Below are 110846 nucleotides of genomic sequence, written 5' to 3'. Positions count from 1 at the left end.
AACCCGGTCAGCGCGTTCTTGAAGCATTGTTCGAAGGCCAGGAATTTCAGCGTGTCGACAGTGACATCCGGGTGAAAGCGCAGCCCGCCCTTGTAAGGCCCTATCGCATTCGATGCCTGCACGCGCCATGCGCGGTTGATCTGAACGTCGCCCGCGTCATCTTCCCACACGACGCGGAAGGACAGGATGCGGTCCGGTTCGGCCAATCGGTGCAAAACGCGTGCTTTGGCGAACTCGGAATGTGCCTTTTCGATTGGCAGGACGTCCCGCGCCACTTCTTCCAGCGCCTGCCAGAAATTCGGTTGGGCGGCGGCGTCACCGTCAATCTTGCTGAGGAATGTGTCGGTCAATGCCGTAGCTCTGTCCATTTCATCTTCCTTTCAAAAAACAAGGGCCCGTAGGCCCCTTAGTTTGTGGAAACCTGGAAGTGCTTCAGCGGCTGGCGCCACGCAGAAGTCGGGCAATGATCGCAAAGGCCAGCAGGACGAGGAAAACGAAGAACAGAATCTGAGCGATCCCGGCTGAGGCGGATGCAATACCGCCGAACCCGAAGACGCCGGCAATGATGGCAAGAACAAAGAAAACAACGGCCCAATACAACATGTCAAAACCCTTTCACTGTTTGTGGATGCATCATGAACGTTTAACCGCGTTGATTGTTCCGAACGTCCGGTGGAACTTAAGGAATTCTTTTGCGTTCACTCTACGGAAGGAACGTGGAAATGCCAAAAACGCATGCGGCGATAATCTTTTCCTGGTGCACGGACGCACATCTGCGTTCGGTTTTCGCGGGGTCAGCCGAACAAGCGCGGAACATGACCCTGGAAGACCGGTATCTCACCGCGCCTTCCCAACGAAATTCAGGTCCTGCGGCCAATTCGTCAGCCGGTTCCGCGCGTTTCAGCCAAAGGAGGTCAACATGTCGGCAGAGGTTCTAATTCCTGTATTTGCCGGCCTGACATTTGCCGCCGTCCTGTTGTGGGCGTTTGTCGGGAAGCAGAATACGGAAGACATCAAGAAGGATCTTTTCCCTTCCGAAAGAAAATCGGAAAAAGAAGAGAGATAAAGAGAAAGGGCACTCTGAAGAAGTGCCCTTTCTGTTATTCTATTTCCGGTTTGATCTGCGCATAGGTCAGCATCGTGAAAACGGCGGTTCCACCAAGGACATTGCCGATCAGAACGGGCAGAAAAAATCCGAATACAGCCTGCCCCGCGGGTAGCAATCCTTGCACCATCAGGATGGCCATTTCGACCGAGCCGGCGATGATGTGAGTGAAATCGCCAAGCGCGATCAGCCATGTGAAAATCACGATCAACAAGACCTCGTTGTTGAGCGCAGACGGCAGCATCCACACAATCGCCGCGATCAGGATGCCTGCCGGAATGCCACGCATTAGACCCTCTGCTGGGGGCATGCCGGTTGCGTGGCGGCTGAGGTCATTGACGACCGACAGCAGTTCATCTGTGAGCACGGGCGTGTGCACAAGGAAAGACGCGATGATGAAGGCGCCGACGATGTTTGCGGCCAGTACAATTCCCCACAATCGGGCCGTGCGCCAGATGCAGGTGCTGGTTGGGTGTATCATAACGGGCACAACGGTCGTAATCGTGTTTTCCGTGAACAGCTGCATCCGCCCCAGAATGACCAGCAGAAACCCGAGTGAATAGCCGAGATTTTCGACGATATAGCGCCATTCAGCATCAGGCAGATGCGCGCGCAGATACGCTTCGCCCAGTACCGAGAAGCTGATCAGCACACCGGCGGCAACACCCGACCAGAAAAGGGCACGGACCGGCCTTTCCAACTCTTCTTCGCCATTGCGGCGGATCGTTTCGAATATCAGACGGGGAGAAAGTCCGGATGCCTCTTCAACGGCTTCTTTTTCGCGCTCCTCGCGCACCAGTTCTGCATTCTTGTCAGACGATGTGTCAGTCACTCAATGTCTCCTGATAATTGTCTTGTGACAAACGCAGACATGGCGAAAAAGTTCCGGGACTTGTATAAGTCATTGAAAATAAACCAAATCCATAGCTTCTTCTGACGGGTTGATTGCATTTCGATGTATGTCACCGAACTAATATTGGAACTTTGCGGGGCGTGACGCGTTGATTGATAACAGATAACGAACGAAGGAGTTTTCCATGTCAGCACCTGACACAAATGTCGAAACGCAAACGAAACGTCATAAGGGACCACTTGTTGGCATCGCCATTGCCGTCGCATTTGGCGTTGTCATGTTCCTGACGATTTTCTTCAGCGCAGCGGATGACGATGATGCTGCAACTACAGCAGGGCCGCAGATGATCGAGTCTGGGTCCGGCAGTTAATGGCGCTTTATCGGATTTACTTGCAGACACAGATGAGGAGGAAAACTCATGGTTGAGATTTATGGTATTGGCGGGCTTATCGTCCTGGTTCTATCCATCTGGGCTATCGTTTCGATTGTCGGCTCCGCTGCCGGCACAGGAACAAAAATCTTGTGGATCCTCTTCGTGCTTATTCTGCCTGTCCTGGGCTTTATCTTCTGGCTAATCTTCGGGCCGAAAGCAGCCCCGCGCCACGGCTAACGGTTATGAAGCTAAGGCGGCCACAGACGGCAGTCTTTTGCGTTCAGGCAGCAACCCAGCGCACCGCAAAGGGCCGCTTTAGCAAACATGGTCAGGACATTTCTTCCGTCAGGGCTGGCGGTTCTTCACGTGTGACGGCTTCGACCCTGAAAACAACTTCCAGTGTGTAGTCGCTTTCCGTCTCATGGACCTGCTGAGTGCCGTCCAGCTGGCTCACAAACGCTTTCATCAGGCGTTGACCGATCCCCCCGCTGGCAGACAGTTCGGAGTCGTCGTCGGTATCATCTGTGGTGCCGCGCGTATTGAATACGACGAGGCGCAGCCGGTCTTCCGGCAACTCTTCCAGCGTGACCGCCACTTCGGGTTTGCCGCCCGGCGGCACACCAACATACTTGACTGCGTTCGTTAGCGCTTCGGCCAACAGCATGGAAAGCGTGACGGATTGATCCTGGTTCAGCCTGACCGAGACGGCGTCGATTTGTGTCCCAACTGGATTTCCGTTGATCGGTGGGCGTTGTCCCAGCTCGTTCACAAGGCGTTCGACCAGGATCTGTGTATCGACGGTGACCATTTCGGATGTGTTGTTCATCGTGTGGTGAACCATCGCCAAACCGCGCACCCGGCGCTGCAACTGCGTGAGCATGCGCCGCGTCTCGGATGTGTTGGCGTTGCGCAAATGCATATTCATGATGGAAGCAATCAGTTGGAGGTTGTTCTTCACCCTGTGGTGAACCTCCCGCAGTAACAGGGTTTTTTCTTTCAAATCCTGCTCTTTCTGGCGTTCGCCTTCTTCGATCAGGATCACCATCCGGTTGAAAGATTTTTGTATGAATTCGAATTCCTGTGTACTGCTGTCCAGATTGAGGACCTGGCCGCGCTCGCCCAGGGCGAAACGGCGCAAGGCCGAACGCAATTCGTTCAGGTGCCGGATCACCAGCCGGTGCAAACCCCACAGGGCAATGGCCAAGCCCGCCAACCAGATCAGGATCGGGAACATAAGTGTCAGACCTGCATTGATGGGTGTCACTGATGACGGCACTGCATCCATTGGCCAGCTGCCGATGACCGCTACCTCGTCGTGCAAAAGTTCCGAAAAGGCAAAGAGCCGACGTTCGCCGCGAAAGCTCGTTCCAAAGAAGGTGTGCTCACCCGTTTGCTCAAGAGCGGTCTTGATCCCCGTGGACGGCAGCAGGGACCCCAGCGTTTCCATCGCAACATTCGAGGCAAGCACCTCTCCGCTCTTGTTGACCAACGCGATTGCGATACCGCTATCTGCATAATCCTGATCGGCTTCATCCACAGACAGCCGCAGAGGGATGGACAGGGAAACAAAGCCCGCCAGATTGCCCCCGTCGAAAGCCGGTTGGGTTACGATAATCACGGATTGCCCGGTCACCGCCCCGGAAAGCGTCAGCTCGAAGGTCAGTTCCGGGTTTTCCATCATCGTTTGGAAGCGGTCAGATGATGAGAAGTCGAAAGATCCTCCGCTGGATGAGCACGTCATCCGCCCCGAGGTGTCGATCCACGCGGCCAGAACGAATGTCTCCTGAGCATTCAGATAGGATCGCATGAGGTTGTTGCACGCCGCATCGTCCAGATCATCGTTGACGATGGAAACGCCCAGCGCTTTGGCCGCCCCGCGCGCGCGTTGCAGCAACTCCCGGTCCAGTCCGGCCGCTGCAACGGTGCGCGCCAGGACCAGGTTCCGCGACAGCTGGTCAGCATCCAGAATCACGGCCCGCGTCTGAAGAAGTGAGATGACACCCAATGGCAAAAGGGCCACCGTCATTAATGCGGCCAGATATACCGTCAGGCGTTGAGGGCGCTGCATGCGGCCTCTCTCATGCCGCGGGTCGGGATTGAACCACGCCGGTGGTCACGGCGTCCGTGATGTCGATCGATTCGGTTTCGTCCATATCCATCAGCTCGATCAGGCGGGCGCGGGCGCGATTCACCCGGCTTTTGATAGTGCCCAGAGCGACGCCACAGGTCTCGGCCGCTTCCTCATAGGAGAAGCCTTGTGCCCCAACCAGAACCAGCGCCTCGCGCTGATCATCGGTCAGCTGATCGAAAGCCTGTGAAAAGTCGCGCAAGACCAGTTTGCCGTCATGTTCAGGCTTTTGGGACAGTTTTTCAGCCATTACGCCGTCAACGTCTTCGACTTCGCGCTTCCGTTTCCGGTGAAGAGAGAAATATGTGTTGCGGACGATCGTGAACAGCCACGCTCGCATGTTGGTGCCTTGCTGGAACTTGTCCAGATTGCTCCAGGCTTTGACCAAGGCATCCTGCACAACATCGTCTGCGGTCGCGGAGTTGCGGCACAGGCTGATGGCGAAGGCGCGCATCGCACCGATGTGTTCAACAATTTCTTCCTTGGGATCGCTCATGACTTACCTCCGGCTTCTGTATTGCGAAGCTGCTCCAGCAAGTCCGTGAAGCGGGAGGGAAGCGGCTCTTCCGCGACCTTGTCAAAGGCCCGTTTCAGGTTCTGATCGATCTCATCGTCGAGATCTCTCCGGTTGCGCCGCGGATGCTCCGGTTTAGCCATTTTCTGTGCCATCACTTTTTTTGCCCTACTTTGGAACAAAACGCATCACGGGGCGTTTGGTTCCATGAAATAGCAAATTTTCTGAGGAAGACAAAAAATGACGGGACTGACTGGTGATGAGCTTGCCAATGAAATCGGCGACCTTCTGCCATATTTGCGGCGCTATGCACGTGCCCTGACCGGTCGGCAGCAGAGCGGAGACAGCTTCGCTGTGGCAACGTTGGAAGCAATTCTGTCAGATCCGGCACCTATCAGCCAAGAGACCGATTTGCGTGTTGCCCTTTTCCGTGCGTTCCACAACATCTGGGCATCGACGGGGGCAACGGTCGATCCATCATCGGCCGATACGGGATTGGAAAAGCAGGCGCAGAAAAGGCTGGCCCAGCTTACGCCGAACACGCGTGAAGCACTGTTGCTGCGGACAATCGAAGAGTTCCGGGTCGAACAAATTGCGCGCATTCTTGGCGTCGAAGAAGAAGAGGCGGCCGAGCTTGTGGACATCGCTTATGCAGAAATGGCGCGCAGTGTATCGGGGCGTATTCTGATCATCGAAGACGAGGCAATCATCGCCATGGATCTTGAATCCATGGTGTCGGATCTGGGTCACGATGTTGTTGGCATTGCACGCACGGAAAAAGGTGCGATTGATCTGGCCGCCTCGCAGGATTTCGACATGATCCTGTCTGACATCCAGCTTGCAGATAACTCCAGCGGAATTGATGCGGTAAACAGGATCCTTGATACACACGGGGACTGCCCGGTGATCTTTATCACGGCGTTCCCGGAACGTCTGCTTACGGGCAAAGGGCCCGAGCCCGCATTTCTGATCACCAAGCCCTATACCGAAGAACAGGTGAAATCGGCCGTGAGCCAAGCCATGTTCTTTGCCAGCAGCGAAGCGATCAAAGTCTAATCCCCGAACACCCAGGAAAGAAAATACCCGTGGGGTTGCCCCCACGGGACGGAGAGATTGCATGGAAAACGAAATCGTCGAGACGAGCAGCGAGATTGCACAAGGCCTTTGGGAAAGGCTGACGGGCCTGCTGGATGCGGAGATCTACAACGGGACGTCGATAAGCGATCTGCTGACCCTTGAGGCCATTCTTGGGATCTTGGGAAACACCGTCGCGGCTGTCTTTATCCTGTGTGTCGGTCTGCTTTTGTCGCGTATCGTGCGCCGTCGGATCAGGGCCATTGGGGAAAGCCACTCGCGGCTGGACAGTACGCTCTTTAATTTCCTCAGCAATCTGGCCGGCTATACCATACTTGGCTTTACGTTCCTGTTCATCCTGAACACCTTCGGCATTCAGACGACGTCAATCATCGCGGTGATCGGTGCAGCCGGTCTGGCGGTAGGTCTGGCCTTGCAGGGCACTCTGTCGAACGTCGCTGCGGGGGTCATGATCATCCTGTTCCGCCCTCTGAAAATCGGCGATTTCGTTCAGATCAATGATGTTATGGGAACGGTCAAAGACATCACGTTGAACTATACCGAACTGGCCGATATGGGGAACGTGAAGGTGATCGTCCCAAACTCCGAAGTTTGGGGGAACACGATCAAGAACTACTCTGGTTACAACCAGCGGCGTGCCGAATGGGTTTTTGGCGTTGGCTATGGTGCTGATCTGGCTCTCGCCGAAAAAGTCATTCGTGACACGATCATGGCCGATCCGCGGTCGCTGGAAACGCCCGAGCCCTTCTTTCAGGTCAATAATCTTGGAAGCAGCAGTGTCGATTTCCTTGCGCGCGTGTGGTGTAGCAGCGGTGATTACTTCGCCTATCAGGCGGACATGAAGCGCAAGGTGAAAGAAGCATTGGATGAAGCCGGCATCAATATTCCGTTTCCGACGCGCACGGTGGTTATGGAACAGGTGAAGGCGGATGCGCAGGAGGCATGAGCGCGATCAAGGCCCTGGGTCAAATCAGCCCTTTTGACATTGCCAGCAAGGCAGCGTGGTGCCGGTTCCGGGCCGTCAGCTTCCGGGTTGCGTTGCCCAAATGGTAGTTAACCGCCGAAACTGACAGCAACATGCGTTCGGCGATTTCTTCGCTGGTCATGCCCTGAACGACCCAGATCAGGCTTTCACGCTCGCGCGGGCTGAGCGGGCTGTGCGCGGGCGCGTCTTCGTCACTTCGCTCAATCAGGCGATCGGTGATCTGATGGGCGGCCACGTGCAGCTCGGGCCCGGCTTCCCTCAAGATGTCGCGAATGTCGCTGGCGCTTCCGGCTGTGAAGGACACCAGCCCCATTGATCCATCCATCGACCGTACCGGGATGGATACGCCGTAAACGATACCGAAGTCCTCAGCCTCCCAGAAAACGCGTCTTTGGCGCTTTTCGAAATCGGACAGAAATTTCGCCCCACCCCACCAGAAAGGAGCCTTCGCTTTCCGTCCCAAATCGCAGACCGGGTCCAGTTGGTCATAGCGGCGGCTGGTGTACCGTTCGATCCAGGCCCCGTCGTAGTTGGTATGCAGGTTCAGATCCTGCGCCTTCTGCTGGTTGGCCCCGCGTATGAGCTGAACAAAGCTGTAATGGTGCAGATCATGCCGGGCAAGAAAGCCGTCGATCTCGCCCTGGAACGCGGCCAGCGGGATGTCGGTGGCCCTGTCGAAAAAACTGATCTGTCCCAGTTGTGCGGTCATGTGATCTCCGATGCCACCCAGTGTTGGGTCCATCTTTGGACGTGATTGTTGGCCAAGGGCGTTCTTTTTGCAAGATTTGCCAGTTGTGCCGAATTCAGGTGCCGCGCGATCCTTTCCCCACAACAGGGAGATTTTCGCAATGAAAACACTGAACTCAAAATCACTGGCGCTGGCGACGGTCAGCCTGCTTGCGCTGGGTGCAGGGGCGGCATCGGCCGAGGTCATGAAGATCGGCGTCCTTGCCCCTCTGACCGGACCGACCGCGTCAGATGGGGAAGAATTCCTGCGCGGCGTGCAATGGGCCGTAGAGGAAGCCAACGCCAAGGGGGGCGTGGCCGGATACACGTTCGAAATCGAAGTGGCCGATGTCAAAGACCACTCGGCCGCAAATGTCTCAAGCGCGGTTGAACGCCTTCTGGGCACGGACGGGGTCGAGGTGATCCTGACCGGATATGCCAGCCTGTCGATGTTCGAAGTCGACTTGATGGCCGAAGAAAACATGCCCTATATCGCGGCTGGGCCCAGTCCGGGCTTTGCGGCTATCGTCAGCCAGGATCCCGATTACTATACCTGCTGCTGGTCCTACACCGCGTCTTTCAAAGGTTATGAAACCGATGTTCTGCCCATGGTGGAAAGCCTTGCAGAAGCGGGCAAAGTCACGCTGGACAGCAAGACGGTTGCGATCATTTCGTCGGACAACCCCTATTCCAAGACCATCTCGGAGGGGGTGAAACTGTCCTTCACCGAAGGCGGATGGGACGTTGTCGTCGATGAACTGGTCCCTTTTGGAGAAGTCAGTGACTGGAAGGTCATCCTTGCCAAGGTGAACGAAACCAATCCCGACCTGGTGATCAATACCGATTACATCCCCGGAAACTCGGCCCTGTTCCATAGGCAATTCCTTGAGAACCCGACCGACAGCCTTGTCTTCCTGCAATATGCGCCCTCGGTCCCGGAATTCGTCGAGCTGACAGGCGATCAGTCCACAGGTGTTCTGTACAACCTGATCGGCGGCCCGCTCGATTCACCGAAATGGCCGCGCGGTCAGCAGCTGATGCAGGAATATCGCGACAAGTTCGGTATTGAATCCGGGGCCTATGGTGTGGGCCTTTATGAGATGACCAACATGTACTTCATGGCGCTGGAACAAGTCGGCGATCCGACAGACCGCACCGCGATCGGCAAGGCCATCGGTAGCATCAAGCAAGAGACTGTCGCCGGGAATATCGAGTTCGACCCCGAAACCCATGTTGCCCTGCAAAGCAATGACCACATCCCGGTGTCCTTCTGGCAGCTGTGGGACGGTGAACGCGTTCTGGTCGGCCCGGAGAAATTCGCCAATGGCGAATTCCGCCTGCCGCCCTGGGTGAGCGGCAACTGAACTCAATGAAGGTGTCCCCGCTGCGCCCAAGCGCGGCGGGGGCTTTTGCACCCATGTCCGAACCGCTTCTCTCAGCCCGTGGCTTGACCAAGCATTTTGGCGGCCTAAAGGCCGTCGATGATGTCAGCTTTGACGTGCATCCCGGGGAAATCCTGGGCATCGCCGGCCCGAATGGCAGCGGCAAGAGCACGCTGTTCAACATCATCACCAAAGTCCCCTTCGGCCCTACCGCCGGAGAGGTTGCGTTGGACGGGCGCAGCCTTGGCGGGCTGGGCGCACATGCTATCGCGCTTTCTGGCGTTGCACGCACCTTCCAGCGGGAAAACGTGTTTGCGTCCCTCAGCGCGGTCGACAATGTGCTTGTCGCCGTGGAGGCACATGCGCCCAAGCTGCAGTTCGATCAGCAGGTCGCGCGGGCGGGCCAGATCCTTGATCTGGTCGGGTACCCACCGACCATGCACAATATGCTCGCTGGTGGGGTGCCGATTTTCTATCGCAAGCAGTTGATGATCGCCTCGGCCCTGGCGCTGAAGCCGCGGGTGATCTTGATGGATGAACCCGCCTCCAGCCTGACCGGACCTGAGATTGACCGGATGCGCGATATTGTCCTGGCGATCCGCGCCTCGGGTGTGACGGTCGTTCTGATCGAACATGTCCTGTCCCTTCTGATGGAGGTGTCCGATCGCTTGATCGTTCTGGATCAGGGGCGTGTCATTGCATCGGGCGCTCCACGGGTGGTGATTGCCGATGCCAAGGTGGTTGAAGCCTATCTGGGGGTCGCGCATGGCTGATCCGATCCTGCAAGTGACAGACCTTTCTGGCGGGTATGACCCGGTCCAGATCTTCCGCGATATCAACCTGTCGGTCGGTGCGGGCGAAAGCATTGGCATTTTCGGGCCCAATGGCCACGGCAAGACAACGCTTCTGAAAACGCTCAGCGGCCTGATTGATCCGTGGAGCGGCGATATCCGCTTTGACGGCCAGCAGATGAACCGCTCCGGCGCGCGTGGCAGCCGCCGCTGGCAGAACTTCAACTATGATGCGATCACGCGCCGCCGGATGGATCCCAAGACTGTCGCGCGGGCGGGGCTGATTCATGTGCAGCAAGGCAATCTGCTGTTTCCGGAGCTGACTGTGGACGAGACCCTGTCGATCTCGACCCGTGCCGCATCCGGCAGGCAGGGGTGGAGCCGTGCGGACGTTCTGGGCCTTTTCCCCCGTCTGTCCGAGCGGTTGGTCCACAAGATCCGGTTTCTGTCGGGTGGGGAGCGGCAGATGGTGTCTGTCGCGGCCGGTCTGCTGTCGGCCCCGCGCATGCTGATCCTGGATGAACCGACCCTGGGCCTGTCACCCAAGGTTCGGTCCGAGCTGTGTGACGCCATTGTCACTGTGCGCGAAACCGGCCTGCCGATCATCCTGATTGACCAGGATGTGGCGTTCCTCGAACGGATTATCGACCGGCTTTACCTGTTCGACCACGGACGCATTTCCCGCGTGATGGAGCGGGATGAGATACCCGGCCACGAGGGCCTGATGGCCATGCTTTTCGGAGAGGTGACCTGATGGATCCGATCACCCTTTTCTCGATCATCAAGGGCGGGCTGGTGCTGGGCGCGCTCTATGCGCTTATGGCCACGGGTTTGTCGCTGGTCTGGACGACGCTGGGCATTTTCAACTTTGCACATGGCGCATTCATCGCGTTGGGAGCCTATGTCGCCTGGCAATTCGCCAGTGCGGATGCATACGGCCTGCCGCTGGGTCTGGCGCTGGCGGTGACGACGGGGGTGATGTTTGCCATCGGGGCCGTCATCCATTTTCTGCTGGTCAAACCGTTCGAGCGGCGCGCCGATGTCGTCCTGATCACGGTGATTACCACGCTGGCCGGTTCCGCCATTCTGGAAAACGCCTTGCTGCTGATCTGGGGGCCGAGATCGAAGCAGATCCCGGAATTGGTCGAAGGCACCGTCGCAGTGGCCGAGTTTCAGCTTGCCTGGTCCGAGGTTCTTTTGCTGGTCGTCGTGCTGGCGATCCTGATTGGTCTGGGCCTGTTCCTCAGATACACACGCCCGGGCCGGTCGATGCGGGCGGTGTCGCAGAACAGGGAAGCGGCGCAGCTTCTGGGGCTGGATGTCCCGATCTATTTCGCATTGGCCTTCGGACTGTCTGCTGTCACTGCAGGACTTGCCGGTGTCTTTGTCGGCACGATCCGCTTCATGAACCCCGCCATGGGGGCAGAACCGCTGATGAAAGCGCTGATCGTCGTGATCTTTGGCGGGATCGCCCGGTTTTCCAGCCCGATCTATGCGGCCTTCATCATCGGCTTGCTTGAAGCCTTCTCGATCTATGTCTTTGGCCTCTATTGGGCGCCTGCGGTCCTTTTCCTGACCATGATTGTCGTCTTGCTGATCAAGCCCGAGGGGCTGTTCGGCAAATATCAAAGAACGCTCTGACATGCGCTATGATCCGTCCCTCCACCGAACCCAGGGCTTGCTGCCGCTGCTGATCGCGCTGGCTGCGCTGATCGTGTATCCGTTTGTTTTCGATGCCACCTATTTCCGCCACGTGGTCATCCTGGCCTTTGTCTTTGCCATCGTTGCCACCAGCTGGGATCTGAGCCTGGGATTTGGCGGGCTGTTCAACTTTGCCCATGTGGCGTTGTTTGCGGTCGGCATCTACACTTACGCAATCCTGGCCAAGACACTGGGCTTTTCGCCATGGCTGTCGATCCTGGCGGGTGGGGGCACGGCCGCATTCGTTGCGCTGCTGATCGCTTTGCCGGTTCTCAGGCTGGACGGGATTTATGTGATCCTGGTCACCATCGCGCTGAGCCAATTGATTTATCTGGTCGTCATCTCTTCGTCGGATGTGACCGGTGGCACTTCAGGCATGGTCACCCTGCCGACGCTGACCATCGGGGATTATCGCCTCTCCCGCGACGGGCGGATCGGGTATTACTTTGTCGGGCTGGCGCTGCTGGTGGCCAATCTTGGCTTTCTGTACTGGGTGACCCGATCGCGCCTGGGCCGCTCTATCGTCGCGCTGCGTGACAACAAATACTATGCCATTGCCCGCGGAATATCCGAGGCCCGGACCCGTGCCCTGACCCTGATGGCCAGTGCGGTGTTCACCGGTATGGCGGGTGCGTTTTACGCGGCCTATCTGCGCGTGGCCTCACCCGATGCGTTCGGGATCGGGTTTCTGACCCTGCTTCTGTCGATCCTGCTGGTGGGCGGCGCGGGTACGATCTGGGGCCCGGTTCTGGCGGCGTTTGCCATTTCGGTCGCCAGTGAATGGCTCAGCGGTTTTGGCGCCTGGCAAAACATCATCATCGCGCTGGCGATCATTCTGATCGTCGTGTTCTATCCCGGCGGTCTCTGGGCTGCGTTGCAGGAACTGCGGCAGGCCGCTGATGGAGCGCGCACCAGCCTGATGGCCCGTTGGCGGCGGCGCGAACGCCCCGCCCGGGAGGCGCTGACCGGTGCCCCGGAACGCATGTTGGAAACGCCTCATGGCAGCATCGCGATTGCAGATACAGGTGGCGACAAACCGGCGCTTTTGTTCCTGCACGGCAATTCCGCCTGCAAAGAGGCGTTCTGCAAACAATTCCGCGCGTTTTCAGACGCCTATCGCGTGATCTCGTTCGATTATCCGGGCCACGGGGTGTCGTCCAACGCCGATCCCGAAACCAGCTACAACATCCCCGCCTATGCCGAGATTGCCGAGACTGTTCTGGCCGATTGCGGCATCTCCGAAGTCTATGTCTTTGGCTGGTCTCTGGGTGGCTATGTCGCGCTGGAGCTTGCGGCGCGCGGGAATATCACGGTCAAGGCGCTGGGCATCACCGGGACCTCTCCGCTGAATATGGTGCCGGATGATTTCGGGCGTGGTTATAATCCGGATTCCCATCTGGTGCTGGCAAGCAAGCAGTATTTCTCGCGCACGGAGTCAGACAATTATGCCAACAGTGCGACCGCCCCGATTTCCGAAGAATCAGCTTTCCTCCACCGGAACTTGCGCCGCACCGACGGGCGCGCGCGGTTCTACATGCTGGGCCGGTTGGGCGTGGTGGACTGGCCGCGCCAGATGCGGATGCTGCGCGAGGGGCGCATTCCCTTCGCCATTCTGAATGGCAGCGACGATCCCTTCCTGAACCACGACTACATCGCGCGGCTGAAATACGGAAATCTTTGGAATGGCTCGCCCCAGGACATTCCCAACGGCCGTCATGCGCCGTTCTTCAACCAGCCGGATGCGTTCAATCTGGAACTGTTCCGCTTCCTGAAAAGCGCGGATCGCTAAACGCAGGCATTATTGGATTTGGTCGGAGTGAGAGGATTCGAACCTCCGGCCCCTGCCTCCCGAAGACAGTGCTCTACCAGGCTGAGCTACACTCCGACCGTGGCGCGGTGAGTAGCGCCGGTCATTTGAATTTGCAAGCGGTATAATGGCCGCGACGGGGTGCGGCCACAGGCTTAGAGGCTTGCGTCCAGCGCCGCGAGGATCGCGTCGCCCATTTCCGTGGTCGACACGGGTGCCACGCCTTCTTCGCCCAGAAGATCGGCTGTGCGTACGCCATCGGCCAGCACCTTCTCAACGGCCTGTTCCAGACGGTCCGCTTCGGCACCGGCATCAAAGGAATAGCGCAGCGCCATCGCAAAGCTCAGGATACAGGCGATGGGGTTGGCCTTGCCTTGCCCTGCAATGTCGGGGGCCGATCCGTGCACCGGCTCGTACAGCGCCTTGGGACGGCCATTGGCCATCGGCGCGCCCAGCGATGCCGAAGGCAGCATGCCCAGCGATCCGGTCAGCATCGCGGCCAGATCGGACAGGAGATCGCCAAAGAGGTTGTCGGTGACAATGACGTCGAACTGCTTGGGCCAGCGGGTCAGCTGCATTGCACCTGCGTCGGCATACATGTGGCTCAGCTCGACCTCCGGATAATCCGCGCCGACCCGTGTGACGACCTCACGCCACAGGATGCCGCTTTCCATCACGTTGGCCTTTTCCATCGAACACAGCTTCTTGCCCCGCCGCATCGCCAGTTCAAAGGCAGACCGTGCAACCCGGTCGATCTCGCTTTCCGTGTAACGCTGGGTGTTGATGCCCACGCGTTCGTTGCCTTCCTCGAAGATCCCGCGAGGTTCACCGAAATACACGCCAGAAGTCAGTTCGCGGACGATCATGATATCAAGGCCCGCGACCACGTCTTTCTTCAGCGATGAGAAATCCGCCAGCGCATCAAAGCACTGCGCGGGGCGCAGGTTTGCGAAAAGGTCCATCTCCCTGCGCAGGCGCAGCAGGCCGCGCTCGGGCTTCACGCTGAAATCCAGACTGTCGTATTTCGGACCGCCGACGGCACCCAGAAGCACCGCATCCACTTCCTGCGCCTTGGCCATGGTGTCGTCATGCAGCGGCGTGCCATGCGCGTCATAGGCCGCCCCACCCACCAGATCTTCGCTGACGTCGAACACCATGTCGCGCTTTGCGCCGTACCAGTCGATGATGCGTTTCACCTCGGCCATGACTTCGGGGCCGATCCCGTCACCGGGCAGGATAAGAAGGGAAGGGTTCGACATGAGGATCTCCTTGGCAAATCTCGCGAGGGCGGCGTACCCCGCAGGCGCAGCCGGGTCAATAAGCCCTGAAGAAAGAGCTGGAGAAAGGTGTCTCAGGCGAATTCTGCCGTCAGCCGTTTGTCCAGCGCCCGCCAGATCGCATCCACACGCGGCGCTTTGCGTACCGTCTGGTGCGCAGTCAGCCAGATCTCAAGGGGCGGTATTGGCAGGTCCAGATGCAGTTCCTCGACCAGAGGATCGGCACGCCCGACCCGGGCCTGGGTAAACCCGATGCCACAACCTGCGCGGACCATCTCCCAATAGGTCGGGTGATGATCGCAGCGCACCGCGAAACTTTCCGGCCCACCGGGCCAGCCCAGTTCATGCATCGTATCGACGATCAGGGTCGACCGGTCATAGCCAACAAGATCATGGTCAAGCAGGTCTTCAGCTGTCTCAGGCCTGCCGCGCCGTTCCAGATAACTGCGCGCGGCGAAGGTGCCCAGTTCGATATCCGCCACGTGGCGTGTTACCAGTTCCAGCTGGTCGGGCCGATACATGCGGATCGCAATATCGGCCTGTCGGAACAGCAGGTTTTCGCTGCTGTCACTGGGTACGACCACAAGCTGGATCATCGGATGTTCCCGCCGGATTTCGGCCAGCATGCGTGGCAGAACGTGATGGGCCATGAAATCGCTGCTGGCGATGCGCACGGTGCCGCTTGATGTGTCCGAATGCGCCTCGGCCTGCAGGGCGATGGTGGCCATGGCTGCGCGCATCGCTTCGGCGGCGGGGCGCATCTCGGCCCCTATATCGGTCAGGACCAGTCCGCGCGCATGGCGGTGAAACAGTTCGACCCCAAGGCCGTCTTCCAGCGCTTTGACATGGCGGCCAATCGTGGGCTGGCTTTGGCCAAGCCTTTGTGCGGCGGCCGAAAGAGAGCCGGTTTCAGCCACGGCAAGGAAGCTTTGCACATGGGACCAGTCGGTAAAGGGGGCCGAATTATCCATTCATAAATGAATACATAATGCAGAAATTCATACAATATATTTCGAGTTCTTGTTGGCGCATAGTGTTTGGGACATCAGCTTACAGGAGGTTCAGATGACCCAAACAGTTCTTATTCTTGGACAGTCCGGCCGTTTCGGCCACAACGCAGCCAAGGCGTTTCGTCAGGCGGGCTGGCAGGTGAAAGGGTTCGACCGTAAATCCGATACGCTGCACCAGTCGGCGCAGGGTGTCGATGTGATCGTGAACGCATGGAACCCGCTTTATACAGACTGGGCCGAACAGGTTCCCGAAATCCACGCCAAGGTGCGTGCGGCGGCCAAGTCGGTCGGGGCCACGGTTATCATCCCAGGCAACGTTTATGTCTTTGGCCCCGATGTCGCGCCGCCCTGGTCGGAAAGCAGTCCGCATCGCGCGACCAATCCGCTGGGTCAGATCCGCCGCAGGATGGAACGGGCCTATGCCGAAGAAGGTGTGAAAACCATCATCTTGCGCGCCGGTGATTTTCTGGACACGCGCGCTTCGGGCAACTGGTTTGATCAGGTGATGATCAAATCCTTGCGCAAAGGCAAATTCGTCTATCCGGGCAATCCCGATATTCCACATGCCTGGGCCTATCTGCCCGATCTCACCCGCGCTGCCGTAGCGCTGGCGGAAAAGCGCGACAGCCTGCCGGATTTCGTGGACCTGCCCTTTCCTGGGTACACCCTGACAGGGCACGAGATTGCCGCCCATCTGCAGGATCTGACCGGGCATCCGGTGCGCCTGAAACGGATGAACTGGCTTCTGCTTCATTTGGCGAAACCGGTCTGGCCCATGGCGCGCTGCCTGCTTGAGATGCGCTATCTCTGGAACACGCCGCACTGGCTGGACGGTCAGCGCTTTGACGATCTTCTGCCCGAGTTCCGCGCAACCCCTGTCCGTCTTGCTCTTGAGGCATCCATCGGGGTTCGGCCGGGATCACTCCAGCAGGATATCGACCCAAACCAACCGGTGACGGCTCGCGCGTAAGGCCGCCTCGTGGCCGGGGGTGCCCTCCTCCGGCCAAAAGACCCCGGCGTCTGTCACTTGCACAGTGGACGCAGGCAAAACGTAATCGACCCGCAAGCGGCCCACGCCATCCCAATCAACCGTGTCCTGCGCATTCGGTCCGACATGTCCCTGATCGGGCACTTGCGCTGCCCCGGTGCTGACCGGCGCCGGGTCTTGCAGGCGCGGATCCGCCAGAAGATCCCTGATTGACCGGTGACGCCCTTCGCTGTCGTAGGGATCCAACGTGGCCGATCCGGCGATGATGAATTCTCCCTCCGGCGGTGCGCCGACGGCGCCATCCAGATGGAGCATCCAGAATCCGATTTCGGCTGCGTTGCGCAGACCGTTGCGGTCTTCGGTGCCGTCGAAAACCGGCGGGCTGGCGTGGAAGGTCATCACCGACAAAAGCCCGCCATCCGGCAGCCGAACAGGAACAACCCAATGCCCGCTGGAGGACAGGCGCTGCAGGCGCGCCACGCGTTCGGATGGAAAAAGCGACCCATCTGCGTTCATCGGCATGGACGCCTGCGGAAGATCGGCCCACAGCAGATCGGTAAAATCCTGCACCGCCTCGCGTTCGATTGGCAACTGTGACAGGACGGCCATGGCGCCCTGTCCGTAAAAGCGGCCAAAGCCCTGAGCGTCTGCCGCATCTCCGGCGCGGCCATCGCCGTCCAAATCAAGCCCGGTCTGCAACCCGCGATTGGTGGGCAGGGCCAGGACATGTGGAAACGGGAGGGGCAGGGCTTGGTTGAAGGCCGTCAGCGTCTCAAGCCCGAAATCATAATCCAACCCCTGAACGGCCAGGATATCCGGTGCGGCGGTGTCGATCACTTCGGAAATCGCCTGCATCTGCGGGTCATTGCCGGAACGAATGTCGCGCAGCGCAAGGCCCGGGCCATCGCGTGTCAGTTCGACGTTATAGGTGGCGATGCGGATGGTTTCGGCCTGGGCCGGGCTGCATACCAGAATGCCCGCAAAGCTCAGACAAACGGCCCGCGCGGCGCGGATCATGCGGTTTGAACGCCCTCGGCTTCGGCCACGGCATAGGCGCGGCGGCGCTTGTCCTCGATCAGGGCGGCGATGCGCGCAAGTGCAATGCCGCGCATGATCATGCTGGCGGGCAGGAAGGCCCAGGCGCAGATCGTCCAGACCAGCATGTTCGGATCTTCAAGCGAGATCGGATCGATCATCTGCGAGGCCAGCTTGACCACGGCCGGAATGATGAACGGCAACAGCACGCCCAGAATGACGTTCGTTCGCGCATCGTTGTAAAGTCGGTCCACCACATCGCCGCCGGTCGTCGGGTCGAACAGCGGCAGGTTTGTCCAGACGTTGAACGCCCCTTTCCGGGTAGGCCAGCCTTTGACGCGGATGGACAGGATAAAAGCGATGATCGCGATCAGGCAAATGAGATAAGCCATACCAGCCGCCATGCGCACACTGTCGGTCAAAGACGCAGGTGCGTCCGCAGGCAGCATCAACACCAGAAGCCGCACGGGCGAATAGGGGAAATCCAGAGAATGACCGATAGACGCCCCGATCTGCGACATGATCAGCGTTATCTCGGTCGGACTCATCTCGTGTTTGGCGACCAGTGTCAGGCTGATGATGGTCAGCGAAAAGGCCAGAAACCGCAGGCGGTTCAACGGCGGCGCATCGCGGAACTCCAGGATTGACGGGAAGACGGAATAATATTCGGCAAAGATGAAGATCGCGGCGGCAAGAGCGATGAAAATGATGAATTCCGGTGCATTGACCCCGGCATGCGACAGCAGCAGCGACGGCGCGACCACAGTCGCTGCGATCAATAATGCACGGAAGATTGCCCCTGTGATTCTCAAAACCACGCTCCGCTCCTCTTCAAACTGGACTGGCTTGGTTCTCTGCCGCGCCTATTTCCATTTTGATCCCGCGTTTTACACGGGTTGCCTCAATTTAGACACATTTGTGCCTTGTTTCTGACAGCTGCTCAACTGCCCACCAACTTGGCCCCCGGATTAGGGCGAGTTTGTGGTGGAAGTGGTGCGTCTTTGCATCAAATTGGGGGGGGCTTGGTGCGGGGAAATCTTGGAAACACAATATGTTGTGGGTCAAAGATCATCCGCAATGCCCAAGTCTTCAACAACTGTTAAGACCTGAGGCGTCCACCCCCGCCCAAAGCGGGCGGAGGCGGTTTTCCAAAAGGAAGTGGTTCAGACCCAGGGGCGTGCCTGGGCGGCCTGGGCCTCGAATGTGTCGATGGAGGCAGCTTTTTCCATCGTCAGGCCGATATCATCGAGACCGTTCAGCAGACAGTGCTTCTTGAAGCTGTCGAGTTCGAAGGTGAACACTTCACCATCCGAGGTGGTCACGGTCTGCGCTTCCAGATCGACGGTCACGCGGGCATTCGCGCCTTTCTCGGCGTCCTTCATCAGAACGTCCACGGCCTCTTGCGGGAGGGCGATGGGCAGGATGCCGTTCTTGAAGCAGTTGTTATAGAAAATATCGGCAAAGCTGGGTGCAATGACGCAGCGGATGCCGAAATCCTTGATCGCCCAGGGCGCATGTTCGCGCGACGAACCGCAGCCGAAATTGTCGCCCGCGACAAGGATCTCGGCTTCGCGATACTGGGGCTGGTTCAGCACGAAATCGGGGATCTCGTTGCCGTCCTGATCATAGCGCATCTCGTCAAAGAGGTTCACGCCAAGTCCCGAGCGCTTGATCGTTTTCAGGAACTGCTTGGGAATGATCATGTCGGTGTCGACATTGACCAGAGGCATCGGGGCAGCGATGCCGGTGAGGGTGGTGAATTTATCCATTACATCAGCTCCCGAACATCGGTGAGTTTTCCGGTCACGGCGGCTGCCGCGGCCATCGCGGGGCTCATCAGGTGGGTGCGTCCGCCCCGGCCCTGACGGCCTTCGAAGTTGCGGTTCGACGTGGCCGCGCAACGTTCGCCTGGCTGCAACTGGTCGGGGTTCATCGCCAGACACATCGAACAGCCCGCAAGCCGCCATTCAAAGCCCGCGTCGCGGAAGATGTCGGCCAGACCTTCTTCTTCGGCCTGCGCGCGCACAAGGCCGGAACCGGGCACGACCATTGCCCGTTTCACGGCGATCTTCTTGCCCTTCAGGATCTCGGCGGCGGCGCGCAGATCCTCGATCCGGCCATTGGTGCAGGAGCCGATGAAGACGGTGTCAATTTCGATTTCCGACAGCGGTGTGCCGGGCTCGAGCCCCATGTAGTCAAGCGAACGTTTCGCAGCGCCCACCTTGCCGCCGGTGAAGCTGTCGGGCGAGGGGACGACATCGGTGATGGGCAGAACGTCTTCGGGCGAGGTGCCCCAGGTGACGACCGGCGCGATATCTTCGCCCTTGATGGTGATGACCTTGTCCCAATGGGCGTCGTCATCGGAATACAGCGTCTTCCACCACGCCAGTGCGGCTTCCCATTGTGCGCCCTTGGGGGCGTGCGGGCGGCCTTTGACGTATTCGAAGGTCTTCTCATCCGGCGCGATCAGGCCGGCGCGTGCGCCACCTTCGATGGCCATGTTGCAGACGGTCATGCGGCCTTCCATCGACAGATCGCGGATCGCTTCTCCGCAATATTCGATGACATAGCCGGTGCCGCCAGCGGTGCCGGTCTTGCCGATCACCGAAAGCGTGATGTCTTTCGCGGTCACACCGGGGCGCAGTTTGCCGGTGATTTCCACCTTCATGTTTTTCGATTTCTTCTGGATCAGTGTCTGGGTGGCCAGAACATGTTCCACCTCGGACGTGCCGATGCCGTGGGCCAGTGCGCCAAAGGCACCATGCGTCGCGGTGTGGCTGTCACCGCAAACAACGGTCATGCCGGGAAGCGTCCAGCCCTGTTCGGGGCCGACGATATGCACGATGCCCTGACGGATATCGGACACCGGATAATAGTGGATGCCGAAATCCTTTGCGTTCTTGTCGAGCGCGGCGACCTGGATCGCGCTGTCTTCGGTCATGTTCTTGGGATCTTCGCGGCCCGGTGTGGTGGGCACGTTGTGATCGGGCACCGCGATCGTCTTGTCGGGTGCGCGCACCGACCGGCCCGCCATGCGCAGACCTTCGAAGGCCTGAGGCGAGGTCACCTCGTGCACAAGGTGGCGGTCGATATAAAGAAGGCAGGTGCCGTCTTCGTCTTCATGGGCGACATGGGCATCCCAGATCTTGTCATAGAGTGTCTTGGGGGACATTGGTCCTCTCCCGTTTGTTTTTGACTGGCAGATGGTTTTGGGCGTGGGGCCGCCTTATAGGCGGGCCAATACCGTATGGATCGCGCCATAAAAGCGTTCGCGCAGGCGCGCGCGGTCATCCATATCGAAAAAACGTGTCATGGCGATGCGCATAAGGCTTTCGCCGAGTCGAGGCAAGAGGCGGGCTGTCGGACCGCTTTGACAGCGGGACCTGGCGCGTGCGTTTTCTTCGTTGCGGTGATCCAGGGGCGGATATCGTTCGTATTAGGGGCATGACCCAATCTGCTTCGCCTCTTATGCTGCTTTTGATCGCCTCGCTTGTCGTGCTGGCACTGAGTGTGCATGGCATTTCGGCAAGCGATCCCGCCTATGGGTCGCAGTTGGCCATCCTTCCCCCAACTCTGAGCGGCGCGGACATCTGATTGCTGCGCATCGGCATGTTGTTTGCCCAGGGATTTCCGGGCAGAGTGTAGATGAGGGGGCATAATGGAAGAGCAGGACCTGCCTGATACCGAAACGCTGGCCCAGATGGCGGTGGCTGTCTGGAACGACGCTCTGCTGTTGTTGCAAAGCGTCGTGACGCCCGGCTGGCGCCAAAACCAGGTGCTGATCATTCTTGCGCTGATTGGCATCGCCTGGCTGATGCGGTTTCTGACAGATGGCCGGATCGAGGCCTGGGCACGGACGCGGGAAGGCTGGGCCAAGTGGCGCTATCGCGTGCTGGTGCAGGTGCGGCGGCGGTTGATCCTGATCTATTTCGCGGTTTTTGCCTGGGTGACCTATCTTGTGATGCAGGAGGTCACCTGGCCTTCGCGCAGTTATCTGATCGGGCTGGCGGCGACGCTGGCCACGGCCTGGCTGTTCATTGCCTTTGCCGCGCGGCTGGTGCGCAATCCGTTCCTGCGGCGCGTGGTGAAATGGGCGGTGTGGATCTATGCGACGCTCTATTACCTGAACCTGATCGAGCCGGTTTCGGAGTTTCTGGACAGTCTGGCGCTGACCATCGGCGAGGTGCGGATTTCGGTGCTGACGGTGATCATCGGGCTGGCGGTGATCGGTGTGGTGGTGACCGCGGCGCGGCTGATTTCGCAGACCACGGCGGCTAATATCCGGCGAAACGAAGACCTGTCGCCGTCGATGCAGGTGCTGGCGGTGAAGGCCGTGCAGGTGATCGTCTATGGGCTGGCGATTGTGGTCGGGGTGCAGACGCTGGGCTTCGATCTGACGGGGCTTGCGGTTCTGTCGGGGGCCATCGGTGTGGGCCTTGGTTTCGGCTTGCAGAAGGTGGTGTCGAACCTTGTGTCGGGGGTGATCATCCTTCTGGACAAGTCGATCAAGCCCGGGGATGTAATTTCTCTGGGCGACACGTTCGGGTGGATCCAGACGCTGGGTGCGCGCTATGCCAGCGTGGTGACGCGGGACGGGAAGGAGTACCTGATCCCGAATGAAGACCTGATCACCGGTCAGGTGGTGAACTGGTCGCATTCGAACGAGTTCGTGCGTCTCGATATCTATTTCGGGACGGCCTATGGCGATGACCCGCATGCGGTGCGGCGCATTGCGATTGAGGCGGCGCAGGGCGTGGACCGGGTGCTGACCCAGCCAAAGGCGCCGGTGTGCCATATCGTGGGTTTTGGCGACAGCAGCGTGGATTACATCCTGCGGTTCTGGATCCGGGATCCAACGCAGGGGCTGACGAATATCCGGGGCAATGTGTATCTGGCGCTATGGGATGCGTTCAAGGAGAACGGCATTTCGATCCCGTTCCCGCAGCGCGAGGTGCGGATGCTGGGCGAACCTGCAACGGCGCTGGATTAATCCGAAACGGCGAGTTTGCCGGCCGGGGCGGTCGCGAGGCTTTTGAAAAGGGACATATGCCGGCGTTCGGCCTCTTCGATGGCCTTGCGGCTGCCGCGCAGGGTCACGGGCCATGTGGTGTCGCCAATGGTCAGCATCCAGGTCTGCGCACGTTTGAACAGGTCGATGTCGATGGCCGAGATCGGGAAGGAATAGGCGTGCGAGCTGTCGCTGGTGCGGACGATGTCCAGATCTTCGGCGCGCAGCACGCGTTCGAAACGCTGGCCGCGGGTGGAGACCAGGGTCGACTTGAGCTCTGCCGCGGGCTCGGGTGTGGGCAGCACGATTGAAATCACGCCGTTTTCCTCGGGCAGGCCCAGGTAAAGCATGGCGAAGATCGCGTCGTTCTGGATGATGCCCGCGCCCTGCAGCCCGTCCACGCGCGGGGCGTGAAGCACGCTTTCGGCGTCGATGTAATGCCAGCGGTCGATCGGCTGGGCCGCCGCATCCCTGGACGCGCCGAACAGCGCGGCGATGATCGCCAGACAGCCAAGCACCGGAAAATGCCGCACGTTTCCCCCGATAATCGTTACACAGACCGGGAAGGTTAGGGCGCAGCACGCCTTGGGGCAACAATTCGCTGCTATTGGCGCGGTGTTGGAAACAGTGCGTGCAGTTTCATTGAAATGTCATGCGTGTCTTGCTAGATTTGTCTTATGGACAGCGCGGGATCATCCCGACGCGCAGCAAAGGAGGACATTGTTCTGTCAATCCATGCAGAGGCGGCACAGGCTGCTGATGATCGGGCCTCTCATAGCGGTGCAGGCCCAGCCCAACCCACCAGCGAGACGCTGCTGGCGACAATCCTTTCGCAACTTTCTGACGACAAAGCCGAAGAGATCGTTGAGATCGATCTGCGCGGCAAATCCGCCATTGGCGATTACATGGTGATCTGTTCCGGGCGGTCGACCCGGCAGGTTTCGGCCATCGCCGAAAAGCTGGTGGATCGTCTGAAAACCGAGTTCGGCCGGCTGTCGCGGGTCGAAGGCAAGGATGCCGGCGACTGGGTGCTGATCGATACGGGCGATGTGATCGTTCATATCTTCCGCCCGGAAGTGCGCGAATTCTATCAGCTGGAAAAGATGTGGGTGCCAGCAACCGCTCAGGCGAACTGAGCGGAGTACCCCGCGCGCTGCGCGGGAACAAGGACGCGATATGCGCATCCATCTTTGCGCGGTCGGACGTTTGCGCGCCGGCCCGGAAAAATCCCTGATTGACGATTATGTGACCCGCTTTGACCGGACGGGCCGGGCCTTGGGCCTTGGCCCGCTGCGCGTGGTCGAGGTGGAAGACCGTAAAGGTGGCGGCAAGCAGGCGGAGGCCGATCTGCTGCGCGCAGCCGTGCCGCGCGGTGCGGTGATCTGCGCGCTGGACGAACGCGGCAAGGCGATGTCCTCGCCCGACTTCGCGGATCTGCTGGCGCGGTGGCGCGATGACGGCCGCGGCGACGTGGCCTTCGTGATTGGCGGCGCAGACGGCCTTGCGCCTGAATTCCGCGCAGAAGCCGACCAGCTTCTGAGTTTCGGAAAGATGGTCTGGCCCCACATGCTGGCACGGGTAATGCTGAGCGAGCAGCTTTATCGCGCGGCGTCCATTCTGGCGGGGAGCCCTTACCACCGGGTGTAAAGGCGGTCGCGATCCGGACGGGGGACGCAGGGCGGGGCGGGGTTAAGCCCTAAGCGGAAACCACGAGATCAGAGACGCAACTTTCGTTCGCTAGAACAGGACGGGAGCAAGAAACGCGCTTGCGCCGACAGCTATCAGTAACGCGATCACGTCCAATGGTGCGCCAGCACGCAGCATATCCAGTCGGGTTACCGACGGGTCGGCAAAAACGATCGCGTTCGGCGGAGTGGCCACGGGAAGCATGAATCCGATTGATGCCGCCAAAGCTATCGGAACAAGAAAGGCGACCGGGTCAACTCCAAGGTTCATCGCCACGGCCCCTGCAATCGGCAGAAAGATTGCGGCCATCGCGGTATTGCTTGCAACCTCTCCGATGTAGACAATGAGCGCCGCGATTATGAAAAGAAGAGCAAGCTCGGAAACGTACGTTGTCGCGCGAAGGTTTTCAGCCACCAAACTTGCCAGACCATTTCCTTCGATAATGCTGGCCAGCGCCAGGCCACCGCCAAAGAGGATCAGAACATCCCAACGCAATGACGCTGCAGTATTCCAATCAAGCAGTCTGCCGTCGTTTCCGTCAGGCAAGATGAACAGGGCCAGTGCCGCCATCATTGCGATACCTGCGTCGGAGATTGGAACCGAGGGCAACAGCCATTCGATCAACGGTCGGGAAAGCCACGCAAGTGCTGTGAGCCCGGCCACGAACGCGACGCGACGCTCTGATGGTTGCATTGGCGATCCTTGCGTCCCGAAGGATGTTGAAAGCGCTTCTGTCGGTACTCCGGGTGTGATCCATGTGAGGATGATCCAGGCTGCAATCAGAAGTACCAGTGCGACCGGAATACCAAGCGCCGCCCATTGCGCAAAGCCTACGTTCACCCCGTATTCATCGCTGACAAAAGCGGCGAATATCGCATTTGGCGGCGTGCCGATCAGCGATCCCATCCCTCCGATGGTTGCCGAAAATGCCACGCCAAGCATGAGGGCAGTGCCGAAGCCCAATCGATCGCTCTGGGAGCTTGAGATCGCGGCGGCGATCGGCGCGACGACCATTGCCGAGGCTGTGTTGCTGATCCAAAGGCTCAGGAAAGCCGTGCACAGCATAATGGCACCGAGAACTCTGCGCGGGCTCGTTCCGGCCAGACCAAGCAATGTCCCTGCCAGTCTCTTGTGCAGACCTGATTTCTCGATCGATTTCGCGATAAGAAATCCCCCGAGGAAAAGAATGATAAGCGGATGGCTGTAGGAGGTTGCTACGTCTTCGAGCGAGGCAATACCGGTAAGCGGCGCGACTGCCAGAGGAAGAAGTGCTGTTGCCGGAAGTGGAATCGCTTCGGTCAGCCACCAAAGCGCCATCACCAGAGCCAGCCCCAATGCACGCCACTCAAGCTCGGTCATTCGACCGGGGGCTGGCAGAACCAAAGGAGCAAGCAAGAGCGCCAATCCCATCACAATTATGAGTGATCTGCTTCTCATTGGAAAAGCGTAGCAGTTGCTGCGTCAGTGACAACGGAAGAAGCGGTTGTCAGTTACGTGCCTGCACCGTGCTGGGGCGAAGCTGGATCGCCGTTCTGCGGTCTGGCGCAGCGCGGTTTGCGCAGATGCCAGAAATCAGCGCCCTGGCAAATCCACCACCTTCCGGGTTGTCCAGCCGTCCACGGAGCAGCGCGCCTCGATCTGAACCTCGGTCAGGCCTGATGGAATGGTCACGCCTGACAGCGACCGGGTGAAGGGCTGTTCGTCCACATGCGGGTGATAGAGGACGCGCAAGCCCAGTTCGTTGCCCTCCATATCCAGCACGCGCCACCCATCGGCATAGTGGTCCCAGCCCGTATCAGGGTGGGTTACGGTCACGTCAAAGCGCCAGGTGGTGCCGGTGGGGGTCGCCTCCACCCGGTTTATGGTGACGGGATCGGCAAGCGCCGGGCTGGCCAGCAGGAGGAGAGGGAGGAGATATTTCATCGTCTCAGCCTATCTCATAGCTGAGAATGGCGGGTGTCACTTTCCTGTGCGTGGCAGAATCGCTTGTCAGATCGCGAAATTGGTAATATATTTTTACCAGTTTGCGTTGTTTGGAGGAGACGCCGATGGAAATGCCCGCCCCGAACCCGGCGATTTTGGCGCGTAAGGCCCGTGTGGTCGAACGGTTGCAGTCGGTTCTTCCCAAAGACGCCGTCATCCATGATGAGGCCGAGACGCGCGCATATGAATGCGATGCGTTGACGGCGTATAAATGCCCTCCGATGGCGGCGGTCTTGCCGTCCTCGACCCAGGAAGTGTCGGATATTTTGCGCATCTGCCACGAAGAAGGCGTGCCGGTGGTGCCGCGCGGGTCGGGTACGTCGCTGGCAGGCGGTGCGCTGCCCACGGCCGATTGCGTGATCCTGGGCGTGGCGCGGATGAATGATGTGCTGGAGACGGATTACGAGAACCGGATCATTCGGGTGCAGACGGGCCGCACCAACCTGAGCGTGACGGGGGCTGTTGAGGAAGAAGCGTTCTTTTATGCGCCCGATCCGTCCAGCCAACTGGCCTGTGCGATTGCCGGGAACATCGCAATGAATTCGGGCGGGGCGCATTGTCTGAAATACGGGGTGACGACGAACAACCTTCTGGGTGTCACCATGGTGATGATGGATGGCACTGTGGTGGAGATCGGGGGCGCCTATCTGGATGCCGGTGGTCTGGACCTGCTGGGCGTCATTTGCGGGTCCGAGGGGCAGTTGGGTGTGGTGACGGAAGCCACTCTGCGGATCCTGCGCAAGCCCGAAGGCGCGCGGCCTGTGTTAATGGGTTATGACAGCAATGAAACGGCCGGTGCCGTAGTGTCGGACATCATCAAGGCGGGTGTGTTGCCGGTGGCGATCGAGTTCATGGACCGCCCCTGTATCGAGGCGTGTGAGGCCTTCGCCAAGGCGGGCTATCCGATGTGTGAGGCGCTCTTGATCGTTGAGGTCGAAGGCTCGGACGCCGAAATCGACATGCAACTGGGTCTGATCAAGCAGATTGCGCAGAAGCACAACCCGGTTGAACTGCGCGAGGCTGCCGATGCCGATGAGGCCGGCCGTATCTGGCTGGGCCGGAAATCGGCCTTCGGGGCGATGGGGCAGATCAACGATTACATGTGTCTGGATGGGACGATCCCGGTGTCCTCGTTGCCTTACGTGCTGCGCCGGATTGGCGAGATGTCCAAGGAGTTCGGCCTGGATGTGGCCAATGTGTTCCATGCGGGCGATGGCAATATGCACCCGCTGATCCTGTTCGATGCCAACAAGCCCGGTGATCTGGAAACCTGCGAGGCCTTCGGGGCCGAGATCCTGAAGCTGTGCGTTGAGGCAGGCGGCTGCCTGACCGGAGAGCACGGTGTGGGGATCGAGAAGCGCGATCTGATGCTGGTGCAATACACGGCCGAGGACCTGGAGGCGCAGATGGCCGTGAAGGACGTGTTCGATCCGGCCTGGTTGCTTAACCCCGCCAAGGTTTTCCCGCTGTCTGAAAGTGAAACGCGGCGCGCGCAGGCCATTGCTGCGGAATAAGGGGGCCAGCCCCCTCGCCGCTTGTGCGGCTCACCCCCGCCGGTATTTGAAAAGAGAAGAATATGCTGAGACCTGAGACAGAGGCCGAGCTGGCCGAGATCGTCGCCGGAACGTCAGAGCCGCTTGCGGTGCAGGGCGGTGGAACGAAAGGCATGACGCCCGACGGTGTGGTGCTGACGACCCTAGGGCTGAGCGGTATCACGCTTTATGAGCCGGGCGCGCTGACCATCGTGGCGCAGGCGGGCACCACCCTGGCCGAGGTTGAGGCTGCGCTGGATGCGGAAAATCAGCGTCTGGCATTCGAACCGATGGATTATCGCGGTCTTCTGGGCACAAGCGGAGAACCCACGATTGGTGGTGTGGTGGCCGCGAATGTCTCGGGGCCGCGTCGGATATCCGTGGGGGCCTGCCGCGATTTTGCGCTGGGCGTGCGATATGTGGATGGGGCCGGGCAGATCATCAAGAATGGTGGTCGGGTGATGAAGAACGTCACGGGCTATGATCTGGTCAAGCTGATGTCGGGCGCGCGGGGGACTCTGGGCGTTTTGACGGAAGTTTCGTTGAAGGTGCTGCCGAAGCCCGAAGCGCTGGCCACTGTGATCGTGCACGCGCCTGCCGATGATGACAGTGCGGTGCGGGCGATGTCTGCGGCGCTGGGATCGCCTTATGACGTGACCGGGGCGGCCTATGTTCCGGCAGACGGTCAGGTGCTGGTGCGGGTCGAGGGATTTACCGATAGCGTGGCATATCGCGCGGGGCAGCTGCAGGACGTGTTGAAAGATTTCGGCGAGGTCACTGTGGAGGCATCCGACGCATCCGCGGTCGCTTGGCAGGCCATCCGCGATGTCACCCGTATGCATGGGGTCGATGGTGATGTCTGGCGGATTTCGGTCAAGCCCACGGATGGGCCCGCGATTGCGGCGCGGCTTGAGGCGTTGGACGTTATGTTCGACTGGGGCGGCGGGCTGATCTGGGCGCTGATGCCCAGGGGTACGGATCTGCGCGCCAAGCTGGGCGCGTTTGACGGCCACGCCACCCTGGTGCGTGCCGATGCCGGCACGCGCGCCGCGCTGGGCATGTTCCAACCCGAACCCGCACCGGTGGCCGCGATCAGTGCCGGATTGCGTGCAAGGTTCGATCCGAAGGGCCTGCTGAATGCCGGGCTGATGGGGTAAGCCATGCCTGTGTCTTTCCTGATTACTTTCGTTCTGGCCTTTGCGGTTGGCCCTCTGATCGTGCTTTCGCTGATGCGCCGGCCGTCTGACGTGTCGATCATCCGGCCTTTGGGTCTGGCGACCGTGGTCATGGTGGTTCTGGCGATCATGGCTCCGATGATCGGTTTGCCTGCAGCGCTGGCGACCTTTCTGCTTTGGGCGTCCTGGGTGCTGTCGATGGCGGTCATGGGACATGTGATGCGGCTGGTGATCGGAACACCGGGCGCGAAACGGTGGACGGCGGCGGTGGCCGCCATGGGGGCGACGATCCCCTGGTTTGGAATTCTAATCGCACGGGCGGTGGCAGCGTAATGCAGACGACATTTACAGAAGATCAGCTGAAAGATCCCGGGATTGCCCGGTCGAACGAGATCCTGCGGACTTGCGTGCATTGCGGGTTTTGTACTGCGACCTGCCCCACCTATCAGGTGCTGGGCGACGAACTCGACAGCCCGCGGGGCCGGATTTACCTGATCAAGGATATGCTTGAGAATGAGCGGGAGCCGGATGAGAAAACGGTCAAACATATCGACCGCTGCCTGTCTTGCCTCGCCTGTATGACGACCTGCCCGTCGGGTGTGCATTACATGCACCTGGTCGATCACGCGCGCGAATACATTGAAAACAAATACAAACGCCCGCTGTTCGAGCGTGTGTTGCGTTGGACCCTGGCGCAGATCCTGCCTTATCCGATGCGATTCCGTGTGGCCTTGTTGGGGGCCAAGATCGGGCGACCCTTTGCCTTTTTGATGCCGGATGCGCGACTGAAGGCCATGCTGGAGATGGCGCCGAAGACGATCCCTCCGGTCAGCCGGAATGACGATCCGCAGAGGTTCGCGCCGAAAGCCGAGAAGAAGATGCGCGTGGCGCTGATGACGGGCTGCGCGCAGAAGGCGCTGAATACGGACATCAACGATGCCACCATTCGTCTACTGACGCGGCTAGGCTGTGAGGTTGTGGTTGCCGAAGGCGCAGGGTGCTGCGGGGCGCTGACGCATCACATGGGCAAGACTTCGGAAAGTCATGCGACGGCGGCCAGGAACATCAAGGCCTGGGCGCGCGAGATGGATGGCGAGGGGCTGGATGCGATTGTCATCAACACCAGCGGCTGTGGCACTACGGTCAAGGACTATGGGCATATGTTCCGCAATGAGGCTCTGGCCAAGGATGCAGAGCGTGTGTCGAAGATCGCCATGGATGTCAGCGAAGTGCTGATGAAGCTGGATCTGCCGGACGGCGAGGATAAGGGGCTGACGATTGCCTATCACGCGGCCTGTTCGTTGCAGCACGGACAGCAGATCAAGACCTATCCGAAAGACCTGTTGAAAAAGGCCGGTTTCACCGTGGTGGAGCCGCGCGACAGTCACCTGTGCTGTGGGTCTGCGGGGACTTATAACCTGATGCAGCCTGAGATTTCGAAACAGCTGAAAAAGCGTAAGGTCGATACGCTGGAGGCCAAGAATCCCGATGTGATTGCTGCCGGCAATATCGGCTGCATGATGCAGATCGGGTCAGGGACCGAGGTGCCGATCGTGCACACGGTCGAACTGCTGGATTGGGCCACAGGGGGCCCTCAGCCGCCTGCGATGACCGCGCCGGGCAAACGCGCGCCAGAGGTGCCGATCCTGCGATAGCCGCGTCGTTGCCGCATTTTTGCCAAAGCCCGTTGCTATTTTCCGGGGCAACAGTGGAGGCAGGATATGGCGATACGGGATTGGGTTCTGGCTTTGGCTTGCGTTTTTGGCGCGGGCGCCGCTGTGGCGCAAAGCGGTGGATTGCAAAGCCTTGAGACCAGCGACGCCGGTCGCGGCTGGGAGGCCGTCGGGCGTCTGGATATCAACGGTAAGGGCTTTTGCACCGGTGCGCTGATTGCGCCCGATCTGGTTCTGACGGCGGCCCACTGCCTGTTTGACACGCGCAGCAAGGCGCGGGTGTCGCCCGACAGCATTCAGTTCATGGCCGGGTGGCGGAATGGCCGCGCGTCGGCATATCGCGATGTGCGGCGCGCGGTGATCCATCCGAATTATGTTTTTGACCCATCGGTTTCGGCGGATGCAGTGCGGTTCGACATTGCACTGCTTGAGCTGCAGCAGCCCATTCGCAACACAACCGTGATCCCGTTCCAGACCGCTCCGCGCCCGCGCAAGGGGGATGAGATTGGCGTGGTCTCTTACGCGCACGACCGGTCAGAGGCGCCGTCCCTGCAGGAGGTGTGTTCGGTCATGGCCCGGCAATCGGGGATCCTGGTGATGTCGTGCAACGTGGATTTCGGATCCTCTGGCGCACCGGTCTTCAGTTTTGAGGACGGACGCCCGCAGATCGTATCCGTGGTGTCGGCAAAGGCCGAGGTTGAGGGGCAGAAAGTGTCCCTGGGCACGTCTCTGCAGGAACCTTTGGAATTGCTGAAGGCTGATCTGGCCAACGGGGGTGGGTTCCCGCAGGGCGCCGCGCCGCGGGTCAATCGGATCACCGTTGGCGGGGCGCGCCGCGAGACCGGCGCGAAATTCGTCAAACCATGAGGTTGCGCGGGCTGATCCTGGCGGTTGCGGCCTGCCTGATCGCGGATGCGGCGCTGGCGCAATCGCAGGGGTTGCGGCGGCTGACAGACCGGGATGACCTGCTGGGCTGGGAAGCGGTTGGCCGGTTGGATAACGCGCAGGGCGGGTTTTGCACCGCCACGCTGATTGCCCCGGATCAGGTTCTGACGGCGGCGCATTGCGTTTACGACCGCGCGCGGCTGCGCGAGGCGGGGGAACTGACTTTCCGCGCCGGGCTGCGCGACGGGATCGCGATTGCCGAACGCGCCGTGGCGGCGATTGCGGTGCCTGCGGCTTATGACCCCCGCAAGGGCATGGCGTTGGACAATGTGCGTCACGACGTGGCGCTGTTGAAGCTGAACCAGCCGATCACCACTGCCGATGCCGACCCCTTTGTGTTGCACCAGGGGTCAGCGCAGGGAACGCGGATCAGCGTGACATCCTATGGGCAGGGGCGGGAAGACGCCCTGTCACGCCAAAGAGAGTGTGAGATCGTGGCGGAAAGCCATCCGCTCATGGCCTTTGACTGCAATGTCACGTTCGGATCCTCGGGCGCGCCTGTCTTTGTGCTGAACGGCCAAAGGGGGCGCATCCTGTCGGTGATCTCGGGCGGCGGGGTGGTAGACGGCAAGACCGTTTCGCTTGGCATGGCGCTGCCGGAAGTGGTGCAGGCGCTGAAAGCTGATCTGCGCAGGCAGGGCGTGCCCACACAAACCCCGACCGTGCGCCGCCTTGGCGCCGGGGAAGGGCGCAGCACATCAGGCGCCAAGTTCGTCCGCCCCAGCGGGTCTTGACAGCGAAAAGCCGCGTTCCCACATGAAGTGGTGCAGGATGCCAAGTCTGGGTCCTGCGCATAACACCCGCCCGTCCGATAAGGAGGGCATACATAGTCAATCGCTCAAGAGATGAGGATAACGACGATGAGAACGTTTGATCTTGCACCGCTGTATCGTGCAACTGTCGGCTTTGACCAGATTGCCGATCTGATGGACCGGGTACTGACCAATGATGTCGGACAGTCCACGTACCCCCCATATAACATCGAGAAAACCGCTGATGATGCCTATCGCATTTCGATTGCCGTGGCCGGTTTTTCCGACAATGAACTGAATGTCGAAGTGCGCGAGCAAAGCCTTGTTGTGTCCGGCCGGAAGGCCGAAGACGAGGGTGAGCGTACCTTCCTGCACCGTGGCATTGCCACCCGCGCCTTCGAGCGGAAGTTCCAACTGGCCGATCATGTGCATGTGACGGGTGCAGCGCATGAAAACGGTATGCTGCATATCGATCTGAAGCGCGAAGTGCCCGAGGCGCTCAAGCCGCGCCGGATCGAGATTGCAGGCACCTCGAAAGCCATTGAAGGCACTGTGAACTAAGACACGTCCCCTCGGTTTTAGTCAGACGGCCCGGAGCGCAAGCTTCGGGCCGTTTTCTTTCCGTATTTTTAAAGAGAGGAAGCAGGGGGTGTGCGCCAGGCGAACCACGCGGTGGCGAGGCTGGCCAGTTTGATCGCCAGAAGGGTTGCGAGCAGGGCCGTGGGGGTAGGTGTTGCGGTCATCGCCCAGCCAACGGCGAGGGTGGTGAGCGCGCCAAGGCCCACGGTGAGTGCGCCGGTGATGCCGGAAGCTGTGCCGGAGCGTTCGGGTATCACGCTGAGCGCGCCTGCATTGGCGGTGGGCGTGGTCAGCCCGTTGCCGAGGCCGATAAACAGCGTGAAGGCAAAGAGGCTGAGTGCCGAAGGGTCAGTGAGGCTGAGGGCCAGAAGCCCGGTCACGAGGCCCGAGACGGAGAGCACGCGGCCCGAAAACATGACGGTATCGGGATGGATCCGTTTGCTAAGCCGCGCGCCTGTGAAGCTGCCTGCCATGAAGCCTGCGGTGATGCTGCCAAGGCCGATGCCGAGTGTGGTGCCCGACAGGCCAAAGCTTTGCGCGGCGACGATGGGGGCACCGGCCAGAAAGCCGTAAAAGGCGCAGGTCGACAGAGCCATGGTCAGCGCATAGGCCCAAAAGCGGGGCGCGCGGAGGAGTGGGCCGGGGCCGGGACGGGGGCCCGTGGTTTTGATCCGGGTTTCGCGCAGGTCGATGGCGATGGCGATCAGCAGAAGCGCGCCCAATGCGGCGTAGACGTAGAAGTTGGCGCGCCAGCCGAAGGCGTCTTGCAGTACGCCGCCCAGCATTGGCCCCAGCAGGGGTGCGACGGCCATGGCCCCTGCGATATAGCCCAGAAGGGACGCGGCATCGGCGTGATCGCGGGTGTCGCGCACCACAGCGCTGGCCAGGATGAAGCCGGATACCATGACGCCCTGTCCCAAACGGTAGATCAGGAACCACGTCCAGCTTTGCGCGAGCACGCAGCCGATGGAGGCCAGAAGGAACAGTATGACGGCAGCTAGAGCCGTGGGCCGGCGGCCGATACGGTCAGAGATCGGGCCGATGATCAGCGCCAGAACAGCTGTCATCGCAAGATACCCGGCAATCGCGAAAGTGGCTGTGCCGTAGGGGACGTCAAAAGCCACCGCGATGGCAGGCAGCGACGGCAGGAACATGTTCAGCGACAGCGTGCTGGACGCGGTCAGAAGGATCAGGGTGATCAGGCGGGGGGAGGCGGTGGTGGTCATATCTGTGGTCCAAAAGAAAACGCCCCCAAGCGGTGCTGGGGGCGCGAATGATCGGAACGAAGGGCTGGGGTCAGCCTTCGGCGCGCCTGTTCACATTGAAGACGACGATGTTCATTCCGATCTCCTTATCTGTCGGGTCACGCTAGGCGGCGCGATCCATCCTGTCAAATCGACAGGCAGACATATTTCATTTCGAGATAGTCTTCCATGCCGTGATGCGATCCTTCGCGGCCCAGGCCGGATTGTTTGACGCCACCGAAGGGCGCAACCTCGGTCGAGATGATGCCGGTGTTCACGCCGACGATGCCGTATTCCAGCGCCTCGGCCACTTTGTAGACGCGGCTCAGATCCTTGGCATAGAAATAGGCGGCCAGGCCGAAGATCGTGTCGTTGGCCATGGCGATGACCTCGTCCACATCGTCGAATTTGAAAAGCGGCGCGAGGGGGCCAAAGGTTTCTTCCTTGGCGACTTTCATGTCTTGGGTAACGCCGGTGACGACGGTGGGTTTGAAGAAGTTGCCGCCCAGTGGGTGGGCTTCGCCCCCGGTCAGAAGCGTGCCGCCCTTGGCAGTGACGTCGCCCAGATGCTCCAGCACTTTTTCGACCGCTTCGTGGTTGATCAGGGGGCCGGTTGTGACGCCCTCTTCCAACCCGTCGCCGACGTTCAGGTTTTCCACCGCTTCCTTCAGTTTCGCGGCGAAGGCGTCATAGACACCGGCCTGCACATAGATGCGGTTGGCGCAAACGCAGGTCTGGCCGTTGTTGCGGAATTTGCACATCATCGCGCCTTCGACAGCGGCATCCAGATCGGCGTCGTCAAAGACGATGAAGGGCGCGTTGCCCCCCAACTCCATAGAGCATTTCATCACTTGATCGGCGGCCTGTTTCAGCAGGATGCGACCCACTTCGGTGGAGCCTGTGAAGGTGAGTTTGCGCACGGCGGGGTTTTCGCAGAATTCCTTGCCGATTTCGGAGGAACTGGAGGATGGCACGATGTTCAGCACTCCTGCGGGGATGCCTGCACGTTCCGCCAACACGCCCAGAACGATGGCCGAGAGCGGGGTTTCCTTGGCGGGGCGAGCGACGAAGGAACAGCCTGCGGCCAGTGCCGGGCCAGCCTTGCGGGTGATCATCGCGTTGGGGAAATTCCACGGCGTGATGGAGGCTGCGACGCCGATGGGTTGTTTCATCACCATGATGCGCTTGTCGCGCTGGTGGCCGGGGATGGTTTCGCCATAAACGCGTTTGGCTTCCTCGGCGAAGAACTCGATGAAGGAGGCGCCATAGGCAATCTCACCCTTGGCTTCGGCATGGGGTTTGCCCTGTTCGGCGGTCAGGATCGTGCCCAGATCGTCGGCATTTTCCATCATCAGGTCGAACCATTTGCGCAGAACGGCGGCGCGTTCCTTGCCTGTCCATGCTGCCCATTCCTTTTGTGCGGCTTCGGCCTGTGCGATGGCGCCTGCGACTTGCGCGCGGGACAGGTCGGCCACCTCGGCCACAACATCGCCGCGGGCGGGGTTGGTGACGGCGAAGGTGCCGTTGTCACCGTCGACCCACTGGCCGCCGATATAGGCGCGGGTTTCCAGAAGGCTTGGGTCTTTCAGAAGTGATTTGAGATCTGTCGTTGCGTCCAGCATGGGTCCCCTCCGCAAAAAGCACTCGCAGAGGGAAAGCAGTTGGGGCAGGTTTTGTCCAGAGCGTGTTGTGCTCAGCCAGAATATGCTCTTGCCCTCAAGGTCGAGGCAGCGTTTGCGAAGCACAACGCGTTCGAGCTTGAGGGGAAGGCCATTTTGCACAACACGCTTTTGGGCCAGTTGAGGGGAGAGAATGCATGGAGCTGGATGATGCCTATGCCAATGGGGCGTATATCGCGGGGGCCGAAAGCTATCCGCCGCGCTGGGCAGCAGAGGCGCAGGCGTTTCGGGATGCTTTAGGCGCGCGGGCGCGGATCGGGTTGCGATATGGCGGCGCGGAGCGGGAGGTTTTTGACCTGTTCCTGCCAGAAGGCGATGCGCGCGGGACGGTCGTGTTCGTACATGGCGGATATTGGCGGGCGTTTGACCGGTCGACTTGGTCTCATCTGGCCGCAGGGGCGGTAAACAGGGGCTGGGCGGTGGCGATGCCGTCTTACACGCTGTGTCCGAAAAACCGGATTTCCGGGATCACCAATCAGATTGCGGCGGCGGTGAGCGAAGTTGCGGCGCAGACTGAAGGATCGCTGGTCCTGACGGGGCATTCAGCGGGCGGGCATCTGGTGGCGCGGATGCTGGCGCCGGGGATGTTGCCCGCCCGTGTGGCCGAGCGTGTCGAGCGTGTTGTCCCGATCTCTCCGCTCACGGATCTGGAGCCGTTTCTGAAAACCTCCATGAACGAGGATTTCCGGATGGATCTGGCCGAGGCGCAGGCCGAAAGCCCGATCCATCAGCCTGCGCCGGATGTGCCGGTGACGATCTGGGTGGGAGGCGATGAACGCCCGGCTTTCCTGGATCAGGCGCGGTGGTTGGCCGACGCCTGGGACGTGCCCTGCCATGTTGAGCCGGGCAAGCATCATTTCGATGTAATCGACGCGCTGGGCGATCCCGACAGCGAACTGACACGGCTCTTGACCGGGGCGGCGCTTTAGGCAATCTGCATCCAGCCGGGGCGATGGCGTCGCCCGAGACGGGCACATGATTCCCGCCCGTATTGGCGCAGTTTCTACCATGTCCTGTACGCCGGGACCTTTCTGAAAAGGAGGGTCTGACATGACCGCTCGTCCTGAAATGTATCGGTTCCACAACGGCGAAAAGGCCAAGCTGCCCTTCGCCGAGATTGAATATGAAGCCCGCCTGAAAGGCCTTCGCCAGAGGATGGAGGAGGCGGGCTGCGCCGTGGCCGTCTTCACCTCGATGCACAACATCGCCTATTACTCGGGCTTTCTGTATTGCAGCTTCGGTCGGCCTTACGGGCTAGTCGTGACCGAGACCGAAAGCGTCACGATCAGCGCGGGCATCGATGCGGGCCAGCCCTGGCGGCGGTGCCACGGCGACAACATCACCTATACCGACTGGCAGCGCGACAATTTCTGGCGCGCGGTTCTGTCGGTGTCGGGGGAAGGCAAGGTTGTTGGGTATGAGGGTGATCACCTGACGATCCTGCAGCGCGACAAGTTGGAGGATTTCCTGAAACCCGCCGCGATGATCGACATCGCGCCTGCCACGATGCGCCAGCGGATGCACAAATCACCCGCCGAGATCGCGTTGATCCGGCAGGGCGCGCAGGTCGCCGACGTGGGCGGCTATGCGATCCGCGACGCGGTGAAGGAAGGCGTGCGCGAGATCGACGTCGCCATGGCGGGCCGCGACGCGATGGAGGCGGAGATTGCCAAGCGTTTCCCTGATGCCGAATACCGCGACACCTGGGTGTGGTTCCAATCGGGGCTGAACACCGACGGGGCGCATAACCCGGTCACGGGCCGCGTGCTGGAACGGGGCGACATTCTGAGCCTGAACACGTTCCCGATGATCTCGGGCTATTACACCGCGCTGGAACGCACGATGTTCGCGGGTGAGGTCGACGACGCCTCGCTGAAAATCTGGGAAGCGAATGTGGCCGCCCATGAATACGGGATGAGCCTGTTGAAACCCGGTGTCTCCTGCGCCGAGGTCACGCACCAGATCAACGCGTTTTTCGAAGATCGCGACCTGCTACAATACCGCACCTTCGGCTATGGTCATTCCTTTGGGGTGCTCTCGCACTACTATGGCCGCGAGGCGGGGCTGGAGCTGCGCGAGGATATCGACACGGTGCTGCAGCCCGGCATGGTGATTTCGATGGAGCCGATGCTGACCATTGCCGATGGCCAGCCCGGTGCTGGCGGGTATCGTGAACACGATATTCTGGTCATCACCGAGGATGGAAACGAGAATATCACCGGCTATCCCTATGGGCCGGAGTTCAACGTGGTGGGGTAAGGACCATCGCGTCCCGGACTTGATCCGGGACCTCATGCGGAAAAGAGAGGCCCCGGCTCAAGGCCGGGGCGTTTTTTTTTGGTCTGTCATGTTTTTCACGACGCAGAGATCGCCTCTTGCCGTGCGGCGTCGGGTGCGCATGTTCTGGCAAACTACGTTCATCGAAAGGGCATCGGATGTTGGTTGCCGTGATTACGGGTCTTGCTGTTCTGGCCGGGCTTTTTCTGCCGCTGCGCTGGGGCGTGTTCGGGTTTCTGGGCGCGGCCACCCTGCTGTATCTGGGGTTCTTTGCCCTTCTGGCAGCGCGTGGCTTTGAAGGGCTGCCGTTGTCGGAGTCTCTGTTGTTGTTCGAAGGCAGCACAGTCGCCTATCTGGCGTTCAACCTGCAGGTCGCCTACCGCGCCTTTGCTCTGCCTGTGCTGGTCTTGGCGGCCGTTTTCGTCCTGCGCCAGCAGCGCAAAACACAATAAGCCCACCAAAATGGCGCTTGTCGGTTGATTTCAGGTGCTTGACGCATCAGGTGATAACCCAAGCGTGGCCAAATCCGAGGGAGCCTTCATGCTGGGTGCCGCCAGACTTTTGTTTATTCTGTTCGTCGTTCTGACCATCGTTTACGTCAGCCTGTCTTTCTATTCCCGCTCGGTCCGGCGTCAGAAGCTGGAAGATCAGTATCACCACGACGGCATGCCCGGCGATAAGGAGACCTTTATTCGCGAGGGGCTTGAGGAATATGATGGCTCTGTCCGGCGCAAGCTGATCTGGGGGGTGTATGTCATTCCGCTGACGGCTATCGCGATCCTGATCTATGTGACGAATTTTATGTGAGGACCCATCGATGCGGTATGTGAAATGGGCGTTCATCCTGCTGTTCTGGGGAACGATCGCGTCTTTCCTGCATTACACGCTGCCGCAGCATGACGTTGTGCGCATCGTCAACACCTATGAAGAGCGGCAGGAGCTGAACGACTGGACACGCATCTTCTGGGCGACGCCGGATGATCAGTCTCTGAACATCTCGAACCGCGATGTGCAGTTCATTCAGGCGGTGCGCCCCAATGGCCGCGCGATTGTCTATCGCAACGAAGACACGGGCTGGCGCTGGCCGCCCTATTTCAAGTTCGACACCGCGAACCTTTATACCGAGGCGGCGGATCGCGTTTCGACCAAAAACAACCCCGAATGGGTCAGCATTCGCCATTATGGCTGGCGGAACGAGTTCTTTTCCTCCTTCCCCAACGCGATTTCCATCAAGCCGGTGGAAGGGCCCGATTACCGTCCGATCAACGTGTTCAACATCATCTTCCTGACGATCTTTGCCGCGATTGTTTATGCGCTCTGGGTGCGCTGGCGGCGGTTCCGCCGCGCGCGGATCTTCCCGGTACTGGAAGATATCGAGGATCGGTTCGACGCAGCTGGCGATGCAGTCAGCGAAAAGGGCGGGCGCTTGCGCCGCTGGCTGGGGCGGTAAGGCTTGTAGAGCGGCGGCGCAGCCCCTACATCTGCGCGCCATGGCACAGAAGAAATCAGATCCGAATTACAAGGTCATCGCCGAGAACCGGCGCGCGCGGTTCGATTACGCGATCGAGCGGGATATCGAATGCGGTATCGTCCTTGAAGGGTCCGAGGTGAAATCTCTGCGCGAAGGCGGCGGCAATATCGCCGAAAGCTATGCCGCGGTCGAAGATGGGGAACTGTGGCTGGTCAACAGCTATATCCCGCCCTATGCGCAGGCCAAGTCTTTCAAGCATGAAGAACGTCGGCGCCGGAAGCTTCTGGTCAGCCGCAAGGAAATGGCCGATCTGTGGAATGCGACCCAACGCAAGGGCATGACGCTGGTGCCGATGGTGATGTATTTCAACCATCGCGGCATGGCCAAGATCAAGCTGGGCGTTGCCAAGGGCAAGAAGAATGTCGACAAGCGCGAAACCCAGGCCAAGCGGGATTGGTCGCGCCAGAAGCAGCGGTTGCTGAAGGATAACCGCTGACGGAAACTGACGCAGTTTCCGGGGCATTTTTGACGCAAAAATGCACATCGCTTGGAATGGAGCGCGGGGAAACTGCGTCAGTTTCCCATCCATTTTCCGCGTCGGAAAATGCTGTACACGGCCTTGCCAGTATAGCCCATGAAGCGTTAAGCACACGAGCGTTGCCCAAAGGAATGTCCTCCATGTCTGCTGACGATCCCAAAACGCTGGTGTCCACCGAATGGCTGGCGGCTCACCTCAAAGATCCTGACCTGCGTATCCTTGACGGGTCGTGGTATCTGCCCGCTGCGGGCCGTGACCCGAAAGCCGAATATGACGCCGCCCATATCCCCGGCGCGCGGTTTTTCGATATTGACGAGATTTCCGACCTACGCTCGGACCTGCCGCATATGGCGCCACCGGCCGAGAAATTCATGAGCCGCATGCGCGCCATGGGCGTGGGCGACGGCCATCAGGTGGTGATCTATGACGGGGCGGGCGTCGTGTCAGCCGCGCGGGTCTGGTGGCTGTTCCGGTTGATGGGGCAAGAGAATGTCGCCGTGCTGGATGGCGGTTTCCCCAGATGGCAGGCCGAGGGGCGCGAGATCGAGGATCTGCCGCCCATGGTCCGCGACCGGCACATGACCGTGCGCGTGCAAAACCAGCTGGTGCGGGATGTGACGCAGGTCTCATCTGCCTCGAAACTGGGTGATGTTGAGATCGTCGATGCCCGTTCGCCAGGCCGTTTTGCAGGCTCTGAGCCTGAACCGCGTGAGGGTCTGCGCGCAGGCCACATCCCCGGTTCCAAAAATCTGCCCTATCAGGCACTGATGAATGACGATGGCACGATGAAAGACGCCGCCGGTTTGCGCGCGGCTTTTGATGCGGCAGGTATCGACCTTGCCAAACCCGCCATCACCACCTGCGGATCGGGCGTTACGGCCTGTATCCTCGCCCTCGCCATGGAGCGTTTGGGTAAAGATGACTGGTCCGTTTATGACGGATCCTGGGCCGAATGGGGGGCGTTCCCCACTGTGCCCGTTGCCACCGGAGAAAACTGATGTTCGATCGTCTCAAGGCGCAGCCTGCCGACAAAATCCTGGCCCTGATGCAGATGTATCGCGAGGACCCGCGCGACCAGAAAATCGACTTGGGTGTGGGTGTCTACAAGAACGCCGAAGGGGTCACACCGGTGATGCGCGCGATTAAGGCCGCCGAACACCGCCTGTGGGAGGAACAGGAGACCAAAGCCTATGTCGGGCTGGTGGGCGATCCTGCCTTTTCCGATGCGATGATCAAGCTGATCCTGGGCGATGCGGTGCTGCGTGATACGGTTGCGGCGGCGGCAACCCCGGGCGGCACGGGCGCGGTGCGTCAGGCGTTCGAGATGATCCAGATGGCTAACCCGGATGCGCGCGTTTTCGTTAGCAATCCGACCTGGCCCAATCATATCTCGATTCTGAACTACCTGGGGATCGAGACGGTAATGTATCGCTATTTCGACGATGACACCCGTGCGGTGGATTTTGATGGCATGCTGGAGGATCTCAAGCAGGTGCGTGAGGGCGATGTTGTTCTGCTGCATGGCTGCTGCCACAACCCGACCGGGGCCAACCTGAACCTGGTGGAATGGAAAGCCGTCATTGACGTTCTGAACGACCGTGGCGCGCTGCCGATGATCGACATCGCTTATCAGGGCTTTGGTGACGGGCTTGAAGCGGATGCCGAAGCGACGCGGCTGGTGGTCTCAAGCGTGTCGGAATGCCTGATCGCGGCCAGCTGTTCGAAGAATTTCGGCATCTACCGCGAACGGACCGGCCTTTTGATGGCGGTGTCACAGGATGCCGGTGCGCGCGGTCTGAACCAGGACACGCTGGCCTTCCTGAACCGGCAGAACTATTCCTTCCCGCCGGATCACGGCGCGCGTCTTGTCACCATGATCCTGAACGATGACGATCTGCGTGCGGATTGGGCGAAAGAGCTTGAAGATGTGCGCCTGTCAATGCTGGGCCTGCGTCAGAGCCTAGCCGATGAGCTTCAGCGCCTCACCGGCTCGGACCGCTTTGCCTTCCTGGCGCAGCACCGTGGCATGTTCTCGCGCCTCGGCGCTTCGCCTGAGCTGGTTGAAAAGCTGCGCGTCGAACATGGCATCTACATGATCGGGGACAGCCGGATGAACATTGCCGGGCTGAACCAGAAAACGATTCCGATCCTTGCCAAGGCGATTGTCGACGTCGGCGTCTGAGCCATTGTTGCCTGCTTGAAACGCCCCCGACGGACCCTCCGGCGGGGGGTTTTCTTATGCGTCGATGACCGGGCGCACCGTCCTGCTTCTTTCCGGCCAAAAATACCCCACACAACAAAAAACCCGGGCGCGAACGCCCGGGCAGTTGATCTAAGACTGACGGAAGGAGATATCAGCCTTTGGAGAATTCCGGGTATGCCTCCATGCCCAGTTCGGACATGTCCAGACCGTTGATCTCGTCCTCTTCGCTGACACGGATGCCCATGACCGCTTTGAGGATGAACCACACCACAAGGCTGGCGACGAAGGTGAACACACCATAGGCCACAATACCTGTGATTTGCGTACCCAGCGAGGCGTCGGAGTTGTAGAACACAACCGCGATGGTGCCCCAGATGCCTGCGAACAGGTGGACCGGGATGGCGCCGACAACGTCGTCGATTTTCAGCTTGTCCAGCATCGGCACGGTCAGAACCACGATCACACCACCGATGGCACCGATCCACAGAGCACCGAAGAGCGTGGGTGCCAGAGGTTCGGCCGTGATGGACACGAGGCCCGCCAGTGCGCCGTTCAGAACCATGGTCAAGTCAGGCTTTTTGTAGAGAACCTGGGTCAGGATCAGAGCGGTCACCGCACCGGCAGCAGCTGCCATGTTGGTGTTTGCAAAGATCCGGCTAACGTCCGACACGTCACCCACGGTGCCCATTGCCAGCTGCGAGCCGCCGTTGAAGCCGAACCAACCCAGCCACAGGATGAATGTCCCCAATGTGGCCAGCGCCAGGTTCGAACCGGGCATCGGGTTCACTTTGCCGTCCTTGTACTTGCCCAGACGCGGACCCAGCACAATCGCACCAGCCAGAGCAGCCCAGCCACCGACCGAGTGCACAACAGTCGAACCGGCGAAGTCGGAGAAGCCCATCTCAGACAGCCAGCCGCCGCCCCACTGCCAGGAGCCCGAGATCGGGTACATCACGCCGGTCAGAACGACGACGAAGATCAGGAAGGGCCAAAGCTTGATACGCTCAGCCAGCGCACCCGACACGATCGAGGCGGTGGCAGCAACAAACACCAGCTGGAAGAAGAAGTCCGAGCCGACGGAGGCGTAATCAAGTGCCGCGTCCTCAGCCGAGACGCCAACCGGGTCCAGCACGGTGGGCACGAAGAACGAGCCGACATAGCCGTTGAAGTCGCCCGGATACATCAGGTTGAAGCCCATCAGCCAATACATGATGGCCGCAATCGAATAGAGACCGATGTTCTTGGTCATCTGCATGGTGACGTTTTTCGAACGCACCAGACCGCCTTCGAGCATGGCAAAACCAGCAGCCATGAAGAAGACCAGGAAGCCTGCCATACAGAACAGCAGGGTCGTCATGATATAGGGGCCGATCTCGTCAAAGCCGGGCGCGGCGTCCTGCGCGAGTGCCAGCGTCGGCAGCGCGGTCAGCGCTGCTGCGGTGGCAAGTACCTTAAAGTTTTTCATATTGCGTATCCCTAGGTTGCAGCTGTGATTACAGCGCGTCTTCGTTGGTTTCGCCGGTGCGCACGCGGATCGCCTGCTGCACGTCGAGAACGAAAATCTTGCCGTCACCGATCTTGCCGGTCTGTGCCGTCTTGGTGATGGTTTCGACGATCTGGTCGACCATCGACGCCGCCACGACGATTTCCAGTTTGATTTTCGGGACGAAGTTCACAGCGTATTCAGCGCCGCGATAGATTTCGGTATGGCCGGACTGAGACCCAAAGCCTTTGATTTCAGTCACCATCATGCCGCGTACGCCGGCTTCGGTGAGGGCTTCACGCACCTCTTCCAGCTTGAACGGTTTGATTGTTGCAATGATGAGTTTCACACGCATCCCCTTCGATTGGCGGGTCTCCCCGCGTTGGTGGGGGGAGAAAGAGCGCGAATAGAGATGTAAGGGAACGGCGGCGCAGGGTCAGATGGTCCCCGGATTCCGCGAAGTTGCATAATTTTTGCACAAATTTCGGATTATGATTAAAAATTGTGCACATCGAGAAGGCGTGAATTTGGTTTGAACCGGTCTCAACAAACGGCACAGAAGCGGTTATGGTAGCTTAAAACAAAGGCCGGGCAGGGCGCAGTATGAGTGATTCACGACGGCGGAAACCGCCTTTGGTTGCAGAACGGCGGTATCCTTCCGGATCGTCAAAGGCGGCGGCTAAGCGGAAGACCACCAAGTCAAAGCCCAAAAAAACCACCAGGCGTAAAAGGACTGCGCGCAAGCCCGGACTGCGTGGCTGGATCGGCGCGGTTCTGGGCTGGATCGCGCGGTTGGTCTGGTGGGTGACCTGGCGCGTCAGTGCGCTGGCCGCTGCCATCCTTGGCATCTTCGTGGGCGTGCAATATCTGTCGCTGCCCGATGTCACCGCGCTTTTGGATGGGCGCGCGCGCGGATCTGTGACCATGCTGGACCGGGACGGCGCGGTTTTTGCCTGGCGGGGGGAGCAGTTTGGCGGCGTGGTCACGGCGGACACGGTCTCGCCCCATCTGAAGAACGCCATCATCGCGACGGAAGACCGCCGCTTTTACCGCCATTTCGGTGTCAGCCCGCGTGGCATCGCAAGCGCCGTGCGCATCAACCTGAGCGAAGGGCGCGGGCCGCTGTCGGGCCATGGCGGATCGACCATCACGCAGCAGACCGCAAAGCTGTTGTGTCTGGGAGAACCGTATGATCCGAATTCTGGTCTGACCGAGGCGCAGTATGAAGCCGATTGCCGGCGGGGATCGCTGTCGCGCAAGGCGAAAGAAGCGATCTATGCGCTGGCGATGGAGCTGAAATACTCCAAGGACGAAATCCTGACGATTTACATGAACCGCGCGTTCCTGGGCGCGGGCGCGCGGGGGTTTGAGGCGGCAAGCCAGCGCTATTTCGGGAAGTCGGCGGCCGAGGTGAACCCGTCGGAGGCGGCGATGCTGGCGGGGCTTCTGGTGGCGCCGACGCGGTTCGCGCCCACGAATGATCTTCAGCGGTCGCAAAATCGGGCGGCAACGATCCTGCGGCTGATGAACGAGCAGGGCTATCTGAGTGACAGCGAGAGGGCCTATGCGACCGCCAACCCGGCCGAGTTGAGCGAGGCGGCAGCGGCGCGTGCGGGGGGCTATTTCGCCGATTGGGTGATGTCGTCGGGGCCGGAGTATTTCACGCGCAACACGACCGAGGATGTGATCATTCGCACCACGTTGGATCAGCGGCTGCAGAAGGCGGCCGAGGATGCGATGCTGGAGATCTTTGAAAACAAGGTGCGCGAGGGATCGAAAGCGCAGGCCGCAATCGTCGTAATGAGCGCCGACGGCGCCGTGCGCGCCATGGTGGGCGGACGCAAGACGCAGGTGGCCGGTGCCTTCAACCGCGCCACGCAGGCGCTGCGGCAGACGGGGTCTTCGTTCAAGCCCTTCGTCTATGGCGCAGCGCTGGATCTTGGCTATTCACCGCTGGATACGGTCGAGGATGCGCCGTTCTGCATGAACATCCCCGGATCGGGCGAATGGTGCCCGCGCAACTATACCAATCAGTTCTTCGGGCGAGTGACGCTGACGCAGGCGCTGAAGGATTCTCTGAATATACCGGCTGTGAAGATCTCGGAATCCGTGGGGCGCGAGGCGGTGCGGACGGTGGCCGAGGGCTTTGGGATCGAGAGCGATCTGGCCCTGGGTCCGGCGCTGGCGCTTGGGGCGTCGGAAAGCACGCTGATCGAGATGACGGGCGCCTATGCCGGCATCCTGAACGGCGGATCGGCGGTGGAGCCCTACGGCATGCTTGAACTGCGCCTGTTGGGCGATGATGCGCCGCTGATGGGCACGGATGGCGGGATCGGCGAACGGGTGTTGCAGGAAGATGCCGCGCGCCAGCTGATCTGGATGATGGAGAAGGTGGTCAGTGAAGGATCGGGGCGCCGGGCCGCGCTGCCCGACAGGCAGGCGGCGGGCAAGACAGGCACGACACAGGCGGCGCGCGATGCCTGGTTCATTGGCTTCACCGCCGATTACGTCGCGGGTGTCTGGATGGGCTATGACGACAATACACCCCTGTCCGGCGTAACGGGCGGCGGGCTGCCGGCGGAGATCTGGCGGGAGACGATGCTGCGGGTACATGACGGCCTGCCGGTACGGCCGCTGCCGGTGCTGGTGCCGCGCGGGGCGCCGCAGGACCGGGGCGGGCAGCCGCAGACGGTGGAGGGGATCCTGGACCGGATGCTGCGTGACATCTTTGGCGGAAATGGTGGCGGGCAGGCGCCGCGCCCCTCGGGCGGCGACCGTTAACACTCTCAAGAACAAGGTTAACGCCCCTTTTCTAAGGGATTTGGCGGTATGATGTGCGTGCAAAGCTGGTGCACAACCCGCGCACCGGTTTGTATGACCGGCGCGGGCGTTAACGCGCCGCGCGGTGGATTTGCCGAATGGAAAGGGATGGTTGAGAGTTTGGCCTGGCTGGGGCAATCGGCTGCGGGCCATAGGGGATGCGTGTCAGGCATCCTTTTCGCTGAACGCCCCGAAGCAGGCCTGGGGCGCGAAATGTGAGGGTCGCGTCCCAGGTCTGTGAGAGGGAGAGGCCCCGGATCAGGTCCGGGGCGCGTTTGGGTTTTTATCCGAACACGCGGCCCAGGGCCTGGTCGACGGCATCGGTCAGGTGGTCGATATCGTCGGGTGTCGCGATCAGCGCGGGCGAGAAGCAGAGCGTGTTGTTCTTGCCGGGCACCGAGCGGTTGGTCACGCCGATAATCACCCCTTGCGCCATGCAATCCGCCACGACCGCTTGGGCCAGCTTTTCGTCCACCGGATCCCTGGTGCCGCGATCCGCCACCAGTTCGGCCCCGCAGAAGAGGCCCTTGCCGCGCACATCGCCGATCACGGCGTGTTTCTCCATCAGGGCATGGAGATTGCCCATCAGGCGTTCGCCCATGTCGAGGGTGTTTTGCAGCAGGCCTTCATCTTCGATGATGCGCATGTTTTCGATGGCCGCCGCAGGGCCCGCGGTGCAGCCGCCGAAGGTGGAGATGTCGCGGAAATAGTTCAGCTTGTCTTCGGGGGCGTCCTTGAATTTCTCGAACACCTCTTCGGTGGTGACAAGGCAGGCGATGGCGGCATAGCCGGAGGCAACGCCCTTGGCCATGGTCACCATGTCGGGTTTCACGCCGTAGTTCTGATAGCCGAACCATGTACCGGTGCGGCCCACACCGCAGACAACCTCGTCGATATGCAGCAGGATGTCGTATTTCTTGCAGATCTCCTGCACAAGTTCCCAATAGCCCTCTGGCGGGGTGATGACGCCGCCACCTGCGGTCACGGGTTCGAGGCAGAGTGCGCCCACGGTGTCGGGGCCTTCGCGCAGGATGACCGCCTCGATCTGATCTGCGGCCCATTCGCCGTAGTTCTGATCCGGCGCGCCGTCCTGTTCGTGTTTGCGGTATTCCAGGCAGTGGGGTACGCGCACAAAGCCCGGTGCGAAGGGGCCGTATTGGGCGTTGCGTTCGTCCTGACCGCCCGCGCTGAGGCAGCCGATGGTGGTGCCGTGATAGTCGCGGTCGCGGTAGAGGATCTTGTGCTTCTTGCCGCCGTATTTTGCATGCGCAATCTGGCGGACCATCTTAAAGGCTTTCTCGTTCGCCTCGGAGCCGGAGTTGCAGTAATAGACGCGGCTCATGCCCGGCATCTTGTCGATCAGGCGTTCGGCAAAAATCGCACCGGGGACAGACCCGGCGGCACCGGCAAAATAGTTCAGCTTGATCAGCTGGTCGCGCACGGCGTTGGCGATGCTTTCACGGCCATAGCCCACATTCACCGTCCAGACCGCGCCCGAGACGCCGTCGAGATGTTCCTTGCCCTTCTGGTCCCACACTTTCATGCCCTTGCCTTCGACGATGATGCGGGGATCGGAGGTTTCATAGGGTTTGTGCTGGGTCAGGTGGTGCCAGATGTGGCTGCGGTCGGCTTCGACCACGTGGCTGATGTCGTTTTCATTGAACGTGCCGTCCATGACGTCCTTCTCCCTTATGGATGTGCGCGGCGGGGCAAGCCGGATTGCGGCTTTGATCCCACTTTATTCGTACATGCGAAGGATTTGTGCAATTGGGTTAGGGCCAGTCTGCTGGGTGATCTGAGTCCAGTCACGGGTGGTTACCGCTGGGTCAATCGTGCCCCCGCGCCTTACATCCTTGGTTTTGGGGCGGAATTTTCCTTGCAGGACAGAGATTTGACCGCGACGGGCGCGGAAGGCCCTCAAAGAAAAACCATTGATCGGTGAGAGGATATGGTTTGGGATCAGGGTGGCCCGCTTGGACGGGTCGCGGTGCATGTGCACAGAATTCAGGCGGCGAAGGACCGTCTTAATGACAGCCACCCTGGAAGGTGGCGCAGATGGGAGAGATGATGATGACATTCAAAACAAAGCTCATGGGGGCTGCTGCCGGTTTGGCGATGATGACCGGTGCGCAGGCTGCGCTGGCTGGCGGCCATGGCGGCGAGATCACCGTGGGGTATTTCCTGGAATGGCCGATGCCGTTCCAATACGCCAAGGTCATGGGCACCTATGAAGAAGAGATGGGTGTGAAGATCAACTGGGTGAGCTTTGACACCGGGACCGCGATGAGTGCGGCCATGGCGTCGGGCGATGTACAGATGTCGGTCAGCCAGGGCGTGCCGCCTTTCGTTGTGGCCACAAGCGCCGGCCAGGATCTGCAGATCGTCGATGTGGCGGTGAGCTATTCCGACAATGACAATTGCGTGGTGCGCACCGATCTGGAGATCGACAAGGACAGCGCGGATGAGCTGGCGGGCAAGAAGGTGGCTGTGCCGTTGGGGACGGCGGCGCATTATGGCTTCCTCAAGCAGATGGATCACTTCGGCGTCGCGCTGGATAGCCTTGACGTGGTCGACATGGCGCCCGCAGATGGCGCGGCTGCGCTGAGCCAGGGATCGGTGGATATGGCCTGTGGCTGGGGCGGTGCGCTGCGGCGCATGAAGGAAAGCGGCAATGTGCTGCTGACCGGGGCCGAGAAGGAAGAGCTGGGCATTCTGGTGTTTGACGTGACCTCAGCTCCGGCTGGGTTCGTGGCGGAAGAAAGCGAGCTGGTGGCGAAGTTCCTGAAAGTGACTGCCGATGCCAACGCGATGTGGGCCGACGAGGCCAATCACGCGGAAATGCTGCCGGTGATCGCCAAGGATGCGGGTATGGACGAGGCCGACACGGCGGCGACCATGGCGACCTTCGTGTTCCCCAATGTCGACGACCAGCTGAGCGCGAAATGGCTGGGCGGTGGCGCGCAGGAATTCATGAAGGGCGTTGCGGATGTCTTTGTGAATGCAGGCTCCATCGACGCGGCGCTGGACAGCTATGAGAATGCCGTCAACACCGGGCCTCTGGCGGCTGCGCAGGGCATGTAAGATCGGCGCGGCGCATCTTTCGGGTGCGCCGCAACGCCTGCCCTGGGGCGGGCAAAAATCTTGGAAGATTTTTGCAAGGACGTTGCAACGTCCTTGCGCGCTCATGACGGGGACATCATGACCGGATTATCCATCGAGAATATCTCCATGCGGTTCGACCTGCCAAATGGCAGTTCGGTTCAAGCGCTGAAGGATGTGACGCTTCACCTGAAAGAAGGGGAATTGATGAGCGTGCTTGGCCCGTCGGGCTGCGGCAAGACCACGCTTTTGAATATCCTCGCGGGCTTTCTGGCCCCGACCGAAGGCCAGATCGTGATGAACGGCCATACGGTCAAGGGCCCGGACGCGGAACGCGGCATGGTCTTCCAGCAGGGCGCGTTGTTCGAATGGATGAGCGTGCGCGAGAATGTGGGCTTTGGGCCGTCGATGAAGGGCATGCCCAAGAACGACAAGGCCGAGATCGTGGACCATCTGCTGGATGTCGTCGGCCTGCAGGATTTCAAGGATAAGGCGGTTTATGAGCTGTCGGGCGGCATGCAGCAGCGTGTGGCGCTGGCGCGGTGCCTGGCTAATGACCCGGATGTCATCCTGATGGATGAGCCTCTGGGCGCGCTGGATGCGCTGACGCGCGAGAAGATGCAGGGGCTGGTTCTGAAGCTGTGGAAAGAGACCGGCAAGACCATCATCCTGATCACCCACTCGGTGGAGGAGGCGTTGCTCTTGGGCGAACGGCTTCTCGTCATGGCCCCGCGGCCGGGGCGCATTCACCGCGAATACCGTCTGCCCTTTGCCGAGATGGGCGTGGGCGCCGATCTGCGCGAGGTCAAGAAACATCCCGAATTCGGTGAGAAGCGCGAGGAGATCCTAGGCATGATCTGGGACATGGAAGAAGAGATCATGGGCCGGACGGAGGCAGCGCAATGATCCCCTTTCTGATCTATGCCGCGATTTTCATCGGATCGTTCTATATCATCCGCTTTCTGGTGAGCCGCACGGCGACGCAGGATTATACCTCGCTCAAGACGGTGACCTTCGGGGATGAAAGCGCCGTCGTTTCTGACCGCAAGGCCAGCGTGATTTCCATTGCCACGATTTTCCTGTTGTGGGGGATGTTCACCGGGTCGTCGCTGTTGCCATCCTTCCTGCACGCGCCGGGGCCATTCGAGGGCGCAACCACCTTCGAATACACCGTCGAAGCGAATGGCCAGACAGACACCGCCACGGTAACCGTGATCGTCCATCCCATCGGTGAAGATCCCGAGATTCCCGAGGTCGACCCTGGCGACGGCTTTGCCAAGAACGACATCACCGCAGTTGGCATGTGGCGGTCCGGCCTTGTGCGGGTGGATCGCAACGACGACCTGGGCCGCAACGAGGGTGCCACGGTGGTCGCCATCAACGGCGAACCCATCGCACCCGGCGGTTCGGTCGATGTGGCCAATGGCACCGTGACCCTGTCGGACAAGGGCACGCCGAATTTCCAGCCGGCCAAGGGCTGGCAGATGGAGCCGATCTGGTTGCCCGCTCCGGAAGCCGTTGTGCAGCGCATCGGTGAAATCGCGGATGAGGGCTTCCGCGGATCGACCCTGGCCGAGCATCTGGGATATTCGCTGTTCCGGGTGATCGTGGGCTTTTTCTTTGGCGCGCTGGTCGGCATCCCGCTGGGTTACGCCATGGGGCTGAGCAACTGGTTCCGCGGCTGGTTCGACCCGATCGTGGAATTCATGCGTCCCGTGCCGCCGCTGGCGCTGATCCCGCTGGTGATTATCTGGGCCGGGATTGGAGAGGTGGGCAAGATCATCCTTCTGTTCCTGGCGGCGCTTTGGATCATGGCGATTGCCGCGCGGTCGGGCGTATCGGGGGTGAAGATCTCCAAGGTGCATGCGGCCTATTCTCTGGGCGCCACGAAATGGCAGATCATGCGTCATGTGATCATTCCCAATTCCCTGCCGGATATCTTTACCGGTGCGCGCGTGGCCATGGGCGTGTGTTGGGGCACCGTTGTGGCGGCTGAACTGGTCGCGGCCGAGAAGGGCGCGGGCATGATGATCATGGTCGCTTCGAAGTTCCAGAACACCGATATCGTGATCATGGGGATCATCCTGATCGGTGTGATCGGGTTCGGTATCGACATGCTGATGCGCTGGGCCGAACGGGTGCTGGTGCCGTGGAAAGGCAAAGGCTGATCGCGGGGCAATGCCTGTTCACTGTGGGGAAATTGCTGCAGTTTCGGGCGATTTCGGGAAAACTTGGTATCTGGAGGCCTTTGGGGTGCCAGATATAGTTGATCTTGGCCGCCAGGCACCGTAGGAACCGTCTTACAGGTGCATAGACGCGGTAATGCAAACTGACGGCGGGGCTTGGGCGTGAAAGCGTTCGGGCCTCGTTTTCGTTTGGGGGGTACGGAATCAGAAAAGACGTCAGGTGCTCAGACGCGGTCTTCGCAATACAGCCACATGGGCTGCGCCCTGACGTCTTCCTGAACCAAGGTCCCCGCAAGCGGGTCTCCGGCCCAGCCACATCGGCTGTTGCCAGCCTTTGCAGCCGCAACGCACCCGGTCCGCCACGTCAAACCACGATCTTCGAAAAGACCCGTGGTCTGTCGCAACGCCCTTGGGCCTTTTGCACATCCGGTTCGACCCGAAGATCTCCCCGACTGAGCAGCCGACACCGTGGGTTCGCTGCATCCACGCCACCCTTCGCTTGCACCGCGTTTCAGGTCCGCCCGAGGGCATCTCAGACCCGCTATGCCGCGCTGTGAGCGCCGCGACCGCTTCGTGATCTTGCGACCGTCCGCGATAGGTAAACTGTGGCAAAGGGTTGGGATTCCGGCAAGAAAAATAATGGCTTAGATCGAAATTTCTTGTGGATAACCTGTTGATATCATTGTGGGAAATCGTGGGGCGATTGTTGTTTTTCCTGTGTGCTCAATCGGTTGTCAGAGAAACCCGCCTTTAAAAGGCCGGTTGCTTCGACATCGTCGAAATCTGCCTTCCGGCCCACGGTTCCGCGCGCAGTAAGGATAGGGAAGATTCGAATGAAATCCTGTTTCTCATTCACACCTTGTTAGCGGATTGGGCGTAATTCCTGCCTTTGAACAGTTCATCACTGCTGTAAGGAGATCATGGTGACGGCCCCGAAAACGGACCCTATCGATCTGTCATTGCCGATCTGGCGTGACGACCCGAAACAGTTGCAGACCGCCCTTCTGGAACAGGTTGCCGACGGTATTTGCGTCAAGGCCGATCTGCCGCGCCCGGCCGACACCCTGACCGTGCAGTTGATCCTGGCCGCGCGCCGCGCGGCAGAGGACGCGAGCAAACCCTTTGTCGTGGTGGAACCGTCCGAGGCCTTTCGGGACGGGCTTCAGACATTGGGCATCCATGACGACATTCTGGGATAAGGGGGCAGATCCGTGACCACTTCCGTGCTTGCCATCGACGATTCAGCCACGATCCGGGCGCTGGTGACCCAGACGCTGGAAAATGCAGGGTTCGACGTGACGACAGCCGTTGACGGGCAGGACGGGGTCGACCTGTTCCAGACCCGCCGGTTCGATGCGGTTATCACCGATATCAACATGCCGAACATGGATGGGTTTGGTGTGATCACTGCCATTCGCCAGAACAATGTGAACCCGCGTGTGCCGATCCTTGTTCTGACCACGGAAAGCGGTCAAAGCCTGAAGGACCGGGCGCGCGCAGCGGGGGCCACCGGGTGGATCGTGAAACCGTTCGAGGATACCGCCCTGGTCAATGTCCTCCGCCGTGTGACTTTGGGGGCTGGCTGACATGAGCATGGACAGCCTGAAAGCCACGTTTTTCGCCGAATGCGAGGATCTTTTGGACGCCCTGAGCGAAGGGTTGGCGGCCATGTCCGACGGCACGGCCGATCCGGAGACCGTGAACGCGATCTTTCGGGCGGTGCATTCGATCAAGGGGTCGGGCGGTGCCTTCGGCCTCGAGGATCTGGTGAGCTTTGCGCATATCTATGAAAACGTGCTGGATCAGATCCGCGCGGAAACCCTGGACGTGACACCGGCGGTGATGAAGACCGTCCTGCGCGCCAGCGATGTGCTGGCGGCGCTGGTGGAGGAGGCCCATGCCGAAACCGGCCAACAGCCGGAAGCGATGGCCGCGGTCAAAGCGGAACTGACCGCCCTGTCAAGCGTGGGAGGGGCATCTTCCGAAAGCGGGTTGGAGGACGCGTTCAGTTTTGAGGCGCTGCCGTTCGAAGCGATCGAATTGAGTGACCTTGGGGACTTGGGCGACGCGGGCGAGCTGACAGGCGATGCACGCTATCAGATCACCTTCAAGCCGGAGCGGGCGCTGTACGAAAACAGCCATGACCCAGTGATCCTTTTCATGGCGCTTGCGGACCTGGGCGATGTGGTTGTCGAATGTGACACGGACGCCCTGCCAGTCTTGGCGGATATCGACCCTGCGGAGAGTTATCTGTCGTGGACGGTCACCGTATCGGGTGATGTCTCCCGAGAAGAGATCGGCGCTGTCTTCGAATTCGTGGAGGGGCTGTGCACTCTTGAGATCGCGCTTGAGGAAACCGAAACTCTGCCTCCGGTGGGTGATGCTGTTGAACCGGACGGTGCGGTTGACGCGCCGATCACAGCAGCAGGGCCTTCGGAACCCGCCGGAAAGGCCCGTCAGTCGGCGCCGCAATCGAAACGACCCACGTTGCGCGTGGATCCCGATCGTGTGGACCGACTGATCAATACAGTTGGTGAGCTTATCATCAATCAGGCGGTGATCTCCCAAAAGGTTGTCGCGAGCGGGATTGCACAGAATTCGGATCTGATGGCAGACCTGGACGACTACGGATTTCTTGCGCGAGACATCCAGGAAGGCGTCATGGCGATCCGAGCCCAGCCGGTTAAACCGTTGTTTCAGCGCATGGCGCGTATCGCGCGCGAGGCTGGTGATGCCACAGGCAAAGATGTGAACTTCGTCATGGAAGGCGAGATGACGGAGATCGACAAAAGCCTTGTAGAACGCCTGACCGATCCGATGACCCATCTGGTCCGCAATGCGGTCGACCATGGGCTTGAGACTGGTGACGAGCGGCGCGCGGCAGGCAAGTCTTCGCAAGGTCAGCTATGCCTCAGCGCAGAACACCGCTCGGGCCATGTAATGATCACAGTGCGGGATGACGGTCGTGGTTTGAACCGCGAAAAGATCCTCGCCAAGGCGATCGAGCGCGGACTGGTTGCAAAGGATGCGAAACTGTCCGAGGCGGAGATAGACAATCTGCTTTTTGCGCCCGGATTCTCGACTGCGGAGACGGTCACGAACCTGTCCGGGCGCGGCGTTGGGATGGACGTGGTCCTGACCGAGATCCAATCCATGGGCGGGCGCATCGCGATTTCAAGCGAACCCGGGAAGGGGTCGGAGTTTTCGATCTCCCTCCCGTTGACGCTTGCGGTTCTTGATGGAATGGTCGTGACAGTCGCGGGGCAAACCCTGGTTCTTCCTCTGTCCTGCATTATCGAGACAATCCGCCCACGAACTGGGGACATTCGCCCACTTGGTCCGAACGGGCATGTGCTGTCAATTCGTGGCGCCTTTGTCCCCGTGGTCAGCCTTGGCGCGATTCTGGGCCTCGATAACTCCTGTGTCGATCCTGAAAGCAGCGTGCTTGTCCATATCCAATCGGGCGGCGCGAACCCGGTGGCGGTGTCGGTCGATGATATTTCGGACCAGCGGCAGGTCGTCATGAAAAGTCTTGAAGCCAACTATGGAGCCATTCCGGGCGTGTCGGCGGCGACGATCCTTGGGGACGGGAAAATCGCCCTCATCGTTGATCCCGACGCGGTCAGCAAGATGGCGATTGAAGCCGATGAAACTCCAATAACATTCGAGCTGGAGATCTAGAATGAGTGAACCCGTTGAATGGCAAGATGATCAGAATATCGAATTCGTGTCCCTTATCGCGGGCGGTCAGGGTTTCTGCATCGAAATCACGGAAATTCGAGAAATCCGTCGCTGGTCTCCCGTCACGCCGCTGCCCTTTTCGCAACCTGATGTTTTGGGTGTGATGAACCTGCGCGGTTCGGTTATCCCGATCATAGATCTGTCAGCGAAACTTGGACTGGGGGCAATCACGCCCACTGCGCGACACGTGATTATCGTTGTTGTGCTGAGCGATCGGACCGTGGGTTTGCTGGTGGATGCAGTCTCGGAAATTCTGACGATCCAGGGGGAAAACATTCGGTCGGCGCCCAATACTGGCCAGACGAATGATATTCGTTCGATACGCGGATTGGTGGAAGTCGGCGACGGCATGTCACGCGTGATTGATCTGCGCATTTTGTTCAACGACTCGTGCGACTTGGTGGCATGAAAGACTTGAAACTCCCTTCACACCAGTCTTTTCAGTTCTCGGACGAGGATTTTCGAAGCGTCGCGCGATGTGCGAAAGCCATTTTCGGACTGCATTTGGAAACTTCGAAAAAAGCGCTGATCCAGGCCCGGCTTGCAAAAAGGTTGCGCGCTACAGGCGCTCAAAGCGTGTCTGATTACTGCGCGATGGTTCAATCGGAACGTACCCGGGAAAAAGACCCGTTCATCTCGGCGCTCACGACCAATGTCACACATTTCTTCAGGGAACGTCACCACTTCGATTATCTGGAGAAACAGGTACTGCCAGGGCTTTTGAGTGAAGCACGGAAGGGCCGGCGTGTCCGCATTTGGTCGGCGGGCTGTTCCACGGGGCAAGAGGCCTATTCCATTGCGGGAACACTCCTTTCGATGTCACCGGACGTGCTGCGGCAAGACATTCAGATCCTTGCAACCGATGTGGATCCAGCTGCGCTGGAGACAGCAAGGCGTGGTGTCTATGCAAGCGATGAATGCCGGTTCGATGATCCCGCAGATATCAGAAAGGTTTTTGCGAGCTTCGATCGGGCGTCGTCACAAAACCACGTGAAGGCAGAGTTGAAAACCATGATCACGTTTCAGCGCTTGAATCTGATGGAGCATTGGTCGCATCAGGGAAGTTTCGACGTCATCTTCTGCCGAAACGTCGCGATCTATTTTGACAGGCCTGATCAAAGCAGGCTGTGGATGCGCTTTGTTGAGCGTTTGACCGAAGGCGGGTCGCTGATCATCGGTCACTCCGAACGGATTCACGGGCCGGCAGAAAACATCTTGGACGCTGTTGCGGTGACCACCTACCGGAAGGCGACCGCGTCGGCACAACCAACCAAGTTCAACAATCAAGGGTAAGACTATGGCACTGAAGGATGCACTGCGCGTGATGGTTGTTGATGACATGTCCGTCAGCCGCGGGCTGATCACACAAGCGTTGGAGGATATCGGAATCTGGAAAATCGAGACTCAAAACTCTGGTCAGGGCGCACTGGCTCAGCTTGTGACGAACCCCGTACACCTTGTCCTGTGCGACTATAACATGCCGGGGATGAATGGTTTGCAGTTACTGCATGGTCTGCGCACCAACAGTGCGACGCAGAAGATCGGCTTCATTCTTGTGACGGGCTCCCCCAATGAGCAGATGATCGCAATGGGCAAGAAGTTGGGCCTCAACAATCTGGTCAAGAAACCATTCACGAATGAAACGTTGAAGAAGTCCATCGAAATGGTCGTGGGGCGTATCTCTTGAGTGCGCGAAGAGAATCCGCGCCTGAGGGGGTGGCGCTGGCGTCCGCGATGCGTGCGATGGCTCTTGGCTTAGATAGGATGCGCGTTCTTTTGAATGACTATGAGCGGGAGTCTCTGACTGCGAGGGCGAACACGTCCTCACAACCGGTACCGCTTGCTGCGCAGAATATTGATGCGGTAACGCAGATACTTCGTGACACGAGCGCGCTTTTGAAAGTGCTGGAAGACGCCGTTCAGCCGGACCTTGTGGTGCCGTTGGAGCAGGTTCTCGAAACACTCAGGCTGGAATTTTATGTCGATTTGCTCTCACCGGGGGCTTGCGAAAATGCCAAAGGTGAACAAACGGTTATCGAGCTGTTTGACGACGCGTGACGAACGTAATCTCTCTTGTAGAGAGACTTTGCGCTGAGTGTGTACTGCCGGGGGATATGGAACCAATGCCGCCGCGTCTTTGGTCATCAGGTTTCGATAGCGCCTGGTCTTTTGGGTGTTGCGTAATCCTTGCTGTCGTTTGTCAACGATCCAACAGGGGTTTCTGTCACTGGGTCGGTTCCGACGGGCAAACGCGTCTGAAATCTGGTCAAATCCTTCGTGCGCTGCGCATGCCTTGCCGCAAAATGTCAAAGCCAGAGTGATCGGATCCGCCCCGTTTGAGAATGCCCGATCGCGAAAACCAAAAGGACGCAGGGGCTGGAGATATGTCAAAATTCCGCGCAGTGGCGGATGGAGAGAGCTTGAGTGCTACCTTCTGCTGGTTGAAAGCCGTTTCGCAGGAGGTGCAGCACAGATTGGCGACTTTGATCATTGCCGATCGCTACTGTCGGCTGGATTGGCTGTGCGCGGGGGAACCGCTGAACGGGATATTTCAGATGCGCGATCCTGACCCTTTTCGGTTGGATTTTCGGGCAGGGATTTCACAGCCGCCTGAAGACAGCAGTGACAGGAATATGCAGTCTTTGAGCATCGTTAATCTTGGGGTCACTTCTGCACGTTAGAACGGAGTGCAGCACCCGACGACCTGGCTCTCACCGGTCTTGAACTAACATCTTGAAAGAAGTCCGATGCACGTTGTTGTTGCAGATCCACAGAGATCTTGTGCCCACGATATTCGAGACCGGCTATTGGAGAGCGGGCGCAGCTTGCGGGTCGATATCGTGGCGGATTTGGTGGCCGCTTACGACATTGCAGAACACCGGGTTCCGGACCTGTTTTTTGTCAATACCGCCCTTGCCCGGCTGGCTGAATTTGAGGTTCTGCAGTTTCTGTTTCGCGCGCTGGCCATTCGTTGTGTTTTGCACCAGTCGGGCGGCCAATCGGACGCATCGATCGGACATGTCGGCAAGAGGGCAGGATTGCGTGTTGTTCACACGGATCAAGTTTGCGCCGTCCTGCGCGAGGCAAGCGTCGGCAGCTCGACATGTGACCGCCGGCCTTCGTCCGCACAACCGGATGCGCGCGGAGCGGAGTTTGATGACGGCGTGATTTTGCTTGGTGCATCGACTGGCGGGGTAGAGGCGTTGATTGAGGTTCTGGCAAGCTTCCCCAAGAACTGCCCGCCGACCTTTCTTGTGCAGCACACCAGTGCGCGTTTCACGGCGGGCCTGGCGCAATTGCTTGATTCTCACGTCACGCCCAAAGTGGTCGAGGCTGATCCAATTGGGCGGCCGGCGCCGGGCCAGATCCATGTGGCACCGGGGGGCGATCGACACTTGCATCTGCGTCCCGGTACGCCGCTGCGCATGCGGCTTGCGGCGTCACATACAGGCCAGGCCTATTGCCCTTCGGTGGATGAGTTGTTCCATTCGGCCGTTCCCTATGGCCAGAATGTGTCTGCAGCACTGTTGACCGGCATGGGACGTGACGGCGCGCAGGGACTGCTGGCCTTGCGTCGGGCCTGGGCGCGAACCTTCATTCAGGATGAACAAACATCGGTGGTCTATGGCATGCCCCGAGCGGCGTTTGAGTTGGGTGCCGCGGATCGCACATTGCCTGTTGGCGACATCGGCCCGGCCATACTGGCCTCGCGCAGGAGGTGGACGTGATGTCTTATGCACCCAATGGAGAGATGTGGAGCACGCACAAGGTGTTGTCCGTGGTGCAGGGGCAATACCGCGTGACGCGAGATCCGGGAGTGGCGATGTCCACGATTCTGGGCTCTTGCGTTTCGGTTGCGTTGTTCGACAGGTCGTCGGGTGTCGGAGGGATCAATCATTTTCTATTGCCGAGTTCGGGGCGCCCTGGCTGCAACGAGGTCAAATTCGGCGCGATGGCGAACGAGCTTCTTATCAATGAACTGCTGAAAATGGGCGCGAGCCGGTCGCACTTGCGCGCCAAGATTTTTGGTGGCGCGAATATCGTGGAACGGTTGGGTGACATCGGATCACGCAATGTCAGTTTCGCGCAGGACTACATGAAGCGTGAGGGGATCAGAATTGAGCAGGCGGATACCGGGGGAAGACAGGCACGCAGGTTGCATTTCCATCCGGTGAGCGGAGAGGCGAAAGTGTTTACGATCCCGATTGATCAGACGCAGACCCTTGCCGCGCGGGAAAGGCCGCGCCAGGCCCCAGCGCACGAGACGGACGTGACGCTGTTTTAGGCGGCGCGGCAGGGATGAATTTGGTTTCAAAAGAACGCGCTGTCAGATCCAAGCCCGCACGGTACAGGCCAGGACAAATGCGGCTTTGCGCTGAGGGGGAGCGCAGCAAGGAAGAGGCCATCGGCGTCACGCGCGATCGCCTTATCCGGTTCAACTTGGGCTTTTCGTGCCCCGCTACGAGAGACAGGCACGCGCCTTGATGATGCGCGCGGGAAGGCGCTTAATGATGGCCCAAGCCTCATTTGAAATTGATCCGGGAATCGCATCGGTGCCACTATTCAGCGGCACCGATTGCTTTCACACCCGGTTGTCGCAAGGACGCTATGGCCCATTACGGAATAGTCGCGCCCGAATTTGCCGGGCATCTGCTGCCCGCAGGTAGTCTGGGGACGGAACTGGTGCGCCGGGGACATCGTGTCACGGTTATTGCAAGTGATCGGTCCAAGCAGATGGCGCTTGATCTGGGCCTGAGTTTTGCGCGTTTCCCGGTAGATGTGGACAGGTATCGCAAGAACACCCTGCTGTCCAAGCTGGCCGATTTCGTTGGCGCGGGATCCTTTGTCAGATACCGCACCCGGTTGACGATACAGGGGCAGGATCTGCTGACACGGCTTCCCGATACGCTAAGGGACCTGCAGCTTGACGGGTTGATCATCGACCAGATCCTGCCGGCAGCGGCCGCTGTCGCGGATCAGCTGGACATCCCCTTTGTCACGCTGAGTGCGTCGCTTTTGAACAATGAAGATCGCGTGTCGCCTCCGGTTTATGTCGGGTGGACGCCGTCGACAACCGCACGGGGTCTGGCGAAAACCAGGCTGGCCTTTGCAGGGCGGCGCTGGGTGCATCAGCCGATGGTTAAGCTGATCAATAGACATCGCCGCAGTCATGGTCTGAAACCATGGCGGCATGTGGACGATGGCAATTCTGTGCTGGCGCAACTGGCGCAATCCTGCGCCGCCTTTGATTTTGCGCGCAGTGATGTACCTGCCAACCTGCACTATGTTGGCCATTTATCCGCAGATCGTCCGCAATCCGATCATGGATTTCCCTGGGACAGGCTGAATGGGCGGCCGTTGATCTATGCGTCGGTCGGCACGGTCGTGAATGATGCGAATGCGGCGGCGATCCGGACGATTCTGTCGGCTTGCGTCGGGGTGAACGCACAGTTAGTGATTGGACTTGGGGCATGGATCGACGGTGCGGGTGTGGGCAACATGGACTTGCCTGACCCGCGTCCCGAAGATGCTGTGATCGTGGGCTTTGCGCCGCAGGTGCAGCTTATTGAGCGCGCGGCGCTGGTGATTACCCATGCGGGAATGAATACGACCAACGAAGCGCTTGGAGCCGGTGTGCCGATGGTCGCATTGCCGCGCGGGGATGATCAGCCTGGTGTTGCATCGCGGATCAGGGCGTCGGGGGTTGGTGTGGTTGGGTCTTTTCGGAAATCCACGGCCGGGGAACTGCGTGGATTGATCGAAACGGTACTGAACGATCCCGGGTTCCGTGATCGCGCCCGGCAGATGCAGACCCACATGAAGGCTGCCGGCGGGGTGAAACTCGCTGCAGACATCACGGAGAAAGCCCTGAGCAGCAGGCAGCCTGTTTTGCGGGAGCAGACTGCGCTGCCAAGCGCAGTGGCGCAGCATTCATAGCGGGTGCAGAAACCGCGGCCGCAACAGGTCAAAAACCGGAATAGAGGGATTTGGTGGAGCCTAGGGGAGTCGAACCCCTGACCTCTTGCATGCCATGCAAGCGCTCTCCCAACTGAGCTAAGGCCCCGGATCGAGAATATCTCGTGCGCCGCTCAATAGGCGCATCACCGGGCGGGATCAAGCAAAAAAACCCGCCCGGTCTTTTGGCTTAATCTTCGTCTTCCGATGCGACGTCGGCAAGCTCGTCCAGCGAGACGTTGTCATCGTCATCATCGTCTTCCAGCAGATCATCATCCAGATCCACATCGACGTCATCATCATCGTCCAGGACCGCATCATCATCTGCATCTGAGGCTTTCGCCTTCAGCGATGCAGCATCTTCGGCATCCGCCGCGATCATGCGGGTCTTGGTGGTGTCGAGCTCGACCACCTCGCCCGTGTATGGGCTGACGATCGGGTCGGCGTTCAGGTCATAAAAGCGCTTGCCGGTCGTCGGGCAAACGCGCTTCGTGCCCCATTCTTCCTTGGGCATTGAGATCCCCTTCAAAAAGCTTGAGTCGTATCGACGATTCCGGTCACGTGCCATATGAGGTGGGCGGTGTCAAAGCCTTTGGCAAGTCCGCGGCAGGAGAGAGTGGCATCAGTGGCTGAACATGTGATTAACGGCGATCCCCCGGTGAAGGTGCATCTGCGCCAATCGGGCCGGGCGCGCCGGATCAGCCTGCGGGTGTCGCGGCTGGACGGGAAGGTCACGCTGACCCATCCGCGCGGTGTGTCGCAGAAGGAAGCGCTGGCCTTTGCTTATGAGCGCGCCGATTGGCTGCGCGGCCATGTGGCGGGGGTGCCTGATGTCGTGCCGGTGGCGCTGGGGGCGGTCATTCCCGTCGAAGGCGCGATGGTGCAGGTGATCCCGGGCAGGCGTGTCGGGTTGGACGGCGGGGAGCTGACGGTGAACGGCCGGCCCGAGCAGGCGGCGCGCAGGGTGGCGAGCTTTCTCAAGACGTTGGCGCGTGACCGGCTGGCTGAGGCGTCTGACCACTATGCCGAACGGCTGGGCCAGCGGTTCGAAAGGATCAGCCTGCGCGATACGCGGTCGCGCTGGGGGTCGTGTTCGTCGCGCGGCACGCTGATGTATTCCTGGCGGCTGATCATGGCGCCACCGCAGGTGCTGCGATATGTGGCGGCCCATGAGGTTGCGCATCTGGCCGAGATGAATCACTCCCAGGCGTTCTGGGACGGGGTGACACGCATTCATGGGCCATACGCAACGCCCCGCCGATGGTTGCGCGAACACGGGCAGGATCTGCACCGCTATCAGTTCTGATCTTGACGGGTGGTGATTTGTGATCACAGATGGGTGTCATGTTGATGAACACCCGCCCTGCTGACACCTCTGCCGCCCATGATCGGGTCTATCGCGCCCTGCGCACCCGGATCATGCATGGGGAAATGGCCCCCGGACAGGCGCTGACCCTGCGCGGGATCGGGAAAGAGTTCGACGTGTCGATGACGCCGGCGCGGGAGGCCGTGCGGCGTCTGGTGGCAGAAGGCGCGCTGTTTCTGTCAAGCTCGGGCCGGGTGTCGACACCGGAATTGTCGAATGAGCGGATCGAGGAACTGGCCGCCCTGCGTGCCCTGATCGAGGTGGAGCTGGCCAGCCGCGCCCTGCCGCGCGCCCATATCGCGCTGATCGAGCGGCTGCAGACCATCAACGCCAATATCGCCGAGGCCGTCGCGCAGCGCGATGCGGTGACCTATATTCGGACCAATCTGGAGTTTCACCGGACGCTGTATCTGCGCGCGCAGGCACCTGCGATGCTGGCCATGGCCGAAACCGTCTGGCTGCAGCTGGGTCCGACGATGCGCGCGCTTTACGGGCGGTTGCGCCGGACCGAACCGCCACAATTCCACCGCATGATCATCGCCGCATTGAAGGCCGGCGATGAGCCCGGCCTGCGGCTGGCTGTGCGGTCTGACGTGACGCAGGGCCTGAAGATGCTGGCGGCCTGAGGGCTGCGTTTCACACCCATTTCTCAGGTTGCGTCTTGAAGCCTCCCCCGCCTATCGTGACGGCACAAACGGGAGGATTTTCGATGACTGATTTCACACGGCGCGGCGCGCTGGGTCTGATGGGGGGCGCCGCGGCGCTGCCGATGCTGGGCACACCGGCGCTGGCCAATACGAAAATGACAGTGGGCGCGCTGCGCTTCACCAGCCACGCGGCCAGCTTTGTAGCACTTGAGCGGGGGTATTTCGCGGACGAAGGTCTGGATGTGGAGTTCCGGTTTTTCGAGGCGGCGCAGCCGATGGCGGTGGCGATTGCCTCGGGCGATGCGGATTATGCGGTCACCGCGATTTCCGGCGGCCTGATCAGCCTTGCGGAAAAGGGCGCGGCCAAGGTGATCGGCGGCGCGTTGAGCGAGGAAAAGGGGATCGACGGGCAGAAGATCCTTGCGTCGAATGCGGCCTATGAGGCCGGGCTGACCAGCGCGTCGATGCTGGATGGAAAGACATTTGCGGTGACGCAGCCTGGGTCTTCGTTCCATTACATGGGTTCGAAAATTGCCGCTGCCGAAGGCGTCAGCGTCAGCTTCAAGCCGCTGCAGAAGGTGGGCGCGATCATCGGGGCGATGAAGTCGGGTCAGGTCGATGCGTGGTCGATCGTGCCGCATATCGCCAAGGGTCTTGCCGGATCGGGCGCGGTAAAGATCATCGGCGATGTGGCTGACTATCTGCCGGGATATCAGGTGACGACCGTCTTCACCTCGGCCGAAAATGCCGCCAATGAGCGCGCCAAGACCGAGGCGTTCCTGCGTGCCTTCTCGCGCGGGGCGGATGATTTCAATGCAGCCCTCGTGGACAAGACCACCGATGCCGGGGCCGAGGAAGAGATGGTCAAGCTGATCCACAAATATGTCTATACCGATCGCCCGTTCGAAAAGGCCGCAGGCCCGATCCGCAACGGCGCGATGCGCATCAATGCCAATGCGGCGCTGAACATGGCATCGGTTCGGGATCAGCTGAGCTGGTTCCAATCCGAAGGCCTGGTCAAGGACAGCATCACGACCGACACGCTGGTCGATGGGTCCTATGCCGAGATGATGGGCTGAACTGTCGGGCCGGGCTGAAGCCCGGCCTACACCTGCCATGGATCTGCGCGCTCAGAATATCACCCACTGCTATGGCGACATGGTGGTGTTGGACGATGTCTCGCTGGAGATTCCGGCGGGGGAAATCCTGTGCATCATCGGACCGTCCGGGTGCGGAAAGTCCACGCTTCTACGCCTGCTAGGCGGGCTGGAGCAGCCGTCGGACGGGCAGGTTCTGCAGCTGGGCGCGCCGCCGCATGGCTGCCTGAACCCGCTGACTTACGTGTTTCAGGATTTTGCCCTGCTGCCCTGGCGGACGGTGGAAGGCAACGTGTCGCTGGTGCTGGAGGATCACGGGCTGGAGCGGCACGCGGCCGATGCGATCATCGACGATGTGCTGACACGCACGAAGCTTTACGATTTCAAGGCGGCTCTGCCGCGCCAGCTGTCGGGCGGGATGAAGCAGCGCGTGGCCATAGCGCGGGCGCTGGCGGTGAACCCGGCAGTGATGCTGCTGGATGAGCCGTTGTCGGCGCTGGATGCGCAGACGCGCGAGCTGTTGATGGATGACCTGATCGCGCTGTGGACGCGCCAGCCCTTCACCGGAGTTTACGTGACCCACAACCTGGCTGAGGCCGTGCGGCTGGGCCATCGCATCGCGGTACTGTCGCGCCGCCCGGGCCGGGTGCGCGATGTGATCAAGGTGCCCTTTGCTCTGGGGGACCGCCGCGCGGGTCTGCCCGAAATGGACGCGATCCAGACCCGTTTGTGGGAGATGATGCGCGACGAGGCGCTGGCCGCCGATCAGGAGCTGGCCGATGTCTGACGCACGCCCGGTTACGTTCAGGGGCGGCGGGTTCCGTCCCACCGCACGGCGCGGCACCGGCATTGTGGTCTTCGTGCTGCTGATTGCGGTGATCGAATGGGGCACGCGGGCAGGCTGGATTTCGAACCTGACGCTGCCACGCCCGTCCGATGTGGCGCGCACCTTTGTCGATCTGTGGAACACGGGGCTGTTGTTTCAGCATCTGGTGCCCTCGCTGACGCGGCTGGTCGTGGGCGGTGCGATGGGCATCACGGCGGGCATCCTGGTCGGTGTGATGATCGGGCTTTTCAGTTATGCCCGGGCGGGGCTGGTACCGCTGGTCGCAGCGATTTTTCCCATTCCCAAGATCGCCCTGCTGCCGCTGTTCGTGATCTGGTTCGGGATCGATGAAGGGTCGAAATACGCGCTGATTGCCCTGGGTACGTTCACGCCCACGGTCGTAGCGACCTATGGCGCGGTGGACAATGTGGATCGGACGCTGATCCGGATGGGCCAAAGCTTTGGGCTGAGCTGGATGTCGATCGTGCGCAAGATCGTCTTGCCGGGATCGCTGCCGGGAATCCTGTCAGGCATGAGGGTGAGCGTGGCCATCGGGATCATCCTGCTGGTCGCGGCCGAAATGCTGGGCGCGGAATATGGCGTGGGTGCCTACATCCTGCAGGCCGGTGCGCTTTATGATCTGGAGCGGCTGTTTGCCGGGGTGGTCATCCTGTCGGTGCTGGGGGTTCTGACCAGCTGGATGATCGGGCAGGCGGAAAAACGTCTGCTGCGCTGGCGCAGCTGAGAAAACTCTGCGAATTTTCTTTGGCGCAGCGTCAGGCGGCGAGGCCCTTGTTCCCCATGTTCAGGAATTTCCGCCGGCGGTCCGAGATCAGGGCTGCACGGTCTTTGCCGTCCAGCTCGGTCAGCATGGCGTCGATGGCCTGGCCAACACTGTCGATCGTGGCGGATTTGCCGCGATGCGCGCCGCCCAGCGGTTCCTTGATGATCCGGTCGATCACGCCCAGCTGTTTGAGGTCTTGCGCGGTCAGGCGCAGCGCTTCGGCGGCCTCGCGCATCTTCTCGGCGTCTTTCCACAGGATGGAGGCGCAGCCCTCGGGACTGATCACCGAATAGACGGAGTGTTCCAGCATCGCCACGCGGTTTGCCGTGGCAAAGGCCACCGCCCCGCCCGAGCCGCCTTCGCCGATGATCACCGACACCAGCGGCACACCGATCTGAAGGCAGGTTTCGGTGGCGCGTGCGATGGCTTCGGATTGGCCGCGTTCCTCGGCCCCTTTGCCGGGATAGGCGCCGGGCGTGTCGACCAGCGTGATCACCGGCAGACCAAAGCGGCTGGCCATCTCCATCAGGCGCACGGCCTTGCGATACCCTTCGGGCCGGGCCATGCCGAAATTCCGTTCGATCCGGGATTTGGTGTCATTGCCCTTTTCATGGCCAATGACCATGACCGGGCGGTCATTGAAGCGCGCAAGCCCACCCATCACCGCATGGTCGTCTGCGAAGTTTCGGTCGCCCGCCAAGGGCGTGTATTCGGAAAAGAGCGCCGCGATGTAATCCTGGCAATGGGGCCGTTCGGGGTGACGCGCCACCTGGCATTTGCGCCAGGGCGTCAGATCCTTGTAGAGATCGCGCAGCATCTTGTCGGCCTTGGCATCGAGTGCTGTCGCCTCGGCCTCCACATCCATTTCGGCGTTCTGACGGGCGAGCGCGCGCAGTTCTTCTGCCTTGCCCTCGATCTCGGCCAGAGGTTTTTCAAAATCCAGATATTGGGTCATGCCATTGGTCCCTTGCCTCGGGACTATATGGCCGGTGATGTGGGCGGATGCAATGTCCGTCAGGGCCAGAGCACGGGGTAGAGCGACGCGACAAGAAGCGCCGCCATCAGCCAGTTGAACGCCCGCAGCCGCATGGGGCTTTGCAGAAACCGCGCCATTTGCTGGCCCATCACCGTCCAGGACCCGACCGATGGCAGGTTGATCAGGCCAAAGATCAGTCCGACCACCGCGATGGCGGCAAAGCTGCGGTCGGGGGTGTAGGCGGTGATTGCCGTGAGCGCCATCGTCCAGGCCTTGGGGTTGACCCATTGGAATGCGGCGGCCTGCAGAAAGGTCATGGGCCTGCCGCCGGGTTGTCCGGGTTCGGCGGGCGCGGCGTTGGCGATGCGCCAGGCCAGCCAAAGAAGATAGGCGACGCTGACGGCCTTCAGGATGTTGTGGGTGATCGGATAGGCGTCGAACACGCCGATCAGACCAGTGCCCACCAGAAGGATCATCACCACAAAGCCGATGCCCACGCCCAGCATATGCGGAATCGTGCGCCGAAAGCCGAAATTCGCGCCCGAGGCCATCAACATAAGGTTGTTCGGCCCCGGCGTGATGGAGGAGACGAAGGCGAAGACGCCAAGGGCAAGGAGGATGTCATAGCTCATATCGACAGAATGACGCGAGAATTGCCGAATGAAGTTGCGAATTGGTGCGATATTTGTCTAATTTTGCAATTAATGGCGAAGGCAGATGAAATAAACGATCGGATATTGCAGGAGCTGACCCGCGATGGGCGGATCAGCAATCTTGAGTTGGCCGACCGTGTCGGGCTGTCGCCCTCGGCCTGTCTGCGCCGGGTGCAAGAGCTGGAGCGATCTGGTGTGATCACCGGCTATCGTGCAGTGATAGAACCATCCGCGCGGGGGGTGCGCTTCACCGCCTATGTCGCGGTGGGGCTGAGCAACCATTCCAAAGCCTCCCAGGAGCAGTTCGAAAGGGCCATGGCCCGTGCGCCCGAGGTGGTGGAGTGCCATAACATTACCGGCACAATCGAATACTTGCTGCGGGTCGAGTGTGCGGATCTGACGGCCTACAAAACCTTTCACACAGATGTGCTGGGCACGGTGCCGCATGTGAATGCGATCACGTCCTATGTCGTCATGGGCTCACCCAAGGATCTGCGACGCTGAGTTTCAAAACGAGCGTGTCGACATCAGCAAAGCGGCCTTGTCGAACAGAAGGTCAACCTGTCCGTTCGGGACATCCATCGCAGGGCTATGCTGCGGTCGCGGAACCTGCGATTGCGGTGCGATGTCTTCCAGGGCTTGCGGTCGTCGTCTTTGACTGTCTTCGGAAAGTTGCTGCAAAAGATCGGACATGGCCTGATGGGACATGGCCTGATAGATCAGCACGCGGGCACGCAGTTTGGTTTTGAGCCCGCCGGGCAGGGCGAATTCCTGCCCCTCGATCAGGGATTGGATGGTTTTTGCGGCCTCGTCGGGCTGCGCGGCCAGGTTGGAGGACAGGGGCACGACGATGCCGTGGCGCGGGATCAGACCAATGCGCTGGAAACCGTAATCCGATTGCTCCAGCCGGACGCGGATAGCCCCCAGAAGCACGTTGTCTTCGGGTTCACCCCAGACCTTGCTGACCCAAGCGTGGTTATCCAGCCGGATCAGGGCAAGGCCGGCGATTTCGCCGATGGGCGCGGCGCTCATCCGGAAGGCGATGTCTTTTTGAAACTTGGGCCAGACCAGCAATCCGTTATCGGCATCAACACTTGCTGCGTCTCGCAAGGCCGCTTCGGCCAGAAGCTGTATGCGTTCCCGTTCAAGGATAAGCGCCGCAAGCGAGACAGAGAGCAGGTTCAAAAGAGCCATGGATGCGGCCACTTCCTGATAGAACCAGAGCATCGGTTGACCGGGTAAAAACAGCCCCGTGGCCACATGCGTGGACATCATGGCAGCCAGCACGATCATCTGCCCCAGCCGCCTGCGTTCGGCGCGGATGGTAAGGATGTGCCAGAGGTAACCCATGCCGCCCGCAACCATCATCCCGGTAACCCCTGCGATGGCCCCGGCGCCGCCCAGATACAGGCGGCTGGTCAGCGCAATCACAAGGCAGGCGGCCAGGCCAGACCGGCCCAGGAAGGCCCCGGCAAGGGCAATGGGCACATTACGCATGTCGATCAGCACGCCGTCGAAGGGTTGCAGGGGGCGCTGCATTTCAAGGCAGGCGATGATGCCGAACAGGGTGCCAAGCACGAACTGCGGCGAGATGCCTTCGGGCATCCGCCTGTGCAGTGCGCCATAGGCCAGCGCAAGAACAAAAATCAGTGACAGCGATGCCGCGAAATCCGCGACATCTGCGAAGGTGTGTATCATCCCAGCTCCCCCGAGCGTTGGGATGATCCTAGGTCCGGTCTGTTACCAGCCCGTTACGACAACCAGTTTGATTAAAACTGGCGGGAAAAATCAGGATCCCGCGATCATCTCCGCTTGGCGCACGATGACTTCGGCTTGTTTGATTGACGCGATGTCGACGAGGCGCCCCTTGTAGACCGTTGCGCCTTCGCCATTTGCTTTGGCGGCTTCCATCGCGGCAAGAATCTCGCGTGCCTCGGTCACGGCTTCATCCGAGGGGGTGAAGACCTCATTTGCCAGCGCGACTTGCTTGGGATGGATCGCCCATTTGCCGACCATGCCCAGAGTGGCAGAACGGCGGGCCTGGGCGCGGAAGCCCTCGTCATCCGAAAAATCGCCGAATGGCCCGTCAACCGGCAGAACGCCATGGGTGCGGCATGCGGCGACAATGGCGGCCTGGGCCCAATGCCAGGGGTCCGACCAGTGCTTCTGGCCGTCATGCAGGATGTAGTAGTTTTCCTGCGTACCGCCTATCCCCGTCGTGGCCATGCCCATGGAGGCGGCGAAATCGGCGGCCCCCAGGCTCATCGCTTCGAGGCGGGGGGTGGCGGCGGCGATTTCCTCGACATGGGCGATGCCCGCAGCGGATTCGATGATCACCTCAAAAGCGATCCGCTTGCTGCGGCCCTTGGCGGTTTCAATAGCGCTGACCAGGGCGTCCACGGCATAAAGATCGGCGGCACAGCCCACTTTGGGGATCATGATCTGGTCCAGCCGCTCGGGCGCCTGTTCCAGCAGATCGACCACGTCGCGATACCAGTAAGGCGTATCCAGCCCGTTTATGCGCACGGACAGGGTCTTGTTGCCCCAGTCGATATCACCGATCGCCTCGATCACGTTCTTGCGGGCGCTGTCCTTGTCGGAGGGTGCGACGGAGTCTTCCAGGTCGATATTGATCACATCCGCGGCCGAGCCTGCCATCTTCTCGAAAATCGCGGGGCGCGAGCCGGGGCCGAACAATTGGCAGCGGTTCGGGCGGGCAGGGGGCGTGGGCTGGATGCGAAAGCTCATTGGGCGTGGGTCCGGTAATTTTGTTGCGTCGTTTCTGGTGTGTGCTGGTATTAAATTGCGCGCTGCCGCGCAAGGCTGATTCTGCAAGTGCAGCATGATCGCGGCATTGCAGCGGGCGGTGCGCTTTGGAATCGGCTGCTTCGGTCAATGCGTGCACGATTCTTCGATATATGACGCTTACTATCGGAAAAATTTGCGTTGCCGCCCATGTTTTGACGTGAAAATGAGACCCTCTTGGGCTGTCTTTGGATATTCTCGGGCGCGCGAACAGGGAGATGACGCATGATCGAGACACCGTATCTTTTGTTTCTGGGCGATGCGCCTGACCAGCTGGCCGCGAAAGTGGCGCAAGGCATCAAGGATTGGCGGCCGGACAACGCTGTTGGCCAATACCGCATGCCGGGATGCGGTGCGGATGTGGGTCTGACCGACATGACGCTGGAAGAAGCCAAGGCAGCCGGTGCGAAAACGGTCGTGATTGGGGTTGCGAACCGGGGCGGCGTGATTTCCCAGGCCTGGAAGGATGTGCTGACCCAGGCGCTGATCGAAGGGTTCGACCTGGCGTCGGGGTTGCATAACCTGTTGCGCGACGAACCCGATCTGGTCGCTGTTGCCGAAAGCCATGGACGGGCTTTGCATGATGTGCGCGTGCCGGAAGTGGATTACCCCATCGCCAACGGCAAGAAGCGCACTGGCAAGCGGGTTCTGGCCGTGGGGACCGATTGTTCGGTGGGCAAGATGTATACCGCGCTGGCGCTGGACGAGGCGATGAAGAAGCGCGGCATGAAATCGACCTTCCGCGCAACAGGTCAGACCGGCATTCTGATCACCGGCGATGGCGTGCCGCTCGATGCGGTGGTCGCGGATTTCATGGCAGGTGCGGTGGAATGGCTGACGCCTGACAATGAGGAGGATCATTGGGATATCATCGAAGGGCAGGGGAGCCTTTATCACGTATCCTATTCCGGCGTGACCATGGCGCTGATCCATGGCGGTCAGCCTGATGCGCTGATCCTGTGTCACGAGCCAACGCGCAAGACGATGCGCGGACTGCCGGATTACACCCCACCCAGCTTGGAGCAGGTGCGCGACATGGCTCTGCCTCTGGCGCGGATCGCAAACCCCGCCTGCGAGGTTGTGGGCGTGTCTGTGAACACGCAACATATGAGCGAGGAGGAGGCCCGCGCCTATCTGGCCAAGGTCGAGGCTCAATTGGGCTTGCCTGCGGTTGATCCGTTCCGCCATGGTGCCGACCGTCTGGCGGAGGCGCTTGAGGCGGTCTGACCCGCGGCCGCGCCTTGGGCGGGCCGCAAGGATGCCGTATTTGGAAAGAGAAGAAGGGCAGGGTGTCATGACCATCAGCGTATCGCGTGACGTTTTCCGGCTGGCGCAGGTGTTTACAATCGCGCGTGGATCGCGGACCGAGGCGCAGGTGCTGACGGTGCGGATCACGCGCGGCGGTGTCACGGGCTGGGGGGAATGTGTGCCCTATGCCCGTTATGACGAGACGCTGGAAAGCGTTGAGGCGCAGATTGCGGGTCTGCCGGCCGAGGTGAGCCGTGCCGCTTTGCAGGAGGCTCTGCCTGCCGGTGCGGCGCGCAATGCCGTGGATTGCGCGCTGTGGGATCTGGAGGCGAAGACCACAGGCAAGCGCGTGTGGGAGCTGGCCGGGCTGCCTGTGCCGGGGCCGGAGATCACGGCTTATACCCTGTCACTGGATGAACCCGCAAAGATGCAGGCACAGGCTGCCGCAAATGCGCATCGGCCCTTGCTGAAGATCAAGCTGGGCACGCCGGATGATATGGCCCGCCTTGAGGCGGTGCGCGCTGGTGCGCCAGATGCGCGGATCATCGTCGATGCGAATGAGGGCTGGACGGCGGATGTTTATGCCGAGCTGGCCCCGCATCTGGTGCGCCTGGGCGTGCAGATGGTGGAGCAACCTCTGCCCGCCGGGGCCGATGACATGCTGGGAGAGATCGACCGGCCCCTGCCGGTCTGTGCCGATGAAAGCTGCCATGACCGGGCCTCCCTGCCTGCGTTGAAGGGCAAGTATGACATGGTCAATATCAAGCTCGACAAGACAGGCGGGCTGACCGAGGCGCTTGCGCTGAAAGAGGCGGCACAGGCCGAAGGGTATGGCATCATGGTGGGCTGCATGGTGGGATCGTCTCTGGCCATGGCGCCAGCCACGCTTGTGGCGCAGGGTGTGGCGTTTACCGATCTTGACGGCCCGCTTCTTCTGGCGGAAGACCGCGAGACAGCATTGGAATTCGACGCGGCAGGCGTGCATCCGCCCGCGCCCGCGCTTTGGGGATAAGGACAAGCAGCATGCGCACAGTTTACGTGAACGGAGAGTATCTGCCCGAGGATCAGGCCAAGGTGTCGATCTTTGATCGCGGGTTCCTGATGGCGGATGGTGTTTACGAGGTGACCAGCGTGCTGGATGGCAAGCTGATTGATTTTGACGGTCATGCGGTGCGCCTGCAGCGGTCGCTGGATGAGCTGGATATGACCTCTCCGATCTCGAAAGAGGACCTGTTGGAGGTGCATCGCGAATTGGTGCGCCTGAACGGTGTGGAAGAGGGGATGGTTTATCTGCAGATCACACGCGGCGCGCCGTCGGATCGGGATTTCGTCTTCCCGGACCCTGATGTGACGCCGCCGACGATTGTACTGTTCACCCAGAACAAACCGGGCCTGGCGGATAACCCTGCGGCGAAAAAGGGCATGAAGGTGATCAGCATCGAAGACATGCGTTGGGGTCGGCGTGATATCAAAACCGTGCAGCTGCTTTACCCGTCGATGGGCAAGATGATGGCCAAGAAGGCCGGGGCCGATGATGCCTGGATGGTGCAGGACGGGTTTGTGACTGAAGGGACCAGCAACAACGCCTATATCGTGAAGGGCAACAAGATCATCACGCGGGCCTTGTCGAATGACATTCTGCACGGGATCACGCGCGCCGCTGTCCTGCGCTTTGCGCGTGAGGCGCAGATGGAAGTGGAGGAGCGCAATTTCTCCATCGACGAGGCGAAGGAAGCGGATGAGGCTTTCATCACCTCGGCCTCGACCTTCGTGATGCCTGTGGTCGAGATTGACGGGGTTGCCCTGGGTGACGGTGTGCCGGGGCGTGTGGCGCCGCGGTTGCGCGAGATTTATCTGGATGAAAGCCGGAAGGCGGCCATTTGACCGACAGCCCGTTTCATAAGCAGATACCGCGCGCGGAATTTGATGCGCTGATCGGACAGGAGATCGGGGTATCGCGCTGGTTTGTCATGGATCAGGCGCGCATAGATGCGTTTGCCAGGATCACCGAGGATGAGCAGTTCATCCATATCGATCCGGAGCGTGCCAAGAATACGATGTTTGGCGGAACTGTTGCACATGGCATGCTGACGCTTTCGATGCTGTCGGCCATGGCCTATGACGCGTTTCCCGCGCTTGAGGGAATGAAGGCATCCGTCAATTACGGTTTTGACCGTCTACGCTTTGTGACGCCGGTGAGGGCTGAATCGCGACTGCGCGCGCGCTTTGTCCTGTCCGGTTTGGAAGAGCGTTCCCCGGATCGGTTGATGGCAAGCGTTGACGTTACGGTTGAGATCGAAGGTCAGGAAAAGCCCGCACTTACGGCGGCTTGGCGGATCATGTACCTGACGTAACGGCGTTTTGTTGTTCAGCCTTTGGCCCGCTTTCCTTTCAGAAAATCGGGGCGGCTCAGACCAATTCGCCCGCGTCCATCTTGTGCAGAAAAGCCCCGGCCTCGTTCAGCACCGTTTCGCGCCTCTCTTCGTCCATCCGGTCCCAGGTGCGGTACATGTTGGCCATGCGCGGATTGCCTTCGAACCGGTCGCGGTGGCGGTTCAGGAAATCCCAGTAGAGCAGGTTGAACGGGCAGGCGTCCTCACCCGTCTTGGCGCTGACCTTGTAGGCGCAAGTCTTGCAGTAATCCGACATCCGATTGATGTAGGCGCCCGACGACACATAGGGCTTTGACGCGATGATGCCGCCATCGGCGAAAAGGCTCATGCCGACGGTGTTGGGGGCCTCCACCCATTCATAGGCGTCGATATAGACCGACAGGTACCATTCGTGGACCTGATATGGGTCGATGCCCGCCAACAGGGCGAAATTGCCGGTTACCATCAGGCGCTGGATGTGGTGGGCGTAAGCCTGGTCCTGTGTCTGCTCCACGGCTTTTGAGATGCAGCGCATCTTGGTCTCAGCCCCCCAATAGAAGGCGGGCAGATCGCGGTCATGGCCAAGCGCGTTCCGCGCGGGGTAATCCGGGCCTTCCAGGAAATAGATGCCGCGCACATATTCGCGCCAGCCAATGATCTGGCGGATGAACCCTTCAACCGCGTTCAGCGGCGCGTGGCCGTCGCGATAGGCATCTTCGGCGGCTTTGCAGATCTCTATCACCGTCAGAAGGCCCACGTTCAGATAGGGCGAGATCACCGCGTGATAGAGGAAGCGGTTCTGATCCAGCATCGCGTCCTGATAATCGCCAAACCGGGGCAGGGCGTGAGTGATGAAATGCGTGAGCGCCCGCCGCGCCTGTGTCCGGTCGGTGGCAAAATGGAAGGGGCGCAGGGTGCCGAAATTGTCGCCAAAGCGGGTCTCGACCAGATCCAACACGTCTTCCACATTGTCATCGGGGGTGAACTGCATCGGGCCGGGATAGGTCACGTCATCCGGCGCGGGTTTTCGGTTGTCGTGGTCGTAATTCCACTTGTCGCCCTCGGGCTGATCGCCATCCATCAAGAGGCCCGTCTTGCGCCGCATCTCGCGATAGAAATACTCCATCCGAAGCTGCTTGCGCCCCTCGGCCCAATCTTCGAATTCCTTGTGGCTGGCGAGGAAGCGGTCATCCTCCAGCAGCGTTACTTTCAAAGGCGCGTGCTTCAGTTTCTCGATCAGCCGCCATTCGCCGGGTTCAGTGGCCAGCACCTCATCCGCGCCGGTTTCTTCCGCGCGGCGGAGAAGCTCGCCCACGATGGAGCCTGCGTTTTCGCTGTCGTCCAGTTGGGTATACCGCACGTCCCAGCCATCCTCGCGCAGTTGGGCCGCGAATTTGCGCATCGCGGCAAAGATGAAGGCGATTTTCTTGGGGTGGTGCGGGACATAGCCCGCCTCATCCGCGACCTCGGCCATCACCACCATGTCCGTGCCGGGATCACCTTTCCGCAAGGCGCTGAGTTCGGGCGACAGCTGGTCGCCCAAGACAAGGATCAGACGCTTTACCATGGCACGGGTTTCCCGGCCCAGTCGAGGAACTGGCCTGACTGATCGGGGGTGAGGCCGTCCATCACGGCCAACAGATTTTGCGCTGCCTCCTCTGGGCTGACCGCCGGGTGGCGGCCCAGGTATTTTTCGGTGAACGCGGTGGCCACCGTGCCGGGGTGAAGCGCGGTGATAACGGCCTGTTTATGGGTGCGCGCCAGTTCGATGGCCGAGGTACGCACCACCTGGTTCACCGCCGCCTTGGCGCTGCGATAGCTGATCCAGCCTCCGATCTTGTTGTCGCCGATCGACCCCACTCGGGCCGACAGAACCGCAAAAACGCTGCGCCCCTCGCGCGGCAACAGATGATGCGCATATGATAGCGCCAGAGCTGGCCCGACAGTGTTCAGGCGGAACTGGTTCATCATGTCATCGGCGTTCAGCCCTTTGATCGTCTTTTCCGGCGCGGCCCCGGCAATTTCCAACGCGCCGGTGGCGACGATCACCCGGTCAAAGGGGCCCAGATCTGCGAGGTGACTTTCAACCGGGGCCGGATCGGTGATGTCAAACCCATGTTCGGACCGGGACAGGCCGGTTACGGTGTCCCCTCGCGCCTCAAGCGCGGCCACAAGCGCCGATCCGATGCCGCCGCTGCTTCCCAGAATAAGTGTCTTGCCCATGCGTCTCAGCTAGACGTCAGGCGCGGTGTGTCAAATGCTCAGGCGGACAAAAGATTCAGCGATGCGGCCTTGGTCACCGCGTGCACCGTGGTGGTCGCATCCAGCGACTCCCGCGCGCCGCGCATGTGCTTTTCCACCGTCGCAAGGCTCAGCCCCATGATATCGGCGATGTCCTGGGTGGTCTTGCCCTGCCCATACCAGCCCAGCACTTCGCGCTGGCGGGTGGTCAGGGGGCGCAGCAAGATTGGCTGCGGCAGGGACGAAACCCGCAAGTGCATGGTCTTGCACAGGGTTTCGATGTTCTTGCCTTCTTCCGCCCAGATCGCGTCTGCAGTTTGTTGATCCATGCCGGTTTCCACCGCCAGGCCGATCACCCCGTTGATACCGGGCACGACACCATTCATGCTGCCCACATATCCCGCAGACACGCCGAATTGCGCATTCAGCTGGGCGATACGGATCACTTCGGGTGTGATCTGCACGGCCATCTGACGTGCGGCTTCGGGCCATGAAATGAAACCGCTGTTCTTTTCCGCCCAGGCGCAGCTGGGCGAATGAAGGTAAAGCTGTTCGTCGATATAGATGTCGGCATATTCCTTCGGACCGTGATGAAGGATCAGCGCCTCCTCCAGGTTTCCCAGAAATCGGGTATTCGGGAACCGCGTGCCGCAATAAAGCAGCCGGTCAAAATGCCGGGAGGCCAGCGCGTCGCAAAAAATCTGCCACACTGCCTCGATCGTGGTGGCGGTGATCATGTCGGCAGTAATGTCGCCAACGGGGCGCTTTTCGGTATGGTCCGTCATCTGTGGCTTCGTTCCCTTCCCCCGCACCACGATGTGCGTATTCTCAGGACATGGCAAGATTGCGGTTATCGCGGGAGAATTCTGCTGCAAGAAACCGCTTCCCATTCAGACGGCGCTGGGTATAGTCTGCGACCCATGACACGTTCCACGCATATCCCCATTCCCGGCGCTGCACGCGCTGCGGCTTCGCGTGGCCTACTGCTCCTAATGCGCCTCTGAGCGTGCCATTCGGCGCGCCCGCTCAGAGGAGTTGCATGCGCGCCAAAAGGCTTTAGGAACAGAATAAAAAGAGACCCGACATGACCAATCAAACCGACAAAGATCGCGTGTTGATCTTCGACACGACATTGCGCGACGGCGAACAGAGCCCCGGTGCCACCATGACCCATTCCGAGAAGCTGGAAATTGCCGAGCTTCTGGATGAGATGGGCGTCGACATTATCGAGGCGGGATTTCCCATCGCATCCGAAGGTGATTTCGCCGCTGTGTCCGAAATCGCCGAGCGGTCGAAAAACGCTGTGATCTGCGGGCTGGCGCGCGCGCAATTCGGCGATATCGACCGCTGCTGGGAGGCGGTGAAACACGCCAAGCAACCCCGCATCCACACCTTTATCGGCACCTCGCCGCTGCACCGCGCGATCCCGAACCTGACCAAGGACGAGATGGCTGAACGGATCCATGAAACTGTCAGCCATGCGCGCAACCTCTGTGACAATGTGCAGTGGTCGCCGATGGATGCCACGCGGACCGAATGGGATTATCTGGCCCGTGTGGTCGAGATCGCGATCAAGGCGGGTGCCTCCACGATCAATATCCCCGATACGGTCGGCTATACCGCTCCGAATGAAAGCGCGGACCTGATCCGCCGGCTGATCGCTGAAGTGCCCGGCGCAGACGAGGTGATCTTTGCCACCCACTGCCATAACGATCTGGGCATGGCGACGGCGAACTCGCTGGCCGCTGTGGAAGGCGGCGCGCGCCAGATCGAATGCACGATCAACGGTCTGGGCGAACGTGCCGGCAACACCGCGCTGGAAGAGGTCGTGATGGCGCTGAAAGTGCGCGGTGACATCATGCCGTTCTATACCAATATCGACACGAAGAAGATCATGCATATCTCCCGCCGTGTTTCGACCGTGTCGGGTTTCCCGGTGCAGTTCAACAAGGCGATTGTCGGCAAGAACGCCTTTGCGCATGAAAGCGGCATCCACCAGGATGGCATGCTGAAAAACGCCGAGACGTTCGAGATCATGCGCCCCGAAGACGTGGGTATCGCAGGCACGTCTCTGCCCCTGGGCAAACATTCCGGTCGTGCGGCGCTGCGCGCCAAGCTGGCGGATCTGGGATATGAGGTGGGTGATAACCAGCTTAAGGATGTCTTCGTGCGGTTCAAGGAACTCGCTGACCGCAAGAAAGAGGTCTATGACGACGACATCATCGCGCTGGTCTCCGCCACTGCGGATGGCGGGACGGACCGGTTGCAGATCGTATCGCTGAAAGTGGTCTGCGGCACAGGCGGACCGGCGGAAGCCACGCTGGAGATGGAAATCGACGGTAAGGATGTCATGGCCACCGAAAGCGGTGACGGGCCGGTGGACGCGACCTTCAAGGCGGTGCGCGCTCTGCATCCGAACCAGGCGCGGCTGCAGTTGTATCAGGTGAACGCTGTGACCGAAGGCACCGATGCGCAGGCGACCGTGTCTGTCCGGCTGGAAGAGGACGGCGTGATCGCCACGGGGCAATCGGCCAACACCGATACCGTGGTCGCGTCGGCGCAGGCCTATGTCAGTGCGTTGAACCGTCTGCTGGTGCGGCGTGACAAGATGGGGTCCGGTGCAGACCGCCGTGAGATTTCCTACAAAGAACTGAACTGACGCCTGCGAATTTTCGAAAACTCGCAGGGGTTGGTGGGCGATCCTTCGAAGGATCGCTTGCTTACGGCTTGTCGGTCACGTTTTCCTTGAAAGCCACATCAAAGGCGGCTTTCTGGGCGTCGCTGGCTTCGGTCTGATAATTGGCTTTCCATTCATCCATGGTCATGCCGTAAAAGATCTCGCGCGCCTCGTCCTTGCCCATTTCGATCCCGCGTTCATTGGCGGCTTCCTGATACCAGCGGCTCAGGCAGTTCCGACAGAACCCAGATTGGTTCATCATGTCGATATTCTGCACATCTGTGCGGTCTTCCATCAGATGTTTGCGCAGCCGGCGAAAGGCTGCGGCTTCCAGCTCGATGCGGGTTTGATCGTCCATGTCGGCTCCTCATGCTTATTTGCCCTTCATGTAGGCAGGGCAGGGTTCCTTGTCACCATGTTCTGACGCAGAACATGGTGAGAAACTTCACTCAGTTTCTACGCGAAACTTGACTGTCTGCGTCAGACAGTCACCAGAAGCTGCGTGCAGCTTCTGGTCAAAGGGCGCATCTTTCCAAAGCTGCCGTCAGTATAGGGGCCAGCCGCCCGGCCCAATGCTTTTGGCCCTCGTGATCGGCGATCAGATCATTCCGTAATTCGATCAGCACATTGGGTCTGCCCAGACGGATCGCATGGCGGTCAATCGCATCGCCAGGCAAATGCCCGGAATAGGGCTCGTTGTCGCCAACGACCATGTCCCCTTCGGCTTGCAGCAATTCGATCAGCGGCCGCGCCAGCCGGTCATCCTCGGCGTAAAGCACGCCGACCTCCCAGGGTCGCGGCTCGCGGCCGCGCAGCTGCCGCGTGAAGGAATGGACCGACACCACGATCGTATGCGGCAGCGCGGTCATCCGGGCCAGTTGCGCGTCATAGGGGCGGTAACACATCTCCATTCGCCGTTCGATCTCGGCCGCATCGGCGTGGCGATTGGCGGGAATGACCGAGCCATCGTACAGCTTCATCAAAAGCGTCGGGTCATCCGGACCCCGGTTCGGGTCAATCACAAGCCGCGAGAAATTTGACGCCAGAACCGGCGCATCCAGCAAAATACCCAGTTCCTGTGATACGCCATAGGCACCGGGATCATAGGCGATGTGCCGTTCCATATCCGTGCGATGAAGACCCAGATCGCCGCCATTCACGTCCGGGGGCACAACATTGGTCGCGTGATCGCAGGTGACCAGCCAGGGCCCCGGCCGGGTTTCGCCATGTATGAAATAAGGTGTGTATGTCATGGATTATTCATGTCTTTCGCGGCAGGTTTAGGCGAGTTGCCCGCAAATGGGAATTGGGCGATAAGCAGGAAAAAGGCTGTTTGCGATAACGGCGCGCAAAAAGACAGAAAGGCAGGCCCTTCCGCATGAGACGGTCCAGAAACGTCAAAATCGTGGCCACGCTTGGCCCGGCATCCGAAACCTATGAGATGATCCGCGCCCTGCATGAGGCAGGGGCCGATGTGTTCCGCCTGAACATGTCCCATGGCACACATGAGGACATCCGCGCCAAACATCAGATCATCCGCCAAGTGGAAGAAGATTTGGGCGGCTCGATCGCGATTCTGGCGGATCTGCAGGGGCCGAAGCTGCGCGTGGGCACTTTCTCCAACGGATCGGAAGACCTGTCCGAAGGTCAGTCCTTCCGCCTCGATCTGAACAAGGCCGAGGGTGACGCAACGCGCGTCTGCCTGCCTCACCCAGAGATTTTCGCGGCGCTGCAGCCTGGCGCGACGCTTCTGGTCAATGATGGGAAGATTCGTCTGACAGTCACCGCCTGTGGCGATGATTTCGCCGATTGTACGGTGATTGCGGGCGGCACGATTTCCAACCGGAAGGGCGTGAATGTGCCCGATGTGGTGCTGCCACTGGCCGCGCTCAGCGAAAAGGACCGTGCCGATCTGGAATTTGCCTGCGACCTTGGCGTCGATTGGCTGGCGCTGTCCTTCGTGCAGCGACCCGAAGATGTGGAGGAGGCGCGCGCGCTTGCCAAAGGCCGCGCTGCCATTCTGTCGAAGATCGAAAAACCGTCCGCCGTAGACCGGTTCGATGACATTCTCGAGGTCAGCGACGGCATCATGGTGGCGCGCGGGGATCTGGGTGTGGAATTGCCCGTGCAGGCTGTCCCGCCCATTCAGAAGCGCCTGACGCGGAAATGCCGGGCCGCGGCTAAACCGGTGATCGTGGCCACGCAGATGCTGGAATCGATGATTGAAAGCCCGATGCCCACCCGCGCTGAAGTGTCCGATGTAGCGACCGCCATCTATGAAGGCACTGACGCGATCATGCTGTCGGCCGAAAGCGCAGCAGGCCAATACCCGGTCGAGGCCGTCACCACCATGGACCGCGTTGCGACCGAGGTTGAACAGGACCCGACCTACACCCAGATCATCGCCGCCTCGCGCAGCGTGAAAGGCGACACCATCGCCCACGCTATCGTCGCCGCCGCGCGCGAAATTGCGGAAACCACCGATATCAAGGCGATCTGCTGTTTCACGCAATCGGGCACTACGGCGCTGCTGACTGCGCGGGAACGTCCGGGCGTTCCGATCCTGGCGCTGACGCCGCTGAAGAAAACGGCACGGCGCTTGACGCTCAGTTGGGGATGCAACTGCGTGCTGACCGATGAGCTGGAGCGCTTCAAACTGGCGGTCGTCTCTGCCGCCAAGGCGGCGCGGGCAGAAGGGTTCGCGGGGGCGGACGACCAGATCGTCGTGACTGCGGGGGTGCCGTTCAATGTACCGGGGTCCACCAACATCCTGCGTGTGGCGCCCTGCGACGAACGTTTGATTTTCAACACCGATCCGGAATAGCCTTCAGTTCAGGGACATCTTTGCGCGTGAAGGAGGCTTGGTATGGATCAAGATCTGGCGCTTATCCTTGGACTTGTCATTGGCGGGTTTTCGATTGTGGGCATGTTCAGCGCGCTGAGTGATGGGCGTGGCCCGCGCGCCTCGGCCATTACGGTGCTGATTGCGGGTGGCCTGATCGTTTATGCGCTTGCGTCCAAACCCGGCGGATACAGCATGGCACAACTGCCAGACGTGTTTTTCGGCGTTGTCGCGCGTTTTATTCCGTAAAACCCTCTTGATCTAAGGGGAGTTTGTCCGTACACGGCGGCTCTCGCAGCGTGGCCGGCCTATAGTGGCATGCCGAGTCGCGCGTAAACCGAACTCAAAATACCCGGAGACGGAAATGCCCAAGATGAAGACCAAGTCGAGCGCGAAGAAGCGCTTCAAAGTCTCGGCCACCGGTAAGGTGATCGCGGCTCAGGCCGGCAAACGCCATGGCATGATCAAACGCACCAAGAAATTCATCCGTGACGCCCGTGGCACAACCACGCTCAGCGCACCTGATGCAAAAATCGTCAAGGGCTATATGCCCTACGACCGCTGATAGGAGGCCAGAGAGATGTCCCGCGTTAAAGGTGGAACCACAACCCACGCCCGTCACAAGAAAGTCGTCAAGGCCGCAAAAGGCTATTACGGCCGCCGCAAGAACACCTTCAAGGTGGCCAAGCAGGCCGTCGACAAGGCGAACCAGTATGCAACCCGCGACCGTCGCACCCGCAAGCGGAACTTCCGCGCGCTGTGGATCCAGCGGATCAACGCCGCCGTGCGTGCCCATGACGAGGCGCTGACATATTCGCGCTTCATCAACGGCCTGTCGCTGGCCGGGATCGAAGTGGACCGCAAGGTTCTGGCCGATCTGGCCGTGCATGAGCCCGAAGCGTTCGGTGCAATCGTCGAGCAGGCCAAGGGCGCGCTCAGCGCGTAAGCCTGACGGCACCCGAATTCGAGAAAGCCGCACCTTCGGGGGCGGCTTTTTCTTTGGCGGATGTGCAACCTCCTCGCATTCGCTTGGGGCAGGCGCACAAGCGACTCCCTTACATGCGAATTGCGCGTTATGCTTCGCCGTACTGGCCATGGGGATGTCAATGACACCGATCGCACAAGCTGCCGCAATCGCGTGATGTCTGATCGGCCATCCTCCAACGGACCTGGGCTGGCGGCCATCGCCCTGCGCATCGCGCTGTTACTGGGCGCGGTGGTGGCAGGAACGTGGATCGCGCATGCCCTGAAAGAGGCGCTTGATCTTCAGATCATACCAGCAAACGAACAGCAGGTGCACGCGATGCTGATGGTGGGTCTTGTGGCCTATGTCGTGCTGCTGGCGATGCCCTTTGTTCCGGGGGCGGAGATCGGACTTGCCATGCTGACCGCCTTTGGCGCGGCGATCGTGCCTTTGGTCTATGGCGCGACGGTGGTGGCGATGCTGCTGGCCTATTTGATCGGAAGCCTGCTGCCGGTGGCAGTTCTGGCGCGACTACTCACATTCTTTCGCCTGCGTCGCGCCGCAGATCTGGTTGCCCGTGCGGCGCCTCTGCAGAGGGAAGAGAGGCTCGACCTGCTTCTCGAAAGCGCGCCGCCACGTGCGGTGTCGCTGGGATTGCGCCACCGCTATGTCGCTCTGGCCCTGGCGATCAACGTGCCGGGCAATTCGGTTGTTGGGGGCGGAGGTGGCATCATGATGATGGCAGGGCTCAGCGGGCTTTTTGCGCCGCTCCAGACCTTTCTGGCCATCGCCATCGGTGTGTCGCCCATTCCCTTGGTGATCCTGCTTTTGGGAGCCTAGGCCCTGTCCAGCGGCCTTTGGGACAAAGCCGCCAACGCTCCGCACAGCAAAACGCCGGATGCCGCCAGCAGGCTTGCGCCGATATCGCCGGTCGCATCCCCGATCAGGCCTGCACCGACAGGCCCAAGGGTCTGGGCCACCGCGAAGGTGACCGTAAACAGGCTGATCGTCGCCCCCCAGCTTTCCTGAGGCAGGTTCTGGCGCGTGAAATTGGTGATCGCCCCGGGCGCCATGAACACCGACAGGCCAAAAATCACTGCGGACACGATCAGACCGACCGAACCGGGCCACAGCACGGGCAGGCTGGATCCGATGGCGATATTCACAAGGATCAACGCCAGGGGCACACCGTTGGCAAAGCGGGCAAACAAACCCCGCCACACGAAAGGAGAGGCCGAGATACAGACGCCCACCAGGGTCCAGACCCCCGCGATCTGCCAGGCGGGCGCATCCTGCGCGGTCATCCACGCCGCGATGAAGGTCAGGTACACGATGTATCCTAGGCCAAACCCGGCATAACCCGCGAATTCCCCCAACATCCGTCGCAGCGGCACCGGGGCCGGGCGGGGTGCAGCGCCTGCCGCCGGACGCAACTGGCGCGCGGCCCAAAGCGCCAGCGGGCAAAAGGCGAAGCTGACCACGCCAATCACGATCCAGCCCCAGGCCCAGGCCGCAGTGCCATAAAGCGACAGAACCACCGGCAGGCTCAGACCGCTCAGCACGATCCCCATGCCGCCGCCTACGCCGAAATAGATCGCAATCGACAAGGCGTTCCGGCGCGGGTTGTCGGTGAAAAGCGCCGCGGCCAGCGCCCCGCCGGTGGCAAAGCTCATGGCGCCCAGCACGCCCGCGGCAAAGCGCCAGAAAGACTGCGCCCAGAACCCCTCGTTCAGGCCGGTCGCAAACAGGGTGATCGCCGTGGTCCACACGCCAAAGGCAAAAAGCGGCGCAGGTGGCAACCGCCTGAGCAGAACCAGCGTCAGGACCGCGCCCACCACATATCCAAGCGCGTTTGCCGTGTTCAGCCATCCGGCTTGCGTATAGCTCCACCCAAGCTCGGCCCGCATCGCGGGCAGAAGCAGCCCATAGGCAAAGCGCGCAAAGCCGTTGGTGACGCAGACACCCAGCGTCAGCCCGGCCAGGATCAGCCAGTTGCGTTTTGTGTCCTTCACTTACAGGCTGGCGTACACGGCCCGTTCATAGGCGTCATAGGTTTTCAGCAAAGGCGGCTCCACGAAGGGCAGGCTTTGCGTCATGATCACTGCCGCCACATCCTTGGCCGGATCCAGCCAGTAATGGGTGTTGCAGACACCGGCCCAGCTTTGCGACCCGGCGCTGCGCTTGCCCGGTTGGTCGGCCTCCGTGCGCACAAAAGCCCAACTGTGCGTCGTGCCCTCGGGCAACACGACATCCGCCGTCAAAGGCGGGGCCACGGTGTGCATCGTCTGGAAGGTCAGCCCGTTCATCTGATCGGCGCACATTTGCTCGACCGCGCCTTCCGACAGGACGCGGTTGCCGTCCAGTTGCCCCTTGTTCAGCACCATCCGCAGGAACCGCATGTAATCGGGGGCCGTGGAATAGAGTGCGTGACCCATCCCGTAGAATTCGGGTTTCGGGGGTGGCGCCAGCTCGAAAGGCGCGAGTTTCCCGTCCTCGCCGCGGATGGACACAGCCGAAAGCCGGTCGGCCAGCGCATCCGGTTCAAATGCCGTATCCGACATGCCCAGCGGTTCGAAGATCTCTTCGCTGCAGAAGGCGTCGATCCGGCGGCCGTCAATTTTTTCCACCATGCGGCCCAGCCAGTCGATACTGGGCCCGTACCCCCAGCGTGTGCCGGGATCAGACGTCAGCGGATAAGAGGTGAGCGAGGCATTCAGGCCCGTCAGGATCGACGGGTTGCCCGTGACCTCAAGGTATTTCGGCACATCCGGGTTCCAGAATTCATACTCCTCCCCGCTGGTATGGGTCGCCAGATGCCGCGCTGTGGCCACGGTTTTGGGCGCGCGCAGGATGGGTTCGTCGCCATTCCAGCCCTCCAGCACCTGCATCTGGTTCCATTCGGGCAGCACGTCTGCCACGGGCGTGTCCATCGACATCTTGCCACGATCCACGAGGATCATCGCGGCAAGGGAGCCAATCGCCTTGGTCATCGAAAAGATGCGAAAGGCGGTGTCTTCCTGCGCCGCGCGTCCGGCCGTTTCACCCGCGGCCCCGGAATAGGTGATTCCGGCGGCATTTCCCGCCATGGCGACCACAAAGGGCACGTCTTGTGCTGCAACCGCGTCGGCCAGCACCTGATCCATATCTGACATCTGAGTCCTCCCGTTTTCCGCGATCAGGCTATGCGGTGGGTGCCGTCGCTGTCCAAGCTTTTCGCATCCGCCTTGCATTTGCACCCGCCTGCCGCTAGCAGGGCAGGGCTGAATTCCGGGGACCACCGATGGACGATCTGAAAGCCAAATATCTGGGTCTGATTGCAGATGCTCAGGATGAATCCACGCTCGAAGACCTGCGGGTGCAGGCCGTGGGCAAGAAGGGTGAGATCAGCCTGAAAATGCGCGAATTGGGCAAGATGAGCCCGGAAGAGCGTCAGGTGGCCGGCCCCGCGCTGAACGCGCTGAAGGATGAGATCAACTCGGCACTGGCCGCCAAGAAAGCCGCCCTTGCAGATGCGGCTTTGGATGAACGCCTGCGCACCGAATGGTTGGACGTGACCCTGCCCGGCCGCCCGCGCCGTCAAGGCACATTGCACCCGATTTCCCAGGTGTCCGAAGAAGTCACAGCCATCTTTGCCGAGATGGGCTTTTCTGTTGCCGAAGGCCCCCGAATCGACACGGATTGGTACAATTTCGACGCGTTGAACATCCCCGGTCACCACCCCGCACGGGCCGAGATGGACACGTTCTATTTGCACCGGGCCGAGGGCGACAATCGCCCGCCCCATGTGCTGCGCACCCATACCAGCCCGGTGCAGATCCGGTCGATGGAAGCGATGGGCGCGCCCTTGCGCATCATCTGCCCAGGTGGCGTGTATCGTGCTGACTATGACCAGACGCACACGCCCATGTTCCACCAGGTCGAAGGGCTGGCGCTGGATACCGATATCTCCATGGCGAACCTGAAATGGGTGCTGGAAGAATTCGTGAAGGCCTATTTCGAGGTCGACGATGTCGAACTGCGCTTCCGCGCTTCGCATTTCCCCTTCACCGAACCCTCGGCCGAGGTCGATATCCGCTGTTCCTGGGAAGGCGGTCAGCTGAAAGTGGGCGAGGGCGATGACTGGCTGGAAATCCTCGGGAGTGGCATGGTGCATCCCAAGGTGATTGCCGCCGGCGGGATCGATCCGGAGGTCTATCAGGGCTTTGCCTTCGGCATGGGGATCGACCGGATCGCGATGCTGAAATACGGCATCCCCGATCTGCGGGCTTTCTTTGATTCCGACCTGCGCTGGCTGCGCCATTATGGTTTTGCGGCGCTGGATATGCCGAACCTGCATGGTGGCCTGAGCCGCTGACCGCTTTTAGACGCCGCTTTTTGCGGCAAATCCGGGTCTGGGGTATTTTGGGCCAGAAAGAAGCAGGGCAGATGCGCCTTTCTTCTTTGGCTTGTGGCTGTGTCGGGCTAGGTCATTGGATATGGGCTTGATGCAGCTTTCCTATATCTCGCGGCCATTCGGCTTTGACGATCCCGCATTGGCTGGCATCCTTCTGGATGCGCGGCGTTGCAATCTGCGGGACGACATCACCGGCGCGCTGATCGTGCGGCAGGATCTCTATCTGCAACTTCTGGAAGGGCCGAAGAAAGCGGTGGAGGCCGCGTTCCAGCGGATCCGTCATGATGACCGGCATCTTGATATCCGGTCGGTCCGGCGCAGGCAGGCCGACAGGCGGCTATTTGCAGGCTGGGCGATGCGGGACGATCCGGTGAAGTCCTGGATGTGGTCCCGTGAAGATGTCGCTGAGGGCAAGCCGGAAAAGGCCAGCGATGACGAGGTCATGGCGATCTTCAAACGCCTGCGGTTGAGCCTGCCGGTCTAACGCGCTACCATTTTCGCGCGCACCGGCCCCGTCTGCGGATCAAGCCGTGCTTGAACCTTGGGCCATTCTTTGCCATTGCGTGCCGGGAACAGTTGCACGCAAGGGTTTGCCCGATGAAATTCACGCTTTCCTGGCTGAAAGATCACCTCGACACCACTGCCACAGTGGACGAGATCGCCGAGGCACTGACCGATCTGGGTCTTGAGGTCGAAGAGATCTCGAACCCCGCCGAACGCCTGCGTGACTTTACCATCGGCAAGGTGCTGAGTGCTGAACAGCACCCAGATGCCGATCGCCTGCGCGTCTGCCAGGTGGCCACCGATGAGGGCACCAAGCAGATCATTTGCGGCGCGCCCAACGCGCGCGAGGGGATCACCGTGGTCGTGGCCAAGCCCGGTGTGTATGTGCCGGGGATCGATACCACCATCGGCGTCGGCAAGATCCGCGGCATCGAAAGCTTTGGCATGATGGCGTCCGAGCGCGAGATGGAGCTGTCGGATGAACATGACGGGATCATCGAGCTGCCCTCGGGCGAGGTGGGCGATCGTTTCATTGACTGGCTGGCCGAGAATGATCCGGCCAAGGTCGACCCGGTGATCGAGATTGCGATTACGCCCAACCGCCAGGACGCGCTGGGTGTTGCGGGTATTGCCCGCGATCTGGCGGCGCGTGGTCTGGGCACGCTCAAACCCGTTGATCCGGTCGAGGTTCCGGGCGCTTTCCCTTGCCCGATTCCCGTGACGATTGATGAGGACACGCTGGATGGTTGCCCCCTGTTCACAGGCCGCGTGATCCGTGATGTGAAGAATGGTCCTTCGCCGCAATGGTTGCAGGATCAGCTGCGCGCGATCGGGCTGCGTCCGATTTCGGCGCTTGTCGATATCACGAACTACTTCACCTATGACCAGAACCGTCCGCTGCACGTGTTTGACGCCGACAAGGTCAAAGGCGGTTTGCGCATTCACCGCGCGAAGGGGGGCGAGGTGCTGGAGGCGCTGGATGACAAGGAATACACCTTCCAGCCCGGTATGATCGTGATTTCGGATGATGAAGGCCCCGAAAGCATTGCCGGTATCATGGGCGGCAACCCGACAGGTGTGACCGAGGACACGGTCAACGTGTTTCTGGAAAGCGCCTTCTGGGATCACATCCAGATCGCCATGGCGGGGCGTGCGCTGAAGATCAACTCTGATGCACGCTATCGCTTCGAACGGGGCGTGGATCCGGAATATACCCTGCCGGGGCTGGAGGCCGCGACCCAGATGATCCTTGATCTGTGCGGTGGCGAAGCGTCCGAGGTGGTGATCGCAGGCGCGGTGCCGGATCACTCCCGGGCCTACAAGCTGGATCCTGCGCGCGTGCAGTCGCTGGTAGGCATGGAGATCCCCGAAAGCGAACAGCGTCAGACCTTGACTGCGCTGGGCTTCCGGCTGGAAGGAAGCATGGCCCATGTGCCCAGCTGGCGCTCCGATGTTCAGGGAGAGGCCGACCTGGTGGAAGAAGTGGCGCGTGTCGCGTCCCTGACCAAGCTTCAGGGGCGGCCCCTGAAACGGCTGACCTCGGGCGTACCCAAGCCCGTGATGACTCCCAAGCAGCTGCGCGAAGCGGCGGCGCGGCGGACCTGTGCGGCGCTGGGGTATAATGAATGCGTGACCTATTCCTTCATCGATCAGGCCTCGGCGGCCTTGTTCGGTGGCGGTGATGACGCCACGATGCTGGAAAACCCGATTTCCAGCGAGATGAGCCATATGCGCCCAGCACTTCTGCCGGGTCTCTTGCAGGCGGCGGCGCGCAACCAGGCGCGGGGCTTCATGGACCTGGCGCTGTTCGAAGTGGGCCCCGCCTTCGAAGGCGGGGAGCCCGGCGAACAACATACGTTGGTCACCGGGCTTCTGGTCGGGCGCACCGGGCCGAAGGATGTACACGGGTCATCCCGGCCGGTCGACGTGTTCGACGTCAAAGCGGATGCCGAGGCTGTCCTGGCCGCGATCGGCGCGCCTGCCAAGGTACAGATCCTGCGAGGCGCAGACAGCTGGTGGCATCCGGGCCGTCACGGCAAGATCTGTCTGGGGCCGAAAAAGGTGCTGGGCATCTTTGGCGAGCTGCATCCCAAGGTGCTGAGCGCGATGGATGTGAAGGGCGCTGCCATGGCTTTCACCATCTGGCCCGATGACGTGCCCTTGCCGCGTAAGTCGGGAGCCACACGCGCCGCGCTGGATATCAGCGATCTGCAAGCGGTGGAACGCGACTTTGCCTTTGTCGTCGACGCCGATGTCGAGGCGCTGACGCTGGTCAATGCGGCCGCCGGTGCCGACAAGGCGCTGATCGAGGATGTGCGTGTCTTCGACGAGTTCATCGGTGGCAGCTTGGGTGAGGGCAAGAAATCCATTGCTGTCACAGTGCGGCTTCAGCCGCGCGACAAAACGTTGAAAGAGGCGGATATCGACGCGGTGTCAGACAAGATTGTCGAGAAGGTCACCAAGGCCACAGGCGGTACGCTTCGCGGGTGAGCGGCAAGGATTTTCGAAAATCCTTGCCGAAGCGTTTTCGAAAACGCTTCCCCCGCGCCTGTCACGGGCTAGGTCCCTTGTAAAACAATGCAAGGAGAACTCATGTCGCTCAAAGTCTATCTGTCCGGTGAAATCCACACCGATTGGCGTGAACCGATCATCCAAGGCGCCCAGGGCCTTGACGTCACCTTCAACAGCCCCGTCACCGATCATGAGGCCAGCGACGATTGCGGCGTGGCGATCCTGGGTGCGGAAGACAATAAATACTGGCACGATCACAAGAGCGCCATGGTCAATGCGATCCGCACCCGTAAGGGCATCCAGGATGCTGATGTCGTGGTGGTCCGTTTTGGCGAGAAATACAAGCAGTGGAACGCGGCGTTCGATGCCGGTTTTGCCGCCGCGCTTGGGAAGTCCCTGATCGTACTGAACCCACCGGAACATCAGCACGCGCTGAAGGAAGTCCATGCCGCGGCCCTTGCAGTGGCCGAAGAACCTGCGCAGGTCGTGCAGGTGCTGCGCTATGTGCTCACGGGGCAGCTTCCCGCCTGATCCCAGCCTGACGCCATGACCGGCTTGCCTGATCGCCCTTTCCGACCTTAGCGTAATCGCGGGAACAGGAAGGGGAGGCCTTCGGGTGAAATTCGATTATGTCATCGTCGGCGGTGGTTCAGCCGGCTGCGTCATGGCCGCCCGGCTGAGCGAGGATCCGGGCATCTCGGTCTGCCTGATCGAGGCGGGCGGATCGGGCCGCGATCTTTTCATTCGGGCGCCGGCTCTGGTGGCGGGCATGATTTCGGGCAGGCCCAAGATCAACAACTGGGCCTTTCGCACCGTTCCGCAGCCAGGCCTCAATGGCCGCCGGGGGTTTCAGCCGCGCGGCAAGGCGCTGGGCGGATCCAGCGCGATCAACGCGATGCTTTATGTGCGCGGTCACCCCTCGGATTACGACGAATGGGCCGATTTGGGCTGCGACGGATGGGATTGGCAAAGCGTGCTGCCCTATTTCAAACGCGCCGAGGGCAATGCGCGGGGCGCAGATGACCTGCATGGCGCGGACGGCCCCCTGCAGGTGGCCAATCAATCCGAACCGCGCCCCATCACCCATGCTTTCGTCGAGGCCGCAAGCCAGCAGCAGATCCGTGAAACGCAGGATTTCAACGGATCCGAACAGGAGGGTGTCGGCCTCTATCAGGTCACCCAGTTTCATTCGGGGCCACAGAAGGGTGAGCGCTGTTCGGCCGCTGCGGCCTATCTGTTTCCGGCGATGACGCGGCCCAACCTCACGATACTGACCAAAACGCAGGTGCGGCGCGTCCGGTGGGACGGACTGCGCGCAACCGGCGTCGAAATCCAGCAGAACGGCAAACGCCAGATCATCGAGGCAAAGCGCGAAGTGATCCTCTCGGCCGGCGCTTTCGGCTCGCCCCAGCTTCTGATGCTGTCGGGCATCGGGCCGCGCGATGAACTGGCCCGGCACAAGATCGAAGTTGTACATGAATTGCCCGGCGTGGGCCAAAATCTGCAGGATCACCTGGATTACATCCTGACCTATCATTCCAAGCGCGACGATGTGGTGGGTCTGGGGCCCAAAGGCCTTGCCCAGCTGGCCCAGGCGGGTCTGCGCTGGCGCAAGGACGGGGCGGGGCTGTTCGCTTCCCCCTTCGCTGAAGGCGGCGCGTTCTTCAAATCAGCGCCGCATGTGGCCAAGCCCGATCTACAGTTGCATTTCGTGGTAGGCATCGTCGATGATCACATGCGCAAAATCCATTTCCGCTATGGGTTTTCCTGCCATGTCTGTGTGCTGCGCCCCTTCTCGCGCGGGTCGGTGGGGCTGACATCTTCGCGCGCCGACAAACCGCCGCGCATCGATCCGCAGTATCTGTCCGATCCCCGTGACCTGCAGCTGCTGATGACAGGCGCACGGCAGATGGAGGCGATTTTGGAAGCCGAACCCTTGGCCCCCTGGCGCGGCAAGCGACTTTATCTCCATGACGGAAGTGACGCCGCGCTTGAGGCCGATATCCGCAACCGCGCCGACACGATCTATCACCCGGTGGGCACCTGTGCGATGGGCACTGGCGACATGGCCGTGACCGATGCGCAGGGCCGTGTGCATGGTGTCGAAGGGCTGCGGGTGGTCGATGCCTCGCTTATGCCGCGGCTGATCGGAGGGAATACGAACGCTCCGGTGATGATGATGGCCGAAAAGATCGCGGATCAGATGCGGGGGCGGATGGCGGCGCAACACGCGGCCTGAGCGCCTGGTGGCCGCTGGAGGAAGGGGTTTTTGTCCAGAAAGAAGCAGCACCCGCCCCAGATCCGAGGCGGGTGATATCTTCAGTCCCGCGGCGGGGTTACCAGCCCGGTCTGCACGGCAGGGCGGTCAAGGAAGCGGTCCAGATAGGCCACAAGGTTCTTGTGACCCTCCCAGCCCAACACCTCTTTCGCGCCATAGAAATCCAGCGCGCGCAGCCACGGCGCGATCGCCATATCCGCAATGGAATAATCGCCCGCGACCCAGTCGCGCCCTTCCAAATGGCCTTCCAGAACAGACAAAAGCCGTTTGGCCTCGTTGATGTACCGGTCGCGCGGTCGAGGGTCCTCGATCTCGGAACCGGCGAATTTGTAGAAGAAACCGAGTTGCCCGAACATCGGGCCCAAACCGCCCATCTGGAACATCAGCCATTGGGTGATCCGCGCCTTGTCGCGCGCGGAGTTGCCGATGAACTTTCCCGTCTTTTCGCCCAGATACAGCAGAATCGCGCCGCTTTCGAACAGACCGATCGCCTCTCCATCCGGACCGTTCGGGTCGATGATGGCGGGGATCTTGTTGTTGGGGTTCAGCGACAGGAATTCGGGGCTTTTCACATCCGCGTCCGACAGCGTGACCTTATGGGCCTCGTAGGGCAACTCCATCTCTTCAAGCGCGATGGAGGCTTTAACGCCATTTGGGGTGGGAAAGGAGTAAAGCTGGATCACCGACGGATCGGTTGCAGGCCATTTCTGGGCAATGGGGAAAGAGGCAAGTGCAGACATGTGGACAGTCCTTAAGAAAACAAACAGGCAAACCCTTACCTATGCGCAGCAAAACAGAAAAACAGTGATTGACCTGTTCGCTGATATGTTAACCGTTGTGTAGCTGCGCACATCAAGAAGGCGCGGCACTTCGGTAGCCAAGGATAAGGGAACTGGCATGATTCAAGAGTTCAAGGACTTCATCGCCAAGGGCAATGTCATGGACATGGCCGTTGGTATCATCATCGGCGCAGCATTCACCGCGATCGTGACCTCGCTTGTGGGCGATCTGATCAACCCCATCATCGCGCTCTTTACCGGAGGGATTGATTTCTCCGGTTGGTTCTATGTGCTGAACGGCAAAAGCTATGCGTCGCTGGCGGCCGCGCAGGAGGCCGGTGCACCGGTTTTTGCCATCGGCAATTTCCTTATGGCCGTGATCAACTTTCTGATCGTTGCTTGGGTGGTCTTCATGCTGGTCAAGATGGTCAACCGCATCAAGGAAGCGGCTGAGAGCAAGGAAGAAGAAGTGGCAGAAGAAGCGCCCGCCGGTCCGACCGAGATCGAACTGCTTCAAGAGATCCGCGACGCCCTGCAAAAGCAAAGCGCCGCCTGATCTGAAAATGGGTCGGCCCGCGCGGCCGGCCCTTACGCTTTCAGCGCCAGAGTGGGCGACATTACGTCGATCCCCAGCGCTTTGCCAACCGCATAATAGGTCAGCTTGCCGGCATGCACATTCAACCCGTTCAGAAGGTGCGGGTCGTCTTCGCAGGCCTGTCGCCATCCCTTGTCGGCCAGGGCCAGCATGAAGGGCATCGTCGCATTGCCCAAAGCGATGGTCGATGTGCGCGCGACAGCGCCGGGCATGTTCGCCACGCAGTAATGCATGATGCCGTCCACCTCATAGATGGGGTCGGCATGGGTGGTGGGTTTCGAGGTTTCGAAACAGCCGCCTTGGTCGATGGCCACATCCACCAGCGCCGCACCGGGTTTCATGTCGGTGAACTGCGCACGGCTGACCAGTTTGGGTGCTTCGGCACCGGGGATCAGCACTGCGCCGATCACCATATCAGCCTGTTCCAGATGTTCGGCCAGCAACCCGGCCGAGGAATAACCGGTGCGGAATACCCCGGCAAAGGTATCGTCCAGATAGCGCAGCCGTGGCAGTGACCGGTCCAGCACGGTGACATCCGCGCCCATACCCGCCGCGATCCGCGCCGCATGTGTGCCTACAACGCCGCCGCCGATCACCAGAACGCGGGCCGGGCCCACACCGGGTACACCGCCCATCAGCACGCCGCGCCCGCCATTGGCCTTTTGCAGCGTCCAGGCGCCCACCTGTGGGGCCAGCCTGCCGGCGACCTCTGACATCGGGGCCAGCAGCGGCAGCCCGCCCCGATCATCGGTCACCGTTTCATAGGCAATCGCCGTGCAGCCCGAAGCCAGAAGATCCCGTGTTTGCTCCGGGTCCGGCGCCAGGTGCAGGTAGGTGAACAGAAGCTGACCTTCGCGCAACATCTTGCGTTCGGTGGGTTGCGGTTCCTTGACCTTCACGATCATGTCGGCGCTGGCGAACACCTCTTCGGCAGTGGCGATGATCTGTGCGCCCGCAGCCTGGTACGCGGTGTCGTCAAACCCCGCTCCCGCGCCTGCGCCCGTCTCGACCACCACCTCATGACCGTGCGATACCGCCTCGCGCGCGGCATTGGGGGTCAGACCCACGCGGAACTCCTGCGGTTTGATCTCTTTAGGGCATCCGATTTTCATTGTGCCTCTCCTCCTTGGCTGGGCCCAGTTTGCCGCAAGGCCCAAGCAAAGTGCTTGAAATTCTGGCCTGCCCGGGTTGAATAATGCAGAAGAAAATTCGAAGAATTTTCGCCTTTACGCAAAGGACGTGCGCAAATCATGTTGGATGATATCGACCACCGGATCCTCAGGGCGCTGCAGAAAAGCGGCCGCATGTCCAACGCCGAGCTGTCCGAACAGGTCAATCTCTCACCCTCGGCCTGCCACAGGCGGGTGCAAAGGCTGGAAACCGACGGCTATATCTCGGCCTATGTGGCGCTGCTGGATGCGCGCAAGATGCGCGTGCCCACAACGGTTTTTGTGGAGATTACCCTGCAGGGCCAGACGGATGAGGTGCTGGACGCTTTCGAAAAGGCGGTGGCGCGCATTCCTGATGTGCTGGAATGCCACCTGATGGCGGGCGCTGCGGATTACATCCTGAAGGTTGTCGCCGAAAACACCGATGATTTCGCCCGCATCCACCGCCAACACCTCTCCCGCCTGCCGGGGGTCGCGCAAATGCAATCCTCCTTCGCTCTGCGCACGGTGTTCAAAACCACCGCTTTGCCAGTCTAGGCACCGTCCTGCCCCTTCTTCTTGCTCCAAATACGAAACACCGGCACCAGCCCCGGATCGCACCGTTTGAAATCCGGGCACGCCTCTTGCCTCTGCGCCCAATCTGCGAAACGGTCCTAGGGGGGAGGCGACAATGACCTGGGATTACATCATCATCGGCGCAGGCAGCGCAGGCTGCGTTCTGGCCAAACGGCTGGGGGAGGCGGGGCACAAGGTGCTCTTGCTCGAAGCGGGTGGCAAGGACAGCTATCATTGGGTGCATATCCCGATGGGGTATCTCTATTGCATCGGCAATCCGCGTACCGACTGGATGTTCAAAACCGCGTCGGAGCCGGGGTTGAACGGTCGGTCGCTCCTCTACCCAAGGGGCAAGCTTCTGGGCGGGTGCAGTTCGATCAATGGGATGCTTTATATCCGGGGGCAGGCGGCGGATTATGACGGCTGGCGGCAGATGGGTCTGACCGGCTGGGGCTGGGACGATGTGCTGCCCTATTTCCTGAAATCCGAAGATTATGTCGAAGGCCCTTCCGACATGCACGGAGAGGGTGGCGAATGGCGTGTGGAAAACCAGCGCCTGCATTGGGATCTCTTGGATCACTGGGCCGATGCGGCAGAAAGCTGGGGCCTTCCCAAGGTCACGGATTTCAACACTGGCAATAACGAAGGCGTCGGCTACTACCGCGTCAACCAGCGCAGCGGCTGGCGGATGAACACCGCCAAGGCGTTCCTGCGCACGGCCAAGGCACCGGGGCTCAAGGTCGAAACCCGCGCCCATGTGCACCGGCTGATCGTGGAGAATGGCCGCGTCACCGGAGTGGACTATGATCAAGGCGGCACCCGCAAAACCGCCCATGCTGGGGGCGAGGTCATCCTGTCTGCAGGGGCCATCGGCAGCCCGCAGATCCTGCAACTCTCCGGCATTGGTCCTGCCGACCACCTCAGCAAGCTGGGCATCGACGTCCTGCTCGACAAACCAGCCGTGGGCCGCAACCTGCAAGACCATCTGCAACTGCGCTGCGCCTGGCGGCTCAGTAATGCCAAGACCCTGAACACAATCGCCAATTCTTTCTGGGGCAAGATGCGCATCGGCGCGGAATATGCATTCACGCGGAGCGGCCCTATGTCCATGGCTCCGTCGCAGCTTGGGGCCTTCACGCGCTCGTCCCAGGACGTGGACACACCCGATCTGCAATACCACGTCCAACCGCTGTCACTGGATGCGTTCGGAGAGCCCTTGCACGACTTCCCTGCCATCACCGCCAGCGTCTGCAACCTGCGCCCGCAAAGCCGCGGTGAGGTTCTGATCCGCTCGCAAAATCCCCACGATGCCCCGGTGATTGCCCCCAATTACCTCAGCGACCCGAGTGACAAACGCGTCGCTGCCGCCGCCATCCGGCAGGCGCGTGCCATCATGGCGCAAGCCCCGATGCAGCGATACGCCCCGGAAGAACTCCGCCCCGGTTCCATCGGTGACGCCGAAGAGGATCTGGTCAAAGCCGCGGGCGACATCGGCACCACGATCTTCCACCCCACCTGCACAGTGCGCATGGGGCAGGACGATCAGGCCCCGGTCAATGAACGCCTGCAGTTCCGGGGCTTGGGCGGTCTGCGGGTGGTGGATGCCAGCGTCATGCCGTCGATCACCAGTGGCAACACCAATTCCCCCACCATCATGATCGCGGAAAAAGCCTCCTACATGATCCTGGAGGATGCGCGCGCCTGAACAGCAAAAGGGGCGCCAAAGCGCCCCCTGCAATCCCTGTCTGAAACCGTTTTACGGCTTGATGTAGGTATAGCCCATCTGCTGCAACCGGGACAGTTCGGCCACGCCTGACGGCACGATGTCTTCTTCTCAGGTGTCGTACAGATCGTTCTCATAGCTGATCTTGCGGCCTTTCAGCGTGTTGTTGCACACGTGGAAGCTGACCGCCTGAGATTTCAGCGATCCAATCGCCGTCTGCAGCGCATCGTCTTCTTTTGCCGACATCAGAACGCCCAGCCCGTTGCCGTGCAGAACGACCTTGATGTCCATATTCTCCGCGCCCACCGCATTGATGTGGTTCTGGATGTTGCGCATTGCGCCCTTGTATTTCTTGGATTCCGGGCCGCCATCGTAATTGATGTGATAGACCACCTTCTGCTTGCCATAACGCTCAGTTTCAGCTGCGCTCAGCGTGCCCGACATGGCAACCAGAGCCGCAAAGGCGAGCCCAACGATGTATTTAAACATGACTTCCTCCCTATCATGGTAAAAACATCATATATAGATGTACGAATTTGACGAAGAAAAAAATGCGCCCGCAAAATGATGCGGGCGCAACCGGTTCCAGCCACTTCCGGGTGTGATTTCAGCCCTCTTCGGCTTCCAGCTTGTCTTGCGTTTTCGTTTCGAAATCCGACGCGTCATGGCGTTCGCGCAGCTGCGTGTGCAACTCTCCGAAGGCGCGATTGACCATCCGGCCCCGGCTGACTGCCGGCCGTGCGTCAATCTCTTTGGCCCAGCGCATCACGTTTTCATAGCTGGTGACGTCCAGAAACTCTGCCGCGTCGTACAAGCGGCCCAGAACCAGCTGCCCATACCAGGCCCAGATCGCCATATCGGCGATGGAATATTCGTCCCCGGCCATCATCTTGTTCTCGGCCAGATGCCGGTCCAGCACATCGAGCTGGCGCTTGGTTTCCATCGCAAAGCGGTTGATCGGATATTCCCACTTCTCGGGCGCATAGGCATAGAAATGGCCGAACCCGCCGCCCAGATACGGCGCGCTGCCCATCTGCCAGAACAGCCAGTTCATGCATTCGGTCCGCGCCACATGATCTGTGGGCAGGAACTCCCCGAACTTCTCGGCCAGGTACAAAAGGATCGACCCGCTCTCAAAGACCCGCGTGGGCGGCGTGGTCGAATGATCCATCAGCGCGGGGATCTTGGAGTTGGGGTTCGCACTGACAAACCCGGATGTGAACTGATCGCCCTCACCAATATTGATCAGCCAGGCGTCGTACTCCGCGCCTTCGTGCCCCAGTGCCAACAGCTCTTCCAGCATGACGGTCACCTTCACCCCGTTGGGCGTCGCCAGCGAATAAAGCTGCAGAGGGTGCTTGCCCACCTCCAGATCCTTTTCGCTGGTCGCGCCTGCTATGGGGCGGTTGATATTGGCAAAGCGCCCGCCGCTGCCTTGCTCCCAGGTCCAGACCTTCGGGGGGGTGTATGTATCGCTCATCCTGCGTTCCTTTGTGCATTTGGGCTTGGGTGCAAACATAGGCGCTGCACCCCCGATGTGTAGAAATCCGAGCCGTTCAGGCAGATAATCGAGACTTCAGCGATCAGTGGCCACCGCCGCCCGCCAGCCCCACGCCCGAGATCAGACCACCCCAGACCTTCAACCGCAGACCGGCGGCCTTCACCACGCCCGTTGCCGCAATGATGTGGCCCACAATGCCAGGACGATTGGTGGCATAGGTCTGCACGATGCATCCGCTCCCATCCAGCATCATGGCCTCATGTTCGGGGTGCAGCAGTTCGAAATACACCAACAGCGATCCGCGCTGCAGCGAGTTGTTGGGCTCAAGCAGACGTCCTCCCGGGACAACTTGACCCGCTGCCACCGCAGGCTGCACCAGGGCGACCTTGGCGGGCAATATCGCATTGCGGAACGACAGGCCGAAATTGCTGTCACAGGCAATCTCGGCAGGCATCCCTTCGTACAGTGTTGATCGTGCGACCTGCGAAAACCCGGCGGTGATCCGGATCGGCACACCTTCGGGACGGTCGGGAATAATCACCATCGCCGGGCTCAGGATCAGGGTCGAGGCCGGGCTGCCCTCGCTCATCGCCATCTGCGTGACGACGCCGTTGGCAAAAGAGCGCACTTCGGTCTTGTCCAGTGCGACCTGCGCGGGAATGGTCTCGGAAATATCTGTCTGCGCCAGTTCCACCTGCGCCTGGGCCGCGACCAACTCCGCCTCCGCCGCTGCAACGGCCGCTTCAAGCTCCCGCACGGCGTCTTGCGTGCCCACGTTCCGTTCGACCAGTGTTTGCGCGTTCGCCAGATCAACGCGCAGCTTGTCCAGCGTCGCGTTCACCTCCGCCACGCTGGCTTGCGACACAGTCAGCATCTCTCGCGCTTTGGACTCTTCGGCGGCGATCCGGTCAAATTCCGTCTCGGCCTGCCTCAGGGCAGCTTTTTGGGTGCTGTCTTCGATCTTGAACAGCAGATCACCTTCGGCCACACGCTGACCGTTTTGCACTGCAATGCTCGTCACCGGGCCGGTGGTCTGCGCCACCACCGATACCGTGCGGAACGGCAGCAGGCCCGAATAGGATTTCGGGTGGAAATAGAAAATCACCAGAAACAGGAAGAACGCCAAGATGGCCCAAATCAGAACAGCGGTGCGCATGTTCCACACCGTCATCGCCTCTCCCCGGCGTTTCAGTTGGAAATAGCGGATGATGACCGGAAAGGAGGTAACCAGAAGCTCAAGCATTCTCTTGCGCCTCCGCGTCGGCGGCTTGGCGGGCCTGGTCCTGTTTGCCCAGATTAAAGCGTGACCAATCGGCCATCAGCGCAATCAGGATCGCACTGATCGGCAACAGGATATTGAAATGTCCCAGCGGAAAGATCTCGTAGAGCAGCGCAATGGTCAGCATCGTGGGGATCGTCTTGGCCAGCGGCGTGCCCTTGGCCTGATGTTCGGCCCACCGGTCAAATGCGGCATAAAGTGTGACAACGCCGTAGATCGCCAGACAGATCAGGGCCAGCGTGAACCAGGCCAGAAAATCCCCCTCTCCGGGGGCCACGAACCAGGACGGGGATGCGTGTGCTGCAGTACTTTCGGTCGCCAAGGGATGTGCCTCAAAACTCGCTACGGTTGAGAAAGTGTTAGAGGCGTTGCCACCAGATGTCTAATGGCCTCTGCGCCTGACTTGCCGAAGGTCACTTGATCGGACCCGCGCGCCACAGATGGGTCAGCCAATTCGGTTCTGCAGGAGAAGTGTCTTACGTCATCGCTGCAAGTCGTGGGCGATGCGCCCGCTCAGGGCGAGGAAAAGCCCGGCCGAGAGGGGCACAAAACGATCAAAACGCGGTGCCAAGGTGGCACAAAACGACCACTCCCAAAGAAAAACCCCCGTGGGCGGTGCCTCGGGGGTCGTTCAATTTCGTGTCGGCAATGCCGGGAAAACTGCTTAGAGCAAACCTTCGCGTTGCGCTTTTTTGCGTGCCAGCTTGCGGGCACGTCGGATCGCTTCAGCTTTCTCGCGCGCTTTCTTCTCGGACGGTTTTTCGAAATGTTGCTTGAGCTTCATTTCACGGAACACGCCTTCGCGCTGCAGCTTTTTCTTCAGGGCACGAAGCGCCTGATCGACATTGTTGTCGCGAACACTAACCTGCATGTGGTTGTCACCACCTTTCTAGATTGAAGTTGCAAGGATTTGCAGGAAGTGGCCGTATAGCAAAGCGCTCCTAACTTGTCTAGTATGAGCCCTCGCAGAAATTGGAGCCTGATATGACCGACCTCAAAGCGCAACTTTTGGATGCCGCCCTGATGCATGTGCCCTTTGACGGCTGGTCGGATGCGGCCTTTCGCGCCGCGGTGTCCGATATCGGTGCCGACATGACCGCCGCCCGCGCTGCGTGTCCACGCGGGGCGTTTGATCTGGCCGTGGCCTACCACAAACGCGGCGATGCGATGATGCTGGAGCGCCTTGAAACAGAAGACCTCAGCACTCTGCGCTTCCGCGATAAGATCGCGGCGGCCGTGCGGTTCCGGCTGGAAGCGGTCGATGACAAGGAAGCCGTACGGCGCGGCACCACGTTGTTTTCATTGCCACATAACGCGGCCGAAGGGGCGAGGCTGGTCTGGGGCACCTGCGACGCGATTTGGACCGCGCTGGGCGACACCTCTGAAGATTTCAACTGGTACACCAAACGCGCGACGCTGTCGGGGGTCTATACCTCGACTGTGCTGTTCTGGCTGGGGGACGATTCGCTTGATCATCACGCCACATGGGACTTCCTGGACCGGCGCATTGATGACGTGATGCAAATCGAAAAGGCCAAGGCCACGGTGCGCAAATCGCCGATCCTGTCCAAGATGTTCGCCGGGCCGGGATGGCTGCTTAGCCAGATCAAGGCCCCGCCCCGCGCGCGCCCCTCGGACCTGCCGGGCAGCTGGTCCGCCCCGCGCGATTGACCCTCAGGTAACGGCCGTCTTTTCGCCCGCGCTTGCGGGTGGTACGCAGTGGGCGCAAGGAAAGGATCACACCCATGACAGACACAATGCGCGCCGTTGAAATCACCAAACCCGGTGGGCCGGATGTTCTTCAGATCACCGAACGCCCCGTGCCTCAGCCTGCGCATGGTCAGATCGTGATGAAAGTGGCCTGGGCCGGGGTGAACCGACCCGACGCGCTGCAGCGTGCGGGGGCCTATGCGCCGCCCCCCGGGGCCAGTGACCTGCCCGGTCTTGAGGCCGCGGGTGAGGTTGTCGCTGTGGGCACCGGCGTGACCGAATGGTCCGTGGGCGATCAGGTCTGCGGGTTGTTGCCCGGCGGCGGGTATGCGGAATATGTGGCCACCCCTGCCGCCCATTGCCTGCCCGTGCCCAAGGGTCTGTCGCTGAAAGAGGCGGCTTGCCTGCCCGAGACGTATTTCACCGTCTTTTCCAACGTCTTCACCCGTGGCGGCCTGAAAGCAGGGGAGCGGTTCCTGATCCACGGCGGTTCAAGCGGGATTGGAACGACGGCCATTCAACTGGCCCACGTCTTTGGCGCGCGCGTCTTTGTCACCGCCGGGTCGGAGGAAAAGTGCCAGGCCTGTCTGGATCTGGGGGCCGAGCGCGCGATCAATTACCGCGAAGAGGATTTCGTCGATGTGATCCGTGCCGAAGGCGGGGCGGATCTGATCCTGGACATGGTGGGTGGTGAGTACATCCCGCGCAACCTCAAGGCCTTGGCCGATGACGGGCGGCTGGTGCAGATCGCGTTTCTGCAGGGCCCCAAGGTCGAGGTGAATTTTGCCCAGTTGATGACACGGCGGCTGACCATGACGGGCAGCACCTTGCGGCCCCAGTCGGATTTGGCGAAGGCGAAAATCGCCCAGGACTTGCGCGAGGCGGTCTGGCCCTTGCTGGATGCTGGGCGCGTGCGGCCCATCATGGATTCGGAGTTTCCGTTGGATCAGGCGTCGGCGGCGCATGCGCGTATGGAAAGCTCCGGCCATATTGGCAAGATCGTGCTCGAAGTGGCTGGCGGTTGATTTCGTATTTGAAGCAAGAAGAACGAGGGAGGATGTGAGATGGCCAAAACGGCGATCATTGAAGCGGCCGGTGGGCCGGAAGAGTTCAAGCTTGTGGATCGCGAGGTTGGTGAGCCCGGACCGGGTGAGATCCGCATCCGGCATGAGGCGGTTGGTCTGAACTTCATCGACGTCTATCAACGCACAGGGCTGTACCCGCTGGAGATGCCGCATGCGTTGGGCATGGAAGCCGCAGGCGTGATCGAGGCCGTGGGCGACGGTGTGACCCACCTGAAAGTTGGCGACCGCGCCGCCTATGCCGCGATGCCGCCGGGCGCTTATTGCGAGGCACGCGTCATGCCTGCCGCGCAGGTGTGTCCGGTGCCGGATGGGATTTCCTTTGAGACGGCAGCGGCGATGATGCTGAAGGGCATGACGGTGGAATATCTGTTCCACCGCACCACACCGTTGAAAAAGGGCGATACTGTGCTGTTTCACGCCGCCGCGGGCGGGGTTGGCCTGATCGCCTGCCAATGGGCGCGGTCAGAGGGGATCACGCTGATTGGCACCGCTGGCACAGATGAGAAATGCCAGCTGGCGCTGGATCATGGGGCTACGCATTGCATCAACTATCGGACTAAAGATTTCGCGGCGCGCGTGCGCGAATTGACCGATGGCAAAGGTGTGGATGTGGTCATGGACGCCGTGGGGGCTGATACGTTTGAAGGGTCTCTGGACAGCCTCAAGCCATTGGGGATGTTCATTTCCTTCGGTAACGCCTCTGGCCCCGTGCCGCCGTTCAATATCGGCATCCTGGGTCAGAAAGGATCGCTCAAGATCACGCGGCCCACGCTGTTCACGCATATCGCCGATCACGACGCCTGCCAGGCCATGGCGCGGCATCTGTTTGACAAGGTCGAAGCAGGCGATGTGACGATCCGGATCGACCAGCGGTTCAAACTGGACGAGGTGGCGGATGCGCATCGCGCGCTTGAGGCGCGGCAGACGACCGGATCGACGGTTTTGTTGCCGTAGCGCGTTGCGGATCAGGCGTCAGAGCGCGTCTGCATTCAACACAGCCTGCATGGCGGTTTTTGTCTTTGCGACTTCGCCATGCAGCCACTCCAGAAAGCGCAGGACTTGCGGTCTGGTTTTGGTCTCTTCCCGGACCTTGATGCGATAGGGGTGTTTGGCCTTCAGGCTTTCGCGTGCCGGGAAAATGAGGCTGAGATCGCCGCGGTGCAAATCGTCGATGATGCATGACAAACCGCATATCAAAAGACCTGCGTTGGATCTGACACCGTCCAGGGCATTCCGTTCAAGCGAATATTGGACACCGCGTTCGGGCGAGGTTCGCTCATAGGGGTAGCGGTGCAGCCAATCCGCCCACCCGGGTATATCAGGCGCATCTGATCGTGGCTTGATATGAAGCAGCGGAAACCCCTCCAGGCCGCCTTTCTGTGAATGCTGCCACATGCCTTCACGGCTGGACAGTTGACCGACGGGCAAATAGCGCGGGCTTCCATCATCCGTCTTGGCAGAATGAGGATCTTGCACACGCCCGACATTTTCCGGGGACCCGACGGGCAGAAACACTTCGTGGTACAAAATCTCGCCACTTGCGGTCCGACCATTGGGATCCCGGTCCACAATGATGTCGGCCGCGCCAAGACGCATCGGCACGTCGCCTTCCCCGTTGGCGTTGAAGAAAATGTTGGGATATTCCGCCCGAAACGACGGCAGTCTTGGGGACAGCCAAAGGTCTACCCAATCGGGATCGCCCACAATATGAATTTCGGATGTGCGCTGGAAATCCAAGGTGTCAGACACGCGATCAAGCGCATCGAAGGCAAGGCGCAGATCATCCAGCGCAGACTGCAAGGCCGGCGTCGCTTGCAGACCAGAACGCCCTCTCAGGATCAAATCTGTTTCAAGAAATTGCTCCAGCGCACGGATGCGCTGCCCGACCGCCGCAGGTGTAATGCCAAGCTTGTCGGCCGCGCGCTGCAATGAACCTTCACGCAAAGCCATGTCCAATGCCTGAAGCGCGTTCAGATGAGTCGTGCGTGCCATTTGCTAAAGAAAATCTTTCCCACGCTCAGAATTCTATTCAAAGACTACAGGAAATCTTTAGTTGGCGCAAAATTTCTTAGTTAGGAGATTCCCATTTGCTGCTTCAAGCTGTGTGCATCGCAACAGAAAGGAGCGACCCATGGCACAGATGAAACGGTTCATAATCGAGCGTGATATCCCCGGTATCGGTCAAATGTCAGTGACCGAACTTTGCGGTGCTGCCAGAGCATCCAATCAGGCTTTGGCGCAGATTGGCACGAATATTCAATGGCAGCACAGCTATGTGGCCGGTGACAAAACATTCTGCGTTTATCTTGCTGACAGCGAGGATTCGATCCGGAAGCATTCAGAATTGTCCGGGATCCCGGTCGGCGCAATCACCGAAGTTCCGCAGGTCATTGACCCTTTGACGGCCAACAACTGAGCGGCAGCGGCACCGTACTTCCAAAGCTGTCGGCGCGTCGTAATGCGGGTCCCAACACCGCGTCACCGACGTTGCTGGCTGTGCTACCGCACCGGCGCAAACACCGCATCCCGCATCCGGCAATCGCGGACCACATCCCTCCCGCAGGGCACCGGATCAAGGTCGCGCGACAGGCAGATGCGCGCCTCTTGGATATAGCCGTCGCGGCAGGTGATCGTGATGCCGTCGGGCTCCAGATCCGGGTTTGCCTCCAGCCAGGCCTCTTCCACGACGGATGCGGGCAGTTTCACGGGGCGGGTCAGTTTGCGAAAGATCTCGGGCCGGGTGACGCGTGCGTAAGCTTCGCGCGACAGGGCGTAGTAGGCAGGTGCCGACAGGCCCGAGCAGGTGCCGTGTTTCCTCCATTGATGCCAGGCGAGGCCCGATGAGCCCATGATATCGCTCATCGCCGCCGTCATGCCACGGGACGGCGCGCGTTCGGCGGTTTGACAGAAGGATGGCCAGCCGCGGTGATATTGCGGCCAGAGCCCGTGCAGGATCCAGCCGTGGTCGTGGCGCGCATCGCATTGATCCGACCCGCGCGCGTCGCCTTCGATCTCGCACCAATTGGGCGACCAGCTTAACGACAACACGTAATAGTCGAACTGCCCGGGCTTGCCATTGGCCCAGGCCAGTCCCGGCAACAGCATGAAGGCCAAAACCCAGGCGCGCATTCTCTCTTCCCTTCTGATCGCGGTCTGACTATATAGCGCTCAAGTTCCCCGACAACGGAAACCGTTCTGCCCCGCAGGACAGCCTCTTTCAGGCGACGGGAGAGATTTGCGCAAAGGAGACGCGACATGGCAAAACCGCTGATGGCCAAGGCAACCGCCGTCTGGCTGGTGGATAACACAACGATCAGCTTCAAGCAGATCGCGGATTTCGTGGGCATGCACGAACTGGAAATTCAGGGCATCGCCGATGGCGATGTGGCGGCCGGTGTGAAAGGGTTTGACCCCATCGCCAACAACCAGCTGACCCAGGACGAGATTGACGCGGCCGAAAAGAATCCGCTGCACAAGCTGCAGCTGAAATTCAACGCCGCCGCCGTGGGTGAGGAAAAGCGCCGCGGGCCCCGGTATACGCCCCTGTCCAAACGTCAGGACCGGCCTGCGTCGATCCTGTGGCTGGTGAAATTCCACCCGGAACTGACCGATGGCCAGATTTCGAAACTGGTGGGGACGACCAAGCCGACGATCCAGTCGATTCGCGAGCGGACGCATTGGAACATCTCGAACATCCAGCCGATTGACCCGGTGGCGCTGGGCCTGTGCAAACAGTCCGAACTTGACGCAGCCGTGCAGAAGGCCGCGGCCAAGAAGGCCAAGGAAGGCGAAGTGATGAGCGATGACGAGCGTCGCAAGCTGGTGTCGACCGAACAGAGCCTTGGCATGGAGGCCGAGCCCAAGATCCCGACGGCGATCGAGGGGCTGGAGACCTTCACGCTGGGCGGTTCGGACGATGATGAGGACGAAAAAGACCCCGCCGCCGCGATCGCGGATGCGGACAGCCTGTTCAACCTGCCCAAAGGCGGCGGTGACGACGATGACGAGGATGAGGACGATCGGATCTGATCGTCTGCCTCAAGTATGTCTGAAAACCCCGGTCTGAGTGCCGGGGTTTTTTCTTGGGTGCGGTGCGTTCAGCGGTTGGCGTGGTCGCGAAGAAACGGCAGCCAGGCGTCAAGAACCCGATCCGGGATTTCTTCGGCCAGGTAATGCCCTCCGGGCAGGGCGTGGCCTGACACAATCTCGGCCCGCTTGCGCCAAAGCGCCAGGCAGTCGAAATGCGCGGCAATGGCCCCGTTGGCGCCCCAAAGCGCCAGAAGGGGCATTGTCAGTTTGGCCTCATCGGCGGTGTCATGAGCGATGTCGATGCCGATCGCGGCGCGGTAATCTTCGCAACTGGCGTGGATGGTGGCGGGGTCGCGGAAGGCCGCCAGGTATTCGTCAAAGGCTTGCCTTGCAAAGGGCGTGGGCCCGGCAGAGCCCGAACAGCATTTCTTGCACCAGAACCAATCGGGATCAGCACTGATCAGCTTTTCCGGAAACGGGGCCGGTTGGATCAGCCAGTACCAGTGCCAGTAGGCGCGCGCGAAATCGGATGTGGCGTGGGCATACATTTCGCGCGTCGGGGCGATGTCCAGAACGGATAATGCGCGCACCGCGTCTGGGTGATCGGCGGCCAGGCGGTGGGCCACGCGTGCGCCCCGGTCGTGTGCCCCGATCAGAAAGCGATCATGACCCAAGGCGCGCATCAAGGTGACCATATCCCCCGCCATGGCGCGTTTGGAATAGGGGCTGTGATCGGCATCGGTTTCCGGTTTGAAAGACCGGCCATAGCCGCGCAGATCTGCAGCAATCACGGTAAACTCCTGCGCCAGCCTTGGGGCCACGCGGTGCCACATCGCGCTGGTTTGCGGATAGCCATGCAGCAGCAAAAGCGGCGGGCCGGACCCTGCCTGCCGGATGAAAATCTCACCATCGCCCACCGGCACGAAACGCTCGGAAAACCCGTCAAAGAAGGACGGGGCGACGGGGGCTGCGGCGCAGATGGTTTCGGGGTCAAAGGGGTCAGTCATCTGTGTCCAAATTGCCGCGAAATCCCCCGGCCCGCAAATAATTCCGAAGGGTGAAAAAAACTGTTGCACGACTCATCAATTCGGCGCAAAGGGCGCGGACAGACGCCAACGCACGCGCCTCTGGCCGAGCCAAACAGCCCCGTGTTTACGTAGCGACGGTAACGTCTCTGATTGTTCACCCTGTCCTTTGATGGACGGTACCTTTGGAGATGACCATGAACGCTTTTGCTGGTGGCGCGTTTCGCGTGGCCTATTCCGACGACGCTGCTCTGGACTATATCGCACGTCACCGTTTTGATCGTCCAACCCTTGTTCTGGATCGTGCCCGCGTGGCCGCGCAATATGATGCGCTGAACGAAGGTCTGGATGGCGCGCATATTCACTATGCCGTCAAAGCGAACCCCGAACCCAAGATCATCCGCCTGCTGGTGGAGCGTGGATCGGGCTTTGATGCCGCCAGCCGCGCCGAGATTGAGCTGTGTCTGGCCCAAGGCGCGCGGCCCGAGGTGATTTCCTTCGGCAACACTGTGAAAAAACCGAGCGATATCGCATTCGCCTATGGTGTGGGTGTGACACTCTTTGCCGCCGATGCCGAGGCCGAACTGGACAAGATCGCAGGGCACGCGCCCGGTGCACGTGTCTACCTGCGCGTGATCGTGGAAAGCCAACTGGCCGATTGGCCCTTGTCGCGCAAATTTGGCTGCGCGCCGTCGGCACTGCCTGCGCTTCTGGATTATGCCGTGTCGGTCGGTCTGACCCCGGTTGGTCTGTCGTTCCACGTGGGCAGCCAGACCCGTCAGGCGCAATTCTGGGCGCCGGTTCTGGATCAGATGTCCGAGCTGTGGCACGCCGCCCAAGATGCCGGTCACGAACTGAGCCTGCTGAACATCGGTGGCGGTTTCCCGGCGTTCTACGACCAGCCGATCGACGCGCCCCGCGCTTATGCGGCTGCGGTGATCGCGCAAGTGCGCGCGCGCTTCGGAGATGTGGATGTGATGGCTGAACCCGGCCGTGGCATGGTGGCCGAAGCGGGCCATATCGCGGCGGAAGTGCTGCTGGTGTCGCGCAAGTCGCCTGACGATCTGCACCGCTGGGTTTATCTGGATATCGGCAAATTTTCGGGCCTGGCGGAAACCATGGACGAGGCGATCCGTTATCGCATCGACACGCCCCATGACGGCGGCGAGGTTGGACCGTGCGTTCTGGCTGGCCCGTCCTGCGACAGCGCCGATGTGCTTTATGAAAAACGGCCGGTTCAATTGCCGCTCGCTCTGGCATCGGGCGACCGTGTGGTGATCCGCAACTGCGGGGCCTACACCACGACCTATGCCTCGATCGGCTTTAACGGATTTCCGCCGCTGGACGTGATCGTCCTCTGACGGCGGGGCGCGCCGCCTGCTTTGGGAGGGGCAGGCGGCTGTGCGTTACTGGGACTGAAGCTTTAGCCGCAGCCAAGGGAACAAGGCGAAAAGAAGCTGACCAGCAAGGCCTGCAAGCCCCGCCGGTGTCTGCAGGCCTTCCAAAAAGCCTGCCAGCGTGCCACCCAAGGCAATCGCCAGAGACGCTTCTGCCACCATCAGCCCCAGAAAGGCGATGGCCCCGATATTGAGGCGCGCAGACGGTGTCGCAAGATGTGGCCGGTTGCGCGTCGCCACCCCGGCAGCCCACCAGGAAATCGCAAGAATGACCGGGACTTCCAGTAACACGGCGACGAGTTCGCCTGTCATCGGGGCAAGGAAAAAGACGCGCAGCGTGCCCAGAACGAAACCTGCGGCAAAGACGATGCCGAAATAGACCTGTGCGGATCGCATCACTGTCATGGCGGGGCCTTACACGTCCTTGCGCGCGCGCAGGGCGGCGGTGATGGTGCCGTCGTCGAGGTAATCGAGCTCTCCCCCGATGGGCACGCCTTGCGCGAGAGATGTCAGGCGACATTGGCCTTGGAGCTGATCGGCGATGTAATGGGCCGTGGTTTGCCCGTCGACTGTGGCGTTCAGCGCCAGGATCACCTCGGTCACGTCTTCCGTGGCGACCCGATCCACCAGGCGCGGGATGCGCAGGTCTTCGGGTCCCACCGCGTCGAGCGCCGAGAGCGTGCCGCCCAGAACGTGATAGCGGCCCTTGAAGACTGCAGCCCGTTCCATGGCCCAAAGGTCAGCGACGTCTTCGACCACGCAAATCTCGCCTGTGGCGCGTTTCTCGTCATTGCAGATATCGCAGATGTCCGATGTGCCGATATTGCCGCAGTTCAGGCACTCGCGGGCGGTAACAGCCACGGATTGCATCAGATCGGCCAGAGGGGTCAGCATCAGTGCGCGTTTGCGGATCAGGTGCAGCACCGCGCGGCGTGCCGAACGTGGCCCAAGCCCCGGCAGCTTGGCCATCAGTTCGATCAGGGCGTCGATATCGGTGGGTTTGGGCATGCGTGCGC

General features: G+C 60.5%; 121 protein-coding genes and 2 tRNA genes (1 of these 123 running past the window's edge). 75 read left to right on the top strand and 48 right to left on the bottom strand.

The window, feature by feature from the left end; genetic code table 11:
* Positions 1-350 carry the 5' end (the start) of an NADP-specific glutamate dehydrogenase gene (gene gdhA, locus TR61_RS02470; protein WP_245626798.1) on the bottom strand. 976 nt of this gene lie to the left of the window's left edge, so the window shows 350 of its 1326 coding nt (coding positions 1-350); the start codon lies at positions 348-350; the stop codon falls past the left edge of the window.
* A gap of 82 nt (positions 351-432) precedes the next feature.
* Positions 433-603 (bottom strand): DUF1328 domain-containing protein, encoded by a 171-nt coding sequence (locus tag TR61_RS19575; protein ID WP_082181812.1) that lies wholly within the window; start codon positions 601-603, stop codon positions 433-435.
* Positions 604-919: 316 nt separating this feature from the next.
* On the opposite strand from TR61_RS19575, the gene TR61_RS19830 reads away from it, so the two are divergent.
* A complete protein-coding gene (locus tag TR61_RS19830) occupies positions 920-1066 on the top strand; it encodes a hypothetical protein (RefSeq protein WP_157440803.1) in 147 nt (48 codons plus the stop codon).
* A gap of 34 nt (positions 1067-1100) precedes the next feature.
* On the opposite strand, the gene TR61_RS02465 is transcribed toward TR61_RS19830, so the two are convergent.
* A complete protein-coding gene (locus TR61_RS02465) occupies positions 1101-1937 on the bottom strand; it encodes a formate/nitrite transporter family protein (protein ID WP_050927956.1) in 837 nt (278 codons plus the stop codon).
* A gap of 205 nt (positions 1938-2142) precedes the next feature.
* Here TR61_RS02465 and TR61_RS02460 point away from each other — a divergent pair, with 205 nt between their 5' ends.
* Together TR61_RS02460 and TR61_RS02455 are read left to right on the top strand one after the other, a co-directional pair.
* Complete coding sequence (locus tag TR61_RS02460; RefSeq protein ID WP_050927955.1) at positions 2143-2328, top strand: hypothetical protein; 186 nt, start codon at positions 2143-2145, stop codon at positions 2326-2328.
* Positions 2329-2376: 48 nt separating this feature from the next.
* Complete coding sequence (locus tag TR61_RS02455) at positions 2377-2568, top strand: PLD nuclease N-terminal domain-containing protein (RefSeq protein WP_050927954.1); 192 nt, start codon at positions 2377-2379, stop codon at positions 2566-2568.
* A gap of 91 nt (positions 2569-2659) precedes the next feature.
* On the opposite strand, the gene TR61_RS02450 is transcribed toward TR61_RS02455, so the two are convergent.
* The 3 genes from TR61_RS02450 to TR61_RS19825 are packed head-to-tail and all read right to left on the bottom strand — an operon-like array spanning position 2660 to position 5128.
* Entirely contained in the window at positions 2660-4399 is a 1740-nt protein-coding gene (locus TR61_RS02450; protein WP_050927953.1) for a sensor histidine kinase, read from the bottom strand.
* A 10-nt stretch (positions 4400-4409) separates the two neighbouring features.
* Positions 4410-4955 carry an RNA polymerase sigma factor gene (locus tag TR61_RS02445; protein ID WP_050927952.1) on the bottom strand — a complete coding sequence of 182 codons (546 nt, stop codon included), beginning with the start codon at positions 4953-4955 and terminating at the stop codon, positions 4410-4412.
* Positions 4952-5128, bottom strand: a complete 177-nt coding sequence (locus TR61_RS19825; RefSeq protein ID WP_157440802.1) for a NepR family anti-sigma factor — start codon at positions 5126-5128, stop codon at positions 4952-4954. The genes TR61_RS02445 and TR61_RS19825 overlap by 4 nt, the downstream gene beginning before the upstream one ends.
* A gap of 85 nt (positions 5129-5213) precedes the next feature.
* Between TR61_RS19825 and TR61_RS02440 the strand changes: the two genes are divergently transcribed.
* Together TR61_RS02440 and TR61_RS02435 are read left to right on the top strand one after the other, a co-directional pair.
* Positions 5214-6029 (top strand): response regulator, encoded by an 816-nt coding sequence (locus tag TR61_RS02440; RefSeq protein WP_050927951.1) that lies wholly within the window; start codon positions 5214-5216, stop codon positions 6027-6029.
* Positions 6030-6090: 61 nt separating this feature from the next.
* Positions 6091-7014, top strand: a complete 924-nt coding sequence (locus TR61_RS02435) for a mechanosensitive ion channel family protein (protein ID WP_050927950.1) — start codon at positions 6091-6093, stop codon at positions 7012-7014.
* 19 nt (positions 7015-7033) lie between these two features.
* Here TR61_RS02435 and TR61_RS02430 read toward each other — a convergent pair whose 3' ends face one another.
* Entirely contained in the window at positions 7034-7795 is a 762-nt protein-coding gene (locus tag TR61_RS02430; protein ID WP_050927949.1) for an autoinducer binding domain-containing protein, read from the bottom strand.
* 106 nt (positions 7796-7901) lie between these two features.
* Between TR61_RS02430 and TR61_RS02425 the strand changes: the two genes are divergently transcribed.
* From TR61_RS02425 to TR61_RS02405, 5 genes are all read left to right on the top strand, one after another.
* Positions 7902-9143, top strand: a complete 1242-nt coding sequence (locus TR61_RS02425; RefSeq protein WP_050927948.1) for an ABC transporter substrate-binding protein — start codon at positions 7902-7904, stop codon at positions 9141-9143.
* Between the two features lie 83 nt (positions 9144-9226).
* Positions 9227-9934 (top strand): ABC transporter ATP-binding protein, encoded by a 708-nt coding sequence (locus tag TR61_RS02420; protein ID WP_216595352.1) that lies wholly within the window; start codon positions 9227-9229, stop codon positions 9932-9934.
* Entirely contained in the window at positions 9927-10706 is a 780-nt protein-coding gene (locus TR61_RS02415) for an ABC transporter ATP-binding protein (RefSeq protein ID WP_050927947.1), read from the top strand. Before TR61_RS02420 ends, TR61_RS02415 begins: the two co-directional genes overlap by 8 nt.
* A complete protein-coding gene (locus TR61_RS02410; protein WP_216595351.1) occupies positions 10706-11593 on the top strand; it encodes a branched-chain amino acid ABC transporter permease in 888 nt (295 codons plus the stop codon). The genes TR61_RS02415 and TR61_RS02410 overlap by 1 nt, the downstream gene beginning before the upstream one ends.
* A 1-nt stretch (position 11594) precedes the next feature.
* A complete protein-coding gene (locus tag TR61_RS02405; RefSeq protein WP_050927946.1) occupies positions 11595-13442 on the top strand; it encodes an alpha/beta fold hydrolase in 1848 nt (615 codons plus the stop codon).
* 19 nt (positions 13443-13461) lie between these two features.
* Here TR61_RS02405 and TR61_RS02400 read toward each other — a convergent pair.
* The 3 genes from TR61_RS02400 to TR61_RS02390 all read right to left on the bottom strand — a co-directional run bounded on the left by TR61_RS02400 (position 13462) and on the right by TR61_RS02390 (position 15708).
* Positions 13462-13538 (bottom strand) — tRNA-Pro (locus TR61_RS02400).
* A gap of 77 nt (positions 13539-13615) precedes the next feature.
* A complete protein-coding gene (leuB, locus tag TR61_RS02395; protein ID WP_050927945.1) occupies positions 13616-14719 on the bottom strand; it encodes a 3-isopropylmalate dehydrogenase in 1104 nt (367 codons plus the stop codon).
* 92 nt (positions 14720-14811) lie between these two features.
* Entirely contained in the window at positions 14812-15708 is an 897-nt protein-coding gene (locus tag TR61_RS02390; protein ID WP_050927944.1) for a LysR family transcriptional regulator, read from the bottom strand.
* A 94-nt stretch (positions 15709-15802) separates the two neighbouring features.
* Between TR61_RS02390 and TR61_RS02385 the strand changes: the two genes are divergently transcribed.
* Positions 15803-16717, top strand: coding sequence for a sugar nucleotide-binding protein (locus tag TR61_RS02385; protein ID WP_050927943.1), 915 nt, complete (start codon positions 15803-15805; stop codon positions 16715-16717).
* On the opposite strand, the gene TR61_RS02380 is transcribed toward TR61_RS02385, so the two are convergent.
* The 5 genes from TR61_RS02380 to TR61_RS20255 form a co-directional block, all read right to left on the bottom strand.
* A complete protein-coding gene (locus tag TR61_RS02380) occupies positions 16667-17752 on the bottom strand; it encodes an endonuclease/exonuclease/phosphatase family protein (RefSeq protein WP_082181809.1) in 1086 nt (361 codons plus the stop codon). The genes TR61_RS02385 and TR61_RS02380 overlap by 51 nt on opposite strands.
* Positions 17749-18549 carry a hypothetical protein gene (locus TR61_RS02375; RefSeq protein ID WP_245626797.1) on the bottom strand — a complete coding sequence of 267 codons (801 nt, stop codon included), beginning with the start codon at positions 18547-18549 and terminating at the stop codon, positions 17749-17751. The genes TR61_RS02380 and TR61_RS02375 overlap by 4 nt, the downstream gene beginning before the upstream one ends.
* A 384-nt stretch (positions 18550-18933) precedes the next feature.
* A complete protein-coding gene (leuD, locus tag TR61_RS02370) occupies positions 18934-19539 on the bottom strand; it encodes a 3-isopropylmalate dehydratase small subunit (RefSeq protein WP_050927941.1) in 606 nt (201 codons plus the stop codon).
* A complete protein-coding gene (leuC, locus tag TR61_RS02365; RefSeq protein WP_050927940.1) occupies positions 19539-20942 on the bottom strand; it encodes a 3-isopropylmalate dehydratase large subunit in 1404 nt (467 codons plus the stop codon). Before leuC ends, leuD begins: the two co-directional genes overlap by 1 nt.
* Before the next feature lie 54 nt (positions 20943-20996).
* Positions 20997-21095 (bottom strand): isopropylmalate isomerase, encoded by a 99-nt coding sequence (locus tag TR61_RS20255; RefSeq protein ID WP_216595350.1) that lies wholly within the window; start codon positions 21093-21095, stop codon positions 20997-20999.
* Between the two features lie 143 nt (positions 21096-21238).
* Here TR61_RS20255 and TR61_RS20475 point away from each other — a divergent pair, with 143 nt between their 5' ends.
* Both TR61_RS20475 and TR61_RS02360 read left to right on the top strand, forming a co-directional pair.
* On the top strand, positions 21239-21364 hold the full coding sequence (locus tag TR61_RS20475; protein WP_281178027.1) for a hypothetical protein: 126 nt from the start codon (positions 21239-21241) through the stop codon (positions 21362-21364).
* A 64-nt stretch (positions 21365-21428) separates the two neighbouring features.
* Positions 21429-22760: a mechanosensitive ion channel family protein gene (locus TR61_RS02360; protein WP_050927939.1), complete on the top strand. Its 1332-nt coding sequence runs from the start codon at positions 21429-21431 to the stop codon at positions 22758-22760.
* Here the strand turns inward: TR61_RS02360 and TR61_RS02355 are convergent.
* Positions 22757-23311: a hypothetical protein gene (locus TR61_RS02355; RefSeq protein WP_050927938.1), complete on the bottom strand. Its 555-nt coding sequence runs from the start codon at positions 23309-23311 to the stop codon at positions 22757-22759. The genes TR61_RS02360 and TR61_RS02355 overlap by 4 nt on opposite strands.
* A gap of 144 nt (positions 23312-23455) precedes the next feature.
* Between TR61_RS02355 and rsfS the strand changes: the two genes are divergently transcribed.
* Complete coding sequence (gene rsfS / locus TR61_RS02350) at positions 23456-23914, top strand: ribosome silencing factor (RefSeq protein ID WP_082181808.1); 459 nt, start codon at positions 23456-23458, stop codon at positions 23912-23914.
* A 40-nt stretch (positions 23915-23954) separates the two neighbouring features.
* On the top strand, positions 23955-24425 hold the full coding sequence (gene rlmH, locus TR61_RS02345) for a 23S rRNA (pseudouridine(1915)-N(3))-methyltransferase RlmH (protein WP_050927937.1): 471 nt from the start codon (positions 23955-23957) through the stop codon (positions 24423-24425).
* Between the two features lie 90 nt (positions 24426-24515).
* On the opposite strand, the gene TR61_RS02340 is transcribed toward rlmH, so the two are convergent.
* Both TR61_RS02340 and TR61_RS02335 read right to left on the bottom strand, forming a co-directional pair.
* Positions 24516-25901 carry an SLC13 family permease gene (locus tag TR61_RS02340; protein WP_082181807.1) on the bottom strand — a complete coding sequence of 462 codons (1386 nt, stop codon included), beginning with the start codon at positions 25899-25901 and terminating at the stop codon, positions 24516-24518.
* A gap of 135 nt (positions 25902-26036) precedes the next feature.
* Positions 26037-26387, bottom strand: coding sequence for a hypothetical protein (locus tag TR61_RS02335; protein WP_050927935.1), 351 nt, complete (start codon positions 26385-26387; stop codon positions 26037-26039).
* 125 nt (positions 26388-26512) lie between these two features.
* Here TR61_RS02335 and TR61_RS02330 point away from each other — a divergent pair, with 125 nt between their 5' ends.
* The 7 genes from TR61_RS02330 (at position 26513) to TR61_RS02300 (ending at position 33085) form a co-directional block, all read left to right on the top strand.
* Positions 26513-27961 (top strand): FAD-linked oxidase C-terminal domain-containing protein, encoded by a 1449-nt coding sequence (locus TR61_RS02330; protein ID WP_050927934.1) that lies wholly within the window; start codon positions 26513-26515, stop codon positions 27959-27961.
* 62 nt (positions 27962-28023) lie between these two features.
* Positions 28024-29136, top strand: a complete 1113-nt coding sequence (locus tag TR61_RS02325) for an FAD-binding protein (protein ID WP_425394195.1) — start codon at positions 28024-28026, stop codon at positions 29134-29136.
* A gap of 3 nt (positions 29137-29139) precedes the next feature.
* Positions 29140-29487, top strand: a complete 348-nt coding sequence (locus TR61_RS02320) for a hypothetical protein (protein WP_050927933.1) — start codon at positions 29140-29142, stop codon at positions 29485-29487.
* Positions 29487-30809, top strand: coding sequence for a glycolate oxidase subunit GlcF (glcF, locus tag TR61_RS02315; RefSeq protein ID WP_050927932.1), 1323 nt, complete (start codon positions 29487-29489; stop codon positions 30807-30809). The genes TR61_RS02320 and glcF overlap by 1 nt, the downstream gene beginning before the upstream one ends.
* A 66-nt stretch (positions 30810-30875) precedes the next feature.
* On the top strand, positions 30876-31694 hold the full coding sequence (locus TR61_RS02310; RefSeq protein WP_050927931.1) for a trypsin-like serine peptidase: 819 nt from the start codon (positions 30876-30878) through the stop codon (positions 31692-31694).
* Entirely contained in the window at positions 31691-32506 is an 816-nt protein-coding gene (locus TR61_RS02305; RefSeq protein WP_050927930.1) for a trypsin-like serine peptidase, read from the top strand. Before TR61_RS02310 ends, TR61_RS02305 begins: the two co-directional genes overlap by 4 nt.
* 126 nt (positions 32507-32632) lie before the next feature.
* Positions 32633-33085 (top strand): Hsp20 family protein, encoded by a 453-nt coding sequence (locus tag TR61_RS02300; RefSeq protein ID WP_050927929.1) that lies wholly within the window; start codon positions 32633-32635, stop codon positions 33083-33085.
* Positions 33086-33153: 68 nt separating this feature from the next.
* On the opposite strand, the gene TR61_RS02295 is transcribed toward TR61_RS02300, so the two are convergent.
* Both TR61_RS02295 and TR61_RS02290 read right to left on the bottom strand, forming a co-directional pair.
* Positions 33154-34329 (bottom strand): MFS transporter, encoded by a 1176-nt coding sequence (locus tag TR61_RS02295; protein ID WP_050927928.1) that lies wholly within the window; start codon positions 34327-34329, stop codon positions 33154-33156.
* A 164-nt stretch (positions 34330-34493) separates the two neighbouring features.
* Positions 34494-35969: an NAD-dependent succinate-semialdehyde dehydrogenase gene (locus TR61_RS02290; RefSeq protein ID WP_050927927.1), complete on the bottom strand. Its 1476-nt coding sequence runs from the start codon at positions 35967-35969 to the stop codon at positions 34494-34496.
* 194 nt (positions 35970-36163) lie between these two features.
* On the opposite strand from TR61_RS02290, the gene TR61_RS02285 reads away from it, so the two are divergent.
* From TR61_RS02285 to TR61_RS02250, 8 genes are all read left to right on the top strand, one after another.
* On the top strand, positions 36164-36955 hold the full coding sequence (locus TR61_RS02285; protein WP_050927926.1) for an alpha/beta hydrolase: 792 nt from the start codon (positions 36164-36166) through the stop codon (positions 36953-36955).
* 121 nt (positions 36956-37076) lie between these two features.
* Positions 37077-38285 (top strand): aminopeptidase P family protein, encoded by a 1209-nt coding sequence (locus TR61_RS02280; protein WP_050927925.1) that lies wholly within the window; start codon positions 37077-37079, stop codon positions 38283-38285.
* A 176-nt stretch (positions 38286-38461) separates the two neighbouring features.
* The gene (locus TR61_RS02275) at positions 38462-38755 is read left to right on the top strand and encodes a hypothetical protein (RefSeq protein ID WP_050927924.1); all 294 of its coding nucleotides are present in this window, start codon (positions 38462-38464) and stop codon (positions 38753-38755) included.
* A gap of 64 nt (positions 38756-38819) precedes the next feature.
* Positions 38820-39110, top strand: coding sequence for a PDDEXK family nuclease (locus tag TR61_RS02270; RefSeq protein ID WP_342669392.1), 291 nt, complete (start codon positions 38820-38822; stop codon positions 39108-39110).
* A gap of 10 nt (positions 39111-39120) precedes the next feature.
* Positions 39121-39753 carry a DUF1523 family protein gene (locus TR61_RS02265; RefSeq protein WP_050927922.1) on the top strand — a complete coding sequence of 211 codons (633 nt, stop codon included), beginning with the start codon at positions 39121-39123 and terminating at the stop codon, positions 39751-39753.
* A 40-nt stretch (positions 39754-39793) separates the two neighbouring features.
* A complete protein-coding gene (gene smpB, locus TR61_RS02260) occupies positions 39794-40270 on the top strand; it encodes an SsrA-binding protein SmpB (protein WP_050927921.1) in 477 nt (158 codons plus the stop codon).
* 182 nt (positions 40271-40452) lie between these two features.
* Positions 40453-41310, top strand: coding sequence for a 3-mercaptopyruvate sulfurtransferase (sseA, locus tag TR61_RS02255; protein ID WP_050927920.1), 858 nt, complete (start codon positions 40453-40455; stop codon positions 41308-41310).
* Positions 41310-42494 (top strand): amino acid aminotransferase, encoded by a 1185-nt coding sequence (locus TR61_RS02250; RefSeq protein WP_050927919.1) that lies wholly within the window; start codon positions 41310-41312, stop codon positions 42492-42494. The genes sseA and TR61_RS02250 overlap by 1 nt, the downstream gene beginning before the upstream one ends.
* A 172-nt stretch (positions 42495-42666) precedes the next feature.
* Here the strand turns inward: TR61_RS02250 and TR61_RS02245 are convergent, their stop codons facing one another.
* Both TR61_RS02245 and TR61_RS02240 read right to left on the bottom strand, forming a co-directional pair.
* Positions 42667-43980, bottom strand: a complete 1314-nt coding sequence (locus TR61_RS02245) for an ammonium transporter (protein ID WP_050927918.1) — start codon at positions 43978-43980, stop codon at positions 42667-42669.
* 28 nt (positions 43981-44008) lie between these two features.
* Positions 44009-44347, bottom strand: coding sequence for a P-II family nitrogen regulator (locus tag TR61_RS02240; protein WP_050927991.1), 339 nt, complete (start codon positions 44345-44347; stop codon positions 44009-44011).
* A 254-nt stretch (positions 44348-44601) separates the two neighbouring features.
* On the opposite strand from TR61_RS02240, the gene TR61_RS02235 reads away from it, so the two are divergent.
* A complete protein-coding gene (locus TR61_RS02235; protein WP_050927917.1) occupies positions 44602-46779 on the top strand; it encodes a transglycosylase domain-containing protein in 2178 nt (725 codons plus the stop codon).
* 322 nt (positions 46780-47101) lie between these two features.
* Here the strand turns inward: TR61_RS02235 and TR61_RS02230 are convergent, their stop codons facing one another.
* Complete coding sequence (locus TR61_RS02230) at positions 47102-48493, bottom strand: aminotransferase family protein (protein WP_050927916.1); 1392 nt, start codon at positions 48491-48493, stop codon at positions 47102-47104.
* 392 nt (positions 48494-48885) lie between these two features.
* Between TR61_RS02230 and TR61_RS02225 the strand changes: the two genes are divergently transcribed.
* From TR61_RS02225 to TR61_RS02160, 14 genes are all read left to right on the top strand, one after another.
* Entirely contained in the window at positions 48886-49899 is a 1014-nt protein-coding gene (locus TR61_RS02225) for a taurine ABC transporter substrate-binding protein (protein ID WP_050927990.1), read from the top strand.
* 117 nt (positions 49900-50016) lie between these two features.
* Positions 50017-50823, top strand: coding sequence for a taurine ABC transporter ATP-binding protein (locus TR61_RS02220; RefSeq protein ID WP_050927989.1), 807 nt, complete (start codon positions 50017-50019; stop codon positions 50821-50823).
* Positions 50820-52085 carry an ABC transporter permease gene (locus tag TR61_RS02215; protein ID WP_050927915.1) on the top strand — a complete coding sequence of 422 codons (1266 nt, stop codon included), beginning with the start codon at positions 50820-50822 and terminating at the stop codon, positions 52083-52085. The genes TR61_RS02220 and TR61_RS02215 overlap by 4 nt, the downstream gene beginning before the upstream one ends.
* 941 nt (positions 52086-53026) lie before the next feature.
* Positions 53027-53302 (top strand): STAS domain-containing protein, encoded by a 276-nt coding sequence (locus TR61_RS02210; protein ID WP_157440800.1) that lies wholly within the window; start codon positions 53027-53029, stop codon positions 53300-53302.
* Between the two features lie 12 nt (positions 53303-53314).
* Positions 53315-53689: a response regulator gene (locus TR61_RS02205; RefSeq protein WP_050927913.1), complete on the top strand. Its 375-nt coding sequence runs from the start codon at positions 53315-53317 to the stop codon at positions 53687-53689.
* 1 nt (position 53690) lies between these two features.
* On the top strand, positions 53691-55784 hold the full coding sequence (locus TR61_RS02200; RefSeq protein ID WP_050927912.1) for a chemotaxis protein CheA: 2094 nt from the start codon (positions 53691-53693) through the stop codon (positions 55782-55784).
* A 1-nt stretch (position 55785) separates the two neighbouring features.
* Positions 55786-56253, top strand: coding sequence for a chemotaxis protein CheW (locus TR61_RS02195; RefSeq protein ID WP_050927911.1), 468 nt, complete (start codon positions 55786-55788; stop codon positions 56251-56253).
* Positions 56250-57137 carry a CheR family methyltransferase gene (locus TR61_RS02190; protein WP_050927910.1) on the top strand — a complete coding sequence of 296 codons (888 nt, stop codon included), beginning with the start codon at positions 56250-56252 and terminating at the stop codon, positions 57135-57137. The genes TR61_RS02195 and TR61_RS02190 overlap by 4 nt, the downstream gene beginning before the upstream one ends.
* A gap of 4 nt (positions 57138-57141) precedes the next feature.
* Positions 57142-57531 carry a response regulator gene (locus TR61_RS02185; protein ID WP_050927909.1) on the top strand — a complete coding sequence of 130 codons (390 nt, stop codon included), beginning with the start codon at positions 57142-57144 and terminating at the stop codon, positions 57529-57531.
* A 29-nt stretch (positions 57532-57560) separates the two neighbouring features.
* Positions 57561-57902, top strand: a complete 342-nt coding sequence (locus TR61_RS02180) for a hypothetical protein (RefSeq protein WP_157440799.1) — start codon at positions 57561-57563, stop codon at positions 57900-57902.
* A 284-nt stretch (positions 57903-58186) separates the two neighbouring features.
* Positions 58187-58525: a hypothetical protein gene (locus TR61_RS02175; protein ID WP_050927907.1), complete on the top strand. Its 339-nt coding sequence runs from the start codon at positions 58187-58189 to the stop codon at positions 58523-58525.
* 66 nt (positions 58526-58591) lie between these two features.
* Positions 58592-59572 (top strand): CheB methylesterase domain-containing protein, encoded by a 981-nt coding sequence (locus tag TR61_RS02170; RefSeq protein ID WP_082181806.1) that lies wholly within the window; start codon positions 58592-58594, stop codon positions 59570-59572.
* Positions 59572-60129, top strand: coding sequence for a chemotaxis protein CheD (locus TR61_RS02165; RefSeq protein WP_050927905.1), 558 nt, complete (start codon positions 59572-59574; stop codon positions 60127-60129). The genes TR61_RS02170 and TR61_RS02165 overlap by 1 nt, the downstream gene beginning before the upstream one ends.
* Positions 60130-60452: 323 nt before the next feature.
* Positions 60453-61781 (top strand): glycosyltransferase, encoded by a 1329-nt coding sequence (locus TR61_RS02160; protein WP_050927904.1) that lies wholly within the window; start codon positions 60453-60455, stop codon positions 61779-61781.
* Between the two features lie 51 nt (positions 61782-61832).
* Here TR61_RS02160 and TR61_RS02155 read toward each other — a convergent pair.
* Together TR61_RS02155 and TR61_RS02150 are read right to left on the bottom strand one after the other, a co-directional pair.
* A tRNA-Ala gene (locus TR61_RS02155) sits at positions 61833-61908 on the bottom strand.
* Positions 61909-61989: 81 nt separating this feature from the next.
* Complete coding sequence (locus tag TR61_RS02150) at positions 61990-62313, bottom strand: TIGR02300 family protein (protein ID WP_050927903.1); 324 nt, start codon at positions 62311-62313, stop codon at positions 61990-61992.
* A 111-nt stretch (positions 62314-62424) separates the two neighbouring features.
* Here TR61_RS02150 and TR61_RS02145 point away from each other — a divergent pair, with 111 nt between their 5' ends.
* The 5 genes from TR61_RS02145 to TR61_RS02125 all read left to right on the top strand — a co-directional run bounded on the left by TR61_RS02145 (position 62425) and on the right by TR61_RS02125 (position 66480).
* On the top strand, positions 62425-63105 hold the full coding sequence (locus tag TR61_RS02145) for a M48 family metallopeptidase (RefSeq protein ID WP_050927902.1): 681 nt from the start codon (positions 62425-62427) through the stop codon (positions 63103-63105).
* Positions 63106-63143: 38 nt separating this feature from the next.
* Positions 63144-63791, top strand: coding sequence for a GntR family transcriptional regulator (locus TR61_RS02140; RefSeq protein WP_172676922.1), 648 nt, complete (start codon positions 63144-63146; stop codon positions 63789-63791).
* Between the two features lie 83 nt (positions 63792-63874).
* The gene (locus TR61_RS02135) at positions 63875-64891 is read left to right on the top strand and encodes an ABC transporter substrate-binding protein (RefSeq protein WP_050927900.1); all 1017 of its coding nucleotides are present in this window, start codon (positions 63875-63877) and stop codon (positions 64889-64891) included.
* A gap of 37 nt (positions 64892-64928) precedes the next feature.
* Positions 64929-65696: an ABC transporter ATP-binding protein gene (locus TR61_RS02130; RefSeq protein WP_050927899.1), complete on the top strand. Its 768-nt coding sequence runs from the start codon at positions 64929-64931 to the stop codon at positions 65694-65696.
* A complete protein-coding gene (locus tag TR61_RS02125) occupies positions 65689-66480 on the top strand; it encodes an ABC transporter permease (protein WP_050927898.1) in 792 nt (263 codons plus the stop codon). Before TR61_RS02130 ends, TR61_RS02125 begins: the two co-directional genes overlap by 8 nt.
* A 31-nt stretch (positions 66481-66511) precedes the next feature.
* Here TR61_RS02125 and TR61_RS02120 read toward each other — a convergent pair whose 3' ends face one another.
* Both TR61_RS02120 and TR61_RS02115 read right to left on the bottom strand, forming a co-directional pair.
* Positions 66512-67474 (bottom strand): acetyl-CoA carboxylase carboxyltransferase subunit alpha, encoded by a 963-nt coding sequence (locus TR61_RS02120; protein ID WP_050927897.1) that lies wholly within the window; start codon positions 67472-67474, stop codon positions 66512-66514.
* A gap of 59 nt (positions 67475-67533) precedes the next feature.
* Positions 67534-68127: a LysE family translocator gene (locus TR61_RS02115; protein WP_050927896.1), complete on the bottom strand. Its 594-nt coding sequence runs from the start codon at positions 68125-68127 to the stop codon at positions 67534-67536.
* A gap of 72 nt (positions 68128-68199) precedes the next feature.
* Here TR61_RS02115 and TR61_RS02110 point away from each other — a divergent pair, with 72 nt between their 5' ends.
* Entirely contained in the window at positions 68200-68652 is a 453-nt protein-coding gene (locus TR61_RS02110) for an Lrp/AsnC family transcriptional regulator (protein ID WP_050927895.1), read from the top strand.
* 3 nt (positions 68653-68655) lie between these two features.
* On the opposite strand, the gene TR61_RS02105 is transcribed toward TR61_RS02110, so the two are convergent.
* Complete coding sequence (locus tag TR61_RS02105) at positions 68656-69846, bottom strand: LytS/YhcK type 5TM receptor domain-containing protein (protein WP_050927894.1); 1191 nt, start codon at positions 69844-69846, stop codon at positions 68656-68658.
* Positions 69847-69936: 90 nt separating this feature from the next.
* Positions 69937-70896 (bottom strand): L-malyl-CoA/beta-methylmalyl-CoA lyase, encoded by a 960-nt coding sequence (locus tag TR61_RS02100; RefSeq protein WP_050927893.1) that lies wholly within the window; start codon positions 70894-70896, stop codon positions 69937-69939.
* A gap of 282 nt (positions 70897-71178) precedes the next feature.
* Between TR61_RS02100 and dgcN the strand changes: the two genes are divergently transcribed.
* From dgcN to TR61_RS02080, 4 genes are all read left to right on the top strand, one after another.
* A complete protein-coding gene (dgcN, locus tag TR61_RS02095) occupies positions 71179-72180 on the top strand; it encodes an N-acetyltransferase DgcN (protein ID WP_050927892.1) in 1002 nt (333 codons plus the stop codon).
* Between the two features lie 67 nt (positions 72181-72247).
* A complete protein-coding gene (gene dgcA / locus TR61_RS02090) occupies positions 72248-73213 on the top strand; it encodes an N-acetyl-D-Glu racemase DgcA (RefSeq protein WP_050927988.1) in 966 nt (321 codons plus the stop codon).
* A gap of 11 nt (positions 73214-73224) precedes the next feature.
* On the top strand, positions 73225-74085 hold the full coding sequence (locus tag TR61_RS02085) for a D-amino-acid transaminase (protein ID WP_050927891.1): 861 nt from the start codon (positions 73225-73227) through the stop codon (positions 74083-74085).
* Positions 74082-74555 carry a MaoC family dehydratase gene (locus TR61_RS02080; protein ID WP_050927890.1) on the top strand — a complete coding sequence of 158 codons (474 nt, stop codon included), beginning with the start codon at positions 74082-74084 and terminating at the stop codon, positions 74553-74555. Before TR61_RS02085 ends, TR61_RS02080 begins: the two co-directional genes overlap by 4 nt.
* A gap of 55 nt (positions 74556-74610) precedes the next feature.
* Here the strand turns inward: TR61_RS02080 and TR61_RS02075 are convergent, their stop codons facing one another.
* The 3 genes from TR61_RS02075 to TR61_RS02065 are packed head-to-tail and all read right to left on the bottom strand — an operon-like array spanning position 74611 to position 77599.
* Positions 74611-76140 (bottom strand): cryptochrome/photolyase family protein, encoded by a 1530-nt coding sequence (locus tag TR61_RS02075; RefSeq protein WP_050927889.1) that lies wholly within the window; start codon positions 76138-76140, stop codon positions 74611-74613.
* Positions 76134-76796 (bottom strand): SDR family NAD(P)-dependent oxidoreductase, encoded by a 663-nt coding sequence (locus tag TR61_RS02070; protein WP_050927888.1) that lies wholly within the window; start codon positions 76794-76796, stop codon positions 76134-76136. The genes TR61_RS02075 and TR61_RS02070 overlap by 7 nt, the downstream gene beginning before the upstream one ends.
* Before the next feature lie 38 nt (positions 76797-76834).
* Positions 76835-77599 carry a helix-turn-helix transcriptional regulator gene (locus TR61_RS02065; protein WP_050927887.1) on the bottom strand — a complete coding sequence of 255 codons (765 nt, stop codon included), beginning with the start codon at positions 77597-77599 and terminating at the stop codon, positions 76835-76837.
* Between the two features lie 299 nt (positions 77600-77898).
* Here TR61_RS02065 and TR61_RS02060 point away from each other — a divergent pair, with 299 nt between their 5' ends.
* Positions 77899-79473: a 2-isopropylmalate synthase gene (locus tag TR61_RS02060; RefSeq protein WP_050927886.1), complete on the top strand. Its 1575-nt coding sequence runs from the start codon at positions 77899-77901 to the stop codon at positions 79471-79473.
* A gap of 61 nt (positions 79474-79534) precedes the next feature.
* Here TR61_RS02060 and TR61_RS02055 read toward each other — a convergent pair whose 3' ends face one another.
* Together TR61_RS02055 and TR61_RS02050 are read right to left on the bottom strand one after the other, a co-directional pair.
* A complete protein-coding gene (locus tag TR61_RS02055) occupies positions 79535-79849 on the bottom strand; it encodes a DUF1244 domain-containing protein (RefSeq protein WP_050927885.1) in 315 nt (104 codons plus the stop codon).
* Between the two features lie 157 nt (positions 79850-80006).
* On the bottom strand, positions 80007-80744 hold the full coding sequence (locus tag TR61_RS02050) for an N-formylglutamate amidohydrolase (RefSeq protein WP_050927884.1): 738 nt from the start codon (positions 80742-80744) through the stop codon (positions 80007-80009).
* Positions 80745-80869: 125 nt separating this feature from the next.
* Between TR61_RS02050 and pyk the strand changes: the two genes are divergently transcribed.
* The 5 genes from pyk (at position 80870) to TR61_RS02025 (ending at position 84137) form a co-directional block, all read left to right on the top strand.
* A complete protein-coding gene (gene pyk, locus TR61_RS02045; protein WP_050927883.1) occupies positions 80870-82315 on the top strand; it encodes a pyruvate kinase in 1446 nt (481 codons plus the stop codon).
* Between the two features lie 42 nt (positions 82316-82357).
* A complete protein-coding gene (locus TR61_RS02040) occupies positions 82358-82582 on the top strand; it encodes a hypothetical protein (RefSeq protein WP_050927882.1) in 225 nt (74 codons plus the stop codon).
* Positions 82583-82697: 115 nt separating this feature from the next.
* The gene (rpmI, locus tag TR61_RS02035; protein ID WP_050927881.1) at positions 82698-82898 is read left to right on the top strand and encodes a 50S ribosomal protein L35; all 201 of its coding nucleotides are present in this window, start codon (positions 82698-82700) and stop codon (positions 82896-82898) included.
* A gap of 15 nt (positions 82899-82913) precedes the next feature.
* Entirely contained in the window at positions 82914-83279 is a 366-nt protein-coding gene (gene rplT / locus TR61_RS02030) for a 50S ribosomal protein L20 (RefSeq protein WP_050927880.1), read from the top strand.
* Positions 83280-83474: 195 nt separating this feature from the next.
* The gene (locus tag TR61_RS02025; RefSeq protein WP_050927987.1) at positions 83475-84137 is read left to right on the top strand and encodes a hypothetical protein; all 663 of its coding nucleotides are present in this window, start codon (positions 83475-83477) and stop codon (positions 84135-84137) included.
* Here TR61_RS02025 and TR61_RS02020 read toward each other — a convergent pair.
* Positions 84134-85309 (bottom strand): YbfB/YjiJ family MFS transporter, encoded by a 1176-nt coding sequence (locus TR61_RS02020; RefSeq protein WP_050927879.1) that lies wholly within the window; start codon positions 85307-85309, stop codon positions 84134-84136. The two genes, TR61_RS02025 and TR61_RS02020, sit on opposite strands and share 4 nt — an antisense overlap.
* Complete coding sequence (locus tag TR61_RS02015) at positions 85310-86449, bottom strand: serine hydrolase domain-containing protein (protein WP_050927878.1); 1140 nt, start codon at positions 86447-86449, stop codon at positions 85310-85312.
* 128 nt (positions 86450-86577) lie between these two features.
* Between TR61_RS02015 and pheS the strand changes: the two genes are divergently transcribed.
* The 5 genes from pheS to TR61_RS01990 all read left to right on the top strand — a co-directional run bounded on the left by pheS (position 86578) and on the right by TR61_RS01990 (position 92944).
* Positions 86578-87651 (top strand): phenylalanine--tRNA ligase subunit alpha, encoded by a 1074-nt coding sequence (gene pheS, locus TR61_RS02010; protein ID WP_050927877.1) that lies wholly within the window; start codon positions 86578-86580, stop codon positions 87649-87651.
* 130 nt (positions 87652-87781) lie between these two features.
* Positions 87782-88174 carry a BLUF domain-containing protein gene (locus TR61_RS02005; RefSeq protein ID WP_245626795.1) on the top strand — a complete coding sequence of 131 codons (393 nt, stop codon included), beginning with the start codon at positions 87782-87784 and terminating at the stop codon, positions 88172-88174.
* A gap of 113 nt (positions 88175-88287) precedes the next feature.
* On the top strand, positions 88288-90684 hold the full coding sequence (pheT, locus tag TR61_RS02000) for a phenylalanine--tRNA ligase subunit beta (RefSeq protein WP_050927875.1): 2397 nt from the start codon (positions 88288-88290) through the stop codon (positions 90682-90684).
* Between the two features lie 102 nt (positions 90685-90786).
* Positions 90787-91236 carry a YtoQ family protein gene (locus TR61_RS01995; RefSeq protein ID WP_050927874.1) on the top strand — a complete coding sequence of 150 codons (450 nt, stop codon included), beginning with the start codon at positions 90787-90789 and terminating at the stop codon, positions 91234-91236.
* Positions 91237-91321: 85 nt separating this feature from the next.
* Entirely contained in the window at positions 91322-92944 is a 1623-nt protein-coding gene (locus TR61_RS01990) for a GMC family oxidoreductase (protein ID WP_050927873.1), read from the top strand.
* Between the two features lie 80 nt (positions 92945-93024).
* Here TR61_RS01990 and TR61_RS01985 read toward each other — a convergent pair whose 3' ends face one another.
* Positions 93025-93723 (bottom strand): glutathione S-transferase family protein, encoded by a 699-nt coding sequence (locus TR61_RS01985; protein ID WP_050927872.1) that lies wholly within the window; start codon positions 93721-93723, stop codon positions 93025-93027.
* A gap of 157 nt (positions 93724-93880) precedes the next feature.
* On the opposite strand from TR61_RS01985, the gene mscL reads away from it, so the two are divergent.
* Positions 93881-94318 (top strand): large conductance mechanosensitive channel protein MscL, encoded by a 438-nt coding sequence (gene mscL / locus TR61_RS01980; protein WP_050927871.1) that lies wholly within the window; start codon positions 93881-93883, stop codon positions 94316-94318.
* Between the two features lie 32 nt (positions 94319-94350).
* On the opposite strand, the gene ald is transcribed toward mscL, so the two are convergent.
* Positions 94351-95469 carry an alanine dehydrogenase gene (gene ald / locus TR61_RS01975; RefSeq protein WP_050927870.1) on the bottom strand — a complete coding sequence of 373 codons (1119 nt, stop codon included), beginning with the start codon at positions 95467-95469 and terminating at the stop codon, positions 94351-94353.
* Positions 95470-95604: 135 nt separating this feature from the next.
* On the opposite strand from ald, the gene TR61_RS01970 reads away from it, so the two are divergent.
* Both TR61_RS01970 and TR61_RS01965 read left to right on the top strand, forming a co-directional pair.
* Positions 95605-96063 (top strand): Lrp/AsnC family transcriptional regulator, encoded by a 459-nt coding sequence (locus TR61_RS01970; RefSeq protein WP_050927869.1) that lies wholly within the window; start codon positions 95605-95607, stop codon positions 96061-96063.
* Between the two features lie 133 nt (positions 96064-96196).
* A complete protein-coding gene (locus tag TR61_RS01965; protein WP_050927868.1) occupies positions 96197-97786 on the top strand; it encodes a GMC family oxidoreductase in 1590 nt (529 codons plus the stop codon).
* Positions 97787-97915: 129 nt separating this feature from the next.
* Here TR61_RS01965 and TR61_RS01960 read toward each other — a convergent pair whose 3' ends face one another.
* The 5 genes from TR61_RS01960 to rpsU all read right to left on the bottom strand — a co-directional run bounded on the left by TR61_RS01960 (position 97916) and on the right by rpsU (position 101455).
* The gene (locus TR61_RS01960; RefSeq protein ID WP_245626794.1) at positions 97916-98293 is read right to left on the bottom strand and encodes a DsrE family protein; all 378 of its coding nucleotides are present in this window, start codon (positions 98291-98293) and stop codon (positions 97916-97918) included.
* 118 nt (positions 98294-98411) lie between these two features.
* Complete coding sequence (gene yghU / locus TR61_RS01955) at positions 98412-99284, bottom strand: glutathione-dependent disulfide-bond oxidoreductase (protein WP_050927867.1); 873 nt, start codon at positions 99282-99284, stop codon at positions 98412-98414.
* 103 nt (positions 99285-99387) lie between these two features.
* Positions 99388-100548 carry an HlyD family secretion protein gene (locus TR61_RS01950; protein WP_050927866.1) on the bottom strand — a complete coding sequence of 387 codons (1161 nt, stop codon included), beginning with the start codon at positions 100546-100548 and terminating at the stop codon, positions 99388-99390.
* On the bottom strand, positions 100541-100906 hold the full coding sequence (locus TR61_RS01945; RefSeq protein WP_050927865.1) for a hypothetical protein: 366 nt from the start codon (positions 100904-100906) through the stop codon (positions 100541-100543). The genes TR61_RS01950 and TR61_RS01945 overlap by 8 nt, the downstream gene beginning before the upstream one ends.
* 342 nt (positions 100907-101248) lie before the next feature.
* Complete coding sequence (rpsU, locus tag TR61_RS01940; protein WP_005614280.1) at positions 101249-101455, bottom strand: 30S ribosomal protein S21; 207 nt, start codon at positions 101453-101455, stop codon at positions 101249-101251.
* Between the two features lie 113 nt (positions 101456-101568).
* On the opposite strand from rpsU, the gene TR61_RS01935 reads away from it, so the two are divergent.
* The 3 genes from TR61_RS01935 to TR61_RS01925 all read left to right on the top strand — a co-directional run bounded on the left by TR61_RS01935 (position 101569) and on the right by TR61_RS01925 (position 104333).
* Positions 101569-102255, top strand: a complete 687-nt coding sequence (locus TR61_RS01935; protein WP_050927864.1) for a COQ9 family protein — start codon at positions 101569-101571, stop codon at positions 102253-102255.
* Between the two features lie 74 nt (positions 102256-102329).
* Positions 102330-103319, top strand: a complete 990-nt coding sequence (locus tag TR61_RS01930) for an NAD(P)H-quinone oxidoreductase (RefSeq protein WP_050927863.1) — start codon at positions 102330-102332, stop codon at positions 103317-103319.
* Between the two features lie 39 nt (positions 103320-103358).
* Complete coding sequence (locus tag TR61_RS01925) at positions 103359-104333, top strand: quinone oxidoreductase family protein (RefSeq protein ID WP_050927862.1); 975 nt, start codon at positions 103359-103361, stop codon at positions 104331-104333.
* 18 nt (positions 104334-104351) lie between these two features.
* Here the strand turns inward: TR61_RS01925 and TR61_RS20470 are convergent, their stop codons facing one another.
* The gene (locus TR61_RS20470; protein ID WP_050927861.1) at positions 104352-105371 is read right to left on the bottom strand and encodes a LysR family transcriptional regulator; all 1020 of its coding nucleotides are present in this window, start codon (positions 105369-105371) and stop codon (positions 104352-104354) included.
* 139 nt (positions 105372-105510) lie between these two features.
* On the opposite strand from TR61_RS20470, the gene TR61_RS01915 reads away from it, so the two are divergent.
* Positions 105511-105795: a DUF4242 domain-containing protein gene (locus TR61_RS01915; protein ID WP_050927860.1), complete on the top strand. Its 285-nt coding sequence runs from the start codon at positions 105511-105513 to the stop codon at positions 105793-105795.
* Between the two features lie 83 nt (positions 105796-105878).
* Here TR61_RS01915 and TR61_RS01910 read toward each other — a convergent pair whose 3' ends face one another.
* On the bottom strand, positions 105879-106508 hold the full coding sequence (locus TR61_RS01910) for a ribonuclease T2 family protein (protein ID WP_050927859.1): 630 nt from the start codon (positions 106506-106508) through the stop codon (positions 105879-105881).
* A gap of 126 nt (positions 106509-106634) precedes the next feature.
* Here TR61_RS01910 and TR61_RS01905 point away from each other — a divergent pair, with 126 nt between their 5' ends.
* Positions 106635-107408: a DUF1013 domain-containing protein gene (locus TR61_RS01905; protein WP_050927858.1), complete on the top strand. Its 774-nt coding sequence runs from the start codon at positions 106635-106637 to the stop codon at positions 107406-107408.
* A 68-nt stretch (positions 107409-107476) separates the two neighbouring features.
* On the opposite strand, the gene TR61_RS01900 is transcribed toward TR61_RS01905, so the two are convergent.
* Entirely contained in the window at positions 107477-108415 is a 939-nt protein-coding gene (locus tag TR61_RS01900) for an alpha/beta fold hydrolase (protein WP_050927857.1), read from the bottom strand.
* Between the two features lie 209 nt (positions 108416-108624).
* On the opposite strand from TR61_RS01900, the gene TR61_RS01895 reads away from it, so the two are divergent.
* Positions 108625-109794 (top strand): type III PLP-dependent enzyme, encoded by a 1170-nt coding sequence (locus tag TR61_RS01895; RefSeq protein ID WP_050927856.1) that lies wholly within the window; start codon positions 108625-108627, stop codon positions 109792-109794.
* A 45-nt stretch (positions 109795-109839) separates the two neighbouring features.
* Here TR61_RS01895 and TR61_RS01890 read toward each other — a convergent pair whose 3' ends face one another.
* Entirely contained in the window at positions 109840-110235 is a 396-nt protein-coding gene (locus TR61_RS01890) for a hypothetical protein (protein ID WP_050927855.1), read from the bottom strand.
* Positions 110236-110244: 9 nt separating this feature from the next.
* The gene (gene recR / locus TR61_RS01885) at positions 110245-110838 is read right to left on the bottom strand and encodes a recombination mediator RecR (protein WP_050927986.1); all 594 of its coding nucleotides are present in this window, start codon (positions 110836-110838) and stop codon (positions 110245-110247) included.
* Between the last annotated feature and the right edge of the window lie 8 nt (positions 110839-110846).

It is taken from the genome of Aestuariivita boseongensis (genome assembly GCF_001262635.1).
In the GTDB taxonomy this organism is placed as follows: Bacteria; Pseudomonadota; Alphaproteobacteria; order Rhodobacterales; family Rhodobacteraceae; genus Aestuariivita; species Aestuariivita boseongensis.
The sequence above is the reverse complement of the archived record's forward strand: the minus strand, read 5'-3'. Positions and strand labels throughout refer to the sequence as shown.

Bases quoted from the DNA above. Each gene is read 5' to 3' on its own strand.
- TR61_RS19575 (WP_082181812.1), bottom strand. From the start codon at position 603: ATGTTGTATTGGGCCGTTGTTTTCTTTGTTCTTGCCATCATTGCCGGC.
- TR61_RS19830 (WP_157440803.1), top strand. From the start codon at position 920: ATGTCGGCAGAGGTTCTAATTCCTGTATTTGCCGGCCTGACATTTGCC.
- TR61_RS02460 (WP_050927955.1), top strand. From the start codon at position 2,143: ATGTCAGCACCTGACACAAATGTCGAAACGCAAACGAAACGTCATAAG.
- TR61_RS02455 (WP_050927954.1), top strand. From the start codon at position 2,377: ATGGTTGAGATTTATGGTATTGGCGGGCTTATCGTCCTGGTTCTATCC.
- TR61_RS02450 (WP_050927953.1), bottom strand. From the start codon at position 4,399: ATGCAGCGCCCTCAACGCCTGACGGTATATCTGGCCGCATTAATGACG.
- TR61_RS02445 (WP_050927952.1), bottom strand. From the start codon at position 4,955: ATGAGCGATCCCAAGGAAGAAATTGTTGAACACATCGGTGCGATGCGC.
- TR61_RS19825 (WP_157440802.1), bottom strand. From the start codon at position 5,128: ATGGCACAGAAAATGGCTAAACCGGAGCATCCGCGGCGCAACCGGAGA.
- TR61_RS02440 (WP_050927951.1), top strand. From the start codon at position 5,214: ATGACGGGACTGACTGGTGATGAGCTTGCCAATGAAATCGGCGACCTT.
- TR61_RS02435 (WP_050927950.1), top strand. From the start codon at position 6,091: ATGGAAAACGAAATCGTCGAGACGAGCAGCGAGATTGCACAAGGCCTT.
- TR61_RS02430 (WP_050927949.1), bottom strand. From the start codon at position 7,795: ATGGACCCAACACTGGGTGGCATCGGAGATCACATGACCGCACAACTG.
- TR61_RS02425 (WP_050927948.1), top strand. From the start codon at position 7,902: ATGAAAACACTGAACTCAAAATCACTGGCGCTGGCGACGGTCAGCCTG.
- TR61_RS02415 (WP_050927947.1), top strand. From the start codon at position 9,927: ATGGCTGATCCGATCCTGCAAGTGACAGACCTTTCTGGCGGGTATGAC.
- TR61_RS02410 (WP_216595351.1), top strand. From the start codon at position 10,706: ATGGATCCGATCACCCTTTTCTCGATCATCAAGGGCGGGCTGGTGCTG.
- TR61_RS02405 (WP_050927946.1), top strand. From the start codon at position 11,595: ATGCGCTATGATCCGTCCCTCCACCGAACCCAGGGCTTGCTGCCGCTG.
- leuB (WP_050927945.1), bottom strand. From the start codon at position 14,719: ATGTCGAACCCTTCCCTTCTTATCCTGCCCGGTGACGGGATCGGCCCC.
- TR61_RS02390 (WP_050927944.1), bottom strand. From the start codon at position 15,708: ATGGATAATTCGGCCCCCTTTACCGACTGGTCCCATGTGCAAAGCTTC.
- TR61_RS02385 (WP_050927943.1), top strand. From the start codon at position 15,803: ATGACCCAAACAGTTCTTATTCTTGGACAGTCCGGCCGTTTCGGCCAC.
- TR61_RS02380 (WP_082181809.1), bottom strand. From the start codon at position 17,752: ATGATCCGCGCCGCGCGGGCCGTTTGTCTGAGCTTTGCGGGCATTCTG.
- leuD (WP_050927941.1), bottom strand. From the start codon at position 19,539: ATGGATAAATTCACCACCCTCACCGGCATCGCTGCCCCGATGCCTCTG.
- leuC (WP_050927940.1), bottom strand. From the start codon at position 20,942: ATGTCCCCCAAGACACTCTATGACAAGATCTGGGATGCCCATGTCGCC.
- TR61_RS20255 (WP_216595350.1), bottom strand. From the start codon at position 21,095: ATGCGCATCGCCATGACACGTTTTTTCGATATGGATGACCGCGCGCGC.
- TR61_RS20475 (WP_281178027.1), top strand. From the start codon at position 21,239: ATGCTGCTTTTGATCGCCTCGCTTGTCGTGCTGGCACTGAGTGTGCAT.
- TR61_RS02360 (WP_050927939.1), top strand. From the start codon at position 21,429: ATGGAAGAGCAGGACCTGCCTGATACCGAAACGCTGGCCCAGATGGCG.
- rsfS (WP_082181808.1), top strand. From the start codon at position 23,456: ATGGACAGCGCGGGATCATCCCGACGCGCAGCAAAGGAGGACATTGTT.
- rlmH (WP_050927937.1), top strand. From the start codon at position 23,955: ATGCGCATCCATCTTTGCGCGGTCGGACGTTTGCGCGCCGGCCCGGAA.
- TR61_RS02340 (WP_082181807.1), bottom strand. From the start codon at position 25,901: ATGAGAAGCAGATCACTCATAATTGTGATGGGATTGGCGCTCTTGCTT.
- TR61_RS02335 (WP_050927935.1), bottom strand. From the start codon at position 26,387: ATGAAATATCTCCTCCCTCTCCTCCTGCTGGCCAGCCCGGCGCTTGCC.
- TR61_RS02330 (WP_050927934.1), top strand. From the start codon at position 26,513: ATGGAAATGCCCGCCCCGAACCCGGCGATTTTGGCGCGTAAGGCCCGT.
- TR61_RS02325 (WP_425394195.1), top strand. From the start codon at position 28,024: ATGCTGAGACCTGAGACAGAGGCCGAGCTGGCCGAGATCGTCGCCGGA.
- TR61_RS02320 (WP_050927933.1), top strand. From the start codon at position 29,140: ATGCCTGTGTCTTTCCTGATTACTTTCGTTCTGGCCTTTGCGGTTGGC.
- glcF (WP_050927932.1), top strand. From the start codon at position 29,487: ATGCAGACGACATTTACAGAAGATCAGCTGAAAGATCCCGGGATTGCC.
- TR61_RS02310 (WP_050927931.1), top strand. From the start codon at position 30,876: ATGGCGATACGGGATTGGGTTCTGGCTTTGGCTTGCGTTTTTGGCGCG.
- TR61_RS02305 (WP_050927930.1), top strand. From the start codon at position 31,691: ATGAGGTTGCGCGGGCTGATCCTGGCGGTTGCGGCCTGCCTGATCGCG.
- TR61_RS02300 (WP_050927929.1), top strand. From the start codon at position 32,633: ATGAGAACGTTTGATCTTGCACCGCTGTATCGTGCAACTGTCGGCTTT.
- TR61_RS02295 (WP_050927928.1), bottom strand. From the start codon at position 34,329: ATGACCACCACCGCCTCCCCCCGCCTGATCACCCTGATCCTTCTGACC.
- TR61_RS02290 (WP_050927927.1), bottom strand. From the start codon at position 35,969: ATGCTGGACGCAACGACAGATCTCAAATCACTTCTGAAAGACCCAAGC.
- TR61_RS02285 (WP_050927926.1), top strand. From the start codon at position 36,164: ATGGAGCTGGATGATGCCTATGCCAATGGGGCGTATATCGCGGGGGCC.
- TR61_RS02280 (WP_050927925.1), top strand. From the start codon at position 37,077: ATGACCGCTCGTCCTGAAATGTATCGGTTCCACAACGGCGAAAAGGCC.
- TR61_RS02275 (WP_050927924.1), top strand. From the start codon at position 38,462: ATGTTGGTTGCCGTGATTACGGGTCTTGCTGTTCTGGCCGGGCTTTTT.
- TR61_RS02265 (WP_050927922.1), top strand. From the start codon at position 39,121: ATGCGGTATGTGAAATGGGCGTTCATCCTGCTGTTCTGGGGAACGATC.
- smpB (WP_050927921.1), top strand. From the start codon at position 39,794: ATGGCACAGAAGAAATCAGATCCGAATTACAAGGTCATCGCCGAGAAC.
- sseA (WP_050927920.1), top strand. From the start codon at position 40,453: ATGTCTGCTGACGATCCCAAAACGCTGGTGTCCACCGAATGGCTGGCG.
- TR61_RS02250 (WP_050927919.1), top strand. From the start codon at position 41,310: ATGTTCGATCGTCTCAAGGCGCAGCCTGCCGACAAAATCCTGGCCCTG.
- TR61_RS02245 (WP_050927918.1), bottom strand. From the start codon at position 43,980: ATGAAAAACTTTAAGGTACTTGCCACCGCAGCAGCGCTGACCGCGCTG.
- TR61_RS02235 (WP_050927917.1), top strand. From the start codon at position 44,602: ATGAGTGATTCACGACGGCGGAAACCGCCTTTGGTTGCAGAACGGCGG.
- TR61_RS02230 (WP_050927916.1), bottom strand. From the start codon at position 48,493: ATGGACGGCACGTTCAATGAAAACGACATCAGCCACGTGGTCGAAGCC.
- TR61_RS02225 (WP_050927990.1), top strand. From the start codon at position 48,886: ATGATGACATTCAAAACAAAGCTCATGGGGGCTGCTGCCGGTTTGGCG.
- TR61_RS02220 (WP_050927989.1), top strand. From the start codon at position 50,017: ATGACCGGATTATCCATCGAGAATATCTCCATGCGGTTCGACCTGCCA.
- TR61_RS02215 (WP_050927915.1), top strand. From the start codon at position 50,820: ATGATCCCCTTTCTGATCTATGCCGCGATTTTCATCGGATCGTTCTAT.
- TR61_RS02200 (WP_050927912.1), top strand. From the start codon at position 53,691: ATGAGCATGGACAGCCTGAAAGCCACGTTTTTCGCCGAATGCGAGGAT.
- TR61_RS02195 (WP_050927911.1), top strand. From the start codon at position 55,786: ATGAGTGAACCCGTTGAATGGCAAGATGATCAGAATATCGAATTCGTG.
- TR61_RS02190 (WP_050927910.1), top strand. From the start codon at position 56,250: ATGAAAGACTTGAAACTCCCTTCACACCAGTCTTTTCAGTTCTCGGAC.
- TR61_RS02185 (WP_050927909.1), top strand. From the start codon at position 57,142: ATGGCACTGAAGGATGCACTGCGCGTGATGGTTGTTGATGACATGTCC.
- TR61_RS02175 (WP_050927907.1), top strand. From the start codon at position 58,187: ATGCCCGATCGCGAAAACCAAAAGGACGCAGGGGCTGGAGATATGTCA.
- TR61_RS02170 (WP_082181806.1), top strand. From the start codon at position 58,592: ATGCACGTTGTTGTTGCAGATCCACAGAGATCTTGTGCCCACGATATT.
- TR61_RS02165 (WP_050927905.1), top strand. From the start codon at position 59,572: ATGTCTTATGCACCCAATGGAGAGATGTGGAGCACGCACAAGGTGTTG.
- TR61_RS02160 (WP_050927904.1), top strand. From the start codon at position 60,453: ATGGCCCATTACGGAATAGTCGCGCCCGAATTTGCCGGGCATCTGCTG.
- TR61_RS02150 (WP_050927903.1), bottom strand. From the start codon at position 62,313: ATGCCCAAGGAAGAATGGGGCACGAAGCGCGTTTGCCCGACGACCGGC.
- TR61_RS02140 (WP_172676922.1), top strand. From the start codon at position 63,144: ATGTTGATGAACACCCGCCCTGCTGACACCTCTGCCGCCCATGATCGG.
- TR61_RS02135 (WP_050927900.1), top strand. From the start codon at position 63,875: ATGACTGATTTCACACGGCGCGGCGCGCTGGGTCTGATGGGGGGCGCC.
- TR61_RS02130 (WP_050927899.1), top strand. From the start codon at position 64,929: ATGGATCTGCGCGCTCAGAATATCACCCACTGCTATGGCGACATGGTG.
- TR61_RS02125 (WP_050927898.1), top strand. From the start codon at position 65,689: ATGTCTGACGCACGCCCGGTTACGTTCAGGGGCGGCGGGTTCCGTCCC.
- TR61_RS02120 (WP_050927897.1), bottom strand. From the start codon at position 67,474: ATGACCCAATATCTGGATTTTGAAAAACCTCTGGCCGAGATCGAGGGC.
- TR61_RS02115 (WP_050927896.1), bottom strand. From the start codon at position 68,127: ATGAGCTATGACATCCTCCTTGCCCTTGGCGTCTTCGCCTTCGTCTCC.
- TR61_RS02110 (WP_050927895.1), top strand. From the start codon at position 68,200: ATGGCGAAGGCAGATGAAATAAACGATCGGATATTGCAGGAGCTGACC.
- TR61_RS02105 (WP_050927894.1), bottom strand. From the start codon at position 69,846: ATGATACACACCTTCGCAGATGTCGCGGATTTCGCGGCATCGCTGTCA.
- TR61_RS02100 (WP_050927893.1), bottom strand. From the start codon at position 70,896: ATGAGCTTTCGCATCCAGCCCACGCCCCCTGCCCGCCCGAACCGCTGC.
- dgcN (WP_050927892.1), top strand. From the start codon at position 71,179: ATGATCGAGACACCGTATCTTTTGTTTCTGGGCGATGCGCCTGACCAG.
- dgcA (WP_050927988.1), top strand. From the start codon at position 72,248: ATGACCATCAGCGTATCGCGTGACGTTTTCCGGCTGGCGCAGGTGTTT.
- TR61_RS02085 (WP_050927891.1), top strand. From the start codon at position 73,225: ATGCGCACAGTTTACGTGAACGGAGAGTATCTGCCCGAGGATCAGGCC.
- TR61_RS02075 (WP_050927889.1), bottom strand. From the start codon at position 76,140: ATGGTAAAGCGTCTGATCCTTGTCTTGGGCGACCAGCTGTCGCCCGAA.
- TR61_RS02070 (WP_050927888.1), bottom strand. From the start codon at position 76,796: ATGGGCAAGACACTTATTCTGGGAAGCAGCGGCGGCATCGGATCGGCG.
- TR61_RS02065 (WP_050927887.1), bottom strand. From the start codon at position 77,599: ATGACGGACCATACCGAAAAGCGCCCCGTTGGCGACATTACTGCCGAC.
- TR61_RS02060 (WP_050927886.1), top strand. From the start codon at position 77,899: ATGACCAATCAAACCGACAAAGATCGCGTGTTGATCTTCGACACGACA.
- TR61_RS02055 (WP_050927885.1), bottom strand. From the start codon at position 79,849: ATGGACGATCAAACCCGCATCGAGCTGGAAGCCGCAGCCTTTCGCCGG.
- TR61_RS02050 (WP_050927884.1), bottom strand. From the start codon at position 80,744: ATGACATACACACCTTATTTCATACATGGCGAAACCCGGCCGGGGCCC.
- pyk (WP_050927883.1), top strand. From the start codon at position 80,870: ATGAGACGGTCCAGAAACGTCAAAATCGTGGCCACGCTTGGCCCGGCA.
- TR61_RS02040 (WP_050927882.1), top strand. From the start codon at position 82,358: ATGGATCAAGATCTGGCGCTTATCCTTGGACTTGTCATTGGCGGGTTT.
- rpmI (WP_050927881.1), top strand. From the start codon at position 82,698: ATGCCCAAGATGAAGACCAAGTCGAGCGCGAAGAAGCGCTTCAAAGTC.
- rplT (WP_050927880.1), top strand. From the start codon at position 82,914: ATGTCCCGCGTTAAAGGTGGAACCACAACCCACGCCCGTCACAAGAAA.
- TR61_RS02025 (WP_050927987.1), top strand. From the start codon at position 83,475: ATGTCTGATCGGCCATCCTCCAACGGACCTGGGCTGGCGGCCATCGCC.
- TR61_RS02015 (WP_050927878.1), bottom strand. From the start codon at position 86,449: ATGTCAGATATGGATCAGGTGCTGGCCGACGCGGTTGCAGCACAAGAC.
- pheS (WP_050927877.1), top strand. From the start codon at position 86,578: ATGGACGATCTGAAAGCCAAATATCTGGGTCTGATTGCAGATGCTCAG.
- TR61_RS02005 (WP_245626795.1), top strand. From the start codon at position 87,782: ATGCAGCTTTCCTATATCTCGCGGCCATTCGGCTTTGACGATCCCGCA.
- pheT (WP_050927875.1), top strand. From the start codon at position 88,288: ATGAAATTCACGCTTTCCTGGCTGAAAGATCACCTCGACACCACTGCC.
- TR61_RS01995 (WP_050927874.1), top strand. From the start codon at position 90,787: ATGTCGCTCAAAGTCTATCTGTCCGGTGAAATCCACACCGATTGGCGT.
- TR61_RS01985 (WP_050927872.1), bottom strand. From the start codon at position 93,723: ATGTCTGCACTTGCCTCTTTCCCCATTGCCCAGAAATGGCCTGCAACC.
- mscL (WP_050927871.1), top strand. From the start codon at position 93,881: ATGATTCAAGAGTTCAAGGACTTCATCGCCAAGGGCAATGTCATGGAC.
- ald (WP_050927870.1), bottom strand. From the start codon at position 95,469: ATGAAAATCGGATGCCCTAAAGAGATCAAACCGCAGGAGTTCCGCGTG.
- TR61_RS01965 (WP_050927868.1), top strand. From the start codon at position 96,197: ATGACCTGGGATTACATCATCATCGGCGCAGGCAGCGCAGGCTGCGTT.
- TR61_RS01960 (WP_245626794.1), bottom strand. From the start codon at position 98,293: ATGTTTAAATACATCGTTGGGCTCGCCTTTGCGGCTCTGGTTGCCATG.
- yghU (WP_050927867.1), bottom strand. From the start codon at position 99,284: ATGAGCGATACATACACCCCCCCGAAGGTCTGGACCTGGGAGCAAGGC.
- TR61_RS01950 (WP_050927866.1), bottom strand. From the start codon at position 100,548: ATGCTTGAGCTTCTGGTTACCTCCTTTCCGGTCATCATCCGCTATTTC.
- rpsU (WP_005614280.1), bottom strand. From the start codon at position 101,455: ATGCAGGTTAGTGTTCGCGACAACAATGTCGATCAGGCGCTTCGTGCC.
- TR61_RS01935 (WP_050927864.1), top strand. From the start codon at position 101,569: ATGACCGACCTCAAAGCGCAACTTTTGGATGCCGCCCTGATGCATGTG.
- TR61_RS01930 (WP_050927863.1), top strand. From the start codon at position 102,330: ATGACAGACACAATGCGCGCCGTTGAAATCACCAAACCCGGTGGGCCG.
- TR61_RS01925 (WP_050927862.1), top strand. From the start codon at position 103,359: ATGGCCAAAACGGCGATCATTGAAGCGGCCGGTGGGCCGGAAGAGTTC.
- TR61_RS20470 (WP_050927861.1), bottom strand. From the start codon at position 105,371: ATGGCACGCACGACTCATCTGAACGCGCTTCAGGCATTGGACATGGCT.
- TR61_RS01915 (WP_050927860.1), top strand. From the start codon at position 105,511: ATGGCACAGATGAAACGGTTCATAATCGAGCGTGATATCCCCGGTATC.
- TR61_RS01910 (WP_050927859.1), bottom strand. From the start codon at position 106,508: ATGCGCGCCTGGGTTTTGGCCTTCATGCTGTTGCCGGGACTGGCCTGG.
- TR61_RS01905 (WP_050927858.1), top strand. From the start codon at position 106,635: ATGGCAAAACCGCTGATGGCCAAGGCAACCGCCGTCTGGCTGGTGGAT.
- TR61_RS01900 (WP_050927857.1), bottom strand. From the start codon at position 108,415: ATGACTGACCCCTTTGACCCCGAAACCATCTGCGCCGCAGCCCCCGTC.
- TR61_RS01895 (WP_050927856.1), top strand. From the start codon at position 108,625: ATGACCATGAACGCTTTTGCTGGTGGCGCGTTTCGCGTGGCCTATTCC.
- TR61_RS01890 (WP_050927855.1), bottom strand. From the start codon at position 110,235: ATGACAGTGATGCGATCCGCACAGGTCTATTTCGGCATCGTCTTTGCC.
- recR (WP_050927986.1), bottom strand. From the start codon at position 110,838: ATGCCCAAACCCACCGATATCGACGCCCTGATCGAACTGATGGCCAAG.